Below are 112,328 nucleotides of genomic sequence, written 5' to 3' on the forward strand. Positions count from 1 at the left end.
CGAGCAGCGGGGCGTCGTCGGTGAAGCGCGCGGCCCGCACCTCCGGCGGGAAGGGCACGACGCGCCGCACCTCCCGCGCCAGCGGCGGCAGGATGCGTGCCGCCTCGGCCATCATGCCGCCGCCCACCACCACGACCTCCGGGTCCAGGGCCACGCACAGGTTCGCGACGGCGATGGCCAGCGTGCGCAGCGCCTCGTCCACGAGCACGGCCCCCTCGGGCAGCCCGAACAGGGCGCCCGCCGTGACGGTACGGCCCAGCAGGGCAGAGCCGTGCGCGACCAGCGCCCTACCCGAGACGCGCTCCTCGAGCGGGGCGTGCCCGTCGGCGAAGGCCGGCTCGCCGGGCTCGGCGAGCAGGTAGCCGATCTCCCCCGCCGCGCCGTGCGCCCCATCGACGACCTGCCCGCCGACGACCAGGGCGGCGGCCAGTCCGGTGCCCAGGTTGAGGTAGACGGCGGTGGACACGCCGTGGAGCGCCCCCCAGCGCAGCTCCGCCGCGGCCGCCGCCTTGACGTCGTTGCCGATCGCGACGGGGATCGTCCCGTACTCCTCGCGCAGCAGCCGGGGCAGCTCCAGGCCGTTCCAGCCGGGCACGTTCGGCGCCAGCAGGACCCGGCCCTCATGGAGCACCCCGGTGGTCGAGAAGCCCACCGCGGCCGGGGCACGGTCGAGCCCCCTGGCCGCGTGCAGCGCCGTGGCCAGGGGGTTCTCGCCGGTCTCCAGGCGGACCTTGGCCGCGATCTCGGGCCCGTCCGTGCCGGACACGCCGATGGCGATCTTCGTGCCGCCCACGTCGATGCCGAGCACCCGCCTCACCTGGCGTTGCCCCTGCGCGCGAGCGAGTCGATCGCCACGGCCAGGGCCAGCACCGCCGCCGTCACCATGAACCTGACGGAGGAGTCCACGTTGAGCAGCAGCATCCCGTTCGTGATCGACTGGATCACCAGGATGCCGAGCAGCGCCGCGTACGGCCGGCCGCGCCCCCCGAACAACGACGTCCCGCCGATCACCGCGGCGGCGATGGCCATGAGCAGGATGTCGCTGCCGCCGGACGCCTGGTTCACCGCGGACAGGCGGCCGGCCGCGAGGATGCCGCCGAATCCGGCGAGCACGGAGGCGAGCACGAACGCCAGCACCCGGACCCTGGCCACGTTGATCCCGGCGCGGCGGGCGGCTTCGGCGTTGCCGCCCACCGCGTACGTCCACCGGCCGAACACGGTGTGCCTGAGCACGAGGTCGAGCGCGATCACCAGCGCGCCGAAGATGACGAGCAGCAGCGGCACGCCCCGGTCGGCGGACAGGATCGTCACGGCCCCCGCGAGCACCACCGCAATCCCGCCGATCCGCACCACGGTCAGGTACGCCGCAGGCACCGGCAGGTCCGCCGCCACCCGCGCCCGCCTGCCGATCGTCGCGGCCGCCGCCCAGCCGCCGGTCAGCGCCGCCACCAGGGCCCAGGCGAGCCAGGCCGGCAGCCAGGTGTCGCTCAGCTTCGAGACGAACCCGTCGAACGGCAGGTTGATCGTGCCGCCCTGGCCGAGGAGGTAGAGGAGCAGCCCCTGCCAGCCGATCAGCCCGGCCAGCGTCACGACGAACGACGGCATGTGCAGCCGGGTGTGCATCAGCCCGTGCAGCAGGCCGATGGCGCCGGCCGCCGCGAGCGCGACCGCGATGGCGGCCACGGGGTTCCAGGACTGCTTGACGTACAGGATCGTCATCACCACCGCGCACAGGCCGCTGACGGAGCCCGCCGACAGGTCGATCTCGCCGAGGAGCAGCACCATGATGATGCCGAGCGAGATCGTGCCGGTGGCCGCCATCTGCAGGGCGAGGTTGGTGAGGTTCTCGGCGGACAGGAAGTGCTCGTTGAGCGTGCCGAAGACGATCGCGATGACGACGAGCCCGCCCACCACCGGCCAGGCTCCGAGGTCTCCGCGCCGCAGCCGCCCCACCGCCTCCTTCGGCGTGTACGGCCTGCGCGTCAACGTGTCAGCCTTCATTCTGCGCTCGCTCCGGTGATCGCGGCGACGATGGCCTCCTGGGAGGCGTCGGCCGTGTGGAACTCGCCGGCGTTGCGCCCGAGCCTGAGCACGACCACGCGGTCGCTCATCGTCCGCACGTCGGCGAGGTTGTGGGTGATGACCAGCACGGCCAGGCCCCGATCGCGCAGGCGGGCGATCAGGTCGAGGACCTGGGCCGTCTGCTCCACGCCGAGAGCGGCGGTGGGCTCGTCGAGGATGACCAGGCGGGGTTCGCCGATCAGGGCCCTGGCGATGGCCACGGACTGGCGCTGGCCGCCGGACAGCATCGCGACGGGCATCCTGATGTCGGGGATCCGCACGTCGAGGGAGGTCAGCAGGTCGCGGGTGGCGCGTTCCATGGCGAGATGGCCGAGCACCGACCAGCGGCGGCGTTCGGCACCGAGAAACAGGTTGGCGACCACGTCGAGGTTCTCGCAGAGGGCGAGGTCCTGGTAGACGGTGGAGACGCCGAGGGCCTGGGCGTCGCGGGGAGTGGCGATCCTGACGGGGTCGCCGTCCACGGTGATCGCTCCCGCGTCGGGGGTGATGACCCCGGCCAGGGCCTTGACGAGGGTGGACTTGCCGGCGCCGTTGTCGCCGACGAGGGCCACGACCTCGCCTGCGCGCAGGTCCAGGCTCACGCCGTCGAGGGCCTGGACCGCGCCGTACGTCTTGGAGATGCCGGTGACGGAGAACATCTACTGGATGCCAGCCGTCGTGCACGCGTCCTTGACCTCGGGGGTGCAGAGGTCCGCGGCCTGGTAGAACCCGTCCTTGACGATCGTGTCCTTGATCTTGTCCTTGGTGACGGGGATGGGGTCGAGGAGGAAGGCGGGGATGTCGGCGGTGCCGTTGTTCACCTTGGCGGGGGCGGCGGGTCCCTGGCCCTTGGTGAGCGCGACGGCGAGCTCGGCGGACTTCTCCGCCTCGGCCCTGATGTCGAGGTAGATGGTCATGTACTGCTCGCCGGTGAGGATGCGCTGGACCGCCGCGAGCTCGGCGTCCTGGCCGGTGATCGGCGGGAGCTCCTTGTAGCCGGCGCGCTTCATCGCCGCGATCGCGCCGCCGGCCATGCCGTCGTTGGCCGACAACACGCCCACGACGGTGTCGCGGCCGAGCGCGGTGATCGCCTGCTCCATCTGCTGCTGGGCCTTGTCGGGGCTCCAGTCGGGGGTGTCGAACTCCTTGCCGATCTTGACCTTGCCGTCGAGGATGTTGTGCGCGCCCTTCTTGTAGTCGGCCGAGCTGGGGTCCGTCGGGGCGCCGTTGATCATCACGATCTGGCCCTTGCCCGTGCTGCCCTTGGCGGTGAGCGCGTCGAGCAGCGCCTGACCCTGCATCTCGCCGACCCGCACGTTGTTGAACGAGACGTAGTAGTCGTAGCCGATGCCGGAGATCAGCCGGTCGTAGGCGATGACCGGGATCTTCTTCTGCTTGGCCTGGTTGACCAGCGGGGCCACCGCGGCGGCGTCGACCGCGTCGAGCACCAGCACATCGGCGCCCTGGGTGAGGGCGGCCTCGACCTGCTGCTGCTGTTTGGCGGCGTCCTGGTCGGCGTTGCTGTAGAGCACCTTGCAGGCGGGGCAGAGGGCCTTCACCTTCGCCTCGAAGAGCGGCCGGTCGAAGGCTTCGTATCTGGTGGTCTTGGACTCCGGCAGGAACAGGGCGATCGTCGCCGCCTCGTCCTGGGGGACGGCGGACGCGGTGCCGCCCGCGCCGCCGGATCCGGTGCCGCAGGCGGCGGCCAGCAGGACCGCCACGGCTGGGAGCGCCTTCCATCCTCGGTGCATCGCATCGTTCCCTTCCCGCGCTCACCTTGTAGTAAGAAAGGTAATTTACTATCAAGGGAGTTGACTACCCTTTCTGGAGTTCACCTCAAGAAGGAGGCCGGAGTGCGGCGTGAGCTGGGGAACCCGCGGCTGTTGCGGGTGATGAACGAGCGGCGCCTGCTCGACCGGCTGCACGACCACGGCCCGGCGTCCCGAGCCGACCTGGCCAAGGTCACGGGGCTGTCGAAGCCCACGGTCTCCGCGGCGCTGGCCGGGCTGGCGGATGACGGGCTGGTCCACCTGGTGGGCGAGGTGTCCGGCCGGCCGGGGCCGGTGACCTCGCTCTACGACATGAACGCCGGCTCCGCGCACGTCGCGGGCATCGACATCGGGCGCGACTGGAACCGGGTCGTGGTGGCCGACCTGAGGGGTTCGATCGTGGGGCGCAAGGACGGCCGCAACGAGGCCCGCAACACGGCCGACCTGGCCCGCCACGTACGCGAGCTGGCCCACGCGGCCGCCGCGGAGGCCGGCCTGGAGTGGTCGGCCATCACGTGTGCCGTCGCCGGCACTCCCGGCGTCTACGACCCGGTGGCGGGACGGCTGGACTTCGCCTACAACCTGCCGGGCGCCGACCTGGTCGAACGGCTCCGCTCCGCGCTCGAGCCCGACCTCGTCATCGAGAACGACATCAACCTCGCGGCCGTCGGCGAGCACGCCTACGGGGAGGGCAGGGGCAAGGCGCACTTCGCCCTCGTCTCCATCGGCACCGGCGTGGGCATGGGCATCGTGGTCAACGGCGAGCTGTACGTCGGCGCCCGCGGGGCCGCGGGTGAGGTGTCCTACCTGCCCGCCACCGAGGACCCGCCGGCGGCCGGGGACCCGGTCCTCCTGGAGCACGGGTCCACCGAGGTGGTGGCCTCCGCGCCCGGCGTGGTGCGCGCGGCCCGCGCCGCCGGGCTCGACCTGGGGAGCGCGAAGAAGGTCTTCGAGGCGGCCGGGCGGGGCGATCCCACCGCCCTGGCCGTGGTCGAGGCGGAGGGGCAGCGCATCGGCGGGCTGGTCGTCGCGGTCGCGGCCGTCCTCGACCCGGAGGTGATCGTGCTGAGCGGCGGGGTGGGGCGCAACCTCGACCTGCTCGGCGGCGCGATCGAGCGCCGCGTGGCCGCGCTGGGGCCGCTCCGGCCGCGGGTGGTGGCCAGCGCGCTCGGCGACAGCGGGGTGCTGCTGGGCGCCGTCGCCCGCGCCAGGAAGCGGGCCTGGGAGCTCATCTTCGAGGCCCGCCTCGGCTGAGGGGCTCCGCCATGCTTTTGCTCATTCTGCTAATTGTGCCGGGAACCTCTGCTCCGCCGAGAAACGTCAATGCATGCGAATGGACCAGCCAAAAACGGGGTGTATGCATTTAGCCATTTAGGGGGAGGCACATGGACGGAGCTTTCTACACGACCGCCATCGCACTGCTCGCGCTCGTCGCTCTCACCGCGGTCCGGACACAGGTCGCGTTGTTCCTCGCCCGTTCCACCACGGGCCGCAGGACGAGTTATCCGCTGAATCTGTACGAGACGGCGTACCTCGCGGGAGGGCCGCGCCGGGTGATCAACACGGCGCTGGTGTCGCTGGTCGCCCAGGGCGGGGTGCGGGTGTCGAGCGAGGGGATCGTCACGCCGGTGCAGGGGTTCCGGCCGAACAACCGGATTCCGGTCGAGCGGGCGGTGTATCGGCACGTCACGACGGGTGCGGGCGGGCGTACCACGGCGGAGGTACGCCACAGCGCGGGCGGCGACCACGCGATGCGGCGGTTGTCCACGCCGTTGTGGCGGCAGGGGTTCCTGATGGCGCCGGCCGACAGGGTACGGTCGCGGCGGCGTACGAGCCGGCTGGTCGTCTTCGCCGCGCTGGCGGCGATCGTGGCGGTGGTGAGCCCATTCCTGCGCGGGCCGCTGGGCGCGGTCGTGATCGCGGCCGCGGCGGCCGTCGTCGGGACGGCCTGCTTCTACTGGCTGCGCCGCCACCTGGCGATCCCGCTGACGAAGGCCGGGCGGAACGCTCTGGAGCGGGCCGAGCCCCAGGCTCTGGCGGACGGGTCGTGGAAGAGCTCGGACGACATCAGGCTGGTGGCGCTGCACGGGCTGACCAAGCTGCCGGATCGGCGGCTGGCCGGCACGCTGCGGCGTGACACGCGCGCCAGAGGCAGGCTGTACGCGACGTGCTGCGCTCCTGGCCACTGCGGGTCGTACGGCGGCGGGGTCATCCCCGCTTACGACAGCGGGTACTCAGGAAGCGACTCAGGTGGTGGGTTCTTCGACTTCGGCGGCCTCTTCGACTTCGGCGGCGGCTCCCACGGGTCTCATGGAGGCGGCTACGACGGGGGCGGCGGTGGCGGGGACTCCGGCGGTGGCGGAGGAGGAGACGGTGGCGGCGGAGACGGTGGCGGCGGCGGAGGGTGCGGCGGTGGCGGATCGTGACGCCATCTTCGCGGCATGGCTCAGCACGGCGATCAGCCCCGCCCGTACCGGTCCTCGGCCCGCCAGAAGTACCAGAACCCGGCCCCGAGCGCGAACACCGCCCACACCAGGCACGACGTCCACACCATCTGCGGCGGCGTATGGTCGTCGATGAGGATGTCCCGCATCCACTCGATGTAGGACGCCGCGGGGTTCAGGTACATCAGGGTCGCCACCCACTCGGGCAGCCCCGCGCTGTTGACCACCTTGTCATGGATGGCGAAGAAGACACCGGAGGCGTACAGCCACGTACGCAAGATGAACGGCAGCAACTGGTTGAGGTCCCGCAGCGAGGCCCCCATCCGCGCCAGGATCAGCCCGGCCCCGATGTTGAACATCGTCTGCAGCAGCAACACGATCGGGATCATCAGCCAGAACCAGTTGGGCAGCTCCCCGGTCACCACCACGATGACCAGCAGCACCCCCATGGAGATGGCGAGCTGCTGCAGCTCCTGGATCGTGTACGCCAGCGGCAACGAGGCCCGCGGAAAGTGCAGGGCGCGGATCAGCGACAGGTTGCCGGAAATCGACTTGGCGCCCGCCGTGACGGTCCGCTGCGTGTACGTGAAGACGAACATCCCGGTCAGCAGGAACGCCGGATAGTTGTCGATGTTCTTGCTGCCGCCCAGGATGAGGCCGAACATCACGTAGTAGATCGCGGCGTTCAGCAGCGGGGTGAGCACCTGCCACAGCTGACCAAGCGCCGAGCCGGAGTATTTGGAGACGTTGCGCGAGGTGGCGTACGTCAGGACGAAGTGCCGGCGTTCCCACAGGTGCCGCAGGTAGCCGAGGAACCGGGGCCGCGCGATCGCGGGGCGCAGCCCGTGCTTCCTGGCGAGCTCGGCCAGCGACTCCGGCGAACCGTCTTCCACTTGGCTCATAAAGCACCTCGATGAACCGATGGGCCGTTCGATGTCCGATCATCCCTTGTCGCAGGGGGCGGCGGTCCAGTTTTCGGCCGGAGCGTCGCGGAGTCGAGCCCGTCCGGCCCGGAGCCGCCCTCAGCCCCGATAGGGCCGCAGCGTCTCGTCGAGGGCGTCGCGCATCGCGTCGGCCAGGGCTCCTTCGCCGGTCAGCGCCCACAGGATGAGCACGCCGTTGTACGTCACCTGGACCGCCCGGGCCAGCCGCCCCACCTCCGTCCCGCCCGCCAGCTCCCCCGCCGCCACCGCTTCGGCCAGCAGTGCGGCGATCTCGTCGCGGGTGCGCCGGGCGTGGGCGGCGGCGTGCGCGCGGAACTCGGGATCGGTCAGGTCGAGCTGCAGGAAGCCGAGGCTGTTGGCCAGCTCCTCCGGGGTGGACGCGCCCTCCGACAGGTTCACCACGGCCGCCCGCAGCGCCTCGATCGGCGAACGGTGCTCCAGACGGGCCCGCTGGAACGGCAGGCGTACCGTCTGCGTGGAGTGGCCGGCGAGCGCGAGCAGCAGCCCCCGCTTCGACCCGAACCGCTGCACCAGCGTGGCCGGCGACAGCCCGGCCTCTTGGGCGACCGCGGCCAGCGTGAGACCCTGCGTGCCGTGCCGCCCGATCGCGCGCGCGGTGGCCTGGAGAATGGCCTCGTCGCTGGTGGTACGCGGCCTGCCCATGATCGCCTCCGAAAGTCAACGAACAGTCGTTTACAAACTGGGCAGATGGCGGCGAGCGTGCTCGATGAACGCCCTGGCCGCCGGGCTCTTCGGCCCGCCCTCCCGCCAGACCACGCCCATCCTGCCGCGCATGCTCGGCTCGGTGATGTCCAGCACATGCAGCTCGGCCGCGGCGGCGGCGACCGCCGACTCGGGCAGGATCGCCACGCCGAGCCCGCGCCCGGCGAGCTGCCCCAGCACGTACGGCTCGCTCGCCTCGAACGCCACGTGCGGCGCGAACCCCGCCTGCGCGCACACCTCCTCCAACACGGTACGCAACCCCGTGCCGACCGGCAGGCTGATCAGCGGCAACCCCTTCAACCCCGCCACCGTGATCGAACGCCCGGCGGCCAGCTCGTGATCGTGGTGTACGGCCGCCACGAGCGCCTGATCCACCACGACCTGCACCTCCACTCCGGGCGGCAACGCGCCGCCGAGCCCGAGCAGGCCGAAGTCGAGCCGCCCGCTCTGGAGGCCGTCGACCAGCGTCTCCGGGTCGGTCTCCACGAGCGAGATCTCCACGGCGGGGTGCCGCTCGTGAAAGCCGGACAGCATGCCCGGCAGGTCGAGCACGGAGGGCGCGGAGACGCCGCCCATCACGACCCGGCCGCGCAGCAGCCCGGTGAACTCGTCCACGACCAGCCGCATCCCGTCCACCGCCGCCAGCGCGGCCCGCGCGTAGGGGAGCACGGCCTCGCCGACCGCCGTCAGCCGGACCGTGCGCCCCGACCGGTCGAACAACTCCTCCCCCACCTCCCGTTCGAGCTGGCGGATCTGCGCGCTCACGCCGGGCTGCGCGACGTGCAGCCGGGCCGCCGCCCTGGTGAAGCCTGCCTCCTCGGCGACGGCCACGAAGTATTCGAGCTGACGCAGTTCCATAACCAGGAATGCTAGCAGGACGTCAATCCATCTTCCTGGCTTCTAGGTGGCCACTCCGGTCACCGCGAAGCGTTCCACGGCGGCGACGTGGCCGCCGGTGGAGGCCACGATGGTCAGCGTCCGTCCCGGGATCGCCGTGAAGGCGACCTCGCCAGACCAGGGCGTGTTGGTCCCTCCCGCGCCCACGCAGCACGACTCGCCCAACGGCTCGGCGGCGCCCGGCCCGCGTACCTGGATCCTGATGCTCTCGTCCACGCCCGAGATGCGTCCGCCCACGGTCACCGGCGAGCCCACCCTCGCGCCGTAGCCGGGCTCGGTGAGCGAGAACGACGTGTCGTCCGTGCCGACCACCTCCCACGGCGCGTCCCCGCCCGAGCCGTACCTGACGAGGTGGACGACGGCCGCGACCAGCGGCCGGGGCCCCTCCTCACCGCGGAAGCCGACGTGGACCCGCGCGTGCCGCCCCTGGCTCACGGTCGTGACGGCCTGGCCGATCTCGGTGAAGCCGAGGTAGTCGCGGGTGAAGGCGATCGCGGTACGGGCCGCGTCCAGCCGCCACGCCTGGCGGCCGTCCGCACGGTATGAACGCTGCCAGGCCGCCACCTCCTCCGGACCGGAGAACGGCCACAGCGGCTGATAGCCCCCGGCGACCAGGACATCGCGGGGACGAGGCCCGGGGGTGATGGTCGTGGGCGGGGGCAGGCTCGTGGTCGGAGGTGAGCCCGTCACGGTGGCCGTGGCTCGTGGCCCTCCCCCGTCGCCGCATCCGGCGACGATCAGCCCGGCCACGATCAGCCCGGCCATGATCGGCAGCGGCACGGCACGCCCGCTGAACCATTCCATAGGCACCTCCCGGCGTCACCGAAGGAAGTACCCGCAGCGCGCCGACCTCATGGGACGCGTCCGCGCCGGTCCGGCGGCTCATGGCTGGGGGGCGCGTGCGCGGGTAGCGTCCAGAACATGGCCACCTTCGACCTGACCAGGCTCCGCGCGGTCGTCTTCGACACCGACGGCGTGGTCACCGACACGGCACGGGTGCACGCCGCCGCGTGGAAACACGTGTTCGACGCCTTCCTGCGGGGCCGCTCGGCGCCGTTCGACATCCTGGCCGACTACCTGCGGCACGTGGACGGGCGGCCACGCCTGGACGGAGTCCGTACGTTCCTCGCCTCGCGCGGCATCTCGCTGCCCGAGGGCGGCCCGGACGACGAGTCCGGGGCGGCCACCGTGCACGGGCTGGGCCTGGCCAAGGACGCGCTGTTCGTCGAGCAGATCGAGCGGCACGGGGTGGCCGCCTTCCCCGGCACCGTCGTCCTGCTGCACGAGCTGCGCCGGCGCGGCTGCCGTACCGCCGTCGTGTCGGCCAGCAGGCACTGCCGCGCGGTCGTGTCGTCGGCGGGCCTGCTGCACCTGTTCGACGTGCTGGTGGACGGCAACGACGCAGCCGAGCTGGGCCTGCCGGGCAAGCCTGACCCCGCGCTGTTCCTGGAGGCCGCGCGCCGCCTGGAGCTGCCCCCGGCCGAGGTGGCGATCGTGGAGGACGCCCTCCCGGGTGTCGAAGCGGGGCGCAGGGGCGGGTTCGGGCTGGTCGTCGCGGTGGACAGGAGCGGAGCGGGATCGGCGCACGACGGATCTCAGGCGGCGATGCGGGCCGCCGGGGCGGACGTCGTCGTCCAGGACCTGGCCGACGCGACCGTGGCCGGGCGCGTGCCCGTGGGGCGGCGATGAACGCCTGGATCCTCACCTACGAAGGCTTCGACCCGGCAGCCGAAGGCCTGCGCGAGGCCCTGTGCACGCTCGGCAACGGCCGCTTCGCCACCCGCGGCGCCACCCCCGACGGCCGGCCGCGCACCCCCGGCACGTACATGGCAGGCTGCTACGACCGCCTCGACTCCAACGTCGCCGGCCGCACCGTGACGAACGAGGACCTGGTCAACCTGCCCGACTGGCTCCCCCTCAGGTTCGCCACCCCGGGATCCGACTGGTTCCGGCCGCAGCGGGCCGACCTGCCGCTCTACCGGCACGAGCTCGACCTGCGCCACGGCGTCCTGCTGCGCGAGCTGCGCTGGCGCGACGGCGAAGGCAGGACCACCCTGGTACGCCAGCGCCGCCTGGTCTCCATGGCCGACCCCTACCTGGCCGCCCTCGAAACCACCTTCACCGCCGAGAACTGGGCGGGCCCCCTCCGCGTACACGCCACCTTGGAGGGCCGCGTCGCCAACTGCGGCGTGCCCCGCTACCGCGACCTGCGCGGCGACCACCTCACCGGGCACGCCACCGGCTCCGAGGACGACCTGGCCTGGCTGACGGCCGTCACCCGCTCCTCCCACATCACCGTGGCCCTGGCCGCCAGGATCGACACCGACGCCCCCGCCCGCCCGTCGCTCGCCCAGGACCACATCACCTCCGACCACGTACTCGACCTGGCCCCAGGCGAACCGGCCAGGCTCACGAAGATCGTCGCGCTGACGACCTCGCGCGACCCCGCCAGCCACGACGCCCGCTCGGCGGCCCTGCGCCACGTCCGCCGGGCGCCGCGCTTCGACCACCTCCTGGCCCGCCACGAAGCCGCCTGGGAACGCCTGTGGCGGCGCGCCTGCCTCGACGTGGACGGCCCCGAGCTGACGCGGATCGTCCACCTGCACATCTTCCACCTGCTCCAGACCCTCTCCCCGCACACCGCCGACCTCGACGCCGGGGTCCCGGCCCGCGGCCTGCACGGCGAGGCGTACCGGGGGCACGTGTTCTGGGACGAGCTGTTCGTCCAGCCCTGGCTGGACCTGCGCTTCCCCGAGATCTCCGTCGGCCTGCTGCGCTACCGCTGGCGCCGCCTGCCCGAAGCCAGGGACGCGGCCAGGGCGGCCGGGCACGACGGCGCCATGTTCCCGTGGCAGAGCGGCAGCGACGGCCGCGAGGAGACCCAGACCCTGCACCTCAACCCCGCCTCCGGCCGCTGGCTGCCCGACCGCTCCCACCTGCAGCGGCACGTCGGCCTGGCCATCGCCTACAACGTCTGGCAGCATTACCTCGCCACCGGCTCCATGCCACCGTGGTGCGCCGAGCTGCTGCTCGACATCGCCAGGTTCTTCGCCTCACTGGCCGAGCCCGCCAACGGCCGGTACGAGATCCGCGGCGTCATGGGCCCCGACGAATACCACGACAGCTACCCCGGCGCGACCGCCCCCGGCCTGGCCAACAACGCCTACACCAACGTCATGACCGTCTGGCTGATGATGCGCGCCCGCGACACCGCCGAACTCGCGCCCCACCTGGCGCCCACCGCCGCCGAGCTGGCCCGCTGGGACGACGTCGGCCGGCGCATGCGGGTCGACTTCCACGACGGCGTCATCAGCCAGTTCACCGGCTACGCCGACCTGCGCGAGCTCGACTGGGACCGCTACCGGGGAGTGCGCCGCCTCGACCGCGCACTCGAAGCCGAGGGCGACGACGTCAACCGCTACAAGGCCTCCAAGCAGGCCGACACCCTCATGCTGTGCTACCTGCTGCCCGGCGACGAGCTGACCGCCATCCTGCGACGCCTCGGCTACCCGGTCGAACCCGGCCTCATCCCGCGCACCATCTCCTACTACCTCGAACGCACCAGCCACGGCTCCACCCTCAGCGCCATCGTGCACGCCTGGGTCCTGGCCCGCTCCAACAGGGCGCAGTCGTGGGAATTCTTCACCGAAGCCCTCCAAAGCGACCTCAAAGACGTCCAGCGCGGCACCACCGCCGAAGGCATCCACCTGGGCGCCATGGGCGGCACCCTCGACCTCCTCCAACGCTGCTATCTGGGTCTCGAACTCCGGCGCGACGGGCTCCACCTGGACCCCCTGGTGCCCGACCGGCTCGGCCTGCTGTCCATGCCGATCCGATACCACGGGCGCCAGATCTTCATCGACGCCGACGACCGCGAGGCACGTATCAACGGCATCGCACGCCGTACCTACAGACGAGGAGAAGCGATCATGACACGCACAGGTGATCTGGGACGCCGCATCATCCACCACCGCGAACGCCTCGGGCTGACCCACGAGCAGGTCGCCGAGCAGGCCGACATGTCGCCGGGCTACGTCAAGTATCTGGAGGAGAACCCCGACACCCCGGACACCGGCGCGCTCTACCGGCTGGCCGACGCCCTGCAGACCACGGTCGACGACCTGCTGGGCGCCCGCCAGGACCGGCCGCCGGGGTACGGGCCCGCCATGGCCCACCCCACCCTGGAGGTGCTGGAGCAGGAGGAGTGCCTGCGGCTGATCGAGCCAGGGGGGATCGGGCGAGTGGCGTTCAACGGCTCACACGGGCCGACCGTGCTGCCCGTCAACTACAAGATGCACCACGGCGCCATCATCTTCCGCACCGCCGTCGGCGGCCCCATGGACCGGGACCTGCGCACCGGCCTCGCCGGAGTCGACATCAAGATCGCGTTCGAGATCGACATGATCGACGAGGCCAACCGCGAAGGCTGGAGCGTCCTGGTGCAGGGCCCCGCCCACCACGTGCCACCCGAGGAGACGGCCGAAGCCGCCGGCTCGGGCGTCACGCCGTGGGCGGGCGGCGAGCGCCTGCTCTACATCCGGATCGTGCCGCACCAGATCGTCGGCCGCCGCATCCACGGCATGTGACCGCAGACCGCCCTACGGGCAGCCCGTCGCGCCGAACGCCATGAACTGCGTCACCTCGCGCTGGTCGAAGTTGTCGTCCGAGCCGATCACCAGCGTGCACTCGCCGCTCGCCAGCCGCGGCCCCCAGGCCAGGCTCTCCAGGTTCTGCACCGGCGGGCGGAACGAGCCCAGGTCGTAGACCAGGCGCTTGGCCACCGGCTGGTACGGGCCGGCCAGATCGTTGCTGGCCAGCACGTTCGTGGCGCCCCGCAGGTCGACCTCGTAGAGCCGCACCCGGTAGCCGACACCCTCGATCCAGGCCCGCTCCAGCGCCAGGTAGCGGGACTCGTCGACGGGCAGGATCTCCGACACCCCGGAATCGGACAGCCCCGTCGCCGGGACCGGCGCCGTCGGCAGCGGATCGAGCGGGTAGGCGTACTGGGCGCGCACGTCGCCCTGGCGGCTCCACACGGTCAGCCGCGCGGGCGCGCCCCGCTCCACCGTCGGCACCTGCCCGTCCTCGTAACGCGGGCCCTCGGTCACGGCGGTGATCGTACGCGCCGAGACGGCCAGCCCCTCGAAGCCGAAGTTACGCCGCGGCCCGCTCTCGGCGTCCGTCAGCCGCAGGTTCGGCGGCACCCGCAACGCGCTCTCGTGCCGCCCCTGAACGCTCATCGTCCGCACCGCCGCGGCTGTGATAGGGATGTCCGGGTTCGCGGTGTCCGGCCGGTCCCCCTCGTCTCCCCACAACAACCGCCCGCTCCACCGGTCGAACCTGATCGACTCGGGATCGGCCGCCTGCGCCTTTCCATAGCCCGGGTACGGCGTCCCGTCGGCCCGGCGCAGCGTCGTGACGCCCGTCAGCCGCACCCCGTTGAACGCCCCCGACTCCCGGTCGATGTCCAGCCGGCCGGTGTAGAAGCGGGCCGGGTTGTAGCGCCACCGGTCGTCGGAGATGAAGTACCACAGGCCGGTGCGCGGGTCCCGGTCGATCCCCGACAGGCCGCCGACGGTGGTCCCCCCGAGCGTCATCTTGTGCGGCACCCGCTGCTCCCCCAGGAACCGGGTGATCCGCACGGGCTCCCGCCGCTCCGCCGCCGCCGATGCCGGTTGGGTGACGCTCACCGACGCCACCGCGAACGCGACGGCAATTTCCATTATTCTTCGCGAACGAGGCATATATTCCCCCGAATTCAAAGGTCCGCCGACCGAACTGACGGGGAAATGAAACCGCGAATCACCGGCGAAGTCCACGCACATATAACCGCACGTCGCAGGCTATAAAGGGCTTGCGGTCGGAATTCACATCGACCCCAGGCCCTTTACAATGTAGATCACGTGTGGGTGGACGCGGCCAAGCCGTCCAGGATGAGCCGCAGGCCGTACGCGAACGCCTCCTCGCTCCGGGGAGCGCCGCCCTCGCGCACGGCCGCGACCGTGAAGGGGAAGTCGGCGTACGCGGCCAGCTCCTGGGCGTCACCGCGGGCCTCGCGTTCGCGCTGGGCCTGCTCGTTCAGCACGAAGCCGACGGTGTAGTGGCTGATGGAGCTGATCGCGTGCAGGCCCTGCGCGGGCGTGAACCCCAGCCCGACCAGCGCCTTCAGCTCCTCCTCGAACACCCGCGCCACGCCGGGACCCGGGTCGCTGGTGGTGACCAGCCGGGCTCCGTCGCGGTGGCTCAGCAACATGCGCCGGTAGGCGTACGCGCGCCGGGTCAGCCAGTCGCGCCACGACTCGCCCTCGCGCGGCCCGCCCATGTCCGGGGCCAGCAGCTCCCGCGACATCTCGTCGAGCAGCTCCTGCTTGTTGCGAAAATGCCAGTAGAGCGCGGGGTTCTGCACGCCCAGGCGGGCGGCGAGGCGGCGCACGGACAACCCGTCCAGCCCCGCCTCGTCGAGCAACTCCAGCGCCGCGCGCACCACCATGTCGCGCGCCAGTCCCTTTTGTGCCATCGCCTGACACCTTAACAGTGCTAAGGGCTGCGGGGCTCGCGGCGCAGGGTCCCGATGACGGCGGTGGCGTCCAGTTCGCCGGACATCTCCGCTCGGGCCACCAGCCCGGCGCGGGCGACGGCCTCGACGGTCGCCGCCGCCTGCCGTTCGCTCGTCTCCACCAGCAGGTGGCCGCCGGGCGCGAGCCAGCCCGGCGCTCCGGCGATCACCCGGCGCACCACGTCGAGCCCGTCGCCACCGCCGTCGAGCGCCAGCAGCGGCTCGTGCAGCCGGGCCTCGGGAGGCAGCAGGCCGACCGACTCCGACGGCACGTACGGCGGGCTGGCGATCACGATGTGCACCCGGCCCCGCAACGAGGCGGGCAGGGGCTCGTACAGGTCGCCCGCATAGACGTGCGCGCCGGGGAGGTTGCGCCGGGCGCAGCGCACGGCGGCGGGGTCGAGGTCGGCGGCGTGCAGTTCGGCCCGCCCGAGCCAGCCGGCCAGCGCCGCGCCCATCGCGCCCGTGCCGCAGCACATGTCGAGCACGACCGGCACCCCGGCGGCCTCACGGGCCAGCGCGACGGCCTGCCGGATGAGGAACTCGGTACGCGGACGGGGCACGAACACCCCGGGTTCGACGGCCACCCGCAGGCCGCAGAACTCCGCCCAGCCCAGGACGTGTTCGAGGGGTTCGCCGGCGACTCGCCGCTCGACCATGGCGGTGATCTCGGCGGACGTGCGCGCGGTGGACACGAGCAGCTCCGCCTCGTCCTCGGCGAACACGCAACCGGCGGCACGGAGCCTCGCGACGATGGCAGGCGTAGGGATAGATGATGAGAAAACCGACATGGGAGCCTTTCGGGATGCCGATGGGCGCTCCCGCGGTCACCTGATCCCGGTGCTGGAAGGGAGCACCCAGCTTGACACAGCGGTAATGGGGCTCACCTCCCTAGGACGATCTGTCGAGTCACAGTACCAGAGGGACTTTCACATCCTGCGAGCGGCCGGGATGTCCCCGTGCAGGTGCAGCCCGGCGCCCGGGCTCGTGTCGATGGTGAGGGCGCCGCCGATGGCGCCGAGGCGGTCGTACATGTTCGTGATCCCGTGCCCGGCCGGACCGGGCCCTGGCGCCTGAGGCCCCTGCCACCCGGGCGGACGGCGGTCCCGCCCGGGTGGCAGGCGTCTGCGCCGGCGTCCTCAGGCGGACTTCTCGCGGGGCTCCATGTCGCGATGATCACGCGGCACCAGGGTCGGGTTGACGTTGTCGAGCACCGTGTCGCGGGTGATCACGACGCGGGCCACGTCGTCCCGGCTCGGCACCTCATACATCACGTTGAGCAGCACCTCTTCGAGGATCGCCCGGGTGGCCCTGGCGCCGGTGCGGCGCAGCAGCGCCTGCTCGGCGACGGCCGACACGGCGTCCTCGTCGAACTCCAGCTCCACCCCGTCCAGCTCGAACAACCTCCGGTACTGCTTGATCAGCGCGTTGCGCGGCTCGGTGAGCATCCGCATCAGCGCCGTACGGTCCAGCGGCCGCAGCGCCGTCACCACAGGGAGCCTGCCGACCAGCTCGGGGATCAGCCCGTACGTCAGCAGATCCTGCGGCATGACCTGGGACAGGAGGTCGTCGTCGCCGGCCCGCGGCACGGCGCCGAACCCGGCGCCTCCGCGGACGGCCCGGCGCTCGATGATCTCCTCCAGGCCCGCGAACGCGCCGCCCGCGATGAACAGCACATTGGTCGTGTCGATCTGGACGAGGTCCTGGTGCGGATGTTTCCTGCCGCCCTGCGGCGGCACGCCGGCGACCGTGCCCTCCAGGATCTTCAGCAGCGCCTGCTGGACCCCCTCGCCTGAGACGTCGCGGGTGATCGACGGGTTCTCGCTCTTGCGGGCGATCTTGTCGATCTCGTCGATGTAGACGATGCCGGTCTCGGCCTTCCCGACGTCGAAGCCGGCCGCCTGGATGAGCTTGAGCAACATGTTCTCGACGTCGTCGCCGACGTAGCCGGCCTCGGTGAGCGCGGTGGCGTCGGCGATGGCGAACGGCACGTCGAGCATCCGCGCCAGCGTCTGCACCAGGTACGTCTTGCCGCTGCCCGTGGGGCCGACCAGCAGGATGTTCGACTTGCCCAGCTCGACGGACTCGTCCTTGGCCGGCCGTACCCGCTTGTAGTGGTTGTAGACCGCGACCGACAGCGCCTTCTTGGCCTGTTCCTGGCCGATCACGTACTGATCGAGGAACGCGCAGATCTCGCGCGGCGTGGGCAGCTCGAGAGCCTCGCCGGCCTCGAGCTCTTCCGCGATGAGCTCCGTGCAGAGCCCCACGCACTCGTCGCAGATGTAGACGGACGGCGGGCCCGCGATGAGCTTGCGCACCTCTTTCTGGCTCTTCCCGCAGAACGAGCAGAGCAGCAGGTCCCCACCCTTGCCGATGCGCGCCACCGGGGCCTCAGCCGGCCGGTCGCAGGGTCATGGGCAGGGACGTCAGGCGCCACGTACCCGGGTCGGGGGTCTGCCGGGACTCCCCCGCGAGCGCCAGGCCGGGGAAGCGGCGCAGCAGGCCGCCGAGCGCGAGGCCGGTCTGCACGCGGGCCAGCGAGGCGCCGACGCAGAAGTGCGGCCCGTGCGCGAACCCGAGGTGCCCCGCCGGCTCCCGCCCGAGGTCGAGCCTGTCCGGCTCCTCGAACACCCGCGGGTCCCGGTTGGCGGAGGCGATCGAGGCGGTGACCGGCTCCCCCTTGGGGATGAGCACGCCGCCGATCTCGACGTCCTCCCTGGTGAAGCGGGGGATGGTCAGCAGTTGCGGCCCGCACCAGCGCATCAGCTCCGCCACGGCGCGCGGCATGAGCTCCGGGTCGGCGCGCAGCGCGGCGAGCTGCGCGGGGTGGGAGAGCAGGGCGTGCACGGCGTTGGCGATGAGATTCGTGGGCGTCTGGCCGGCCAGCACGAGCTGCCAGATCATGGTGACCAGCTCGACCTCGTCCAGCCGGTCGCCGTCCTCCTCCATGACGCGGGCGAGGTCGGAGATGAGGTCGTCGCCCGGCTCGGCCACGCCCCTGGCGACCGCCACCTTGGCGCCCTCCAGGATCCCCGGGATGGCCTGCGCGAACTTCTCCCCGTGCCCGCCCGCGACGGCGGCCCCGAACTCGCGCCAGCGGGGGCGGTCGGCGGCCGGGATGCCGACCAGCTCGCAGATCACCTCGATCGGCAGCGGCCGGGCGAAGTGCGCCAGCAGGTCCACGGCGGTTTGCCCGTCCAGCTCGTCGAGCAGGCCGTCCACGATCCGCTCGATCCGCGGCCCGAACTCGGCGGCCTTGCGCGGCGTGAACGCGGGCGCCACCAGCCTGCGCAGCCGCGCGTGCTCGGGGCCGTTCATCTCGGACATGGTGCGCATGTAGGGCAGGCAGTGCTCCGGCACGTCGGGCCGCATGAAGCTGCCCGCGTTGATCTCGAGGCGCGGGTCGGTCAGCATCGCCCTGGCCTCCTCGTGCCGCATCACGGCCCAGAACGCGTACCCGGGCGCCAGCAGCCGGGCCACCGGCGACTGCTCCCTGGCCCGCGCGTACGCGGTGAACGGGTCCTGCAGCACCGCGAGGTCGGTCAGGTCGATCTCAGGCACGTCGGTCATCGCCACTCCAGATTTCGAATGATCCCATCATCTGAATGTTCACGGTATCTTGGCCCGGGAGCGAACGGCAACGAGGAGGACGATGGTCCGGCTCACCAGAGCGGAGGCTCAGGAGCGAAATCGCGCGAAAGTGCTGGCCGCGGCCAGGGAGGAGTTCGCTGAGCGCGGATTCCGGGACGCGAAGATCGACCACATCGCCGACCGCGCCGACCTCACGCGCGGCGCGGTCTACTCCAACTTCCCCGGCAAGCGGGCGCTCTATTTCGCCGTCCTGGCCGAGCTGGCCGAGCGCGCTCCCGTGGCCGAGCAGCCGGAGCCCGCGCTCACCGTGCGCGAGGCGCTCGCCGGGGTGGCCCGCACGTGGGTGACCCGGCTGCCGCTGGCCACCGACGACGAGCACGGCCCGACCAGGCTGGGCATGGACCTGATGCCCGAGATCCTCGCCGACGAGGTCACGCGACGGCCGTTCGCGCAGCTCATGAAGCTGAACGCGGTGCTGCTCGGGCTCGCCATGGAGCGGCTGCGCCCGCCCCGGGAGCCGGACGGGCGCCTGGTTCGGCTGGCCGAGGCCGTCCTGACCGTCCTGCAGGGGGCCGGGCAGCTGTCGGCGGCGGCGCCGGGGTTCGTGGAGCCGTTCAACGTCATCCGGGTGTGCGAGCAGCTCGCCGACCTGGACCTGGGCGACCGGTGGGCGGTGGCGCCGATGATCCCGGAGGTGCGGGAGATCGACTCGCCGTGGTCGCCGCCGTCCTCTTCTCTGGACGCGATCACGGGCGAGCGGGTGCGCCTGTCCGGCGACGGGGTGGTGGCGGTGCTGGGGTTGCACCGGCTGTCCGCCGCCGAGGAGGCCGTACGCGCGGCGCCGCCGGGTGCCGAGGTCACCGCCGTCGTCGTCACCAGCGCGCCCCAGGAGCTGCTGCCGCTGGCCCGGCTGGTGATCGCCGAGCTGTGCACGTGCCTGCGCCAGACGTTCCCGCGCCCGGCGTGGCCGCGGCTGCGGATGGTGTACGACGAGTCGGGCGAGCTGGCGGCGGCGGCCGGAGTGGCGGAGGCCGGGGACGGCACCGAGACCGCGATCCGGGTCCGGTCGGGCCGCGTCGTCCTGCGCGCCGGCGGCTTCGGCGCCTGTAACGCCGCCGCGTCCTACCGCTACTGACCGGCCTCGGCCCATCCACGCGGACGAGCGGATCGATCCGGTTCGCCGCTCGATGGAACCGCTGAGCGGGGAAGCGCTGTCCAAGTGATGGGCGACGTTCACGCCGGCGCCCGACCGCCTGTCGGTGGCCTATCAGGCGACCGTGGTGTTGCTGGAGAGCCGGCTGACGCCGCAGACGGCCCTTCCCGTCCGCTGGCGCGTGCTGGACGTCGCCCCCCACCAAATCCCCGCTGCGCTCCCCCGAACCCTGAAGGTCAGAGGGTCGCCGGGAGCACCGGGCGGCCCCGCACGCCGGGGTCGGCCGCGAAGACGGCGCCCGCGTCCGGCTGCTCGGCGCGGTCCACGTCGAGGGCCGAAGTGGTGATGAACAACCGGTCGAGCTCCTCTCCCCCGAACGTCACCGCCGTGACCTTCCGCACCGGCAGGTCGATCACGGCGTCCAGCCGCCCTTCCGGGGTGTACCTGTGCACGGCCCAGCCCTGCCACAACGCCACCCAGACCCCGCCATCGGCGTCCACCGTCAGCCCGTCGGGAGCCCCGCGCTCGGGGTCGACCACCGCGAACGGCCGCCGCCCCGTGAGCCCGCCCTCCGGGTCGTAGTCGAACACGTCGACGCGCCCGGTCGCGGTGTCGGCGTAGTAGGCCAGGGCGCCGTCCGGGCTGAAGTCGAACCCGTTGGAGATCGTCACCCCCGGCACCACCACGCGCAGCCGGCCGTCGGGTTCGGCCACGTACAGCGACCCGCGCCCGGGGCTCGCGTCGTAGGCCATGCTGCCGATGTAGAAGCGGCCGCCGGGGTCGCAGCCGCCCTCGTTCATCCGGATCGCGGGGTCGGTCCACGCCTCGCCGAGGGAACGCAGGGGGGCGTCCAGGTCGTCGGAGTCGGACAGCAGCAGCTCGCGTTCGGAGGCGACCACGTAACCACCGGACACGCGCGGGCGCACGACGGCGGCCACCGGACCCACATGGCGGCGGCGTACCCGGCCTTGGGGGTCGAGCGCCAGCACGTCCCCGGCCAGCATGTCGACCCACCGCAACCCGCCCCAGCGCCCGGACCACACGGGCCCCTCTCCGTGCTCGGCGACGGGGTCGGTCACGGTGTACGGGGTGATGGTCATACCGGGTCTCCTTAGCGGTCACGCTGGTGTGATCTCCGACCCTATTGACATTCCCGCCGCCCTTGAAGGCGCTCTCCGGCCATCGCACCGATCCTCGGCGAGCGTCCGCCCGCGGCATCCCGGTGAACGGCGTCAGCGGCGGCGCGGGGTGCGGCTGGCGCGGCCCGGTCTGCTCCGGGCGTCCGGTCCCGGCGCGGTGCGGGGGTCCGCCCAGTGGGCCGGGTGGGTGAGTGAGGCCGGGAGGAGGGTGGCGGCGTCGCCCTTGGCGGCGTTGAGCTGGGCCTGGGTGAGGAAGAAGGCGCCGGTGAGGTCGGCCCCGGCCAGGTCGGCGCCTCTGAGGTCGGCCCCGATCAGGTCGGCCTGCCGCAGGTCCGCACCCCGCAGATCGGCGCCGATCAAGTAGGCCCCGCGAAGGTTGGCCGCGCGCAGGCCGGCTCCCTTGAGCTTGGCGCCGATCAGGTCCGCTCCCCTGCGGTCCTTGCCCTCGCGCCCGGCCCTGACCAGCTCACTCGTACGGAGCAGCAGGGCGTTGACGTCGGCCCGGTGTGCCGCCACGTCCAGTTTCTCCAGCACGTGGGCGCCCTCCCTGGTGAGCCGCTCCGTCTCCTCGAGGGTGTGCCGGAGCTCGGGGTGGATCGGCGTGGCGGGCTCCAGGGTCAGCGCCTCGGCCAGGTACCACAGCAGTTCGTGCAGCTGCCGCATGACCGGGAACACCGCGTACATCTGCCTGGCCGTCCCCGGAGCCTCCCGCCAGCTCCTGGCCTCGAACGTGACCTGCGAGACCTTCTGCCCCGCCCCGAAACAGTCGTACACGGTGCAGCCGGGGAAGCCGCGCTGCCTGAGCTGCTGGTGGATGGAGCAGCGGAAGTCGTCGCGCAGGTTGTGGCAGGGCTGCCCGGCGTCCTTGTCCGTGGCGAAGTCGGCCGAGGCCGAGAACGGCAGCGCGACGCAGCACAGCCCGAAGCAGCTCTCGCAGTCGGCCAGCAGGCCGAGCTCGCGCGGGTTCGTTCCGGGCAACGTGCTGGTCTCCTCTCAGGTGGTGGATATCAAAGGGTACTCAAGCATGGACGTACGGCGTCGTCGTGGTGAGCGGCTCGAACCCCAGCCGCAGCAGGATCGGCCGGCTCTGGCTGGAGGCGTCGACCTGCAGGTAGTCGTAGCCGCGCGCGGCGGCCTCGCGGGCCCGGTAGGCGACCAGCGCGCGGTAGACGCCCCGCCCGCGCCATTCCGGTACGGTGCCGCCGCCCCACAGGCTCGCGAACCGGGTGCCCGGGTGCAGGTCCATCCGGGCGCCGCTGATCGGCACGTCGCCGGCCATGGCCACGACGGCGATCACGGTGCCGGCGGCGAGCTGGTCGAGCAGGCGTTCCCTGATGTGGTCGCGGGTGGTCCCGAAGGCACGGTCGTGAACGCCGGCCACCAACTCCACCCCGTCCCGGTCGGTCACCGGCACCAGCCGGACGCCCTCCGGCACCTCGACGGCGGACGGGTCACCGCCTTCCCGGCCAACCTCGGCGACCATGAGGGTTTCCTCAGGTTCGGGGGTGAAGCCGGCGGCCAGGAGGCGGCGGTCGAGGTCGGCGGGCCGGTCGTGGGCGTACAGCTTCCACTCGAACGCCCGCCCCCCGAAGTAGCGCACCTGCTCCGCGATCGCCGCGTCGGCGTTCCCGGGGCCGAGGTCCGACCAGATGACGCCGTTCCAGCCGTGCTCGGGGCCGACCTGCCGCGCCACGTCACCCGCCCGCTCGACCCTGATCCCGGGTCCGTCCGGCCGGGCCTCCCGCCGCATCTGCCGGTCGAACACGGCCAGCACCTCGTCACGATCCATCCGGCCACCTCAGCATCAACGCCCCTCCCCCGGCAACCGAATTCAGCCGCCGAAGCGCCGCTGCCGGGCGGCGAAGCTGCGGAGCGCGCGCAGGAAGTCGATCTCGCGGAAGGCCGGCCAGTACGCCTCGCAGAAGTACAACTCCGAGTAGGCCGACTGCCACAACAGGAAGTTCGACATGCGCTGCTCACCACTGGTACGGATCACCAGGTCGGGGTCGGGCTGCCCGGCCGTGTACAGGTGGCGGGCCACGTCGTCCACGGTCAGGGTCGAGGCCAGCTCCAGCATCGACTCCCCGGCCTCGGCCCGCTCGTACAGCAGCTCCCGCAGGGCGTCGATCACTTCCTGGCGGCCCCCGTACCCGATGGCGAGCGTCAGGTTGAAGCCGGTGTCGCACGTGCGGGTGGCCTCGACGGCGCTCTTGAGGACGCGGGCCGTGGTGTCGGGCAGCATATCGAGCAGGCCCGCCACGTGCACCCGCCACCGCGCGTCGGGCCGGTCGAGCCGGTCGGTGACCATCCGCTCGATCACCCGCAGCAGGAAGGCCACCTCCTCGTCCCCGCGCCGTTGCAGGTTCTCCGTCGAGCACAGGAACACAGTCAGGTGCTCGATGCCCAGCCCCTCGCACCACGACAACACGTCGGCGATGTGCTCGGCGCCGTACTTGTGGCCGATGCTCGGGTTGGCCAGGCCCATCTGCCTGGCCCAGCGCCGGTTGCCGTCTATGATCAGGCCGACGTGGCGGGGCAGCGGGCCCGCCGTAGCCTGACGGCGCAGGCGCCGGGCGTACAGGGCGTGAAGGAGATCAGTCGTCCGCATCCTCCAAGGATGGCGTGTCCGCGGATCCGGAATCTGATCTTTCCTCATTTCCGCGTCCGAGATGAGTGAGCTTGTCGGGGTTGGTGACGGTGTAGATGCCGGCGATCCGCTCGCCGTCCGGGGTCAGGTCCAGCACCATCATGCCGAACGGCGCGTCGCCGTCGAACAGCACCGCCGACGGGTCGCCGTTCACCTCGCGGTAGTGGACGTCCAGACCGGACGGTACGCGGCCGGACCCCCGGGACAGCAGCCTGGCCACCTTGTCACGGCCGTGGATGGGACGCAGGCCCGGCGCGGGAGCCTTGCCACCGCCGTCGGACCACAGGGTCACGTCCGGCGCCAGCAGCCCCAGCAGGCCCTGGAGGTCGCCGCCGAACACGGCCGACAGGAACTGCTCGGTGACCTTGCGCCGCAACCCCGGGTCGACGTCGTAGCGGGGGCGGCGGGCGTGGACGTGTTCGCGGGCGCGGTGGGCGAGCTGGCGCACGGCCGCCGGCGTGCGGTCGAGGATCTTGCCGATCTCGGTGTGGGCGTAGCCGAAGACCTCGTTCAGCAGGAAGACGACGCGTTCGAGCGGGGTGAGCGTCTGCAGCACCACGAGCAGCGCCATCGACACCGACTCCGCGCGAACGGCCGGATCGGCGGCGTCCTCCTGCCCGGTGGCGACGGGCTCGGGCAACCAGGGGCCGACGTAGTCCTCGCGCCTCTTGCTGATGCTCGCCTGGCGGGCCAGCGCCCGGTTGACCGCGATCCGCACCAGGTAGGCACGCGGGTTCTCGATCTGCTCCAGATCTCTGGAGGCCCACGACAGCCACGTCTCCTGCAGCACGTCCTCGGTGTCGGCGACGCTGCCCAGCATGTTGTAGACGATGGAGAACAGCAGCTCGCGGTGGTCGATGAAGACCTGCGTGGCCGACCTCTCTGGCATCGCGGCATTCCCCCTGGCACGGTCGTGGCTTGTCACCTACTGTGAGCCCGCCCCCACCCGAAGTGTGACGCCGCGGCCGCGAATGTGACGGGTGTCTCAATGGGTTTCAGTCGGTACGCGGCCGGCCGTCGCCCCATTCGGCGTCCCTGGCCAGGCGGTAGAGCTCGCCCTGCCGCTTGGAGACGATCACGTCGCGGACCCCGTTCTCGGCGGTGCACAGGCGCAGGGACACCAGGCCCTTGCGCTGGTGCGGATGGCGCAGGATCCGGGAGGTGACGCGGGGGGCCGGCGCGGCCGTTCCAGGCCCTGTCGGAGCGCTACCGCGTGATCCGCCGCTCACGACTCCGACGGGGACCAGACGCGGCCGGTCTGCGATGTGTGTTCGGCCAGGATCCCGCCGATGGCCGACGCCAGCACATCCCTGTGCTCCTGGGGCAACTCCCCCGCCAACGCCTCCAGGCGCTCGGTGACCCCGTTGTGCGCGCGTACCGCGATGCGCGCACCGTCGCACGTCAGCTCGATCCGGCAGGCCCGCCGATCACGGGAGTCGCGCGTGCGGACCACCAGGCCACGCTTCTCGGCCCGATCCACGAGCCCGGTCAGGCTCGACTTCTCCAGGTGCAGCGAACGGGTCAGCTCCGACATCCCGACCGACCCGCCCACGAGCAGGCACAACAACTGCGCCTGCTGCGGCGTCAGGTCGTGCTCCCGGCTGACCTCCCCGAACACCTGCTGCACCAGATGCGCCAGGCGTACGAGCGCGTCGGTGAACTGCAGGACCGGCTCTTTCGTCATCACCACGCGACACAGTCTAGTTGACAATCGTTCGCGACACGAACTAATTTTCTTCATATAACCAACTGTTCGCACTGCAAACTAACGGCCCGCGGCACAGCGCAACCCAAGGAGCCACTCATGCCCGACTACGGCCACGACCTGCTCTTCAGCGCCAACCTCGTGCCGTCCACGCAACACGCCGACGCCGTCGTGGCCCTCGCCCAGCTCGCCGAACGCGCCGGACTCGACCTCGTCACCTTCCAGGACCACCCCTACCAGCCGACGCTCCTCGACACCTGGACCCTGCTCAGCTACGTCGCGGCCAGTACGGAGACGATCCGGCTGGCGGGCAACGTCCACCCGCTGCCGCTGCGGCCCCCGGCCATGCTCGCCAAGGCCGCCGCCAGCCTCGACATCCTCAGCCACGGCCGTTTCGAGCTCGCCCTCGGCACCGGCGGGTACTGGGACGCCATCGCCTCCATGGGCGCCCCGCACCTCACCCCACGCCAGGCCGTGGACGCGCTGGAGGAAGGCGTCGCGATCATCCGCGCGGCCTGGGACGCCGACGCCCCAGGCGGCATCCATCACCAAGGCGAGCACTACCAGGTCAACGGTGCCGAACGCGGCCCGCGACCCGCCCACGACATCGGCATCTGGCTCGGCGCGTACAAGCCTCGCATGCTCCGCCTCACCGGCCGCCTCGCGGACGGCTGGCTCCCCTCCCTCCCCCGTTACCGGAGCACCGACGAGATCGCCGAAGGCAACGCCATCATCGACGAGGCCGCCGCCGAAGCGGGCCGCTCGCCCCGCGACATCCGCCGCCTCCTCAACCTCGGCCAGGAACTTCCCACCGACCAGCTCGCCGAACTCGCCCTCACGCACGGCATCAGCGTCTTCACGCTCATGGTGAACGACCCCCACCGCATCCAGCGCTTCGCCACGGAAACCGCCCCAGAGGTACGCGAACTCGTCGCCGCCGAACGCGCGTCCACCACCCCCGAACCCACCGACCGCGTGTCCACCGCCACGGAGCACGCCGCCCCGAAGACCACAACCGGCCGGCAGACCGCCCAGCCAGGCACCTCACCAGCCTCCACCCCGAAGCCCGGCACGCGGGGCGCCGAGTTGGCCGCCACGCCGACCCCCTACGACGGCGTACGACTGACGGACATCCGAGTGTGGGACGACAGCACCCGCCCCACCGGTCCCCGCCCCGACCCCGGCAGGCGTTACACCCCCAGGGAGCAGGCCAACGGCCAGCACCTCATCGACGTCCACGACCACCTGCGCAGCGAACTCGCCCAGCTGCGCGACCTCGTCGACCAGGTAGCCGCCGGAACGATCGACGCGAGCACCGCCCGCTCCCACATCAACACCATGACCATGCGCCAGAACAACTGGACCCTCGGCGCCTACTGCGAGTCCTACTGCCGCCTCGTCACCATGCACCACTCCGCCGAGGACGCCCTCGTCTTCCCCCAGCTACGCCGCACGGACCCCCGCCTCGCACCCGTGCTCGACCGTCTCAAAGAAGAACATCAAGCCATCCACAAAGTCATCGAACGAGTCGACCGCGCCCTCGTCGCCTTCGTCACGGATCCAGGCGGCCTCGACGACCTGCGCACCACCGTAGACCTGCTCACCGACAGTTTGTTGTCCCACCTGTCGTACGAGGAACACGAGCTCGTCGAACCCCTGGCCAGGCATGGCCTCTAGCTGCCTCGCGCCGACCGGCGACATCGCAATGACACCCGGCCCGGCGCCTTTACAATGTAGATTCATGCTGAAATGTAGGCATGGAAACGCTGGCGGATCTTCTCACCGGGGTTGAGCGCGGACGGATGCCCGAGGCGGACGGCAGCGTGACGATCCTGCCGCAGCCGTCGCCCCGCGACCTGGGAGTCATCGCCTTCACCGCCCACTCCGTGATCTTCGCCGACGTCGAGCCGGGCTGGATCCGCGATCGGCTCCCGTCCGACGACCTGTCGGCGCCCCTCGGCCCGCCGTTTCTGCTGGCCCTGGCGAACGAGACGGCACGGCGGATCGGCTGCGTCGACATGCTCTGCCTGGCCGAGCCGCTCCAGGGCCCTCCCCCGGTCCCGCTGGAAGAGATCACCGGCAGCGATCACCCGCGGGTGGAGCGGGCCCGCGAGTACCGCGACTCCGTACGTGTGTGGACCGGCCGGGGCGGCCTGCTCACCGTGGGGCGCGGGGTGGCGGGACGGTGGGAGGTCGCGATCGAGGTCGAGCCGGAGCACCGCGGCCATGGGGTGGGCCGGATCCTGGCCGGGTCCGCCCGCCACCTCGTCCAGGAGCCCTTGTGGGCGCAGGTGGCGCCGGGCAACGCGGCCAGCGTACGGGCCTTCCTCGCGGCCGGGTTCCACCCGGTGGGGGCGGAAGTGCTGCTGACTGGATCCAGTCGCTGACCACCGCCGCGCTGGATGGTCAGTACGGCGCGGTTGACCGGACCACCGGCCATGCGGTGACCTGAACGGAACAGCCAAAGGAGGTAACAGGCATGGGCCTCGGAAAGCTCCCGCGTCCTGCGGCCCGGCGGCCGGCTGCTGATCGCCGAGTCCCGCCCGCCGCTGAACCCGCTCGCCCACCGCCTGACCGGGATGCTGACCCCGGCCATGCGGCACGATCCGGAGGAGATGCTGGGCGCCCTGGTGCCGGCCGCCGGGTTCCGGCTGGAGACCGAGGGCAACCTGCGGCCCCTGTTGTTCTATCTCCGGGCCGTTAAACCGTCATAGGGGTGTCTGTCTGGGGCGATCCCATTCGTCGGTAGGACGTCATCAGCAATGCGAAAGGGACAACCCATGAACACCGTGACATCCTCCGACGGCACCCGCATCGCCTTCGACCGCGTGGGCGAGGGGCCGGCGGTCATCCTGGTGGACGGGGCCATGTGCTACCGGGGCGCGGGGCCGAGCGGGGCGCTGGCGGCCGAGCTGGCCCGCGACTTCACCGTCTACACCTACGACAGGCGCGGGCGGGGCGAGAGCGGCGACAGTGACGCAACCGCCGCACCGATCGTGGAACGCGAGATCGCGGACCTCGTGGCGCTGGTCGAGCACGCGGGCGGGACGGCGTTCGTGTTCGGGCACTCCTCCGGCGCGGTGCTCGCCCTCGAAGCGAGCCTGCACGCGAAGGGGATCGCCGGGCTGGCGCTGTTCGAGCCGCCGCCGGTCGGGAGCGACGCCGAGGCCGCGCTGCGCGACCGCCTCGACGAGCTGGTGCGGGCGGGCCGGCGGGGCGAGGCCGTCGAGGTGTTCCAGGCCGCGGTCGGCATCCCGCCCGCGATGATCGCCGGGATGCGCAACTCGCCGTTCCGACCGGCGCTGGAGGCGATCGCGCACACCCTCGTGTACGACACCACCATCACGAGCTCGGCCCGGACCGACCGGTACGCCTCCGTCGCCGTGCCCACGCTGCTCGTCGACAGCCAGGCCAGCCCGGAGACCCTGCACACCTCCACCAGGACCGTGGCGCGGGCCGTACCTGGGGCTCTGCACCGCAGCCTGCCCGGCGGGTTCCACGACGTCGAAGCGAGCTTGCTCGCCCCCGTACTGACCCATTTCTTCAACGAGGCGAGCTGATCACACCACGGGCTCGCGATCGCGGTACGGATCGAGCCTATTTGCTGGCCAACGGCCCCCTGTTGGGCGAAACGGTGCGTGGCGCTGCACTAATACCACAAGATCGCTACGTATAGTGATGGCCGATGTCACTTCGTGATTACAGGGGGAGATCATGAGAAGTAGCCTCATCGCCACCGGCGGTGCGCTGCTCGCCGCGGCCGCGCTCTTCGGGTCAGCCGGCGCCGCCGCCGCCGACACCTGGACCGACTGGAACCACCGGTACCCGGACCACTGTGGCCTCGGGGTGAACGAAGACACGACCTACCACCTCGTCACCCGCTACGGGATATTCGCCGGGACCCGCGCCGCCGGCTGCAAGGACAGCCACCCCTGGTGGGGCGGGAACTGGGGCTGGGACGGCCACCACGGCAAGGGGGTGTGGGGCGAGGACCACTGGACGCACCGCAACTGGCCTGCCAGCGGCAACGGCAACTGGGCCGGCCACGGGTTCGGCCCCGGAACCGGCATCGGCGTCGACTGAGCTCCCACCACGCGCCTGTCCCGGTGCCCGCCGTACGGGCGCCGGGACCGCGCATGCCGGACGCGCCGGCCCGTGCCCGACGCCCCCGCCTTCCGGGCGGAGATGATCGCTGGATAGCCTGACCCGGTGCGACTAGGCGTGAACGTCCCCAACTTCGGCCCCGGCACCGACCCCGGCATCCTGCGGCGCTGGGCTCTGACGGTCGAAGGGCTCGGATACGACCTGCTGATGGTGTCGGACCACGTCGTGATCACCCCCGATGTCGCCGAGCAGTATCCTGCGCCGTTCTACGAGCCGTTCACCACTCTGGCCTGGCTCGCCGGAGCCACCTCCCGGATCACGCTGGGCACGACCGTGCTCATCGTCCCGTACCGGCATCCACTGCTCGTGGCCCGCATGGCGGCCAACCTCAACGACCTCAGCGGCGGCCGGCTGGTGCTGGGTGTGGGGGTCGGGTGGGCGCGGCAGGAGTTCGAGGCGCTCGGGGTCCGCTACGATCGGCGCGGCCGGCTGACCGATGAGCACCTCGCCGCCATCCGGGCCGCGTGGGCCGACGAGGGCGACTACCGTTCCGGCGGCGTACCCGTCTGGGTGGGCGGGAGCAGCGACGCGGCGCTGCGCAGGGCGGTGCGGTTCGGCGAGGCGTGGCACCCGCTCAGGAACACGCTCCCCTGGCTGCGCGAGACATGGCCGCGGCTGAAGACGATCGCGGACGAGCAGCACCGGCCCGTGCCCGCCTTCGCACCCAGGATCCTGCTGCGGATCACCAGGTCGCCGGTCACGAGCGCGGACCGGCGCGCCGGCGAGGGCACGATCGAGCAGGTCATGGACGACCTCGAACAGTTGCGCCTGCTCGGCGCGGAGACCGTCGTGTTCGATCCGTTCAACGAGGATCCGGACGAGACGCTGCACCCGGAGGCGGCCTGGGAGATGCTCGCCGCCGTGGCCTCCCGCCGGGACGGCCGCTGATATCCTTATGGCGTAAAGAGTTCGGGTCGCAAGGAGTTCCGCGTTGGTCGTCTTCGCCGGTCAGGGTGACGCACGACGTTCGATGGCGCTGCTGTGGCGCACCGGCGGGCCGGACGAGGTGCGGCCGGGGCCCAAGCCGGGGCTGAGCGTGGACGTGATCGTCGACGCCGCCATCGCCGTGGCCGACCGTGAGGGCATGGCGGCGCTGTCCATGCGCAGGGTGGGCGAGCGGCTCGGCCGCACGGGGATGGCGCTCTACACGTACGTGCCGAGCAAGGGCGAGCTCGTCGACCTGATGTACGACAGGGCACTGGCGGAGCTGCCCGCCGAATACGACCTGAGCGGCGGCTGGCGCCCGGCCGTCTCCTCGTGGGCCGAGCACATGCTGGCCTTCTACCTGCGGCATCCGTGGGTGTTGCAGGTGTCGCAGGCGCGGCCGGTGCTGGGGCCCAACGAGTTCGCGGTGCTGGAGACCGTGGTCGGGATCCTGCGCGGCACCGGGCTGGGGCCGGGCCGGCTGCGGGGGGTGGTGTCGTTGCTGTTCGACTTCGTGCGCGGGGCGGCCAAGACGATCTCGGAGTCGCGGCTGGCCCCGGCGGCGACCGGGGTGTCGGACGAGGAGTGGTGGCAGGCGCGTTCGTCCCTGCTGGAGGAGGTGGCGCCGGGGTTCGCCGCCCGGTTCCCCATGGTGACCTGGGTGGAGTCGGAGGACGACGTGCCCGGCGAGGATGAGCCGTACCTGGAGCATCGGGTCAACGAGACGTTCACGGTCGGACTCTCGGTGCTGCTCGACGGCGTCGAGGCGGCCATGAAGACCGGCTGAGTATACTCTGGGAGTCTCTCATCCGCGCGCCGACCATCGGGCCGCCAGTTCCTCCAGGTCGCGGACGAACCAGATGTGGCCGCCCCGGTTCGATTCGAGCACCCAGGCGCTCAGCGCTGTGCTGGCCGCGGTGAATCGGGAGATGTCCCCCACGACCGCCAGGCCGACCCGGTAGTTGACGAACTTCTGCGCGATCTCCCCCGCCACGCCGGTGCGCAGGACGAAGAAGTCCTCGTGGAAGCGCTCCGCGGGCACCGCCACCCACGTGGCGCCGGTCGCGCCAGCCTCGCCGATCAGGTCGAGCGCGTCGCGGTCTTCGCGCAGGCGGGGGCCGTCCGGCTCGCACACGAGGATTCGATCGTCAAGCATGGGTGGCCTCCAGGAAGTCGGTGATCTCTTGCGTGTGGGCGGGGAGCAGGTGACCGGCCTCGGCCAGCAGCCGCACGTCCGCCCCCGGTACGGTGCGCGCCAGGCGGCGGCGCGTGTCGTAGGAGTCGAGCAGGCGGTCCCGGCCTCCGGCGATCACCAGCAGGGGCATGGTCAGCCGGCGCAGGGCCGCGTCGGGGAAGATCGGCAACTTGCCGCGGCGCGGCCGGAAGGTCTTGTGGATCAGCAGTGCGTACTCGGCGAACTCACCGGCCATGGGCGCGGCCTCCGGGGCGGATGGTGAGGCTGGGCCCAGGATGAGGTGCATCGCGCGGCGGCGGCCGCGTGCGCCGCCGAGCAGCATCAGCGCCGCCGCGCCCAGCACCGGCAGCCACCTCTGGTGGCCGATGCCGCTCGGACAGGTCAGCACCAGCCGTTCGACCCGGTCCGGCCACCGGGTGGCGAAATCGAGCGCCATCCACCCGCCCAGCGACACCCCGGCGATCGAGACCCGTTCCAACCCGAGCCCGGCCAGCACCTCGTCGAGCCAGTCCGCGTACGCGCCGGAGCTCAGCGGCGGCCGGGACGGCGCGCTCAAGCCGGGCTCGCCGATGAGATCAACCGTATATATCCGGAAATGCTGCGCCCACCTGGCGACGTCGCCCAGCCACATGGCGCTGTTGGTGCCCGACCCGTGCAGGAGCAGCAGCGGCGGCGCCCCGGCAGGACCGCACGCCACCACGAACGTCTCTCCCTGCCCCGTCGGCACCCGCAGGTGCTCGCTCGGCACCGGCCACCGCCCGAGAAACTCCCGGTAGCGCCGTTCGACGGCCCGCGCCCCTTCCGGCGACGCGTAGATCCCGCTCATAAGTTCGTTCACTCCCTCACCAGCGCGTCGACGATCCGCAACACCTGTGCGCTCGCCTCCAGCCCGCCCAGCACGATGATCTTCAGGTGCGCACGCTCCTCGTCGTAGACGAACTCCACCCGCAGCCCGTGCGGTCGGCCCGCCAGACCCCCCAAGACCATCGTGCTGACCCGGTCCATCTCGTCCCTGGCGATGCCGTCGATCTGCACGATGCTGGACACCTCGGCGTGCCGGCGCGCCGGACTTGCGACCGGCAGCCCCGCGAACTCCGCCAGGTCCTCCTTGGCGATCCGGTACTGCTTGCCGATCCGCACGGCGGGCAACCGCCCATCTCGTACGTAGTTGCGCACGGTCTTGACGTGCAGCCCCAGGATGCCCGCTGCCTGCTCCACGGTGTATTGCTCCATAACCTTCCCCATTATGCACCATCTTAGGGAGTCTTAGGGAAGATAGGGATCGCTATAACACCTCCCCGCCTTCCGCCCGTTTTGAGTAGATTCAAATGGACCGAAGGGAGCTTTGAGGTGGCCATGACGAATGCCGGCCTACGGCGATTACTGGCGGACTCGGGGGAGCCACGCGGGTGGGTGTCACCCCGTACGGACCTGGTCACGGCACTGCTGGGGATCTGGTTCGGCGTCGGACTGATGATCGACGCGTGGGCCCACAGCAACCTGACCGAACTGGAGACGTTCTTCACGCCGTGGCACGCGGCGTTCTACTCGGGGTTCGCCGCGGTCTCCGGGTGGATCATCTGGCAGGTGTGGCGCAACGTCCGCACCGGCAGACAAGGGCTGGCGGCGGTGCCCACGGGCTATCTGGCCGGGCTCGTGGCGGTGCCCGCGTTCGCCGCCTTCGGAGTCGCCGACATGATGTGGCACACCTTCCTCGGCATCGAGACGACCATCGACATCCTGTTCAGCCCATCCCATCTCGGGCTGATCGTGACGATGATGCTCATCATCACCACACCGCTCCGCTCCGCCTGGAACGCCCCCGACGTGGGCCCGCGACCGTCCCTCGGCCGCCTGCTCCCCGCGCTGGTCGGGCTCGCGTTCGCCACCACGCTGGTGTCGCTGTTCCTCTCGTACGGGGACGCCATGCAGTACGGCTCGACGCACATCGTCGAGGCGTACTCCTCCATCGACTCTCCCGGCGGCCCGAGTCCCGACCGGCTCGCCACGGCGATGGTCGTCACCAACGTCGTCCTGCTGGCCCCCGTGTTGCTGCTGGCCCGCCGCTGGCGCCTGCCCTTCGGCGCCGTGACCGTCATGTACGCGGTGGCGGTGCTGATGCCGGGAGCGCAGACGGCCTTCAGGAACGTGCCGATCCTGCTGACGTTCGTGGCCGCGGGCCTCGTGAGCGACCTGCTGATCCGGTGGTTGCGCCCGTCGGCCGCGCGCCGCGGCGCCTACTGGGCGTTCGCCGGGTTGTCAGCCTTCGCCACTTGGTCGTTGTACATCGGGGTCGCGTCGGCGACGGGCGGCGGGCTGCCCGACGTACCCGAGTTGTGGACCGGCGCGCCCATCATCGCCGGGCTGATCGGGCTGGCCCTCGGCGCGTTGTTCCTGCCCAACGCGGTCGGCGCCGACGAGGCATGAGAGCTCGGCCCCTGGTCTTCTGCCTCGTCGTCCTGCTGGTGCTGGCGGGCGCCACTCCGGCCGCGGCGCACACGGTCATGGCCGGGGCGGACCTGCGGATCGCGCAGACGATCGCGGGCACGGAGCTCACGGTCAGGCGTGTGGGCCCACTTTGACCGGGCCGATGGTCAGCCGTGGGCGGCCCTCCATCACCTCGCCCACCCGTTCCACCTGCTCATCGAGCTCCCGCAGCTGCGCTGGGGTGAGATCGCGGAGCGGCTCCACCGTGATGTCGATCTTGTTGCCTGATCTTCGCTGGTGCCAGACTCCGCTCACGTCCCCGTCCACGAGCAGCACGGGGAAGTTCCCCGCCTGCCCGCCCGCCAGCGCCCGCGCCGCCGCCGCGCCCGGGTACAGCAGCTCACGCGGCCGCCCCGCCACCACATAGGCGTCGAAGTACGGCAACAGCCGCACCCCCCGAGGCCGATCTTCGGGCACCGCCGTATCGCCCGCGAGCACCCAGGCCCGCTTCCCCTCGAACAGCACCTCCTCCAGTTCCATCCCCTTGAAAGCCCCGGCCGCCCACCGCACCGGCCCCCCGGCCCACTGCGCGAACTGCTCGGGCGTCGCGGGCCCGTACGCCCACAGATAGCTCCTGACCAGCCCCAGGAGCCCGTCCCGCACCGGCGGCGCGTCCGGCGCGGCGGTGTAGGTGACCTTGCGTCCTCTGACCGGCCCGAAGACGAACGCACCCCGGTGCGCGGCCACGTGCATCACCTGCCGCCAGCGCGGCCACATGGTCTGGAACGCGGGCATGACCAGCTCCCCCGCCCACGGCCCGGTGGCGGCCACGACCGCGTCGCTCAGCTCGTCGATCGTCATCTCGGCCCCGGTCAGCACCTCGCGGATGGCCGCCACCACCTGGTCGGCCTGCTCGGCCGTCATCCTGATGTACTCGGGAAAGGCGTTGTGCCCCGGAGGCACCGACGACATCGCGCTCACCCACATCGGCAGGTCGCGGGCGGGCAGCACATGTACGGTGCCACGCGGCCCGTGCGTCTTGACCAGGCTGCGCTCGCTCCACAGCGCCTCGCGCACGTGGGCCCGGGTGACGCCGTCGAGCCGCAACCCGATGGACGCCTCGGCGGCCGACATCACCTGAGCGTGCGCCCCGCACATGGCCGCCACAACCGCCTCCGGCGTCGCGCCTTCCGCCTCCGGCCCTGAAGGCGTCGCGCCTGCGTCCGCCTGTCCGGCACTCGCGCCCAGCCCCGCCCGTTGCAGCCGCCTGGCGCTGACCTGGGGCCACGATAGTTCGATCACCACGTCCTCCTCCGTACGCGACCCACAGTAGAGGCCGATGCGGAATGGATGGTGCCGCATTAGTCGGCGCATGCGATTAGATGATGTAAGCAGACATAAAGCGATCTTTCATCCGCGTTCACTAGTCTCACCCGTCATGACCCGCCTAAGTCCCTCCCTAGGCCCGCTCACCCCCCGTCAGCGCTGGCGAAGGGCCCGGCTCCAGGCCTACTCCTGGTCCCTGACCGGCGCGTACCGGCTGGGCGCGATGCATCCCGCCATCTGGCGGTTCGTCGCCCGGAGCTACCACCCCGCGCTCGACCGGGTGGCCGCCAGGCATGGCGGCTTCGTTGCTTCTGTTCCTCTCGTTTTCCGGCCGGGCGGTCGTGGTGCGGCACGCGGCCCTGAGGAGACCGGCATCAATGCCGTCCCAGGACCGCGGCGACGCACGCGGAGTGCGCGGCCAGAGACCCGAGCCGCCAAGACCCAGAGCTGGCAGGCGGTGCGCAGCTGGGTCTCAGCTCATCTCACGTACACCTTGGGCTGGGGTGGGGTACTCATGCCGTCGCCTATGAAGAAGCTCGGGTGCGGCGGTTGGTTGTAGGCGGTGTTCTGCCAGGCCAGGGCCACCCGGTACTGGGGGTCGTGGAGCAGGGTGTGGATCTTGAGGGTGGTGACGACGGGCGAGGCGTAGATGCGGAGGGCGCGGTTGTCGGTGGTGGGCCAGACGACCTCCTCGCGCCAGTCCCCCAACAGGTCACCGGACAACGACGGCGTGGCCTTGGTGCCGTTGTTGCTGTGGACGTTCGAGCCGGTCAGGAGCCTGGTGTCGGCGCTCGTGCCGTACTTGTCGAGGTGGGTGGCGTCCAGCAGCTCCCGGACCGGGTCGGCGTCCCACCAGGCCAGGAAGTTGATCGAGCCGGGTTCGCGGCCGAGCGCGGCGCCGGTGGTGCTGCGCAGCGTGGTGTCGGCGGCCGACCAGGACTCGGCTCCGGGGCTGCCCGCCCAGATGTCGCCGGACACGCCCCTGCCGTTGTCGCCGGAGGCGGGCGTCGACCACAGGAGCTGGCCGGTGCGCGCGTCGGCCATCCAGGAGCTGGGCTTGCTGCCGTCCTCGTCCACCTTGAACTCCTCGAGCCCGGGCCGCGAGGGGACGAGATCGCCGACGTGCATGGCGTCGCCGTGGCCGTTGCCGGTGTTCCAGAGCGGGGCGCCGGTGTCGTTGATCGCCATCGCGCCGAAGACGATCTCGTCCCTGCCGTCCTGGTCCACGTCGGCGATCGAGAGCTGGTGGTTGCCCTGGCCGGTGTACTGGCTGCCCGCGCTGTTGGAGTCGAAGGTCCACCGCTTGGTCAGCGTCCCGTTGCGGAAGTCCCACGCGGCGATCACGGTACGCGTGTAGTAGCCGCGCGACATGATCAGCGAGGGACGCGCGCCGTCGAGGTAAGCGGTGCCGGCCAGGAAGCGGTCCACCCGGTTGCCGTAGGAGTCGCCCCAGCTCGACACCGTGCCCCGGGGCGGGTCGTAGCTGACCGTGGACATCGCGGCGCCGGTCTGGCCGTTGAACATGGTGAGGTACTCGGGGCCGCTCAGGACGTACCCGTCGGCGTTGCGGTAGTCGGCGCTCGCGTTGCCGATGACGGTGCCGCGCCCGTCCACCGTGGCGTCCGCGGTCTTCATGGCGACCTCGGCCCTGCCGTCCCCGTCGTAGTCGTACACCTGGAACTGGGTGTAGTGAGCGCCGGCGCGGATGTTACGGCCCAGGTTGATCCGCCACAGGCGGGTGCCGTCGAGCTTGATCCCTTCGATGTAGACCTCGCCGGTGACGCCCGCCTGGGAGTTGTCCTTGGCGTTGGTCGGCTCCCACTTGAGGACGAGGTCGAGGCGGCCGTCGCCGTCCAGGTCGCCGACGCTGGCGTCGTTCGCCGCGTGACCGCTGGTGGGAGGGGTGATGGGCACGTCGAGGTAGCCGTTCGCGAACCGGAGCGAGGTCTCCGAGGCCCCGCCCTCCGTGCCGCCGGTCACCGGGCGGACGGTGTACGAGGCGTCGGCGGCGGCGCCCGCGTCCAGGTAGTTCGTGGAGTTGGTGACGGAGGCGACGCGGGTGCCGCCGCGGTAGACGTTGAAGGACGTGTCACGGGACTCGGTGCCCAGGAGCCGCCAGGAGACCAGGTTGCCGCTGCCGGAACGGACGCTGATCAGGCCGCGGTCCAGGTCTTCGGCTTGTTTGGCCCCGGCGGGAGGCGTCGTCGGCGTGACCGTGGGAGTCACCGTGGGCGTGGCGGTCGGGGTGCCCGGGGTGCCGGTGCAGGGGACGCCGTTCAGGGCGAAGGCGGCAGGGGCGGGGTTGGTGGAGTTGTTCCAGGTGGCGTTGAAGCCGAACGCCGCGCTGCCCCCCGAGGGAATCGCCGCGTTGTAGCCCGCGTCCGTCACCGTCACGTCGGCCCCGCTCTGCGCGGCGGTGGCGTTCCACGCCTGGGTGACCTGCTGGCCGGCGCTGAAGGACCAGGTCAGGCGCCAGCCGTTGACCGCGTCCCCGAGGTTGCGGATGGTCACGCCGCCGGTGAAGCCGCCGAACCACTGCGTGGCCACGGAGTAGTCGATCGCGCACGCCACGGCGGCCGAGGCGGGTAACTGGGTGGTGATCACCCCGGAGACGGCCAGGCCGACCATGGCGGCCACCGCGCCGATGCGCGCTCCCGAAGCGTTTGAACGTTTCATCATCAGTCCCGTCCCGGCGTGAGGGTAGCTGCGAGGAGGTTGCGTCAAGACCGTAAGAATCTGATACCGGCGCTGTCAAAACCCGCCAGTCGACCGCTACAAGATCGTTTAAAACGTTTCAGCTCAGCGCGGGGATCCAACCCGGGGACCCGCTGAAATTTTCACGACACCGAACCCGGAGCGTGCTACCAGGTGACGGGGACCCGGTCGACGGCGCGGTTGGTCGGGCTGCGTAGGCCTTCCGTGGCGAGGAGCCTGATCGCCACGTCGGCGATCTCCTGTCGTCGGGACACGCGCCGAGTTCAGCAGTGCCGCTTCTCCATTGGCTGAGCTGGGACTTTCCCCTTTGCCGGAATCACCGTGCCTTTAGGATGACTTCCGTGAAATACATGCTGATGATCTACACCAACCCCGCAGCCCAGCAGGCGATCGGCGATGACATCATGGCCGAGGTCGACGCGCTGATGAAGGAGCTGAGCCAGACCGGTGAGCTGGCCGGTGGGCAGGCGCTCGACGGTCCCCATAGCGCCAGGACGGTGAAGGTGCGCGACGGCGTGCCCGCGATCACCGACGGCCCATTCCTGGAGGCCAAGGAATATCTGGCGGGCTATCTGGTCGTGGATTGTGACAGTGTCGAGCGGGCCACCGAGATCGCGGCTCGCTGGCCGGACGCGCGGCTGTGTGCGATGGAGGTGCGGCCGGTCATCAACGAGGTGTCGGCGTGAGCGAGGCTGAAGGTCATCGGCCAGGTGCCGGCGTCGGAGGCGCGGACGGTCATTGGCGGCGGGTCGGCGTGGGTGAGGTCGAGGAGCTGCTGCGCGGGCTGGCGCCGCAGGTGCTGGGTGCGCTCGTACGGCGTTACGAGCAGTTCGACGCGTGCGAGGACGCCGTGCAGGAGGCGATGCTCGACGCCGCCGTGCAGTGGCCGGAGCAGGGACTGCCGGGTAATCCGCGGGGTTGGCTGATCACCGTGGCCGCGCGCCGGGTCATCGACCAGATCCGGAGTGAGCACGCGCGCAGGCGCAGGGAGGAGAGCGTGGCGGCCGAGGACGCCGCGGCTCCGGCGGCCGACGAGGAGCGGCCGGGCGATCACGATGACACGCTCACGTTGCTCTTCCTGTGCTGCCATCCTTCCCTGTCGCAACCGTCGCAGCTCGCGCTCACCCTGCGGGCGGTGGGCGGGTTGACGACGGCGCAGATCGCCAGCGCGTTCCTGGTGCCGGAGGCGACGATGGCGCAGCGCATCAGCCGGGCCAAGCAGCGCATCAAGACCACCGGGGTGCCGTTCCGGATGCCGCCCGAGGGCGAGCGGGCCGACCGGCTGCGCGTGGTGCTGCACGTGCTGTATCTGATCTTCAACGAGGGTTACACCGCCACCTCCGGGCCCGAGCTGCTCAGGACCGAGCTGACGGGTGAGGCGATCCGGCTGGCCAGGGCCGTGCGGCGGCTGCTGCCCGATGATGGGGAGGTCGCCGGGTTGCTGGCGCTCATGCTGCTCACCGAGGCGCGGCGGCCCGCGCGCACCGGGCCGGACGGGCGGCTGATCCCGCTCGACGAGCAGGACCGCGGCCTGTGGGACCGGCGGCTCATCGAGGAGGGCGTCGAGCTGGTCACCAAGGCGTTGTCCACCACCGCCATCGGCCCCTACCAACTGCAGGCGGCCATCGCGGCCGTGCACGACGAGGCGCCTGCCGCCGAGGACACCGACTGGCCGCAGATCCTGGCCCTCTACAACGTGTTGTCCGGCATGGAGGACAACCCCGTGATCATGCTCAACCAGGCGGTGGCCGTCGCCATGGTACGCGGGCCGCGCGCCGCTCTCGACCTGCTCGAACGCCTGGCCGCCGACCAGCGCATGTCGGGGCATCACCGGCTGGCCTCGGTACGCGCCCACCTGCTGGAGATGGACGGTGACACGCAGGCGGCGGCAGCGGAATACCGGGAGGCGGCCCGGCGTACCACGAGCATTCCCGAACAGCACTACCTCGAGAGCCGAGCAGCCAGACTGTCTTGACAATGATTTTTTTCGGTGCCATCGTTCAAACCATGTACGAAGTGGCGGTGATCGAGGACCCCGCGGCAGCCGAGGCGTCACTCGATCCCATGCGGTCGAAACTGCTGGCCGAGCTGGTCGAACCCGGCTCCGCCACGTCCCTGGCCAACAAGGTCGGCCTGGCCAGGCAGAAGGTCAACTACCATCTGCGCACCCTGGAGCGCCACGGCCTGGTCGAGCTGGTCGAGGAACGCAGGAAGGGCAACGTCACCGAACGCGTGATGCAGGCCACCGCCGCGTCCTTCGTGATCTCCCCGACCGCGCTGGCCTCCGTGCAGCCCAACCCCGCCCGCTCCCCCGACCGGCTGTCGGCCCGCTGGTTGCTGGCGCTGGCGGCGCGGCTCGTACGCGATGTCGGCACCCTGATCACCGGGGCCGCCAAGGCGCAGCAGCGGGTGGCGACGTTCGCCATCGACGGCGAGGTACGTTTCGCGTCGGCGGCCGATCGGGCGGCGTTCGCGGAGGAGCTGGCGGACTGCGTGACGTCACTGGTCAGCAAATATCACGATGAATCGGCCGAAGGCGGGCGCGATCATCGGCTGGTCGTCGCCGTACACCCAGCCGTTTCTAATATCGCCGGGTCCGCGACGACTCCTAACATCGCCGAGTCCGCGACGGAGAAGGAGCGCTAGACGTGGGGCAGGAGTTCGAGCTTCCCCAGGAGGCCCTGGTCGAGGCCACTCCCGAGGAGGTGTGGGAGGCGATCTCGACGGGGCCTGGCATCGACTCGTGGTTCATCGGGCGCAACGACATCGCGAACGGAGTCGTACGCACCATGTTCGGCGAGTTCCCCATGCCCGATTCCGCGGTGACCGCCGCCGAGCCGCTGCGGCGTTTCGCCCACAGCAGCGACAAGACCGACGACGGGCGTTTCGTCGCCTACGAGTTCCTCATCGAGGGGCGCGGCCGGGGCAGCACGCAGGTACGCATGGTGACCAGCGGCTTCCTGCCCGGCGACGACTGGCAGGACGAGTTCGAGGCCATGTCCGAGGGCCTGGCGATGTACTTCGCGACGCTGGTCGAATACCTCGGCCACTTCGCCGGCCGGGTCGCCACGCCGGTCACGGAGTTCGGGCCGCCCGTCCACGACTGGGCGCGCGCCTGGGAGATCCTGTACGCCGAGCTCGGCGGCCCGCCGTCACCGGGCGACCGGGTACGGTTCGGCCCCGGCCAGGTCGAAGGGGTCGTCTACTTCCACAACTCCCAGACCGTCGGCATCCGCACCGGCGACGCGATCTACCGTTTCCTCCAGGGGTTCCACGGTTCCATGATCGCCGCACACCTGCTGTTCGGGGGCGGCGACGACCAGGGGCCGCTCTGGCGGGCCTGGCTGGACGAGCTGTACGCGTGAGCTGTCCCCGATCGGGCAGGACGACGGCGTGAACGTCGTCGCGTTGTCCGACACGCACGCGCCCATGCGCTGGCGGTCGTGCCCGCCCAGAGTGGCCGAGCACCTGCGCGGCGCGGACGTCATCCTGCACGCGGGAGACGTCTGCGTGGCCGCGGTGATCGAGGAGTTGGCCGCGTACGCGCCCGTTCACGTCGTCAAGGGCAACAACGACGGCCCGGACGTGGTGGCGCCGGAGACCCTGGAGCTGACCCTGGACGAGCTGCGGATCGGCATGATCCACGACAGCGGCCCGGCCAAGGGGCGGCTGGCCCGCCTGCGGCGCCGGTTCCCGCACGCGGACCTGGTGGTCTTCGGCCACTCGCACATCCCGCTCGACGAGTCGGGCGACGGCCTGCGCATCTTCAATCCGGGCTCTCCCACCGACCGCCGCCGCCAGCCGCACGGCACGCTGGGCCTGCTCACCATCGAACGCGGCGCCCTCACCCGGGCCGAGATCGTGCCCGTCACCTGACGACGTCGTCGCGCGACTTCTCGAGGTTGGCCTTGAGCTCCTCCATGACCTTGGCGTACCCGAGGTAGCTGTATCGCTCGGCCGCGTGCCACGGGTAGAGCTGGCCCGCCTTGACCGCCGGGAGCATGGCCCAGGTCGGCTTCCTGGCCATCTCCTCGATCTTCATCGACTGCGAGCGCGCGTCCACGAGGATCACGTCGGCCTCGTACTTGTCGGCGTTCTCCCAGCTCAGCATCTCCCAGAAGCCGCCTTCACGCTCGGTCGGCCTGGGCGGGTAGACGATGTTCAGGCCCAGTTCTCCCCAGTACTTGATGTCGGGATGATCCGGCAGGTAGGCGACGTACAGGGACTCGTGCGTACCGGTGACGATCATGACTTTGAGGTCGGGCTTGGCGGCGGCGAGCGTCTTGAGCGCCGCGCCGGCCGCGTCGAAGCGGTTCCTGGCCTCGACCACGGGCGCCGCCTCGGGGTCCGCGCCGAGCGCGACGGCCAGCCGGCCGTACTTCTCGATGATCTCCACCAGGGGCTTGCCGCTGAGCTGCACGCCGACCGAAGGCGCGATCTGGTCGACCGCCGCGGCGGATTCTTCGGGGACGTACCAGAGCGTGTCCTTCTGGTACATGCCGGCCACCAGCAGGTCGGGCTGGAGCGAGGCGTACTTCTCGACGTTGAACTCCCCCCACACGTTCCCGATCGACTCGACCTTGGTGATGTCGACCTCGCCCACCTCCGGGTCGCGGCCGCCGTCCTTGAGCCGGTGCGGGCCGAACACAGCGACGGGCCGCACGCCGAAGTCCCACAGCGCGGCCGCCGCCCCCGACTGGGCGACGACGCGGCGCGGCCGCTGCGGGAGCGAGACGTTCTTGCCGCGGTCGTCGGTCCAGGTCCAGGGGCCCTGCGCGGCGGAGGACGGCGGCGACGCCGTCCCGCCGCAGGCGCTGACGCCGATCACGGCGGCGACGCCGATGGCGATCAGGGAACGTCGCGGGACAGTGGCCATGGATGCTCCTCGTTATGCAAGGCTTCTCGACGGCATATTAGATTAGCCTTACCTAACTTGGTAGCCCGAGGGGGTACGCCGGGCGGCGGATCATACGACCGATGGCGTACCGGAGGCGGCGACGGCCGGTGGATGCCCGCCGCGGGTGGCCGGAAGATCCTGAAGTCCTTAAGGGCGACGGTAAGACGACAGGAAACAAGTCGTAAGCGCCCTCCAGCACAGTGATCTCAGATCACCGCAGAGAAGGGCAGAGACATGAGCCAGCCGTACCGCATCCAGGACGAGATCCTGCTTCCCGGGACCGTGCACCGGCCGGGTGAGGCGAGATACGAAGAACTGCGCCGTTCGATGAACCCCGCCGTGGACTCCCGGCCGGCGGTGGTGGCCGAGGCCTACGGGGTCTCGGACGTACGGGCGGCGCTGCTGGCGGCGCGGCGGCACGGGGTGCCGTTCGCGGTGCAGGCGACCGGGCACGGCACGCACGCCCCATCCGACGACGGCATCCTGGTCAGGACGTCCCCGATGGCGTCGGTGCTGGTGGACCCGGCCCGCCAGGTCGCGCGGGTGGGACCGGGCGCGCGGTGGGGCGAGGTGATCGCCGCCGCCGCGCCGTCAGGGCTGGCGCCGCTGTCGGGCTCGTCGCCTTCCGTCGGCGTCACCGGGTACACGCTCGGCGGCGGCCTGGGCTGGCTGGCCCGCAAGCACGGGTTCGCCGCCGACAGCGTGGTGCGGGCCGAGGTCGTGCTGGCGGACGGCAGGAAGGTCACGGCCAGTTCCAACCAGCATCCGGAGCTGTTCTGGGCGCTGCGCGGGGGTGGCGGCGGGTTCGGGGTGGTCACCTCGCTGGAGTTCCGGCTGTATCCGGTCTCGCGGGTGTACTCGGGGTTCGCGTACTTCCCGATCGAGGCGGCGGCCGAGACGCTGGGCGCGTACCGGAGCTGGATCGAGCACGCTCCCGACGAGATCAGCACCGCCGTCGTGCTCAAGCGCATGCCCGATGACGAGCAGGTCCCCGAGCCGGTGCGCGGCAGGCACGTGGTGATGGTCAAGGTCGTGCACGCCGGCGAGGCGGCGGAGGCCAGGCGGCTGCTCGCGCCGCTGTGGCGGGCGGCGGGCCCGGCGCTGCTGGACGAGACCCGCCCGGCCACGTACGCGGCCACGGCCATGGGCGGCACGCCGAACCGGCACATGGACATGTTCGACGCGGTGCCCGACGAGGTGATCGGCACGCTGGTACGGGCGGCGGAGCAGGCCCAGACCATCGAGATCCGGCACTGGGGCGGGGCGATGGGCCGCCCCGGCCCGGACGCCGGCCCGGTCAGCCACCGGAGCACGAAGCTGTCGGTCATCGTGGACACGCCGGTGCCGGGGCTGGCCGAGGCGCTGCGCCCGCACGCCAACGGCGGGACGTTCCTGAACTTCCTGGCCGACCCGTCCAGAACGGCCGAGGCCTACGACGCGGCGGACTACCGGCGGCTGCGGGAGGTCAAGCGGGCCTACGACCCGGACGGATTCTTCCGCGTCGGCCACGTCGTCTCCGCGTGACGGAACGCGGCTCCGGGATGGGTGCCGGGGAGGCGGTGAATGCCGGGGCCGAGCAGCCGCTCGCGGAGGGTGGTGTCGGTGTACTCCGTGCGGTAGCGGCCCCGGCGTTGCAGCTCGGGCACCACCAGCTCGATGAAGTCCTCCGCGGTCCCGGGTGACAGGTACTGCATCAGGTTGAAGCCGCTGGCGCCGGTCTCGTCCGCCCAGCGCTCGATCTCGTCCGCCACGTGCTGCGGGGTGCCCGCCACGAAGAACGGGCCCCGGCCGATGGCGCCCACCGACTCCAGCACGTCCCGCACCCGCAACCCGCGCCCGACCAGCGGGCGCACGGCCCGCTCGGTGAAGTCGCCGCCGCGCGCCACGATGTCGTCGATCAGCTCGTCCGGCGGGTACGCCGCCAGGTCGATGCCGCTCCCCCGCTGCGCCAGGAACCCCTCGGGCCTGATGTGCCGCCGCAGGTCGGCGAGCTTGGCGTCCACCTCCTGCTGGGTCCTGGCCACGATGACCGAGGCCCCCGGGAAGACCTTGACGTGGTCGGGGTCGCGGCCGTGCGCGGCGGCCCGGCGGCGGATGTCGGCGATCTCCTCGCGCAGCGCCTCCAGGGACGGCGCGCCGGTGAAGATCGCCTCGGCGTGCCTGGCGGCGAAGTCCTTGCCGCGTTCGGAGTTGCCCGCCTGGTAGATGACCGGGGTACGTTGCGGCGACGGCTCCGACAGGTGCGGCCCGGCGACCCTGAAGTGCTTGCCGTCGTGGTCGATGGCGTGCACCTTGGCCGGGTCGGTGTAGACGGCGCGTTCCCGGTCGCGCACCACGGCGTCGTCCTCCCAGCTGCCCTCCCACAACTTGTAGACGACCTCCAGATACTCCTCGGCGATCTCGTAGCGCAGGTCGTGCTCGATCTCGTCGTCGAGCCCGAAGTTGCGGGCGGCGCTGCGCAGGTAGGAGGTGACGACGTTCCACGCCACCCGGCCCTTGGTGAGGTGGTCCAGGGTGGACATGCGGCGGGCGTGCGAGAACGGCGGCTCGTACGTGGTCGAGAACGTCACCGCGAACCCCAGATGCCGCGTCACGGCCGCCATCGCGGGCACCACCAGCAGCGGGTCGTTGGCCGGGATCTGCACCGCCTCGCGGATCGCGGTCTCGGGCCCGCCCCGGTAGCGGTCGTAGGCGCCGACCACGTCGGCCAGGAAGACGGCGTCGAACAGGCCGCGTTCGAGGAGTTTGGCCAGGTCCGTCCAGTAGTTGAGGTCGGTGTAGCGGTGGCGGTTGTTGTCGGGGTGGGTCCACAGGCCGTGCTGGATGTGGCCGACGCAGTTCATCTCGAACAGGTTGAAGTGGATGAGGCGGCTCATCGTGGAAAGCTCCTGGGGGCGATGCCGTTGAGGTGGTAGTTGCCGACGTCGTGCACCTTCGCCCGGCGCGGATCGTGCACGGTGTGCGTGCGGGCGTTGCGCCAGTGCCGGTCGAGGTTGAGCGGGCGCAGGGCGGCGCTGGCCCCGGCGAGCTCGTACCACTCGCTGGTCACCCGCAGGGCGGCCCGGTCGGCCTGCGCGCGGGCGGCGGCCATCGCCACGGCCGCCTCGTCCACCACGGACTCCAACGGGTTGGCGCGGGCGCGGTCGATGGCGTCCCCGGCGCTTTCCAGCAGGGCCCGGGCGGCGCGGGTGAGCACGGCCAGCTCCCCGAAGCGCTGGACGACCACGGGATCCTCTACCACCTTCGTCGCCTCGTTGCCCGGCCAGCCGCCCTTGGTGTAGCCGCGCAGGAAGGCGGCGGCGTCGGCGAGCGCGCCTTCGGCGATGCCGGTGTCGATGGCCGCGTGGATGAGCAGGCCGAAGCTGCGGAACGTGCTCACCCCGTCCCGGCGGCCCGGCATCACCCGGTCCGCGGGCACGTACACGTCCTCCAGCACGACCGTCCCGCTCGCCGTCGTGCGCTGACCGATGCCGTCCCAGTCGTCCACGACCGTCAGCCCGGGCGTGTCGCGGGGCACGAACGCGGTGTGGTGCAGGTCGTCGGCGTCCAGAGCGATCACGGGGATCCAGTGAGCGAACAGCGCGCCGGTCGAGTAGATCTTGCGGCCCGAGATGAGGAAACCCTCGTCGTGCGGCCGCAGCCGGGCGCGCTCGCGGGTGCCGTCGGGGCCGCGGCCGTCCACGGCGGCGTTGCCGAGCTGACGGCCCCTGAGCACCTCGGCGTAGAAGAACGCCTGCTGGGCGGGGGTGCCGTGCTCCCGGATGGAGTCGACGTACCAGAAGTGGTTCTGCGGGATCTGCCCGATGCTGCCGTCGGCCGCCGACAGCAGCCTGATGACGGCGCCGAGCGTCGCGGTGCGCACGCCCGCGCCGCCGTGCGCGGCGGGCACGGTGATGCCGAGCAGGCCGCTCTCGGACAGCGCCGCGATCTCCGCCACCGGCAGGATGCGTTCGGCGTCGCGTCGCGCCGCCCCCTGGGCGAAGTCGCGGGCCAGGTCGCGGGCGACCTCGACGGCCTCCTCGTCGGTCTTGATCACATGTGTCACGTCACACCGCCGTAAGTCGTGGAATGGCCGCGACGAGTTCCTTGGTGTACGGGTGCGCGGGCGTGCGGAAGACCTCCTCGACGGGACCTTCCTCGACCACCCGGCCGTCCTTCATCACCAGGACCCGGTCGCAGGCGTGGTGGACCACGCCCAAATCGTGCGAGATGAACAGGTACGCCACGCCCGTCTCCCGCTGCACGTCCTCCAGCAGGTCGAGCACCTGCGCCTGGACGGACACATCGAGCGCGGACACCGGCTCGTCGCACACGATCACGGCGGGCTCGGGCGCCAGCGCGCGGGCGATGGCGACGCGCTGCCGCTGCCCGCCGGAGAGCTGCAGCGGCCGCCTGGCCAGGTGCTCGGAGCCGAGCCCGACGAGTTCGAGCAGCTCGACGGAGCGTTCGCGGCGGCGCTCGCGCGGCACGCCCGCCACCGCCAGGGCCTCGGCCAGCACTTTCGCGACCGTGTAGCGGGGGTCGAAGGCGGCCAGGGTGTCCTGGTAGACGGTCTGGATGTCGCGGCGCAGGCGGCGGCGGGCGGCCCGGTCGAGCCCGGCCCACCGCTGCCCGTGCACCTCTACCGCGCCGGTGTCCGGCTCGGTCAGGCCGAGCGCGATCCTGGCCGTGGTGGTTTTGCCGGACCCGGACTCGCCCACGATCCCGACCGTCTCGGCCGCGCGCAGCGTGAACGACACCTCCTCTACGGCCACCCTCCCGCCGAACGACTTGCCGATCCCGTCCGCGCGCACCACGACCTCCCCGGGGGGACGGCGCGGCGGCGCGGGTTCGGTGCTGGAGAGCCTGGTGCCCTTGGTGTGCTCGGCCGGGATCGCCCGCAACAACCGCCTGGTGTATTCGTGTCGCGGCGCGCCGAGCACCCGCTCGGTGGGCCCGTGCTCGACGATGACGCCGTCCTTCATGACCGCCACCCGGTCGGCCAGCCGGGCCACCACGGCCAGGTCGTGGCTGATCACCAGCAGCGACCTGTCCTGGCTCTTGAGCCCGGCCAGCAGGTCGAGCACCTGCGCCTGGATGGTGACGTCCAGCGCCGTGGTGGGCTCGTCGGCGATGACCAGTTCGGGCTCGGCCGCGATGGCGGTCGCGATCAGGGCGCGCTGCCGGAGCCCGCCGGACAACTCGTGCGGGAGCTGTCCGGCGCGCAGCTCCGGCTCGGGCACGCCGACCGAGGCGAGCAGCTCGATCACGCGGGCCCGCCGGGCGTCCCCGGTCAGGTCGGTGTGCGTGGCCAGGACCTCGGCGATCTCCTTGCCGACCGGGCGCAGCGGGTCCAGCGACACCAGGGCGTCCTGGAGCACGAACCCGATCCTGCCGCCGCGCACCCGCCGCCAGCCGCGCTCGCGCAGCCTGGTCAGGTCCTGCCCGTCGAAGACCAGCGCGTCGGCGCGGACCCTGGCGCCGTCGCCGGTGAGCCCGACGAGGGTGCGGGCGGTGACGCTCTTGCCCGAGCCCGACTCGCCGACCAGCGCGAGGCATTCCCCGCGCCCGATCTCGAACGAGATCCCGCGTACGACCTCGGCCGCGCCGAACGCGACCCGCAGGTTCTCGATTCTCACCACGAGGTCCTCCCCTCCGATCGCAATCTGAGCGCCCGGCCGACGACGGTCACGCTGATCACCGTGAGCGTGATCGCCGCGCCCGGGAACACGCCGTACCACCAGGCACGCGAGATGAAGTTGCGGGCGGTGGACAACATCGAGCCCCATTCGGGCTCCGGCGGCGGCGTGCCGAGCCCGAGGAAGCTCAGCGCGGAGCCCGCCACCAGGGCCGTGCCGACACCGATGGTGGCCAGGATGAGCACCGGTTTGATGGCGTTCGGCAGGATGTGCCGCAGCACCACGCGCGGCCCGGACAGGCCGAGCGCGTGGGCCGCCTCCACATAGCCGGCCCTGCGGACGGCCAAGGTCTGGGCGCGTACGAGGCGGGCGTAGCCGGGGATGTTGGCCACGCCGATGGCCAGCACCGCGTTGGACGTCCCGCCGCCCGCCACGGTGATGACGACCAGGGCCAGCAGCAGCTCCGGGAAGGCCAGGCCGATGTCGGACAGGCGCATGATGACGTTCTCGACGATCCGGTTGCCCAGCCCGGCCGCCAGGCCCAGCAGGCCGCCGAACACCAGCGCGATGGCGATCGCGCCGAAGCCGAGCAGCAGCGACGTACGCGTGCCGTGCACGATCCTGGCCAGCACGTCCCTGCCGTTCTCGTCGGTGCCGAGCAGGTGGGCCGCGCTGGGCGGGCGCAACGTCTGGGCGCTGTCCACGGCGAGGGGGTCCTGGGCGGAGAACAAGTGGGGCGCGACGGCGGCCAGCACGAGCACGGCCAGCACGGCCGCGGCGAGCCAGACACCCGGTCGCAGACGCTTCACGACGCTCCCTTCAGCCGGGGGTCGACCGCCAGGTAGAGCAGGTCGACCACGAGGTTCACCAGCACGTACACCAGCGCGGACAGGAGCACGACGCCGAGCACGACCGGCAGGTCCTTGGCGTTGACCGCGGCGATCAGCAGCCGGCCGATGCCCTGCCGGGTGAACAACGTCTCGGTGATGACCGCGCCCCCGAGCAGCGCGCCCACCCAGTAGCCGCTCATCGTGACGAGCGGCAGCAGGGCGTGCCTGAGCGCGTGCCGCACCCGTACGGTCACGTCGGCCAGGCCGCGACTGCGGGCGCTGACGATGAACGGCTCGTCCAGCACTTCCTCCAGCGCCTCGCGCAACACGTGGCCGAGCACGCCCGCGATCGGCAGCGCCAGCGAGAACGCGGGCAGCACCAGCGAGGCGAACCCGTGGCTGCCGGTCGCCGGGAACAGCCGCAGGCCGAACGAGAACACCGTCAGCAGCACGATCCCCAGCCAGAACGTCGGCGTCGAGGCCACCACCAGCTCAGAGCCCGAGGCCAGGCCGCGGATCCAGCGGCGTCGCTTGGCCGTGGCCAGCGCGACCACGATCGCCAGCACCAGCCCGGTGACGGCGGCGGCCACCGCCAGCTCCAGGGTGGCCGCCGCCTGCTCGCCGATGGCCTGGGTGACCGGCGTGTGCAGCCGGTAGGAGGTGCCGAAGTCGCCGCGCACGATCCGCCACAGGTGCGCGGCGTACTGCTCGTACCAGGGCCGGTCCAGGCCGTATTCGGCGGTGACCTGGGCGAGCACCTCGGGGGTCGGGGCCGCGCCCTCGCCCCCGACGATGGCCTCGGCCGGGTCGCCCGGCGTGAAGTGCAGTACGAGGAAGGTGAGCGTGGCCGCGCCCCACAACACGCCGATCCCGGCCAGCAGCCGCCACGCGACGAAACGGATCATTGGTCCAGCCAGGTGTCGTAGAAGTACGGCGACGGGTAGGCCGGGGTGAAGGACAGGCCGTGCACCTTCTTCTGGTACGAGACCGGCCGCGGGTCGTCGTAGAACGGGATGGCGGGGGCGAGTTCGAGCAGCCTGGCCTGCGCCTGGTTGTACAGCTCGGCCGGGTCCTCGCCCTGCCTGGCCCGCTCCAGCAGGTCGTCGAGCTTGGCGTCGCGCAGGCGGGCGACGTTCTGGCCGCGGCGCTTGTCGGTGGTGATGTTCTCGGAGGAGTACTGGATCCACAGCACGTCGGCCGTGTTGGTGGCCCACAGGCCGGAGCTCATGTCGTAGTCGCCCTTCAGCGACCGGTCGGTGAGCTCCTGCTCGGGCGGCGTCTGGAGCTGGATGTCCAGGCCGATCTTCCGGGCGGCGGCCTGGGTCTGGACGGCGATCTGCATGCGCTGGGCGGGGAAGTTCGCGGCGATCGGGAAGTACGCGGTCAGCCGCTTGCCGTCCTTGACGCGGATGCCGTCCTTGTCCTTGGCCGTCCAGCCCGCCTCGTCGAGCAACTGGCCGGCCTTGGCCGGGTCGTAGGCGATGGTGCCATCCAGCCCGGCGGCGTAGCCGGGGGTCGAGGAGGTGACAAAACCCTGCGCGACCTGGTACTGGCCGAACGAGATGCCCTTGATGATCGACTGGCGGTCCACCGCGGCCAGCAGCGCCTGGCGTACCTTGACGTCGTCGAACGGCGGGCGCGAGGTGTTCAGCCAGAACGCCATCGGGTGGCCCGGCCTGATCGCGCTGAGGAAGCCCAGGTCGGGGTTGGCCTTGACGTCCTCGACGTTCTGCGGCGGGGTGAAGTCGATGGCGTGCACCTCGCCGGAGGCCAGCGCGTTGTAGCGGGTGGCGTCCTCGGTGAGGAAGCGGATCTCCAGCTTGTCCAGGTAGGCGGGGCCGGTGTGCTTGGCGCTCTTCGGGCCCCAGTTGTAGTCCGGGTTGCGGTGGTAGGTGATGCTCTGGCCCTTGGTCCAGGTGTCGAAGATGAACGGGCCCGAGCCGATCGGGTGCTCGCAGATGGTCTGCGGGGCCTCCTTGATCTGCTTCGGCGAGATCATGCCGAGGTAGCCCTGGGCGAGGATGTCGAGGAACGGCTTGTACGGCGATGACAGCCGCACTTCAAGCGTGTAGTCGTCGACGACCTTGCTGTCCTGGTAGGGCGCGATGTAGGCGGCGGCCAGCGGGGACTTGGTCGCCGGGTCCTTCATGTGCTCGAAGTTGGCCTTGAGCGCCTCGGCGTTCCAGACCGCCCCGTCATGAAATTTCACACGTTGCCGGAGTTTGAAGGTGTATGTCAGGCCGTCGTCGGAGATTTGCCAACTGTCGGCGAGCCAGGGCTTGATCGTGCCGTCGGCGTCGAACCACACCAGCGAGTCGGCCACCGGCACGGTCGCCACGGGGCCGTCGGAGCTGGCGTTGCCGTGCGGGTCGAGGCAGGTCGGCTCCTGCCCGTTCTCGCCCAGCACCAGCGTGCCGCCGGACTTCGGGGCGCCGTCGCCGCCCGAGGACGCGTCGGTGGAGCCGCACCCGGCGAGCAGAGCGGCGGCGGCGAGGAGGATGGCGAGGGTCTTCTTGGTCATGGCGTGCCCACCCAGGTGTCGTGGAAGGTGACGGCGCCGTACGCGTGGTCCCAGGTCAGGCCCTGGACCTTGTTCTGGGCGGAGACCAGGCTCGGGCGGTTGTACAGCGGGATGGCGGGGGCGAGGTCGATCAGCCTGGCCTGCGCCTGGGTGTAGAGCCCGGCGCGCTCGGTGTCGTCCGTGCTGGCGCGGGCCTGTTCGAGGAGCTTGTCGAGTTGGTCGTCGGAGAGCCTGGTGGTGTTCTGGCCGCGGCGCTTGTCGGTGGTGATGTTCTCGGCGGAGTACTGGATCCACAGCACGTCGGCCGTGTTCGTGGTCCAGATGCCGACGGACAGGTCGAAGTCGCCGCGCGCCGAGCGATCGGAGGAGACCTGCGGCGTGACGGACTCGATCTTGATCTCGATCCCGGCCTTGGCGGCGGCGGCCTGGGCCTGGACGAGGATCTGCGTGTTCTGCGGGTTCACGCCGCTGTCCAGGGCGACCGCGGTCAGCCGTTTGCCGTCCTTGGTGCGGATGCCGTCCTTGTCCTTGGCCGTCCAGCCCGCCTCGTCGAGCAGCTGGCCGGCCTTGGCCGGGTCATAGGCGATCTTGCCTTCGAGGCCGACGGCGTAGTCGGGGGTGGAGGGGGTGACGAAGCCGGTGGCGAGTTTCCACTGGCCGAACGAGACGCTGTTCACGATGGCCTGGCGGTCCACGGCGAGCGTGAGCGCCTGGCGTACCTTCTGGTCCTGGAAGGGGGCGCGGCCGGTGTTCAGCCAGATGGAGAACGGGTGTCCGGGCCGGTCGATCGTGCTGAAGGTGAGGTCGGGGTTGGCCTTGACGTCCTCGACGTTGGACGGAGGGGTGTTGTCGATGACGTTCACCTCGCCGGAGAGCAGGGCGTTGTAGCGGGTGGCGTCCTCGGCCAGGAACCGGATCTCCAGCCCGTCCAGGTACGCGGCTCCCGCGTGCTGCCCCGGCGGCGCCCAGGCGTAATCCGGATTTTTCCGGTACGTGATGCTCTGGCCCTTCGTCCACTTCTCGAACACGAACGGGCCGGAGCCGATCGGGTGCTCGCAGGTGCTTCCCGGGTTCTCCTTGAGCTGCTTCGGGGAGATCATCGCCAGGTACGACTGGGCGAGCACATTGAGGAAGGCCGAGTAAGGGGACGACAGCCGTACCTTCAGCGTGTGCTCGTCGACGACCTCGCTGTCCTTGTACGGCGCGATGTACGCGGCGGCCAGCGGCGACTTGGTCGCCGGGTCGCGCATGTGCTCGAGGTTCGCCTTCAGCCCTTCCGCGTTCCAGATCGATCCGTCATGAAATTTCACGCCTTGGCGGAGCTTGAAGGTGTATGTCAGGCCGTCGTCGGAAATATCCCAACTTTCGGCCAGCCAAGGTTTGAGCGCGCCGTCCTTGTCCTGGTACAGCAGCGAGTCGAAGATCGGGCGGTCGACGACGGTGGTGTTGGTCGTGGAGAGCTGGTGCGGGTCGAGGCAGGCCGGCTCGTCGCTGTTCTCGCCGAGCACGAGCCTGCCGCCATACTTGGTCGCGGGGGCGCCGCCCTCTGGGCTGGAGCCGCACGCGGCCAGCAGTGACGCGATCAATGCGGTGGCGAGCAGCGGTTTCAACCTGGGGAGCATGGGGGTCCTTAGGAAGCTAACAGGTATTGCCTACCTGCATTGCAGGGATTACGGTGAACCATAACGTAACACGCAGAACGGACGAAACACATGACCCATGTGATCGCGGACGACGCCGAGGCGCTGGCGGTGGCTCGCGACCTGGCCGGACAGTTCGCGGTGGACGCGGCCGTACGCGACGCCGAACGCCGCCTGCCCGGACCCGAACTCGACCGGTTGTCGGCCAGCGGCCTGCTCGCGATCACCGTGCCCCGCACGCACGGTGGCGCCGACGTGAGCGCGCGCACGATCGCGGAGGTGTTCCGGCTGCTGTCCGCCGCCGACCCGAACATCGCGCAGATCCCGCAGAGCCACTTCGTGTACGTCAACGTGCTGCGCCAGCAGGGCTCGCCGGAGCAGCGCAAGTTCTTCTTCGACGAGGTCCTGGAGGGCAGGCGGTTCGGCAACGCGCAGTCGGAGGCGGGCACGAAGCACGTGCAGGACTACCGGACTTCGCTGGTGGCCGCCCCTGACGGCGACGGTTTCCTGCTGAACGGCACCAAGCACTACAGCACGGGCGCGTTGTTCGCCGACTGGATCCCCGTGCTGGCCCGGCGCGAGGACGAGACGCTGCACGTGGCGTACGTGCCGCGCGACGCCGCCGGGCTGACCGTCGTGGACGACTGGGCGGGCATGGGGCAGCGCACCACGGCCAGCGGGACGGTGCTGCTGGAGGACGTGGCGGTGCCCGAGTACCGGGTGGTGCCGCATCACCTGACGTTCCAGGGGCCGCAGTTGCACGGCGCCTTCGCGCAGCTGCTGCACGCGGCGATCGACGTGGGCATCGCGTCGGGCGCGCTCGACGAGGCCGCCGAGTTCGTCAGGACGAAGGCCAGGCCGTGGTTCGAGAGCGGCCAGGCCAAGGCGGCCGACGATCCGCTGGTCATCCAGCGGGTCGGCGAGCTGGCCGTCAAGGTGCGGGCCGCCGAGGCGCTGCTCGACGCGGCCGGCGCGGCCGTGGACGCCGCCCGCGCGGACCTGACCGACGCCTCGGCGGGCGCCGCCTCGATCGCGGTGGCCACGGCCAAGGCGTTCGCGGACCCGGTGGCGGTCGAGCTGGGCAGCGCGATCTTCGAGCTCGGCGGCACCCGTTCCAGCCTGGAGGGGCTCAACCTGAACCGGCACTGGCGCAACGCCCGTACCCACACCTTGCACGATCCGGCCCGCTGGAAGATCCAGCACATCGGCCGGTATGTACTCAACGGCCAGTTGCCCCCGCGCCACGGCCTGCTCTAAGGGGATTGACGAGATGACTTTGACGTTCCACTGGTTCCTGCCCACGTACGGCGACAGCCGCGACGTCGTGGGCGGCGGCCACGGGCTGCCCCCGGGCTCGGCCGGCGGCGCCCGACCGGCCACGCTGCCGTACCTGCGGCAGATCGTGCACGCGGCCGAGCAGCTCGGCTTCGTCGGCGCGCTCACGCCCACCGGCGCGTGGTGCGAGGACGCCTGGTTGACGACCGCGATGCTGGCGGACACGACGGAGCGGCTGAAGTTCCTGGTGGCGTTCCGTCCTGGGCTGGTCTCGCCCACGCTGGCGGCGCAGATGGCGGCCACGTACCAGCGGCATTCGCAGGGGCGGCTGCTGCTCAACGTGGTGACCGGCGGGGAAAGCCACGAACAGCGGGCGTACGGGGACTTCCTGGACAAGGACGCTCGGTACGCCCGTACCGACGAGTTCCTGCACATCGTGCGCTCGTTGTGGCGGGGAGAGACGGTGTCCTTCGCCGGGGAGCACCTCAAGGTGGAGGAGGCGCGGCTCAACCGGCTGCCCGACCCGGTGCCCGACGTCTACTTCGGCGGCTCGTCGCCGGCGGCGGGGCAGGTGGCGGCGCGGCACGTGGACGCGTACCTCACCTGGGGCGAGCCGCCCGCCGCCGTCGCCGAGAAGATCGCCTGGGTGAACGGGCTCGCCGCCGCCGAGGGCCGTACCCTGCGGCAGGGGATCAGGCTGCACGTCATCTCCAGGGACACCGCCGAGCAGGCGTGGGCGCAGGCCCGCAGGCTGCTGGACGGGATTGACCCGGCCACGGTGGCCCAGGTGCAGGCCGGTCTGGCGCGCAGCGAGTCGGAGGGGCAGAAGCGCATGCTCGCCCTGCACGGCGGGAAGCGCGACGACCTGGAGATCTATCCCAACCTGTGGGCCGGCGTCGGGCTGGTGCGCGGTGGGGCCGGGACTGCGCTGGTCGGGAGCCATACCGAGGTCGCCGATCGGATCGAGGAGTATCACCGGCTGGGGATCACGGAGTTCATCCTGTCGGGGCATCCGCATGTGGAGGAGGCGTACTGGTTCGGGGAGGGCGTGCTGCCGATCCTGCGGGAGCGCGGGTTGTGGCGGCACCCGTACGAGCCCGCCGCCTCGGAACCGGCCTCGATCCCGTTCGCGGCGGCGGGAACCCGATGACCGCTGATCTCGCCGAGTTGCGGCGGCGGGCCGCGGAGTTGCTCCCTTCGCTGGCCGAGGGCGCCGCCGAGCGGGAACGCATCCGGGAGTTGCCGCACAAGCAGATCCGCGCGCTGGCCGCCGCCGGGTTGTTCACGTTCAGGATCCCCGCCGAGCACGGCGGGGCGGGCGCCACGGTCGAGGAGGTCTTCGCCTTCCTCATCGACCTCGCCGCCGCCGACTCGAACATCGCCCAGGCGGTACGCCCGAGCTTCGGCCGGGTCGAGCACCTGCTGTCCGCCTCGGAGGAGGAGCGCGCGCGATGGTACCCGCGTTTCCTGGCCGGGGACGTCTTCGGCAACGCGGGCTGGGAGCTCGGCGGGCCGAGCGGCGCGGTACGCACGCGGATCAGCGCCGACGGCAAGGTGGACGGCAGCAAGTACTACAGCACCGGCGCCCTGTACGCCGACTGGATCGGCCTGGCGGCGGTCGGGGACGACGGCGAGAGGGTGTACTTCACGCTGCCGAGCGACCGTGAGGGCCTGGAACTGGTGGACGACTTCGACGGCATCGGCCAGCGCCTGACCGCCAGCGGCACGACCAGGCTGACCGCCGTCACCGTACACCCCTCCGAGATCGCCAAGCGCGCTCATGGCGCCGGCCGCTCCCCCGTCACGCCGTTCCTCCAGCTCTACCTGGCCGCCGTCGAGGCGGGGATCGCCCGCAACGCCCTTGAGGACGCGGTGGCCTTCGCCCGCGACCGTGCCCGCCCCATCGAGCACAGCAGCGCGGGGCGTTCGGTGGACGACCCGTACGTCCAGCATGCCGTGGGCGAGATCGCCGCCCGCGCGTACGCGGCCGAGGCCGCGGTCCTGCGCGCCGCGTCCGCCATCGACCGCGCGTGGGCAGGCGATCTCGACCCGGACCTGCTCACGACGGCGGCGGTGGAGGTCGCGCAGGCCCAGTTCTTCGCGGCGGAGTCGGCCCTGAAGGCGGGCGAGCTCCTGTTCGACGTGGGCGGCGGCTCGGCGGTGGCCCGCAGCCACAACCTGGACCGGCACTGGCGCAACGCCCGGACGGTCGCCAACCACAACCCCCGCGCCTGGAAGGCCGCGGTGGTCGGCGCCCACCGCCTGAACGGCACAGAACCACCCCTGAACGGCCTCTTCTAACAGGTAGGCGGGCCGAAGCGACCGATCGCGCGAGTGACCCGCCATCTGCCGGTACAGCACTATCACCAGCCGCCCTACCCGCCGCAGTACGGCTGAAGCCAGGACAGACCGAGGCCTCCGCCACCAGGCCCCGCGCGACTGTGCGGGGCCTGGTAGGGCCTCCTTGGACTGGACAGCACTGGCCCGAAGCCGCCCTCAACATGAGGCGTGCGCGACCGAAAACAGTTTGCGGTTGAAGATTGAGACGCGGGACGCTCCCGGTGTGAAGATGCACGTTGACCAGCTGACCGTGTCACTCGAGACAGTACGCACGTTGGTGGATGAGCAGTTTCCCGAGTGGCGGAGCCTGCCCATCAGGAGCATCGCCGCCCAGGGCACGGTCAACGCCATCTTCCGTATCGGCGACCGGTTCGCGGCTCGGCTCCCGCTACAGCCCGGGGACGTCGAGTCGACCCGGCGCTGGCTGGAGTCCGAAGCGGAAGCAGCCCGCGAGCTGGTAGGTCGCACGCGGTTTCGCACCCCCGAGCCGGTCGCGCTCGGTGAACCCGGGGCGGGCTACCCGCTTCCGTGGTCGGTGCAGACGTGGCTGCCCGGCGTCGTGGCCACCGAGGAGGACCCGGACGAATCGGTCGCGTTCGCCCACGACTTGGCCGATCTCATCCGCGACCTGCGCGCGATCGACACGCGTGGCCGCACGTTCGCCGGCAAAGGCCGAGGAGGCGACCTGCACTCCCATGACGCGTGGATGGAAACCTGTTTCAGGCACAGCGAGCAACTCCTGGATGTTCCCCGGCTTCGCCGAATGTGGGCCATCATGCGGAGCCTGCCGCGCAGCGCGGCCGAGGACGTGATGACCCACGGTGATCTCATTCCCGGCAACGTGCTCGTGTCCGCCGGTCGGCTGGCCGGGATTCTCGACGTCGGCGGCTTCGGACCGGCTGATCCCGCTCTGGATCTCGTGAGTGCGTGGCATCTGCTCGAGGCCGGGCCGCGGCAGGTGCTCCGCGAGGATCTCGGCTGCGGCGACCTCGAATGGGAGCGAGGCAAGGCGTGGGCGTTCGCGCAGGCGATGGGGGTGGTCTGGTACTACGTGGAAAGCAACCCGGTCATGTGCCGGATGGGCCAACGCACCCTGGAACGCATCCTGGCCGGCGAATCGCTCGCCTGAGCTCGATCCCGATCGTGGCGATCCGCGAGCGCCACCGACGCCGGGCTCATGACTTAGGCGATCAGGCGACCCTTAGCACGATTTTTCCCTGGATGTGCCCCTGTTCGGCGCGTTCGTGGGCCTTCGGGGCCTCTGGGAGCGAGAAGACGCTGTCGATCCCCACGCGGAGCCGACCGGCCTCCAGCAGCCGGGCCAGTTCGGCCATCTGCTTCCCGTCCGAGTGCACCTGGCCCGATCGCCGTACGATCCCGCGCTTCGCCGCCTCCTCCAGGTGGTACTCCCCGTAGAAGACGGGACTCAGCGTGCCGCCGTCCTTGAGCACCGGCAGGAACCGATACCCCCTGGGGCCGCCGACGGTGTCGATCAGGCAGTCGATGTCCCGTACCACGTCCTCTGCCGCGACGGCGGTGTAGTCGATGAACTCGTCCACCCCCAAGTCCCCCAGGAACGCCCCGTGCCGACCCGAGGCGACGCCGATGACGTACGCGCCCGCGTCCTTGGCGAGTTGTGCGGCGAAGTGGCCGACCCCGCCGGCCGCGCCGTTGACCAGCACCCTGCTGCCCGGCTCCAGCCCGATGTGGTCGAAGAGGTACTGGTACGCCGTGAGGCCCGCCATCGGGACCCCCGCCGCGTGCACGTGGTCGATGGACGCGGGCTTGCGGGCGAGGTGCTCGGCCGGCGAGGTGGTGTACTCGGCGTACGCCTTGCCACCGTTGCCCAGACTCGGGAAGCGGATGAGCCCGAACACCTCGTCCCCCTCCTGCCAGTCGGTCACCTCGGGACCGAGGGCCACAACGACGCCTGACGCGTCCGAACCGGGCGTGGAGGGCAGGGGCAACGTCGGGCGCATCTGCTCGGGGATGTTGGCGAAGCCGATGCGGGCGTACCAGTCGGGTGGGTTGAGGCCGGCGGCGTGCACGCGGATCAGGACCTCGCCCGGTCCGGGCTCGGGCCGGGGGACCTTCTCGTACGTGAGGACTTCCGGGCCGCCGAACTCGTGGATGCGCACGGCGTTCATGGTCTCGGGCATGGGTGTCTCCTTTGCTGAACTCGGCTCGGCTATGATGCGGAGCACTGCTCCGAATCTTAACCGGAGCGGTGCTCCGATTGTCAACAGGGAGGCTTCATCACCATGGCGGGTGAACCGCGGGCCGATGCGCGGCGCAATCGGGAGCGCATTCTCATGGTTGCCCGGGTCGTCGTCGCCGAGCAGGGCACCGAGGCGTCACTGCGCGACATCGCGCGCCGGGCCGAGGTCGGCCTCGGTACGCTCTACCGGCACTTCCCGACGAGGGAGGCACTGCTGGAGGCGTTGTTGCGGCAGGGCTTCGACCGGCTGGCGGCGCGAGCCGAAGCGCTGGCGGACGCCGGCTCGCCGCGGGAGGCGCTGCTGGAGTGGCTGCGCGACTTCGCCGGCGGCGCGGGCGCCTATCGCGGGCTGGCCGGATCGATGATGGCCACGCTCAATGACGAGGCGTCCCCCTTGTACGCGTCGTGTCACGGGATGCAGGCGGCAGCCGGGCGGCTGCTGGAGCGGGCGCAGGCGGTGGGGCACATTCGCGGGGACATCGACGGGACAGACCTGTTCGCGCTGGTCAACGCGCTCAGCTGGATCACCGACCAGGCACCGTCGCTCGCCCCCCGCCGCGACCACCTGTTCTCGCTGGTCATGGACGGTCTCGCGGCACCGGAGCGGGGTGGGACGAAGAGACTGACATGATCAAGAGCGAAATCCCTACCCTCATGCGAGCCAAGGAGCAGGTCCGTCGTGACCCACCCCGAAAACCTGAACGCGAACGTCGGGCTTGGGGGCCGCCGTCGAGCCGCAGCCCACGAGGGTGATCAGGAACCGAATCGAAGAGGGTCGCGAACGCCATAGTGGTACGGCCGACCTCGCGGCAGCCGTACCACCTCCGATCTCACCCGGTCATGAGACCGGGGCCGGATCGGTTATGGGCGCGGGGTGCGGTTGGACATGTGCTCTGAGGTGCCGACGTGGCGCTTCGGGCGCATGCCCGCCAAGCCCAGCAGGCCCAGCAGGCCCAGCAGGCCCCACAGGCCGGCGTTTCCGCCGCCGTCGCTCCTCATGTCATTCTGCTGCGGTGCCGGCGTGACCTGGCTCTGCGCGACCGGTGCGACCGGCGTATCAGCCGTTGCCGCAGCGGCTGGGACGAGCGTCAAGAAGAACGCCAGGCCCAGCCCGGTGAGCGTCTTGCGCATTGGGTTCCCCCGATCCGGCGGTCTCAAGAACCGCGGAGACCGCCTATCACACCTTCCTGGCGGAAGGTTCCCGATAGCGGGGCGATCTCCATTTCCCCTGCTAGGTACGCATCTACCATCGTCCCGCCCCCCTCAAACGCCTTCTCGCCGCACCCGATGATCTGTTTAAACGGTTAAACGGGGTGGCTGTCGGCGATGCCGGTGCGTACTTGTGCCTCGGCGATTTCGGCCAGTGCCGCGCGGGCCTCGTGCCGCCGCGCGGTGGATGTCAGCCGTACGGGGGCGAACAGCGTCACCTCGGCGACCAGCCGCCGGGTCGCGGCCACCCGCAGCGCGGAGGCGAGCAGCGAATCGTCACCGACGTAGCAGGCGCGAGTGGAGGTCGCCTCCCCTTCGCGGTAACGCAGCGTGGCCGGTCGCACCACGGCGCCGGCGTCGATCGCCGCCTGGAACACGGCCGGGCGGAACCGCCCCATCCCCCGCCCGCACCACGTGGTGCCCTCGGGGAAGGCGACCACCGTGTCGCCCGCCCTGAGCGCGTCCGCGACGGTCGCGACGGCCGTCGGCAGCTCGTAGAGCCGCTCCCGGTCGATCAGCAGTGCGCCCGAGCCGGCCGCCAGCGTGCGGACGACCGGCCATCCGGCGATCTCCCGCTTGGCGAGCGGCCGTGACGGCACCGTGGCCGCGATGACCAGCGGGTCGAGCCATGAGACGTGATTGGCCACGACCAACGCGCCCGGCGCAGCAGAAACTTGCTCTGAAATAGAGAAGTCCGCCGTGACCTCGATCCTGATGCCGAGCGCGCGCAGTAGCAGCCGCGCCCAGACCTTGGTGATCTCCGCCCGCCAGGCCACCCGCGCCCGGCAGAGCACGAGTGCCATGGGCAGGCCCGCGAACACCACGAGGACCGCCACCAGCAGCCGCGCCACCCGATGCACCGGCCCCGCGACGGCGGCCGGGGCCTGCACACAGGCATCGGGAGAGCACGGTCCCATCGGCCGCCAGGGATTAACCTCCGCGACTATGGCACTCACAGGCCCTCCTTCGTCGGTCCTGTGAGTAAACTGGTTCGCTCGCTCACAACGGCTCGCCGAGGAAGTAGCGCAGGTAGCGGGTGTTCACGTTGGCCATGGACAGCAGCACGAAGAAGTCGGCGGTGCCGAAGTCCCTGTCGTGCGCGGGCGGCCCGCACACCCAGGCACCCAGCCGCAGGTAACCGCGCAGGAGCGCGGGCGGCACGAACCGGTCGGAACGGGACGCGGCCCGGCCGCGCCACGGGCTGCGCGGCGTGACCCGGTGCTCCTCCGGCCCGAGCGGCACCCGCTCCACGACGGCCGCGGCGAGCGCGCCCCGGTCGTCGAGCGGCACCGAGCAGCAGCCCGCCAGCCACTGGTGGCCGCCCTCGACCATGTAGCGGGCGATGCCCGCCCACATCAGGCCGACCACGGCGCCGCTGCGGTGGTCGGGGTGCACGCAGGTGCGGCCGGCCTCGACCAGGTCCTTCCTGATGGGGGCGAGGTTGCCGAGGTCGAACTCGCCGTCGGAGTACAACCGGTCGACCCGCCCCGGGGGCAGCAGCCGGTAGGTGCCGACGACCTGGCGGCCGTCGCGTACGAGGAGGTGGTCGCAGTAGGCGTCGAGCCGGTCGACGTCGAGGCCGGAGACCGGGCTGTCGAGCCGCGCCCCCATCTCCCCGGCGAAGACGTCGTATCGAAGTCGCTGGGCGGCCTGTACGTCGGCGGCGGTGGTGGCCATGCCGACCGTGTAACGACCGGTGTCGAGAGAGATCGTCATGGGCGCGCGTCCTTCCCTGAAAGGGTCTCGCACCTATGTCCACATGCCGAAATGACGGCTGAGTCTCTCATCGGGGGCAGCGAGGCGTCCGCGTGGTGAACCTCCTGCTTGGGGCCGCTGAATAACCGTTTTGCCACCCGAACCGGCTTCACTACACTCGCCTCGAAACGCCATGACGAGGGAAGGGAGCCGGCCGTGCGTCACCGCACCGCTGCGATCGTCCCCCCGTCGCGTTACGAGGTGATCCTGGCGTCTTCGCCGCCCCGGTGCCGGCCGCGCGGCCGCCACTGGATGCCCTGACGGACACCTGCACTTCCCCGGATGTCGAGCCGGGGTCTCCGCATGCCGTTTCGGGTAATCGCGCTGTCCTGTTCACGAACGACCCGAAAGGGCCATGGGCTGTGCGTGCTCATCTCTCCAACCCACTCGCCTCCGTACGCAACCTGGGCATCCTCGCCCACGTCGACGCCGGCAAGACCACCGTCACCGAGCGGATGCTCTATCTCGCCGGCGCCACCTACAAGCGCGGCGAGGTGCACGACGGCACGACCGTCACCGACTTCGACGCGCAGGAGCGCGACCGGGGGATCACCATCTTCGCCGCGGCCGTCAGCTACGACTGGGACGGCCACCGGGTCAACCTCATCGACACGCCCGGCCACGTCGACTTCTCCGACGAGGTGGAGCGCTCGCTGCGGGTGCTCGACGGCGCGATCGCGGTGTTCGACGGCGTCGCGGGCGTCGAATCGCAGAGTGAGTCCGTGTGGCGGCTGGCCGACCGGTACGGCGTGCCGCGCGTCGCGTTCGTCAACAAGCTGGACCGAGCCGGAGCCGACCTCGATGCGGCGGTCGAATCGATTCGTCGGCGGCTGTACAAGGCGCCACTGGTGGTGCAGCTGCCGATCGGGCACGAGGACGCCTTCACCGGAGTCGTCGACCTGGTCCGGATGCGGGCGCTGGTCTGGTCGGGCGACATCCACGAGGAGGGCCCGGTGCCGGAAGGGCTGGTAAGCGAGGCGCGACGGCGGCGCAGGCTGCTGGAGGAGTCGGTGGCCGAGTTGCATGCGGACGCGATGGAGGAATTCTGCACCCGGCCGGAGATCTCCGAAGGGACGCTGGCGGGCGCACTGCGCGACCTGACCCGTAGCGGTGCGGGCGTCGTGGTGCTGTGCGGCTCGGCGTACCGGAACCGGGGGATCGAGCCGCTGCTCGACGCGGTGGTGGCGTACCTGCCGTCGCCGCTGGACGTGCCGCCGGTGCGGGCCGGGGACGGCGCGGCACGGGCGGCCGACCCGGCGGCGCCGCTGGCCGCGCTGGTGTTCAAGGTGAGCTCGACCGCCACCGGGCGGCTGACCTACCTGCGGGTGTACTCGGGGACGATGCGGAAGGGGGACGCGGTGCTGGACACGGGCGCGAGGCGCACCGAGCGGGTCGCCCGGATCCTTCGGGTGCAGGCCGACCGGCACACCGAGGTGGAGCAGGCGGTGGCCGGGGACATCGTCGCGGTGGTCGGGCCGAAGGCGGCCCGACCGGGGACGACCCTCTGCGCGCCCGAGGCGCCGCTGGTGCTGGAGCCGCCGAGCGTGGCCGACCCGGTGGTGTCCGTGGCCGTCGAGGCCCGCAGGAGCACCGACGCCGACCGGCTGGCGGCGGCGCTGGCGCGGCTGGCCGAGGAGGATCCTTCGCTGGTCGTCAGGACCGACGCCGAGACCGGGCAGACGGTGTTGTCCGGGATGGGCGAGCTGCACCTGGAGGTGGCCGCGGAGAAGCTGCGCCGCGCCCACGGGCTGGACGTCGGCGTCGGCCGGCCGCGGGTGGCCCACCGGGAGACGGTCGTCCAGGGGGTGTCGGGGCTTCTGTACCGGCACGTCAAGCAGGACGGGGGCGCCGGGCAGTTCGCCCATGTCGTGCTGGACGTGCAGCCGCTGGACGGCGACGGCTTCGAGTTCGGCTCGACGGTCGCCGGCGGGCGGGTGCCGCGCGAGTACGTGCGGGCGGTGCAGGCCGGGTGCCGCGACGCCCTGGCCGACGGGCCGCTCGGCGGCCACCCGGTGACCGGGCTGCGGGTCACGCTGACCGACGGGGCCACCCATCCCAAGGACTCGTCGGAACTGGCGTTCCGCACGGCCGGCCGGCTCGCGCTGCGCGAGGCGCTGCGGGCCTGCGTCATGGTGCTGCTGGAGCCGGTGGCCGAGGTCACCGTCACGGTGCCGGAGGACGCGGCCGGCGACGTGCTGGGCGACCTGGCGGCCAGGCGCGGCCGGATCTCGGGCTCGACGGCGCGGGGCGGCACGGTGGTGATCACCGCTACGGTGCCGCTGGCCGAGGTGTTCGGGTACGCGACCCGGCTGCGCAGCCGCACCCAGGGCCGGGGCACGTTCACCACCCGGCCCGCCGGGTACGCCCCGGCGCCGTAGACGCAGGATGGCCCCGGGGACGGGGCCATCCTCAGGCGGTCGTGAAGGAGATCCAGGCGTCGGGTGGCAGCTCGGGGCGGCCGGGAACGGGCCTGCGGTCCTCGGTCCAGGCGTCACCGGCGATCTCGGTGGCGACGCGCCGCCAGAAGGCCACGGCGCCCGCGTTGGCGTCCTGGAAGGCGATCTCCCACGGGCCGGGGTGCCTGGCGACCACCTCCTGGGCGGCCCGCAGCCCGATCCCGGCCCGGCGCGCACCGCGTACCACGAAGAAGCTGTTCAGCACGCGGGCCGGGCCCGAAAGGGCGCGCACGATCGCGAGCCCGGCCGGGTGCTCGCCGCTCACCAGAAGGTACGGCGCCCAGTCGGCGTCCTGGAAGGCCGCCTGCAGCCGTTCGCTCCTGAACGTGGCGTCGGGGTTGGGCAGCTGCGCCTCGAACTCGGACATGTCGTGGCGGAACATCTGCCAGAGACGTTCCATGGCGGGATGGTCGGCGGCGCTCGCGGGGCGCACGGAAAGGTCCGGCATCGAAATCCTTCGCGATCGGGTTGAGGGCACGAAAAAAGCCTCCCGGCCGGAGCCGGGAGGCTTGAATGATGATGAAACTCTAGCAGGGTCAGGGGGTCGTGACGGTCGCGCCGGTGACGGAGGCCGACCAGTACAACGCCCTGGCCACCTGCGGGAACAACCCCTTGGGGTGGTTGCGGAACATCGGCTCGGTGCCGAACAGCACCACGGCCGCGCCCCGCTCGTCCCTGCCGCTGACCACGGCCGCCTGGCCCCTGGCCGCGTCCTGGCCGCCGGTGCCGTTCTCGTTGGGCCGCCAGTGGCCGGAGACGAGCGGCCCGTCGGCCGCGTACGACTGCTCGACCGTGACCTCGGCCCCGAGGCCGGTGAACCAGCGCGGCGAGTACACGAACGAGTGGTCGGGCGAGCCGGTCCCGACGGGGCCGTTCGAGGAGACCACGCGCACCACGCCGTTGGCGTCGCTGCGCCCGGCGACGCCGGTCGCGGTGAGCAGCCCGGCGGCCGTGTTGAACGTCGAGCCCGTGCTGCCCCTGGTGATCACGCCGCCGGTGGCCAGGAACGTGTCGAGCGCCGTCTTGGCCGTGGGATTGAGCGCCGTGTAGCTCAGGCCGCTGGAGACGAACAGCACGTCGGTCGCGCTCCAGTCGAAGCCCGCGTTGAGCACCGCCGTGGAGACGGGGGTGACGGCGAAGCCCAGTTCGCGCAGCGTGAACAACTCGTCGGCGGACACCGCGGCGGCGACCCGCACCTGTGCCAGCGGCACGCCGGACGACGAACCCGCCGCAGTGAAGGCCACGCCGTAGCGGTCGGACACCGTCCTGGCCGCCTGCCGTGCGGAGGCGGGCACGATCGCCGTCCCGTTCGCCCAGGTCACCGTGACACCCTGGCCGAGCAGGTCGTTCAGCGCCTGGACGTCCTTGGCGTCGGTCACCTTGAGCGCGAGCGGCCCTGAGGTGTGCGGCACCGAGCCGGTCGGCGCGGCGGCCTTGACCGGCTCCGACTGCACGCGCACGGAGGAGGTGACGCCGTCCACCGTGGCGCCCCAGAGCAGGCCGTGGCTCCAGCCGGAGATGTCGTACATGGCGTCCACCCGCGGCGAGATGTCGGCCCCCGCCTCCAGCATCACGTTGGCCAGGCCGCGCTTCGGCTGGTGCATGTCCACGACGTAGGACCCGGCCGGATACGTCTTGCCGCCTGCCCGGAAGGAGTGCTTGGCCCGCTCGACCCGCACGTCGTTGGCGATCAGGTGATCGACCAGGCGCGCGGCCGCCGTGGCGGAACGCTCGCCGGTGATGACGTACGCCCGGGGGTAGGTGGTGTTGTAGACGTCCTCGGGGCCGAAGCCGGGCACGATGCCGAGCGGCACCGGCTTGGACGGCTCGCCCGCCGCTCCCCTGCGGAACACCTCGATCTGGTCCGCGATCAGCTTGTCATGCTTGGCCTGCACGAAGCCGTACGTGGACCGGATGGCGGCGGCGGCCACGTCGGTGTTGATCCCGGAGCGGCGGCGCAGCTCCTCGTCGGTCACCTGTTCGTTGTTGTCGTTGACCCGCAGCGGGATCTCCACGGTGTGCGCGGCGACCGCGCCGTGGAAGGGCGCGTACTGCGGGGTGAAGATCGGCGGCCAGTCGTCCCAGCCCTCCGCGTCGTCGCGGAACGGGATCTGTGCCGGGCGCACGCCGTCCTTCTCGAACGTGTAGCCCAGGCCGTTGACCGCGGCCTCCATGCCCAGGCCGTTGGCGTAGGTGTTCTGGATGAACAGGTCGTACTCGTAGTTGGCGCCGTGCGGCGGCGTGGTGGGCTCGATGAGCGTACCGTTCACGTAGCCGTGCAGGTCGATCATGGCGACCGGCTGGGCGTCGATCATCAACTGGCGCATCGCCCGCACCTCGGGCTGGGAGCCGGTGATGAAGTCGCGGTTGAGGTCGAAGCCGGCGCCGTTCTGGCGCACGCCGTTGACGCGGCCGTCGGGGTTGGCGGTGATGTTGAAGTACAGCCGGGTACGCGCCAGCAGGTCCGCGATCTTGGGGTCCTCGCTGGTGGCGAGCTCCTCGATGACGCGCAGGGCGGCGTCGGTGCCCTCCCACTCGTTGCCGTGGATGTTGTCGTTGACGTAGAGCGGCGCCTTGTACCTCTTGGCCAGCTTCTTGTCGCGGGCGGCGTCGGCCGCGTCGTTCTCGATGCGGTCGCGGATCTTCTCCTGCTCGCGCACCTCGGCGGCGCTCTCCGGCGCGGTGACGGTGACGAGGTAGAGGTCGCGGCCCTGGGCCGAGCGGCCGATGATCTCGGCGCTGATCCGGTTGCTGCGTTTCTGCAGCTCGTTCAGCTTGGGGGCGATGCCGTGGTACGGCACCAGGCCGCGTCTGATGGAGGGGTCGGCCGGGTTCTCGGCGGGGATCGGGAGCTTGGTCTGCCTGGGGTAGCCGCGGTCGCGGGACCGCCCGTAGACCTGCTGCTCGCCGGTGGCGGCGCGGAGCGTCTCGGCCTGCTCGGGCACGCCGGCCGCCACCTCGTTCCGCTCCGGGCCGTTGCCGAAGTCCCGTACGGGCGGTGCGGGCGCCGGCACGGGGTCGGCGACCGCGTGCTGCGGGATGACGAGGAGTGCGGCCGAGACGGCCAAGCTCAGCAGGGCAGTGGGTAAACGCAAGGAGTCCTCCGGCGGTGGTGGTGCGAAGTCAGGGTTCGCGATGGCCGGCCGCCACCCGGGCGGATGGCGGCCGACCCGGTCGGTCAGGGTTCGCGGTAGTCGGCGGCCACCCCGACCAGCGAGATCAGGCCGGCGGCGAACTCCATCGCCTCCTGGTGCCCCTCGCTGAACGGCGGCTGGAAGCCCACGCCCTCCCACTGCTTCGTGGTGGGGTTCCACAGGTCGCTGCCGACCTCGAAGTCCCAGCCGTAGATGCCGAAGTCGTACCAGAGCTCGTCCGCGGAGTTGCCCGCCGCCGAATACAGCACATCGGTCACCGGACCGGTCTGCTGCGGCCAGGTGACGGTGCCGCGCTCGGCCGCGATGGCCTCCTCGATCGTGCGGGCCGAGCGCAGGAAGTACGCCTCTTCCTGGGTCGTGGGCCTGGGCAGCACGACGCGGCCGTCCTGCTTGTACGCGCCGGGGGGCCACATGAAGTAGCCGCCGTAGCTGTGCACGTTCATGGCGAACCTGATGTTGCGGTACGTCTGCGCCAGCCAGATCACGTTCCGGCTCTCGGGCTCGGAGTGCTCGGCCGGGCCGGCGAACGTGCCGCTCTGGCAGTTGGCCGAGGCGCCGAAGTACCCGTCGGACAACGAGCCGACGGCGTAGTTGCGGTTGACGTCCACGCCCCACTGGTTACGCAGCGCCGGGTCGGACTGCTGCGCGGGGCAGTGGTTGGTCATGTTCTTACGCTGGCTGTTGAAGTCGTAGAAGCTGTAGTTCGCGCCGTCGGGGTTGACGGTCGGCACGATGAAGATGTCGGTGCGCTCCAGCAGCTTGCGGGTGGCCTTGTCGCGCTGGTAGTTGCGCAGCAGCCGCTCGGCGGCCTCGATGGTGACCAGCGGCGTCACCCACTCGCGGGCGTGCTCCTGGGAGTAGGCCAGCACGCCGGTGCGCGAGCCGTCGCGGTGCACGCCGACGCGCAGGGCCAGCACCTGCGCGGGCGCGCGGGACACGTCGGCCGGGGCGTTGAGGAAGTCGCTGAGCTGGGTGAGCGGCGCGGGCGCCAGGACGCCGGCGCCGGCGTCGGTCCGGTAGGTGGTGGCCTTGACGCCGGTGCCCGCCGTGGCGTTGATCGCGGCGACCACCTGCGCGGCGGTGCTGGTGGCGGCGCCGGAGCCGTCGGTGGCCAGGCTGACGGTGATGAGCTTGCCGTTCACCGTCACCTGGAGCGGTCTGCCGGGCGCGCCCGGGTTGACGAGTTCGACGGCCAGGTCGTTGCCGCCTTCCGAGCCGTAGGCGGTCGAGGTGATCACGACGGCGGCGGCCGGCGGCGTGCCGATCAGGGCCTGGGCGTGGCGGCGGTAGCCGTTGGTCTTGTTGGGCAGCGTGATCAGGTCCGTGAGCTTCGGGAAGCGCTTGTGCAGGTCCTTGATCCGCTCGTTGAGCTGCGCCGGCGGCATGTACTGGGTGATGAAGTCCTTCTGGTAGCCGGATCCCGTTTGATCCGGCCGCTCGCCGTCGGGCCACTCCTTGACGCGCGCCTCGGCCTTGCCGCCGCCCGCCGAGGTGACGGTGACCCACTGCGGCTCCTTGTCCGCCGGCACGGGGGTGCTGAGCTGGTGGCCCAGGTACGCGCCCGCGTCCACGTACGCGACCATCGCCGCCTGGCCCGTCGAGCCGTGCTTGCCCTTCCACGTCACGCTGAGCGTGGCCGCCTGCCCGGCGCTGCTGGACGCCTCGACCGACAGGAAGTACCCCTCGCGGGACTTGAACCAGACCGCCCGCTCGACGACGAGCTGATCCTTCGCCGCGGTGGCCTTCGACCGGGCCGGAGCCGGGGTTTCGGGCGCCAGGCGGGCGCCGAGCGGCTGTAACGCGGCGAGCTGGCTCGGCGTGACGACCGCGTCGACCTGGATGGTGCCGTCCGCCTGGGGCCGTACCCGCTCGGTCAGGTCGGCGCCCGAGGCCACCAGCCGGTCCATCGCGGCCAGGTCGGGCACGGATAACGTGACCAGCGAGGCCGGCTCGGGATCAGCCGGCCCGGCCACTGCTGGAACCGATGGTTCCGAGGCTACGAACGTCGTAAGAACGATCATCAGGGCAACTGCGGACGCCCGTAAACCACGCATATGGACCCTCCTGGATCACCTGTCTGGGGATCATTCAAAGCCGAGAAGCCCCAACGGGGCAAGACCCAGACTTATCTGGGACTTATCCGGCAGACAGGAATGCGGTGATCTCGCGCAGGAACCGGTCCCGGCCGCGTTCGGGACGGTCGAGGTGGACGTAGTGCGTCGCGTCCGGCAGCGTGGGATATGAGTGGGCTACGACGCGGTGACGTGCGGGACCGCCTCGTACATCGCCCAGTCGGCGCTGATCGCGCTCGCCGTCTTCAGCAGCAGCGGGAGGTGCTCCTCGGTCAGCTTCTCCACGGAGGTCTCGGCGGCGTGGGCGTTGACGTTCACGGCCGCGATGACGTTGCCCAGGCCGTCCCTGAGCGGCGCCGCCACCGACCGGATCCCGAGGGCGAGCTGCTGGTCCGTCATCGCCCAGCCCTTGGCCCGCACCGCCCGCAGCACCGCCTCGCGCTCCTTGGCGTCGGGGCACCACCTGGGCTCGATGCCCGAGCGGCTCGGCTCGGCCAGCACCCGCTCCACCTCGGCCGGGGAGAGCGCGGCCAGCAGCACCTTGCCCAGGGAGGTCTGCAGCGCGGGGAAGCGGGTGCCGATCTGCACCGACAGCGCCACGATCTTCGGCACCGACACCCTGGCGACGTAGACGATGTCGGAGCCGTCGAGCTGGGCGATCGACGACGACTCGTGCGTCTGCGTAACGAGCCGCTCCAGGTGCGGCCGGGCGACCTCCCACAACCCCATGGAGCGGACGTAGGAGACGCCCAGCTCCAGAATCCTGGGCGTGAGGGCGAAACCTCCCTGCTCCACCCTGGCGTAGCCCAGCTCCTGGAGCGTGATCAGGATGCGGCGGGCCGTCGGCCTGGCCAGGCCGGCGGCGGTCGCCACCTCGGTCAGCGACATGACCGGGCGCCCCGGCTGGAAGGCCCTGATGACGTCGAGGCCGCGAGCCAGCGCCTCGATGAAGTCAGGTCCGGTGTCACCACGTGCCATGTACGCCCCCTACTCGTATTGATCCGACTTTAGACGGTCACTCGTCCGTTCAGAGTCGGTGCGTCGACGAGCTGCGGTAGTCGGTGTACGTGTACGGGTTGTCGAGGATCTTCGTCGCCGGGATGTCCGGGTTCATGCCCCGCTCCCAGGCCTCCTCGCCCATCTCCGAGCGCAGGTGCTCGACCGTGCGCTCGACCTGGCGGCGGGCGGCGGCCAGATCGACGCCGAGCAGGCGGTGCTCGTGCTTGACCACGCGGCCGTCGACCAGGACGGTGTGCACGTCGCCGCGCTGCGCCTGGAACGCGACGTGGCCGAACGGGTTGAGCAGCGGGAACGACACGGGCGACAGGTCGTTCTTGATGAGCACGAGGTCGGCCTTCTTGCCCGGCTCGATCGTGCCCAGGTCGTCGCGGCCGAGGGCGCGGGCGCCGCCGCGGGTGGCCCACTCGACGACCTGGGCGGCGCGCAGGCCGGCGTGCGTGACGGTGTCGCCCTTGGCGTGCGCCTCCAGGTGCTCGCGCGACCGGTCGGCGCCGAGGGTGGCGCGCATCGCGGAGAACAGGTCGCCGCTCCACCAGACGCTGGTGTCCATGGACATCGACACCGGGATGCCGTGCGCGCGGATGGCCCAGGTGGGCGGGTAGCCCTGGCCGGCGCTCTGCTCGCTCTCCGTCGAGACCGAGATGGAGCCGCCGGTGGCCGCGATGCGGTGGTAGGAGTCGGCCGACAACGAGGCGGCGTGCACGTAGATCGTGCCGGGGGTCATGAAGCCGTGGTCGTACATGAGCCGGATGCCGTCGTCGCTGGTGGCGCCCCACACACCGGCGTGCGTGGTGACGGCGGCGCCGAGCTCCCTGGCGACCTCGAACGCGGGCTTCTCCGGGAAGGCCGGGTCGCCGAGCACGTCGAAGGCGATCTGGAAGCCGAGCATGTCGTCGCCGGTGATCCGCCTGCGCACGAAGTCGCGGAACTCGGGCGCGGCCGTCCACTCGGCGGGCGGCTGCTGGATGTTGCCGTACGCGAGCACGTACCGGCCCGGCACGGCCTGGAGCGCGTCGGCGGCGGCGTCGGCGTGGTCCACCGTCTGCAGGCCGTGCGACCAGTCGACGACGGTCGTGACGCCGGCGTCGAGCGCCTCGATCGCGGCCAGGGTGTTGCCCGCGTGCACGTCCTCGGGCCGGAACAGCTTGCCGTGCTCCAGGTAGTACCAGACGAAGTACTGGGTGAGAGTCCAGTCGGCGCCGTAGCCGCGCATCGCGGTCTGCCACATGTGCCGGTGGGTGTCGATCATGCCGGGCAGGACGATGCCGCCGGACGCGTCGATCTCGGCGGCGTCCCCCGGCGCCTCCAGATCGGGGCCGACGGCGGCGATCCTGTCCCCGGTGACGAGGACATCCGTGCGAGGGAGCACCCGCCTCCCGTCCATGGGCAATACGGTGCCGCCACGCAGCACCAGGGGCCGTCCGGCCGCGAACTCGTTCATGACACGCTCCTCGGTTGCGAACAATTGTCCGCTATACGGTCATCGTTACTGTGAACACGGTTCATGATCCTGTCAACCCGGTTGACGTCGGGACTTGGTGGTGCTGAAATCTGGCTGTAACGGACGTTTGTCCGTTGAACGGACGTGAGGATGGAATTCGATGACTGACGCCGTGCCGGGAGGGCCGCTGTCCGGCGTGCTGGTGGCCGACTTCTCCAGGATCCTGGCCGGGCCGTACGCCACGATGTTGCTGGCGGACCTGGGCGCCGACGTGGTCAAGGTCGAAGGGCCCAAGGGGGACGACACCCGGTCGTGGACGCCGCCCGCGCGGGGCGAGGTGTCCACGTACTATCTCGGGGTCAACCGGGGCAAACGGTCGATCGCGCTCGACCTGCGGGACGAGGCCGACGCGGAGGTGGCCAGGGAGCTGGCCCGGCGCGCGGATGTGCTGGTGGAGAACTTCCGGCCGGGCGGGCTGGGCAAGTACGGGCTCGACTACGCCTCCGTACGGGCTTCGAATCCGGGCGTCGTGTACGCCTCCATCAGCGGGTTCGGGTCCGGGGCCGGTGCGCGGATACCGGGGTATGACCTGATGGTGCAGGCCATGTCGGGGCTGATGAGCCTCACCGGGGAGCCGGACGGGCCGCCGTACCGGGCCGGGATCTCGGTTTTCGACGTGATGGCGGGCAACCATGCCGTCATCGGGATCCTGGCCGCGTTGCGTCACCGGGAGGCCACCGGGGTGGGGCAGCACGTCGAGGTGAACCTGTTGTCGTCGGCGCTGACGGGGCTGGTCAACCAGAGTTCGGCGTTCGTGGCGGGGGGTGTGGTGCCGTACCGGATGGGGAACGCGCATCCGAGCGTGTTCCCGTACGAGCCGCTGCCGACGGCTGATCACGAGCTGATCGTCGCCGCCGCCAACGACGGGCAGTTCCGGAAACTGTGCGAGGTGCTCGGCATTCCGGAGGTGGCGGACGATCCGCGGTTCGCCCGTAACGCTTCGCGGACCGCGAACCGGGAGGAGTTGCGGCCGATCCTCGTCGAGCGGCTCGTCACCCGGCCCGCCGATGAGTGGTTCGAGCTGCTGGTGGACGCCGGGGTGCCGAGCGGGCCGATCAACACGATCGACGGCGGGTTCGCGGTGGCCGAGCGGCTGGGGCTCGAACCCGTCGTCGAGGTGGGCGAGGGTGAGCGGGCCGTGCCGACGACCCGGCATCCGATCCGGTTCTCGCGGACGCCCGCGGGTTACCTGCTGCCGCCGCCCGAGCTGGACGAGCACGGCACGGAGCTGCGCAAGTGGCTGACCCGGGAGGGCGAGCATGCCTGACTACCCGACCGCGCTCGGCGCGTCCTCGCTGAAGTCGATCACGCTGCTCGGGCAGGACCTGGCCGAGGACGTGATGGGCCAGGTGGGCTTCGGCGAGCTGGCCTTCTGGCTGGCCACGCAGCGCCGTCCCACGCCCGGGCAGGTGCGGGTGTTCGAGGCGGTGCTGGCCGCGCTGGCCGACCACGGGTTCACGCCCACGGCGATCGTGACGCGGCTGACGTACCTGTCGGCGCCCGACTCCGTCCAGGGCGCGCTGGCGGCGGGGCTGCTCGGCGGCGGGTCCCGCTTCCTGGGCGTGACCGAGGACTGCGGCCGGTTCCTGCACGACGTGCTCGCCACGCGCGAGGCGCTCCCGGCCGACGACGCCGGTTGGGACGCGCTCGCCCTGGAGACCGTGCGCGGGTGGCGGGAGTCGGGCAAACGCATTCCCGGTCTCGGCCATCACGTGCACAAGGACGGCGATCCCCGTACCCCGCGGTTGTTCGCGATCGCCCGCGAGGAGGGGCTGTTCGGGCCGCACCTGTCGTTGTTCGCCGCCATCGGCCGCGTGCACCCGGCGGTCCTGGGCCGGACGTTGCCGCTCAACGGCGCGGGAACGTGCGGCGCGGCGCTGGCCGACCTGGGGCTGCCGCTGGAGCTGCTGCGCGGATTCGCGCTGCTGGCCAGGACCGCGGGGCTGATCGGGCAGCTCGCCGAGGAGCTGCGCCGTCCCGTGGCCAACGAGATCTTCCTGTCGGTGGACCTGAACAACCGGTCCATCCCGCCCGAGCCCAACGGAGGTTCGCATGGCTGAGGTCGTCGCGGTCATCGCATCCACCCACCATCCCTTCTACTACCGTGCCAGCACCTCGACCGGCGAGGACCGCCCGCCGTTCGCGGACGAGTGGGTACGCAAGGTCGAGGCGTTCAGGGAGACGCTGACCAGGGCCGATCCCGACGTGCTGGTCATGGTCGGGTCCGACCACTTCCACCAGCTCTGGCTGGACAACATGCCGCAGTTCCTGATCGGCAAGGCGCCCTTCTACGACGCCAACTTCTACAACGAGGAACGCGAGTTCGGCCTGCCGCGGATGGTGTGCAAGGGCCAGGAGGACCTGTCCGATCACATCCTGCGCGAGGGGCTGGACGCCGGGTTCGACCTGGCGTTCTCCAACGAGCTGCGGATCGACCACTCGATCACCTGCCCGATCATCACCCTGCGCCCGCAGAACGACCTGCCGATCGTGCCCGTCTACACCAACATCTTCGCCCCTCCGCTGCCGCGGCCCGGACGGTTCGTGCAGCTCGGGCGTACCATCCGGCAGCTCGTCGAGTCCTGGCCCTCAGACCAGCGGGTCGCGGTCATCGGCACCGGGCACCTGTCGCTGGAGCTCGGCGGGCCGCGCCAGTTCGGGCCGCACGGGCCCGACCCGGAGTTCGACCGCAAGGCCGTCGAGTGGATCTCCTCGGGGGACATCGAGGGCTGCCTGTCGGAGGTCACCTTGGACAGCCTGTGGGAGCCGGGCAACGCCACCCACGGGTTCATGGACTTCATGCTGATGATGGGCGTGGCCGGCGAGGGGCAGAAGGCCGACTACGTGGACACCTTCGATCTGTTCCACACCATGGAGGCGTACTTCACCTGGTATCCGAACGGAGCCTCGGCATGAGCAAGTACCTGCTGAACAAGTTCCTGTTCACCGTCGACCGCGACCCGGAGCTGGTCGAGCGCTACCGGGAGTCGCCGCGGGCCACGGTGGAGATGTGGGAGTCCGAGTACGCCAACCGCATCCTCGGCTGCCACACCGGCGAGTCGTCCACCTGGCTGCGCTTCGACGACGTCGAACGCGAGGCGCTGGCCGCGCACGACTACCCGAAGTTGTTCGAGCTGGGGGCGCACCCGTTCCTCACGCTCACCCTGTTCATCGCGATGTTCGAATGCGACTATCCCCCGCTGGGCTTCCAGACCGAGTACGCGCAGCGGCTGTCGCATTGGCGGCTGCCGTACCCGGACATCGCCACGTGATGCGCGCGGCCCAGATCTCGGCCTGCGGCCGGCCACCCGTGCCGGCCGACCGGCCCGCGCCCGAGCCCGGGCCCGGCGAGACTCTGGTCCGGGTCCGTGCCGCCCCCATCACGCCGCTGGACCTGCTCTGCGCGACTGGTACGTCCTATTTCGGGGTGCCCGCCCTCCCCTACGTGCCGGGCGTGCAGGGTGTCGGAACCGTGGGCGACACGTTGGTGTGGTTCCCGACCTCGGCCGGGATGGCTGCGGGCGACGGCAGCATGGCCGCGCTCGCCTGCGTCCGCAATGAGGACCTCGTCGCGCTGCCCGCCGGTGCGGACCCGTTCACCGTGGCCGCGCTCGGCCTGTCGGCTGTCGCCGCCCACATGGCGCTGACCTGGCGCGGCGAGCTCGCGGCCGGGGAACAGGTGCTGGTGCTCGGCGGGGGCGGGGTCGTGGGGCAGGCCGCCGTACAACTCTCCCGGCTCGCGGGGGCACGCCGGGTGGTCGCCGGCGCCCGTTCACCCGAGGGCCGCGAACGGGCGAAGCAGGCGGGGGCGGACGCGGTCGTCACCCTGGACACCGACGACGTGACGGAACTCGCCGCCCGCTTCACCGCCGCCTGCGACGGGCCGGTGGACCTGGTGCTCGACCCCCTCTTCGGGGCTCCCGCGGCCGCGGCGTCGCGTACGTTGCGCCAGGGCGGGCGGCTCGTCAACCTCGGCAGCTCGGCCGGCGAGACGTGCCCGCTCGACTCCGCCACGCTGCGCAGCCGGTCGTTGCGGGTGCTCGGGTACACCAACAACGAGCTGAGCCGGGAGCAGCGCGCCGCGGCCATGACCCTGGTCGCGGAACAGGCGGCGCTGGGGCGGCTCGCGGTGGCCCACGAGATCGTCCCCTTGGCGGACGCGGGCCGGGCATGGCAACGGCAGGCCTCGGGCGCGGCCGGGGGCCGGATCGTGCTCAGCGTCGATTGACCTGCGGCACGTCCGGCTACCACCGCCTTGGCCGGACTAGCGGACAGGCACCCGAAAAGGGCGCTCCGCGATGCGGGAGCGCCCTTTTCGGAGCGGCTGGACTCAGCTCGCCGGGTTCTTCACCGACACCGGCTGGAACCGGGCGGCGTCCTTCTCGGCCCAGGCGCCGGTGGAGAAGGCGACCGGGTAGTTCTTCTTGCCGACGCCGTCGCCCCACTTCGTGACGACGTACTCCACCTTGATGTGACCCGCGCCGGCGGCCCCGTGAACGCTCAGCGTCTGGGGGTCGAACGTGCCGCCGGTCAGCTCGGCGAAGGTCTTGGCGTCCAGGTCCAGCATGACGCCCTCGCTGGAGGGGTCGCCGGGACCGCGGTCGCCCACGAAGAACGGCAGCTTCTTGCCCTGGTAGACGACGTAGCCCTCGGTCATGAGCGGCCAGCTCGGGCTGGCGGCCAGGCCCTTCTGCATGGGCTTGCCCGCGGCGGGCAGACCGGTGTCGCCGGCGCGGCCGGAGGCGTCATCCCAGAAGTAGGACGCGGTCGTCGTACCCTTGAGCATGACCGGCGTCGCGGCTCCGGAGGCGGCGTGAACCGCCGTGGAGCCGATGGCCAGGGCACTGATAGCCGAGACCGCGAGCATGGTAAGGGAACGCAGGCGGGCAGTCATGGTCAAGGAGGGTCCTTTGTGAGGGGACGAGGGACTTAGCACTCGCTTTACGGTCATGGCCGGGCAAAACGCCATACGGACGCCACGTGAGTGCTGGGGAATCCGGAAAAATCGGGATTCGACACCGACGATTGGCCTTCCATATGTGAGGCGCGGTTCACTCGCCGGTAACAGCACCTACGTTAACCCTTAAACCCGGACAAAGACAAACGAATCACCACGAATCCGGCAAAGATCTACCCTGCCGGTAAAGCGTCAGCCCACCTCCCGGCGGCTCACGCGCACCACCCCCATGGCCAGGGGGATGATGATCCAGGCCAGCACCGAAGTGCCCAATCGGGCGGCGTCGCCCCCGGTCAGCGTACGAGACCCCGCCCTTCGGACCGAGCGGCAGGACGATGGCGTCCGCCGCCGGCTCCTTCTGGAAACTCGGCTAGCCTGATGGCCGGAGGCATGATGACGCAGACCGAGATACCAGAGGCCACGAGGCTGGCCATGGCACTGGTCGGCTTGTCGCACCATGTGCTGCACCTGTTCAACGACGTGGGGCGGGGTCACGACCTCACCGCGCAGCAGACCGAGCTCATCTGCGCGGTGATCGTACGAGGCCGGACCCGGATGGCCGACCTGAGCAAGCTGCTGCACCTGGAGAAGTCCAACCTCAGCGGCCTGGTAGATCGTGCCGAGCAGCGCGGGCTCATCGTCCGCACGCGGGACCCCAAGGACCGGCGGGCCACGTGGGTCGAGCTGACCGCCGAGGGCGAGCGGCTGGCCATGCGGACCCACGGCGTCGTGACCGAACGGCTCAACCGCCTGGTCGATCAGCTGCCCGCGGAAGACCAGAGGCGGCTGACGGCGGTCGTCGAGCAGATCACCACTGGAGAATGAGCGGGACCGACCGTCCCGTCTCCGCGCCGGCCCTCTGGGGCCTGCCCGTGGACTCCGTCGAGCCGCTCCCCCGCGGCTGGGACTCCCGCACCTGGCTGATCCGCTCGGGTCCCGAGCTCCCCCAAGGGAATTGCCCGGCCTTTCGCCCGTCTTTTGCGGCTTTTTCGGGGCGGAATTCCGGGAAAAGTCAGGCGGGCCGGGCGGTGCTGTCTCTGACGATGAGCGTCGTGGCGAGCTCTATCCGCGTGCCCGCAGGGCCTCTCGGGTGGGTCAGCTCCTCGGAGACGAGCCTGACCGCCTCGTTCGCCATGTCGTCGAGCGGCTGGCGTACGGTCGTGAGCGGCGGTGAGAGCATCTCGCACAGCGGCGAGTCGTCGAACCCGACCACGGACAGGTCTTCCGGCACCCGCATGCCGCGCTCCGTGGCCGCCTGGTAGACGCCCGCGGCCTGGAGATCGTTGCCTGAGAAGATCGCGGTCGGCGGGTCGTCGCGGTCCAGCAACCCGCCGCCGAAAGCCTTGCCGCCGGCGACGAGAAAGTCCCCGTAATGGGTGAGCCCGGGGTCGGGGTCGATGCCGAACGTGCGGTGCGCGGCCAGGTATCCCTCGTAACGGTCGAGCGTGCACTGCGTGTCGAGTTGCCCGCCGATGAACCCGATCCGCGTGTGCCCCAGCTCCAGCAGGTGAGTCGTGGCCATGACCCCGCCCAGCCAGTTGGTGGCGCCGACCGTGGAGATGCGCGGGTCGCGCTGCCCGACGGGGTCGAGGAGCACGAGGGGGACGTGCAGCAGCTCCTCGATGGCCGCGATCTCCTGCTGGTTGGCCCGTGAGAGCACCAGCACGATGCCGTCGGTGCTGCGCTTGCGCACCATCCCGATCCAGCGCCGCAGGTCGAAGTCGGCCCGCGCGGAGGAGGTCACGACCAGCGAGAACCCCCACCGCGCCGCCGCCCGCTCCGCGCCCCTGATGAGCACCTGCGCCCACGGGGAGCCGAGCCCGTCGATCAGCAGGTCGACCAGGCCGACTCTGGGGGTGCTCGGCGGGCGCGGGGCCTGGTAGCCGAAGACGCGGACCGCCTCGAGAACCTTGTCCCTGGTGGCGGCGGAGACGTGCTTCTTCCCGCTCAGGACCTTGGAGACCGTCGGCACCGACACTCCGGCGGCCGCCGCGACGTCGGCCAGCGTGGCTCGAGGCACAGGACCTCCCGTTGCCGTGGTGCCGCCGTCCGGCCGGCACCGGCGAGTGATGACTTTCGGAAAATCGCGCGAAACAGAGCTGCTCGCTGACCTGGGATGTGGCCAATCAATGAGGACTGTTGACAGGACTACCGGGCCGAGCCTAGCGTAACGCATCGGCAATGTCACGGTAACTTTTCGGAAAGTCCACCAGCAACTTTCTGGCCGGTCGCTGTTAGCACTATCAACGGTGACGACGCATCGTACGGCCGCCGTGACGGTCGAGCGGGAGACGGCATCATCATTGGAGGTTGGGAAATGACGCGAATGGCCGCGTTCAGGAACCGCGTCGGGGGTTTCGCCTTCGGCGGCGACTACAACCCCGAGCAATGGGATCCGGCCGTGTGGCGGGAGGACGTCCGGCTCATGCGCGAGGCCGGCGTCAACGCCGTCTCGCTCGGCGTTTTCGCGTGGGCCTCGCTGGAGCCCGAGCCGGGCAAATATGAGTTCGGCTGGCTGGACGAGGCCATGGACCTCCTGCACGAGAACGGCATCAGCGTCAACCTGGCCACCCCCACGGCCGCGCCGCCCGTCTGGCTCACGCATTTGCATCCCGAGGTGTTTCCCATCATGGCCGACGGGCAGCCGTTCGGTTTCGGCAACCGGCTGCACTACGACCCTTCGTCGCCGATCTACCGCGAATACGCGGCGAACATCACGACGAAGCTCGCGGAGCGTTATTCCTTCCATCCCGCGCTGGCGATGTGGCATATCAGCAACGAGTACGGGCCGACGGCGTACAACGAGGCGAGTTCGGTCAATTTCCGGCGCTGGTTGCGGGGTAAATACGGCGACCTGGAAACGCTCAACGAGGCGTGGACCACCCGCTTCTGGGGCCAGATCTACACCGACTGGGACCAGATCGAGGTCCCGAACATCCCCCGTACCTGGATGAATCCGGCCCGCAAGCTCGACTTCAAGCGCTTCACCTCGGACGCCCTGCTGGAGTGCTATGTGGCCGAGCGGGACATCGTGCGCTCTTTCCGCGACGACATCCCGATCATGACCAACTTCATGCGCTTCTACCGGAACGCCGACTACTGGAAGTGGGCGCCCGAGGAGGACGCGGTCGCGCTCGACATCTACCCCAACCCCGCCGACGCCGACTCGCATGTGTCGGCGGCGTTCCAGTTCGACCTGTTCCGCTCCCTCAAGGGCGGGCAGCCGTGGATGCTCATGGAGCAGGCGGCCGGCGCGGTCAGCCAGTGGCGGCTCAACGTCGTCAAGGAGCCGGGGCGGATGCGGCTCGGCTCGTTGCAGGCGGTGTCGCGGGCGGCCGACTCGGTGATGTTCTTCCAGTGGCGGGCCAGCCGGGGCGGGCACGAGCGGTTCCACTCGGCGATGTTGCCGCACTCGGGGCCGGACTCGCGTACCTTCCGCGAGGTCGTCGACCTGGGGCGGGAGCTGAAGCTCCTGGCGCCCGTGGCCGGGACCCGGTCACAGTCGGAGATCGCGATCCTGTTCGACTGGGACGGCTGGTGGGGGCTGGAGGAGACGCACGGGTTGCCGCGTGCCGACTTCAGCTATCCGGACACGGTCATGCGGCACTACACGCCCTTGTGGGAGCGGCACTATCCGGTGGACGTGGTGCCGTCGGGGGCCGATTTGGCGGCGTACAAGGTGCTGGTGGTGCCGAACGCGTACCTGATCGACGACGAGGGCGCCGAGCGGATCCGCGCGTTCGCCCGCGACGGCGGGACCGTGATCATGTCCTTCTTCTCGGGCGTGGTGGACGAGTGCAACCGGGTACGGCCCGACGGGTATCCCGGGGCGTTCCGCGAGCTCATCGGCGCCAAGATCGACGAATACTGGCCGGCGCGGCCGCATGAGGTGTTCGCCGTGGAGTTCGCCGACGGGCGGCGCGCGACGTCGACCTGGTGGCGCGACGACCTCCACCTGGAGACCGGGACCGCCCTGGCCACCTACGCCGGCGGGCTGCTGGCGGGCCGGGCCGCCGTGGTCGAGAACCGGTACGGCTCCGGCCGGGTCGTCTACGTCGCGACGCTGCTGGAGCAGGCCGCGTTCGACGCCGTGGTGCTGGACGCGGTGGAGGCGGCGGGGGTGCGTTCCCGCTTCGGCGACGTACCCGCTCATGTGGAGTGCGCGGTGCGGGAGTCGTCCGAGCACGAGTACGTGTTCCTGCTCAACCACAGCGGCGAGCAGAGCGCGTCCGTCCCCGTCGACGGGGACGGGACGGACCTGCTCACGGGGCGGGCGGTGTCCGGGGTGATCGAGCTGGCGCCGCTGGGCGCGGCGGTGATCCAGCGCACGCGCCGGTGAAAGCCCCGGGCGGGGCGGTCACGAGACCGCCCCGCCATCATGACTCCCCGAACACCAGGCGGTTGGCTCTGGCCGTGTCCGTGTATTCACGCACCCGGTGGATCAGCCCGTCCTGCAGCTCGAACACGAGACAGTAGTCATTGCGGTACGGGTTGCCGCCGGCCAGCGTGGCGTCCATGGTCTCCTCCACCACGACCACGTCGCCGTCGGCGTAGAAACCGCGGAAGCCGACAGACACGTCGGCGACGAACATCCGGGAGAAGTCCACGGAGAGGAAGCGCACGATCGTGTCCCTGCCCACCATGTGATGGCTCCCGCCGAGGGCGACGGCGGTCGCGTTGCGCGGCGGCGCCAGCCATTCGGCGTCCTCGGTGAAGAACGGCGCGATCAGGTCCTCATCGTGGGTCGCGAACGCCCGCCACGCCTGCTTCACCAGGGCACGACTCTGCTCGGAGGTCATGTCCGGGCATCCTAGGCACGCGCCGGGGGCGGTGTCTGGCGAAAATCGGTCGTGGTCACCGTACGGCGGATGGTAGACCTGACCGACGTGATGATCACCAAAGAACTGCGCGTTGCCGCCTACGCCATCTGTGTCGAGGACGGGAAGATCCTTCTCGCGCGCTGGGTCGGGCCCGGCGGGGACAAGCACTGGACGCTGCCCGGAGGCGGCATCGAGCACGCGGAGGACCCCGTGGACGCCGCGATCCGCGAGGTCGAGGAGGAGACCGGCTACACGGTCGCGGTGGAGACGCTGCTGGGGATGGACACCGTACGCCGCCGCCACCCGCGCGGCCCCGGGCGCGAGGCGGACTTCCACGGGCTGCGGATCGTCTACGAGGGCCGGATCATCGGCGGCACGCTGCGGCCCGAGATCGGCGGCAGCACCGACCTGGCCGCGTGGATGGAGCTCGACCGGGTCGCCGAACTCCAGCGGGCCGACGTGGTGGACGTGGGCCTCGAACTCCACCGCGTACGCCCGCAGAACGGCCGGATCGCCCGCTCCTAGGCCCCGGAAACGAAGGCGAGGAAGACGCAGAGCAAGAGAAACAGCGCCAGGCGTCATGACCGCGCATCGGGCCATGCCCCGTCACGGTACCGCGAGCCAGGCGTCCACCCCGGCCCGGAGTTCCGCCTTGAGCGGTTCGGGGGCGAACGACGCGTCGATCGAGGCCCGGGCCAGCTCGGCCAGCTCCGCGTCCCCGTACCCGAAGACCTCGCGCAGCCGTACGTACTCGGCTGCCAGCGCCGTCTCCCCGTCCGTGTTGATCGTGACCGCCAGCCCCGCCGCCCGCAACCGCGGCAGCGGGTGGGCGGCCAGCGAGGGGACCAGCCCGAGCAGGACGTTGGAGGTGGGGCAGACCTCCAGGGGGATGCCGCGCGAGCGGACCTCCGCCACCAGGGCGTCGTCGTCGAGGACGCGGATGCCGTGGCCGAGGCGTTCGGTGTGCCCCAGGTCGAGCGCCTCGCGGATGCTGGCGGCCCCGGCCGCCTCCCCCGCATGGTGCACCAGGTGCAGCCCCGCGTCCCTGGCCGCGTCGAACACCTCCGCGAACGGCGCCAGCGGGTAGCTCTCGTCGCCGGCCAGCCCCATGCCGATCACGCCGTCGTAGCGGGTGGCCAGCTTGAACGTGCGCCACAACCGCTCCACCGGCCGCCGCCTGGAGTGGTCGAGCAGCACCCGGGACGCGATCCCGTATCTGGTCGCGCCTTCGGCCAGCCCGTCGAGCACCGCCTCCAGCGGCATCTCCGGCGCGCCCACCCGCTCGCCGTGGGAGGCGGCGGTGAAGGTCACCTCGACGTAGCGGGTGCCCTGGGCGGCCTCGTCCTCGCAGAACTCCACCGCGATCCGCCGGAAGTGGCCGGCCGTGCGCAGCAGCTCGCGAACCCGCGCCCGCTGGTCGGCGAACTCCCTGAAGTTCGCGAACGCCCCGTCGGGCTCCGGCGGGCCGCCCAGCTCGCGCACGGTCTCCGGCCGTACGGTGCTCTCCAGGTGAACGTGCAGGTGGGCCTTGGGCAGCAGCCGGACGTCTCTCACGTCCCACACCTTAAAACAAGCCCCTGCCGGTACGCCGCCCGATATTCGCGGGGCGTAGCGTGGCTGGCCGCCGAGCTGGAATCCATGGCCGGCGACCGGATCGACCTCGCCGGCCACGACTGGGGCGGCGGCCTGGTCGTCGTTCCTGCCGGCGGACCTGGGGCCCGCGACGGCGGCCAGGGCGGGCGCGAGGGTGGCCGACCTGCCGGGGCTGGGCCACTGGTGGTTGCTGCAGGATCCGGCGGCGGGGGCGGCGAAGCTGGAGGAGTTCTGGAGCGAGGCGGTCAAATGAGGGACGGTTTGGTGACCCGGATCTTCGACTGCTTGTGCGGCAACCGTTCCCAGTCCTCCATGAACACCGCGTGCAGCCCGTGCCTGGCGGCCAGCGCGACCAGGGTCTCGGTGCGGTAGTAGAAGTCCTCCCGCAGGACCTGGTGCTCCTTGCCCTCGGTCCGGTCGAAGGTGAAGTCGAACCACCCGCCGCGCTTCATGATCCGCCCGACATGGGCGAAGCACTCGTCGATGACCTCCGGCGGCGAGTGCGAGAAGACGCTGTGCGCGTGTACGACGTCGAAGTGCTGGTCGGGCAGGAACGCGAACCGCAGGTCTCGTACGGGGGTCAGGTACGGCAGCTTGTCCCCCAGCCGATGCTTGACGATCGTGTCCTGGGCGGCCATGAGGATGTCGGGCGAGATGTCGATGCCGTAGTAGTTGCCGGCGTGCAGGTAGTCGATGAACAGATGGCCGGCCCGCAGGTTGCCGCAGCCGATCTCCAGCATCCGGTAGTCCGGCTTCAGCCCGTGCTCGATCAGGTAGTCGAACTGCATGCGGCCCAGCGCCAGCCAGCGCCTGTGGGTGTGCGAGCCGACCGCGCCCTCGGGATCACGCGCGGTGTCGGACTTCATGACGGCGCGGTAGTAGGCGACATGGTCGCGGGTACGCAGGCTGAACCACGTGTCACGCGCCAGCCGCCGCAGGTGGGGCACGATCTTGTCCGGGTTCTTGAACGCGTAGCTCGCTTGGTGGACGAGGCTCGAACGGGAGCGTTTCACGCTTCGGAATCTAGGTCACTCTCCGCCCGGTCCAATGGGCTGTGGCGACAGTCTTGGGTTCCCGTTTGCGCAGCCTTTCTGTCCGGCCGTCCCACCGAAGTCAGCTCAGATAGTCACGCAGGGCCAGGGATCGGGACGGGTGGCGGAGCTTGGACATCGTCTTGGCCTCGATCTGCCTGATCCGCTCGCGGGTGACGCCGTAGATGCGGCCGATCTCGTCGAGGGTCATCGGCTTGCCGTCGGCCAGGCCGTAGCGCATGCTGATCACGCCTGCCTCGCGCTCGGAGAGCTGGTCGAGCAGGCTGTGCAACTGCTGCTGGAGCAGGGTGAACGAGACCGCGTCGGCCGGGGAGACGGCCTCGGTGTCCTCGATGAGGTCGCCGAACTCGCTGTCGCCCTCCTCGCCCAGCGGCGTGTGCAGGGAGATCGGCTCGCGGCCGTAGCCCTGGACCTCGATGACGCGGTCCACCTCGAGCTCGCTCTCCGTGGCGATCTCCTCCGGCGTGGGCTCGCGGCCGAGCTCGCTCTGCAGGCGGCGCTGCACGCGCGCCACCTTGTTGATCAGCTCCACCATGTGTACGGGGATCCGGATCGTACGGGCCTGGTCCGCCATGGCCCTCGTGATGGCCTGCTTGATCCACCAGGTGGCGTAGGTGGAGAACTTGTAGCCGAGCCGGTAGTCGAACTTCTCGATCGTCCTGATCAGGCCCAGGTTGCCCTCCTGGATCAGGTCCAGGAACAACATGCCGCGACCGGTATAACGCTTGGCGATGGAGACGACCAGCCGCAGGTTGGCCTCCAGCATGCGGCGCTTGGCACGCAGGCCGTCGTCGACGATCCACTCCAGGTCAGCGCGCAGCTCGGCGGGCAGGCCGGGCTCGGTGTCGAGCCGCTCACTGGCGAACAGGCCGGCCTCGATCCGCTTGGCGAGCTCGATCTCCTGCTCGGCGGTGAGCAGCGGCACGCGCCCGATCTCTTTCAGGTATGTCTTGACCGAGTCGGCGCCGACGGCCGTGCCACCGTCGGCGACGCTGTCGTCCAGCTCGAGAACCTCTGCTGCTTGGGACAAAACACTCTCCTCGCTAGCGTTGGATGGACTGCGGCCGTTGGGTTCGAGGGAACGGAAGAGGCATGCGGCCGGGCAGGCCACCTCTGTCCAAGCTACCCAACTGTTCCCGGTGCGTGGTTCGGCCGGACGATCAACACCCCCTCCTAGACACCCGCGAAGGCCATCAGGCGCGCCCCCTCCGCCGCCAGCCCCCCATCACGTCGTCGGGCAGCGGGTGGAGGGGCTCGACCGTCAGCACGCCGTTTTTAAGGTCCCACATGTCACCGACAGTTCCGTGTTGGCTAATGCGGCAAGGAAGCTTCCGCGTTGCGCAGCTCGTCGAGGGCGTCACGCAGGTGCACGGTCAGCTCCCAGGCGTCCGGCACCATCTCCCTGTCGGTGACGACGCCGATGTCGAGCGAACCGTCGTAGGAGAAGGCGGTGATGTTCACCCCGCCGCTCACGTCCGTGATCACCGACACCGGGTAGTGGGTCAGCAGCCGCGCGCCGCACACGTACAGGGGGAACTGCGGGCCCGGCACGTTCGAGATGGCCACGTTGATCGGCGGCGCGGTCTGCCCGACCAGCCCGAACGCCGAGCGCGAGGCCAGCCCCATGAGCGCGGCCGGCATCGACTCGCTGAACTCGCGCAACCACCGCGCGGGCGCCAGCGAGAACCTGTCCTTGATCCGCTGCATCGCGTGCCGCACCTGGTGCAGCCGGGTGACGGGGTCGTCGATGTGCACGGCCAGCGGCGCCGTCATGATCGCCACCTGGTTGCCGGGCCCCTCCACCCCGGCGGCCCGCAGCGAGAACGGCACTCCGGCCACCAGCGGCTGGCGCGGGACGCCGCCGTGCGCGGCCAGCCACCTGCGCAGCGCGCCCGCGCACACGGCCATGACCACGTCGTTCACGGTCACCCCGAACGCCTTGCGCACCTGCTTGATCTCCTCCGGCGGCAGCGACACGAACGCGAACCGCCGGTGCTCCGACACGGGCCCGCTGAACGGCGTCTTCGGCGCGGGCAGGCCGGGCAGCTCGGGCGCCTGCCCGGCCCCGGCGAGCCGGCGGGCGAGCCCGGAGACCAGGTGGCTGCCCGGGATCGAGGACACGATGGGGATCTCGTCCAGGTGCGGGATGGCCCTGGCCGCGAACCGTACGGCGTGGGCGGGATTGCCCGCGAGCCTGGCCAGCCCGCGCGCCAGCATCTCCGCGCGCCCGGGAGGCGGCTCGTCCCGCTCAGGTTCGGCCGCGGGCGGCGGCGCGGGCGAAGGGCTGGTGTCGAGCAGCGCGGCCAGTACGTCGGCGCCCCCGATCCCGTCCACGGCCGCGTGATGGATCTTGGTGTAGAGACCCATGCGGCCGCCGGACAGCCCGTGGATCAGGTAGATCTCCCACAGCGGCCGGCCCCGGTCCAGCCGGCGGGCGTGCAGCCGCGAGACCTGCTCGGCGAGCTGCCGGTCGTCGCCGGGCGGCGGCAGGCCGATCTCGCGTACGTGGTAGTCGAGGTCGAGGTCGTCCTCCTGCATCCAGTACGGGTGATCGAGACCGAACGGCACCGGGGCCAGCTTGCGCCGCAGCGCGGGCACGTACGGGAGCCGGCGTTCGAGCAGGGCCTGCAGGTCGGCGCGGTTGAGGTCACCGTCGAGGATAGCCAGGCCGGCGATGTTGGCGATGTTCGTGGCGGTCTCGAAATGGAGGAACTGCGCGTCCAGCGCGGTCAACTGGGGCATCTGTCACACCTCCGCCCCGAACCAATCAGACTCCGTCCACCACTTCAAGCGAGGGGGCCGCATCGGGCTCCGCGAACTCCAGCAACCGCGTCCCCTCCTCCTCGAGCAGGTCCAGAGATGTCGAGGTGAACGGGCTGACGAGCAGCCTGGCCCGCTTCCCCGTGCGCTTGATCTGCCAGGTCCCGGCCGCGAACCCGTCGACCAGGTAAACCGCCTTCACCCGCAGGTTCTTGGTGGCGACCCGCGCCTTGTACTCCTCGGCGAGCACGCGCGTGCGGTCGGCGTGCCCGAGGATCAAGGTGTCGAAGTCGGGCAGGAACCGTACGGGCGCGGGCACGTCCCCGCCCGGCCTGGGCGCGTCCGGCAGGTCGAACAGCTCATTTGCCGCAGGACCGGTAAGCCTCTCCAAGTCCATGCCCTGCATGACGGCCCTGATGCCACCCAGCCCGGACCAGGTCTGCACGTCTGCGGGGGTGGCCGGGCCGAACGCGGCCAGATACCGCTTTATCAGCGTCTCCACGTCAGCGGGATTCAGGTCGATGCCGGGCAACGCGAACGACGACTCGCGCGGGAAGCTCCACCGGTCCTCGCTTGGCACCATGACCAGCGGGGTGAGCATGCGCACGGCGTACCCGAGCGCCCGGTCGTACGCGCCGGGGAACTCCTCCAGCAGCCGCGGCCGCAACTCGTTGAACGTCAGAGGCCCCTCGGCCAGCAGCCGGTCGGCGGCGGCCACCACGGCGTCGAAGTCGATGCCCTCGAAACGGCGCGCGGCGGCGGCCAGCACGGGCCGTACCACCGGCCGGAACGCGGCGAAGTCCGCCGCCGTCACCAGGTGCAGCGTGGCCCGCCACATGGTGGCCCGCACCATCGTGCGCGCGTGCAGCGCCGCGTGCAGGTCGTCCCGCTGGAACCCCTCCAGCCTGGTCCACACTCCGAGGTACGGCGGGCGCGGCTCCTGAGCCTGCAACCCGACCAGCCGGTGCACGACCTCGACGGGGTCACCTTCATACCGTGTGAGAAGGTGCTGACGGGCCAAAGTGGCCCGGTTGAGGTCCCTGAGGGTGAGCATCTACATATCATGCCTTTTCCTATTAAGGCGGTACGCGCCTCCTACCCCGCCCTGTCCGACGGCTTCGCCTACCTCGACGGCGCGGCCGGAACCCAGACCCCGCAACCGGTGATCGACGCCATCTCAGCCGCATACCGCCACGGAATCGGCAATGTGGGCGGCGCCTTTCCCGCCAGCCACCGCTCCGACGCCATCGTCGCGGCCTGCCGCGCGGCCGTGGCCGACCTGGTCGGCGGCCACCCGGACGGCGTGATACTCGGCCCGAACATGACCACGCTCACCTACCGCCTGGCCAGGGCGATCGCAGGCCCCGGCGACGAGGTGGTGCTGTCCAGGCTCGACCACGACGCGAACGTGCGCCCCTGGACCCAGACCGGCGCCACCGTGCGCTGGGCCGAGGTCGACCCGGTCACGGGTGAGCTGCCGGTCGAGCAGTACGCGGAACTGATCGGCGAGCGCACCAAGCTGGTGGCGGTGACGGCGGCGAGCAACATCCTCGGCACCCGCCCCGACGTGGCCGCGATCGCCGAGCTGGCGCACCGGGCGGGCGCGCTGACGTACGTGGACGGCGTGCACGCCACCCCGCACGGCCCGGTGGACATGCGCGCGCTGGGCGCCGACTTCTACGCCACCAGCGCGTACAAGTGGTCGGGCCCGCACATCGGCGCGGTGGTGGCCGACCCGGCGCTGCTGGAGACGCTCAGGCCGGACAAGCTGGCGCCCTCGGCGGACACGGTGCCGGAGAGGTTCGAGACGGGGACGGCGGCGTTCGCCGACCTGGCCGGGGTGACGGCGGCCGTGGACCACCTGGCGGCCCTCGTCCCCGGCACCGGCACCCGGCGCGAACGCCTGCTGGCCTCGATGTCCGCGGCGGAGGAGCACGAGCTGGAGCTGTTCGGGGCGCTGATCGCCGGGTTGGAGGCGTTGCCGCGCGTCACGGTGTACGGCAAGCCGGCCAGGCGCACCGCCACCGCCTACTTCAACGTGGCCGGGCACACCCCGCGCCAGGTCGCCGAGCACCTGGCGGGACTCGGCGTCAACGTCTGGAACGGCCACAACTACGCCTGGGAGCTGACCGGCGCGCTCGGCCTGCGCGACACGGGCGGCGCGGTGCGCGCGGGCCTGGTCCACTACAACGACCGCTCCGATGTGGACCGCCTGCTCGACGGGGTAGCACACCTGGAATGAAACAGCACATTCCTGTGCTTTCAGGGACGAAGTCGTTCATGAGAGAAGGCGTTTCACATGTCCCGGCAGGCCGACGCGGCCCGTCTCATCGTGCAGGCCCTGGAGGCGGAGGGCGTCGAGTACGTCTTCGGCATCCCGGGTGAGGAGAACATCCACTTCGTCGACGCGCTCAGAGACTCCTCCATCCGTTACGTCCTCGTACGTCACGAGCAGGGCGCGGCGTTCATGGCCGAGATCTACGGCAGGCTGACCGGCAAGGCGGGCGTGGCGTCGGCCACGCTCGGCCCCGGCGCGATCAACCTGCAACTCGGCGTGGCCGACGCCACCACCAACAGCACCCCGGTCGTGGCGATCACCGCGCAGGTCGGGCTGGACCGCATCTACAAGGAGTCGCACCAGGTGGTGGACCTGGTGTCGCTGTTCAGGCCGATCACCAAGTGGGCCGAGCTGGCGCCCTCGCCGCAGGCGCTGCCCGAGATGATCCGCAAGGCGTTCAAGACCGCCCAGACCGAACGCCCGGGCGCCGTCTACCTCGCCATCCCCGAGGACGTCGAGTCGGCCGGGGTGCCCGCCGGCCTGCGCCCCCTGCCGGTGAACGTGGTACGCCCCCAGGACCCCTCCCCCGCCCAGATCGCCCGCGCGGCCGACGTGCTGGCCACCGCCCACCGGCCGGTCGTGCTGGCCGGGCACGGCGCGACCCGGGCCGGGGCGGCGCAGGCGCTGGTGCGCTTCTCGGAGCGGCTCGGGCTGCCGGTGGCGACCACGTTCAACGGCAAGGGCGTCTTCCCCGACGACCACCGGCACGCGCTGGGGGCGGTGGGGTTCATGCGGCACGACTACGTGAACTTCGGCTTCGACGAGGCGGACGTGCTGATCAGCGTCGGGTACGAGCTGCAGGAGTTCGACCCGGTCAAGATCAATCCGCTGACGGACAAGAAGATCATCCATATTCACCGGTTCCCCGCCGAGGTGGACGACCACTACCCGGTGGCGGTCGGGGTCCAGGGGGACATCTCGCGGTCGCTGCACGCGCTCGGGGACGCCGTGCACCGGCGGTTCGAGATCAACGGCACCGGCGAGAAGATCCGCCGCATGGTACGGGAGGAGCTGGAGCAGGGGCGTTCCGAGAACGGGTTCCCGATGTCGCCGCGCCGCGTGGTGACCGACATCCGCGAGGCGATGGGGCGCGAGGACATCGTGCTGGCCGACACGGGCGCGGTGAAGATGTGGATGGCCCGCATGTATCCGACGTACGAGCCGAACACGATGCTGGTCTCCAACGGGCTGTCGTCCATGGGGTTCTCGGTGCCCGGCGCGCTGGCCGCCAAGCTGGCGTTCCCGCGGCGGCGGGTGCTGGCGGCGACCGGTGACGGGGCGTTCCTGATGAACTCGCAGGAGCTGGAGACGGCCGTGCGCGAGCGGGTGCCGTTCGTGGTGCTGGTGTGGGTGGACGACGCGTACGGGCTGATCCAGTGGAAGATGGACCTGGAGCTGGGCCGCAGCTCCCACATCGCCTTCGGCAACCCCGACTTCGTCAAGTACGCGGAGAGCTTCGGGGCGCGCGGCTACCGGATCACCAGCGCGGACGAGCTGCTGCCGACGCTGCGCAAGGCGCTGGCCGACGACGTGGTGTCGGTGATAGCGGTCCCGGTCGACTACTCAGCGAACCTGGACCTGACCGACAAACTGGGCGAACTCACGGGCCCGTTCTGAGACCCACACCCGGGTGGGTGTCTGTGCGGCGTCGTAAGATCGGCCGGGTGAGCCTGCCTGCCGTATCCGATGTGGCGGCGCTGCCGGTCGAGCCGGCGCGCGATCCGTACCACGTCTATCTCGACTCGCTCACCAGCCCCGAGTCGCGCCGCACGATGCGCGGCTGCCTCGACCGGCTGGCGCGCCTGCTCACCGGGGACGAGACCGCCACGGGCGCCGGCCAGCCGTGGCATCTGCTGCGTTACGAGCACACCGTCCGCATCCGTACGATGCTCACCGGCCAGGGCTGGTCGGCGGCCTACGTCAACAAGCACCTGGTGGCGCTGCGCCGGGTGCTGAAGGAGGCGTGGCGGCTCGGCCAGACCAGCGCGGAGGACCTCGCCCGCGCCTCCGACCTGGCTCCGGTACGGCAGAGCCGCCTGCCGACCGGGCACCACGTGCCGCCCGAGGTGGTCGGCGCGGCCCTGTCCGCGTGCGACGACTCGCCGGCCGGGGTGCGCGACGCGGCCCTGATCGCCGTCCTCTACTCCACCGGTTGCCGCCGCGCCGAGCTCGGGGGCCTGGCGCTGGCCGACTACGACCCAGGTGCCCGGTCGCTGCGGGTGCGCGGCAAGCGGGACAAGGAACGCCTGGTCTACCTGACCACGGACGCGATCGGGCTGGTCGAACGCTGGCTGGCGATCCGCGGGAGCGGGCCTGGGGCGCTGTTCAGCCCGATCAGCAAGGCCGGGCGGCTGCGGGAGCGCGACGGGCGGCCGGTCGGGCTGACCGGGCAGGGCATCGCGGACATCCTGGCTCGCCGGTTGGGGGAGGCGGGGGCGTCACGGCGTACCGCGCATGACTTCCGCCGCACGTTCATCGGCGAGCTGCTGGACGCGGGGGTTGACCTGGCGACGGCCCAGGCCCTGGTCGGCCACTCGTCCCCGGCCACCACCGCCCGCTACGACCGCCGCCCGGAGAAGACCCGCCGCGACGCCGTGGACCGCCTCCGCCTCCCCACCGCCCGCCCCCTCACCTGACCCCGGCACCCCAGCCAGCCCCGCCGGCGGTCAGCCCGCCAGCCGGGGCAGGACGCCGGTGCTGTGGAGGCGGTCGCGGGCGGCCGAGATGGCCTCGGTGGTCGTGGTGAACACCTGCCCCGCCCGGTCCTGCCGGGCGATCACCCCCAGCGCCTCCAGCGGCTGATGGTGGCCGTCCGGGATGCCGGAGACGTACACGAGGATGCCGCGCCGCTCCAGCCGTTCGATGGCGTCGCCCAGGACCAGCGCGCCGCTGGCGTCGATGGTGGTGACGCGGGACATCCGCAGCACCACCACGGAGACGCCGGTCACCTCCGACAACTCCAGCAGGAAGCGGTGGGCCGCGGCGAAGAACAGCGGCCCGGCCAGGCGGTAGGTGACGATGTGCTCGGCGAGCAGCGCGTGCTCGTCCTCGGTGTGCTGGGGTTGCAGGTCGTGGCGCAGCGGCTCGGCGTCGAGGCGTACGTTGCGCGCCATGGCCCGCAGCGCCAGCGCCCCCGCCACGACCAGGCCGAGGATGACGGCCAGGACCGTGTCGAGCGTCAGGGTGGCGACGGCCGTCAGCACCATCACCATGGCGTCCCCCCGGGTGGACCTGAACATGGCCCTGACCGCGTCGACCTCCACCATGCGCACCGACGTGGCCAGCAACACCCCGGCCAGCGCCGCCAGCGGGATCCTGGAGACGAGCCCCGCGGCGGTGTAGACGATGGCGGCCAGGATCGCCGCGTGCGCCAGCGCCGCCAGCCGGGACTGGGCGCCGGAGCGCACGTTGACCGCGGTACGCACGATGGCTCCCGTGCCGGGCATGCCGCCGAACAGCGGCGTGACGAGGTTGGCCACGCCCTGGCCGAACAGCTCCCTGTCGGGGTCGTGCCGGTGCCCGCCGCTCATGTTGTCGGCGACGGAGGCCGACAGCAGCGACTCCAGCGCGGCCAGCGCGGCCACCGCGATGGCCGGGGCGATCAGGGAGGGCATCGCCCCGGGATCGAGGAACTCCAGCGACGGCGCGGGCAGCCCCGCGGGCAGGTCGCCGATCCTGGCCAGCGGCAGCCCCGCCAGCTCGGCGACGACGGTGACGAGGGCCACGGCGACCAGCGAGAACGGCACGGCCGGCCGCACGCTCGCGCCCGCCAGCAGCAACGCGGCCACGGCCAGGGCGACGAACATCGCCCACCAGTGCGGCGTGCCGAGGAAGTCCACGAAAGCGTGCCAGGCCACGACGGCGACCTTGTCGCCCTCATGGGGCGATACGCCGAGCGCGTGCGGAACCTGCTGCAGGCCGATCACGCAGGCGATGCCGACGGTGAAGCCCGCGACGACCGGGGCGGGCACCAGGGCCATGTATCTGCCCGCGCGCGCCAGGGCCAGCCCGACCAGCAGCAGCCCGGCCAGCACGCCGACCGTGAGCACGCCGGTGGCGCCGTAGGTGCTCATGATCGGCATGAGGACGACCGTCATCGCCCCGCTCGTGCCCGACACCTGCAGCGCGGACCCGCCGAACAGCGCCGCCAGCGACCCGGCGACCACCGCCGTGGCCAGGCCCGACGCGGCTCCCATGCCGGAGGAGATGCCGAACCCGAGCGCCAGCGGCAGCGCGACGATCGCCACCGTGAGCCCTGCGAGCAGATCATTGCGGGGACGGCGGCGCATCGCGGCCAGCGCGGCGCGTTCCGGCAGCAGGGAACGCACCCGAACCCAGATCACCGACTGTCGCCCTTCGGATCGATTCCGTGACCGGCCATGCACGTGAAAGACCCGCCTCACCATCACTCCTTCGAGTAAAGCCCGCCCCGCAATGTCCCAAATTGCATAAATTTGCAATTGGTGAAGAGGCGCTCAGAGTATCAAGCGACAACACCTCTCACCTGGTAAAACAGCGGTGTTCGCCAGGCGTGAACCCGACGGAAAATCACACGGCGGGCAGCAGTGAGAACGCGCGTTCGGCCGCGCGGACCGCCTCCGGCTCGACCTCTTCCAGCGGCACGCCCTGCGCCAGCAGTCGCCAGTTGCGCTGCGCCAGCACCCGCTGCGTGGCCAGCACCTGCCCCGCCAGCAAACCGGCCGTCAGGTCGTCCGTCTTCTCCGCGAGCGCCTCGGCGAGGGCCCGCTCATCGAGCGACATGTGGTGAAACACCCGTGCCGCGAGACTCGGCGTGGAGAACACCATCCGGTGGTAGGCCACCACCTCGGGATGGTCGTTGAGCCCCGTGACGGGGTCGTGCCGGGCGAGCCCGTCGAGGAAGTGCCGGCGCAGCGCCTCCACCGGCGGCTCTCCCGAGGCCCGCACCACGCGGGCCGCCTCCCCCTGATGGTCGGCGATCCGGTGCAGCACCAGGTCTTCCTTGGTCGGGAAGTACTTGAACAGCGTCGGCTTCGACACCCCCGCCACCGCCGCGACCTCCGTCACGGGCACCTCGTCGAAGCCGCGCTCCAGGAAGAGCCTGATGGCCACCGAGGAGATGGCCTCGCGCACCCGCTGCCGCTGGAGCTGCCGTAGTCCCGTCACGAGTACACCCTACCAAAGTGTTAACCTGGTTAAATTATTAACCGAGTTAAGGGAGTGCGATGAGCCCGCTCGACGACGAAAGGCAGCACCTCGAACTCTGCGAGGCCGGCCTGCGCAGGATGCTCGAAGGCGCGCGGAACAACGTGATCGTCGGCGAGACCGTGGCCGGCGACCGCTACAGCGCGGAACGGCTGGGACGCCATCTCAAGAGCCTGGCCAAGGAGCTGAGCGAGGAGCCCGAGGGGCCACCGTTCTTCGGCCGGCTCGACTTCGGGCAGGGCTCTGCCGAGCACCGGGGCCACGCGTACCACATCGGCAGGCGGCACATCACCGGCGAGCACGTGGACGAGCACTGGGGCCCGCCCCTGGTGATCGACTGGCGCGCGCCCGTCTCGCGGGCGTTCTACCGGGCCAGCGCCCGCGACCCCCAGGGCGTCGCGCTACGCCGCCGCTTCGGCTGGTCGGGCAGCACGCTGACCGGGTTCGAGGACGAGCGGCTGGAACAGGGCGAGGAGGGCGAGAGCAAGATCCTGGTCGCCGAGATCGAACGCCCCCGCGTCGGCCCCATGCGCGACATCGTCGCCACCATCCAGCCCGAGCAGGACGACCTCGTACGAGCCGAGCTGGACGCCTCCATCTGCGTGCAGGGCGCGCCGGGCACCGGCAAGACCGCGGTCGGCCTGCACCGGGCCGCCTACCTGCTGTACGCGCACCGCCGCCGGCTCGAACGCACCGGCGTGCTGGTCCTCGGCCCGAACCGCGCCTTCCTCGGCTACATCTCGGCCGTGTTGCCCGCGCTCGGCGAGATGGACGTCGAGCAGACCACGCTGGAACGCCTGCTGGCCACCGTCCCCGTCACCGCCGCCGACAGCGAGGCGGCCGCGATCGTCAAGCACGACGCCCGCATGGCGGAGGTCCTGCGCAAGGCCCTATACGCGCGGATCAGGAAACCGGTCGAGCCGGTCGTGGTGCCCGACGGCTCCTACCGGTGGCGGGTGCCCGAGAACGAGCTGCGCCGCATCGTGGACGACACCCGGCGCGCGTCCCTGCCGTACGGCGTGGGCCGGGAACGCGTCCGGGCCAGGATGGTCGCCTCGATGCGGCGCCAGGCCGAGGCCCGCGGGCAGACGGCGAACGCGGCCTGGACCCGCAGGATCGGCCGCGCCGTCACCCCGTCCCTAGACGCCGTCTGGCCCGCCGTCAAACCGGAGGAGATCCTTTACGACGTGCTCCGCGGGAACACGAGAGCCGAGGGTGTGCTGACGACCGCCGAGCGCCAGGCGATCACCTGGGCCAGGCCGCCGCGCAGCGTCAAGAGCGCCCGGTGGAGCGCCGCCGACCTGGTGCTGCTCGACGAGCTGGCCGCGCTGATCGAGCGCCCGCGCGGCTACGGCCACGTCATCGTGGACGAGGCCCAGGACCTGTCCCCCATGGAGTGCCGGGCCGTGGCCAGGCGCAGCGAGCACGGCTCGCTCACCGTGCTCGGCGACCTGGCCCAGGGCACCACCCCGTGGGCGGCCGCGTCCTGGCCGGACCGCCTGGCGCTGCTCGGCAAGCCGGACGGCCAGGTCATCGCACTGACAATCGGCTTCCGCGTCCCGGCGGCCGTGGTGGAGCTGGCCAACACGCTGCTGGCGGCGCTCGGGACGGAGGTGCCCGCGACCCGCTCGTACCGCATGGACGGCAGGCTGCGGGTGACCAGCGTGACCGGGCTGGAGAAGGGGGTGGTCGACGCGGTCCGGGAGGCGCTGGCGTTCGAGGGGGCGATCGGGGTGATCGCGGCGGACGCCGACGTGGAGGCGCTCACGGCCGCGCTCTGGAACGAGGGCGTGGACGTCGGCGGGCGCCTGAGCGTCCTGCCCGCCTCGCTGGCCAAGGGCCTGGAGTACGACCACGTGGTCGTCGCCGAGCCCGCCGCCATCGCCGGAGCCGAGCGGCGCGGCCTGAACCGCCTGTACGTCGCCCTCACCCGCGCCGTCTCCCGCCTCGACGTCGTGCACGCCAGGCCTCTCCCGCCACAACTTTCTCGCCCCGCATAAGCCGCCTGAAATGGGCAGATGTCCTGGTTCGGTCGGCTCGACAGGGCTCCTACTTCGGTGTGTGATGTGGTTTCACGTCTCGAGAGGAGCCCGCCCGTGACCTCTTCGCAGGACCCGCCGCAAGGCGACGATCCGCGTCCCGGCGAGGGCCCGTGGTCGCAACCGCCGCCATATCCGCAGCCTCCCTCCTACAAGCAGCCGGGCAACCAGGTCCTGTCGATCATCGGGTTCGTCTGCGCCGTGGTGGCCGTGCTCTTCTACCCGCCCGTGTTCGGCCTGGCGGGCATCGTGCTGGGCATCGTCGGCCACACGAGGGGCGAGCCGCTGGGCAAGTGGGCCGCCGTCGCCGCCGGCGTGGCGATGATCCTCGGCATCGTGCTCGGCTACCTCGTCGCGCGCGGCATGTCCTCCTGACGTCCCGCTCCCTTCCGGCCTGCCGCCCGCGCCCGGGCGACAGGCCTTTCGTGTGAAGATTGTTCGCGGGTGGTGTCGATTTCAGGCTTCGCCGTGCGTCATGGTGGCGAGCAGAAAGGAACGCCACCATGAAGTACGTGCTGTTCATCGTCGGAGACGAGAGTTCCTGGGCGGAGACCGGGCCGGAGGAACGCAAGGCCGTCTACGAGAAGTGGGGCGCCTACGACCGGTTCCTCCGGGAGCGGGGCGCCGCGCTGGCGGGCAACGAGCTGGCCCATTCCTCCACCGCCACCACGGTCAGGAAGGACGGCGGCCGGATCCTGATCACCGACGGCCCCTACGCCGAGACCGTCGAGCAGATCTCCGGCTACGTCGTCGTCGAGGCGCGTGACCTGGAGGAGGCCGTCGAGCTGGCCACCGCCATGCCGTCCGACGTCGAGATCCGTCCCGTGCCCGCCGAGGAGGCGTCATGAAGTACGTCCTGCTCATGTACGGCGATGAGAGCGACTGGGCGGGCCCCGCCGCCGAGCAGTATGCCGCGCACGCCGCCTTCATCGAGCTGCTCAAGTCGCGCGGCGCCTACCTCGATGGCGAGGAGTTGTCGAGTTCCGGCCGGGCGGTCTCGCTGCGCAAGGACTCGGGGCGGGTGCTGCGCACCGACGGGCCGTTCGTGGAGACCGCCGAGCAGGTGGGCGGTTTCTACCTGATCGAGGCCCGCGACCTGGACGAGGCGATCGAGCTGGCCAAGGAGTGCCCGGAGCGGATCGTCGAGGTGCGGCCGGTGGTGGAGTACCAAGGATGATGGACGCGGTCGAGCAGGCGTACCGGCGGCAGTGGGCACGCCTGCTCGCCCTGCTCACCTCCGAGCTGCGCGACCTGGACCTGGCGGAGGAGTCGCTGCAGGACGCGTTCACGGCGGCGGTGTCGGCGTGGCCGCCGGTCCCGGACAATCCGCCGGCGTGGCTGCTCACCACCGCCCGCAGGCGGGCCGTCGACCGGCTGCGGCGGGCGGAGCTGGCGGCGCGCAAACTGCCGCTGCTGATCGTCGAGGAGGGCCCGGCGGCGGGCGACGACCGGTTGCGGCTGGTGTTCACGTGCTGCCATCCGGCGCTGTCGATGGAGGCCAGGGTGGCGCTGACGCTGCGCTGCGTCGGCGGGCTCACGACGCGGCAGATCGCCCGCCTGTTCCTGGTGAGCGAGGCGACGATGGCGGCCAGGCTGACCCGCGCCAAGAAGAAGATCAGCCAGGCGGGCATCCCGTACCGGGTGCCGTCGGGCGAGGAGCTGGCCGAGCGCCGCGACGGCGTGCTGGCGGTCCTCTACCTGATCTTCACGGAGGGGTACGCGGCGACGGAGGGCGAGCGGCTGATCCGCGACGAGCCGGCCGCCGAGGCCATCGCCCTGGCCCGGATGCTGGCCGAGCTGATGCCCGCCGACACCGAGGTCAGGGCCCTGCTGGCGCTGATGTTGCTGCACCACGCCCGCAGGGACGCCCGCCTGGACTCCGAGGGGCGCATCGTCCGGTTGCCAGACCAGGACAGGTCGTTGTGGCGGCACGAGGAGATCGCCGAGGCGCTGGCCGTGCTGACCCCTGGGCCGCCGGGCCCGTACCTGCTGCAGGCCGCCATCGCCGCCGAACACGCCTCGGCCGCCCGCCCCGAGGACACCGACTGGGCCGAGATCGCCGAGCTGTACGAGCTGCTGGAGCTGCTGACGGGCTCGGCCGTGGTGCGGCTGAACCGGGCCGTCGCGGTGGCGGAGGCGTACGGGGCCGAGCGCGGGCTCGGCCTGCTCGCGGGCCTGGACGGCGAGCTGCCCAGGCACCACCTGCTGCCCGCGACCCGCGCCGACCTGCTCACCCGGCTGGGGCGCATGGAGGAGGCCGTGGCGGAGTACGGCAGGGCGTTGGAGCTGGTGGGGACGGCGCCGGAACGGGAGTTCCTGCGCTCCAGGAGAGCGGCGCTCACGCGGTGATGACCTCCGGCCCGGAGTCGGTGACGATGACGTCGTCCTCGTAGTCGGCGCCGCCCACGGAGGGCATCGCGATCCGGCGTGCCAGGGTCAGGCACATGCCGGGCTCGATCCGTTCGCTGGCGTGCGGCCCGTCCTCGGCCACCCAGGGCGGCTCGAACGACAGCCCGAGCCCGTGCCCCCAGGCGCCGCCCATCTCCGAGGCGGGCAGCCCGTGGTGGGCGGCGAAGTCCGACCGTTCGAAGACCTCCTGGCAGCGCCGCGCCAGGTCCCCGACCCGCCGCCCGGGCCGCACCGTCTCGATCCCGGCCCAGACGCTGTCGCGCACCGCGGCGAGCAGCCGCCGCTGCTCCGTGGTCGGCTCCTCCCCCACGACCCAGGTACGCGCGAGGTCGAACAGGTAGCCGTGCACCGACCCGTACAGGTCGATTCTGAGCAGATCGCCCGCGGACAGGCGGCGGTCGGCGGAGTAGGGGGCGGGGTCCGAGGCGGCGAACGTGTGCGACTCGGAGCCCGACGAGATGCCCATGCCGTAGTAGGCGCCGCCCGCCCGGGCGATCTCGGCGATGGCGGCCGCCGCCACCTCGGCCTCCGTGGCGCCCGGCGTGGCCGCGTCCCGCGCGGCCGTCATCGCCCGCGCGCCGAGCGCCCCCGAGGCGCGCAGCAGGCGCAGCTCGGCCGGGCTCTTGACGCGGCGCGCCGCCCAGCCCAGGTGGTCGGCGTCGACCAGCTCGTGTCCCGGCAGCACCGAACGCAACCGGCACCACCAGGCCGCGGCCATCGCCTCACCGCCGATCAGGCCGATCCGGCCCGCCGGCATCGAGGCCCTGAGCTGGTCGGCGAGCGCGTCGACGAGGTCGGGCGCGGTACGCAGCGATGCGGCCGGACGCGGCTCCCTGAGCGCGGCGGTGTCGGTCAGCAGCAGCGCAGGGCCGTCCACGGGCAGCACCACGGCCGCGTGCCCCTGCGCCCGCCACCGCCCGGGAGCGTCGGGGACGAAGGGCTGGTGCTGGTAGAAGCCGGTGAGGTGGTAGACGTCGGCGTAGTGGTCCTGCGCCGAGCCGCCTCTCGACCAGGCCACGACCCCCCGCAGTCCCGAGCGCGCGGCCAGCCGCCGCATCGCCGCCTGCCGCTCGTGATACTCCTCGCCGCCGATCCCCAGCACACCAGATCCCTGCCCAGCACCGCCGTTCACAGTCCCTTGAGGAACGTCGCCGCCACCGGGGCCGCGACTTTGCCGCCGCCGCCACCGCCCTCCACGACCACCGCGAACGCCACGTCCCCCTTGAACCCCATGAACCAGGCGTGGCTTTCGAGCTTGTCGCCGGTGCCGTATTCGGCCGTGCCGGTCTTGCCGTGCGTCCCCGCGGGCAGGCCCGCCGACTTGGCGGTGCCCTTGGACACCACGGCCGCCATCATCGCGTGCAGCGGCGACTTCACGCCGTCGGGCAGCTCGCGTTCGGCGGCCTTCTGCTTCAGGGACGGCACCAGCGTCGGCGGCCGCCAGGTGCCGTCGGCGATGGCGGCGGCCACCGAGGCCATCGACAGCGGGCTGGCCGTGATCCTGGCCTGCCCGAACGCCTCGGCGGCCAGCTCGGCGCCGGACTGCGCCTTGGGGAAGCTGGCCTTGGTGGCCGGCAGGCCGATGTTGAGGGGCTGGTTGAAGCCCACGTCCTCGGCCGCCGCCAGCAGCTTGTCCGCGCCCAGCTTCTGCTCGGCCAGCGGCGCGAACGTGGTGTTGCACGAATGCGCGAACGAGTCGAGGAACGACAGCGACCCGAACTCCTCCTTCTCGGAGTTGCGGATCTTCAGCCCGCCGACGGTGGCGTACATGGGGCACGTCACCTGGTCCTGCGGCGACATCCCGGCGGCCAGCAGCCCGATCGCGGTGACGGCCTTGAACGTGGAGCCGGGCGGGTAGCGGCCGTCCAGCGCCCGGTTGAACCCGCCCTTGTTGTTGACCACGGCCAGGATCTCGCCCGTGGAGGGCTTGACGGCCACCATCGAGGTGGGCTTGTCGACGTCCTTGACCGCTGCCACGGCGGCGGCCTGCACGTGCGGGTCGAGCGTGGTCCGCACGGGCTCGCCGTCAGCGCCCTCGATGGTCTCCAGCGTCTTGCCGCCGAGCTGGATCTCGGTGGCCGGGGTGCCCGCCAGCCGCTTCTGGAACGTCTCCTGCAGCCCGCCGCGCCCGATCGCCTGCCCGGCCTTGTAGGAGGAACCGAGCTTGGCCACGTCCTTCTTGGTCGCCTTGTCCAGGAATCCGACGAGTTGCTGCACGGACCCGCCGACGGTGCCGGTGTCGATGCGGCTTCCGTCGGCGTCGGTGATCTCGGCCCGGTCGGGCCAGCGCGTCTTGAGCCCGAACGTGGCCCCCGAGGTCATCGACGGGTGCAAGGTCTGCGGCTTCCAGTCGACCTTCCAGGCGCGGTCGGCCACCATGAGGTCGATCTGGCCCTGGTAGGACCACTTGCCGAGGTTCTTCAGGGTCAGGGTGGCGGTGTACGGGGCCCGCGCCCGGTCGTCGCTCTCCGTGATCTTGCCGAGCTGGATCGAGGACGACTCCACCGCGAGCGCGCCGCGTTGCTGGTCGTACGCGCCGAGTTGCTGTGGCTTGGCCAGCTGCGCCGCCATCGCGGGCCAGTCGCCGGCCTGCCACGCGGCGGCGAAGCGCTGCGCGGTCTCGGCAGGCGTGCCCCTGGTGTGCAGCACGTAGTAGGCGCCACCGGCCGCGGCCCCCACCGCGAGCACGCTGGCGACCGACACGATCGCGATGGTACGGCCCCGCGCCATAGATCAGCCCCCTGGTCCCCGAGCCTAGGACACGCCGTTGGCGGCTTTGTGGCTCGCGGCGTAGGTCGGCACGTATTCCTGTCCGGACAACTTCTGGATGGCCTGCATGATCTCGTCCGTCACCCGCCGCCGGTCGCGGGCCTTGGTGTAGTCGCCCTCGAACCGCATGGGCGCCCCGATGGTGATGCCGATCCTGGCGGGCCTGGGCACCTTCGCGCCGACGGGCAGCACCTTCTCGGTGCCGCTGAGCGCCACGGGCAGCACCGGGGCGCCCGTCTTGAGCGTCAGCCAGGCCACCCCGATCTTGCCGCGGTAGAGGCGGCCGTCGGGCGAGCGGGTGCCCTCGGGGTGGATGCCGAACAACTCGCCCTGCTCCAGCAGGTCGGCGGCGGCGTCGAGCATGGCCTGCGCGGCGTGCGCGCTCTCCCGGTCGATCGGCAGGCTCCCGCCCAGCCGCATGAAGAACCCGGAGACGGGATTGCCCTCGAAATACTCGGTCTTGGCGGTGAACGTCACATGTCGCGGCAGCAGCGCCGGCAGCAGGAACGAGTCGAGCACCGACAGGTGATTGGCGGCCAGGATCGCGGGCCCGCTCCTCGGCACGTGTGACGCGCCGGAGATGTGCGGCCGGCACATCGCGTGGGCCACCGGCGCGGCGGCGAACTTCACCACTTCGTAAAGCAACGAGCTCTCCTGGATCATCGGGCTGTCGGCCACCCCACCATAAAGCAGGCGCCCCGCCGGCGGGCGGGACGCCTTGGAAAAGCTGTTAAGGCCGATGTGGCGGTCGCCTCCTCGGCGAGATGCACAACACGGCTCCAGCCGAACGGTATTCCGTGAAGGCGGTAATTTGCGGCCCGGGGGACACAGACCACATCGGCCTTTCGATGCTAACGGACGTTCGGCGACGCATATTCCATCCGCCCCAAAGAATCGGTCACGTTCTCGTCCAATGAGGCTGGACCACGTCAAAGACCCGCTGCTCACGGCCACGCAGCGCCACCTCGGCGAATTGCCACAAAATCGCCCCCGTGGGCGCGTGGATCACGATGGACGGCCCCAGCGGCATCTGCAGCAGCTTCCCCTGCCAGCGCGGCACCCCGGGGGCCAGGAACCGCTCCAGCGGCACCGCGTGCACCGAGGCCACCTCGCGCGGGTCGGCCACCGGCTCCTGGCTGCCGCCGAACGCCACCACCGGCGTGATCACGAACCCCGAGTCGGTGACGAAGTCGTCGAGCAGCCCGGCCACCTCGACCCCGGTGACGCCGGTCTCCTCGGCCAGCTCCCGCAGGGCCGCCTCCACGGCCTGCTCACCGTCGTCCAGCCGCCCGCCCGGCAGCGCCCACTGCCCGGGGTTGCGGCCGCGCGCGGCCCGTTTGATCAGGACCGTGTACGGGGCCCGCTCGGCGTCCTCCAGCACGCACACGGTGACGGCGGCCCTGCGCACCCCTCCGGCCGGCGGCACCTCCCGGCGGTCGAAGGCGGTCAGATGGGCGATGATCTCCTCGCGGAGCACGTCGATCGGCGACAGCACCCGTCAAGGATCTCATGGAGAGGCGCGCGGGAGCCGTACCGTGACCCGCAATCCGCCCTCGGGTGGCGCGACCGCGGTGACCTGGCCGCCGTGCGCGTCCACGATGGCCCGCACGATCGACAACCCCAGCCCCGCTCCCTTGAACGAGCGCACCCGGTCCCCCTGCATCCGGCTGAACGGCTCGAACAGGTCGTCCACCTCGTACGGCGGCACCAGCGGCCCGGTGTTCCGCACCGTGATCAACGCGCCGTCCAGCTCCCGCCGCAGGGCGAGCCAGACCTGGCCGTCGCGCACGTTGTACTTGATGGCGTTCTCCAGCAGGTTGAACAGGCACCGCTCCAGGAACAGCGGGTCCCCTTCGACGAGCACCGGCCGCAGGTCCTGGTGCAGCGTGACGGGCCGCTTGCGCGACTGCAGGTCGATCTGCTCCAGTACGGTGCGCACGACCTGCTCCAGGTCCACCGGCCTGCGCACGGTGAGCTCCTGCTCCGACTGGGCGAGCAGCAGCAGTCCCTCGATGAGCCGCTCGTAGCGGGCGTTGGTGCCGAGCAGCGCCCTGGCCAGCGCCTTGAGATCCTCCGAGGCCGCCGGCTCCTCCAGCGACACCTCCAGCACCGTGCGGTTGATGGCCAGCGGGGTGCGTAATTCGTGCGAGGCGTTGGCGATGAAGCGCCGTTGCGCGTCGAACACCCGGCCCAGCCGGTCCAGCATCGCGTCGAACGTGTCGGCCAGCCGCCCCACCTCGTCCGGCGGGCCGCGCAGCCCGATCCGCTCGTGCAGCGTGCTCTCCGACAGCCGCTGCGCCGTGTCCGTCACCCGGTCCAGCGGGCGCAGCGCCCGGTCGGCCACCACGTAGCCGAGCAGCAGCGCGATGATCCCGACCAGGATCATCACGATCACGGACGAGCGCAGCATCTCGCTGAGCACGCTGTCCGCGCGGTGCTCGACCTCGGCCTGGAACACGGCGTTCCCGGCGATCTTCGGCGGCACGGGGTCGGCCTCGGGCGGCATCGCTCCTCCCACAATCCTGGTGGAGCTGATCACGAACTGGTCGTCCATGGCCCGCGCGGTGATCAGGTAGGTGAGCCAGAGCAGGAGCGAGCCCGCCACGAAGAACAGCCCGCCGTACAGGAGCGTGAGCCGCAGCCGCAGCCGCCTGCTGTTCCACCAGAACCGGGCGGCCTCCATCCGCGGGGTCAAAGCCGGTATCCCTTGCCCGGCACGTTCTGGATCGCCGCGGGCACGCCGAGCTTCTTGCGCAACGACGTGATCGTGACCCGCAGCGCACCTGTGCTCGCGTCGGCGTACTCGTCCCAGACGCTCCTGCGCAGCTCGCCGGAGGTGACCAGTTCGCCGCCCGCGCTGAGCAGCTCGCGCAGCACGTCGAACTCCTTGCGGTTCAGCGGCACCTGCCGCCCGTCCCTGGTGACCGTGCGGCGGGCCGGGTCGAGCGTGATCCCGGCCCGTTCGAGCGGCGGGGCCGCGGCGCGCGCCGACCGGCGGGCCAGCGCTCTGACCCTGGCCACCAGCTCGGCGAACGCGAACGGCTTGACCAGGTAGTCGTCCGCCCCCAGCGCCAGCCCGTCGATCTTGTCGCGGATCAGGCCCGCCGCGGTCAGCATGAGCACCCGGCCGCCCCCGCCGCACTCGCGCAGCCGCCTGCACACGTCGTCGCCGTGCACCTCCGGCAGGTCCCGGTCGAGCACCACCACGTCGTAGTCGACGTACGCGGCCATGTCGAGGGCGTCCTGCCCGTCGTAGGCCACGTCCACGGCGATCGCGTGCAGCCTGAGCCCGTGCGCGACCGCGTCCGCCAGCCGTTCCTCGTCCTCGACGACAAGCACGCGCATCACCGGCCCCTTTCCCTCTGGCCATGAGCGTGACGGATCCCGTGTTAGCCGCGAGTAAGGGCTTATCCGGTTTTAGCACCCCATGAGCTGGAGTGAGGCCGCACCTCGGGCGAAGGACCCGGGGCGCTTAGGAGCGAAAGCCATGAACGTACGGCTGTTGCTGGTCGCCGTCCCCCTCACGCTGGCGCTGGCCGCGTGCGGCGGCGCGGCGGCCAAGGACGACGGCGTGGTCAGCGCGAGCGGCGCGACCACGTCCGCCAAGCCCACCGCCTCCCCGTCGGCCACGATGGACGCGCAGGAGGCGGGGCTGAAGTTCGCCCAGTGCATGCGCGAGCACGGCATCGACATGCCCGACCCCACGGGCGGCAGGATCGAGCTGAAGATCCCGCCGGGCACGGACCAGAACAAGGTCGAGAAGGCCCACAAGGCGTGTCAGCCGATCATGGACTCCGTCGTGCGCGACCAGACCCCGCCCAGCCAGCAGGACTTCGACCAGATGGTCAAGTTCGCGCAGTGCATGCGCCAGCACGGCGTGGACATGCCCGACCCCAAGCCGGGCGAAGGGCTGCGCATCCAGATGAGGGGCGGCTCGAAGGAGAAGCTCGAAGCCGCGCAGCAGGCCTGCGAGCAGTACCAGCCCGGCTTCGCCAAGGGCCGGAAGATCACCTCTGGTGGAGGCAAGCCGTGAGAAAGGGCCTCGCGCTGGGCGGCGGCACCGTCCTGGCCGCCGCCGTCACATGGACCGCGGTGGCCGTCATGAACGACGGCGTCACCGGCGCCGCCACGCCTGCCAAGCCCCCGGTGCCCGCCACCGCGGACATCACCAGGCAGGACCTGGTGGAGACGAAGACCGTGGACGGCTCGCTCACGTACGCGGGCGAACGGCGGCTCGCCTCGGGCGCCTCCGGCACCGTGACGTGGGTCGCTGCCGAGGGCGCGGTGATCCGCCGCGGCCGCCCGCTGCTCAGGGTGGACCGCAGGCCGCTGGTGCTGATGTACGGGAGGCTGCCGCTGTACCGGACCCTGCAGCAGGGGGTGTCCGACGGGCCCGACGTGGAGCAGCTGGAGCGTAACCTCAAGGCGCTCGGGTACGGCGACTACCTCACCGTGGACGACCACTTCAGCTACGCCACCTCGCAGGCGGTCAAGGAGTGGCAGGACGATCGCGGGCTGGCGGAGACCGGGAACGTGGACGCGGCCCAGGTCGTGTTCCAGCCCGCCGCCGTACGCGTGACGGACGCCAAGGCCACCGTCGGCGCCAGGACCGCTCCCGGGCAGCAGGCGCTCACGGTCAGCGGCATCCGGCGGCTGGTGCACGTGGACCTCGACACCGGCGACCAGTCGCTGGCCCGCAAGGGCGCCAAGGTCACGGTGACGCTGCCCGGCGGGGAACAGGCCAGGGGCACGATCACGTCGGTCGGGACGGTGGCGGAGACGTCGGGCCAGGACCAGGACACGAGCACCACGATCGACGTGGACATCACACTGGCCAAACCGCCGAAGACGAAACTGGACCAGGCGCCGGTGGAGGTGGAGATGGCCAGCGAACGCCACTCGGACGTGCTGGCGGTGCCGGTGGAGGCGCTGCTGGCGCTGCGCGAGGGCGGGTTCGGGGTCGAGGTGGTGGAAGGCCCGGCCACCAGGATCGTGCCGGTGGAGACAGGGGCGTTCGGCGGCGGGCTGGTGGAGATCGAAGGCGCCGGGCTGGCCGAGGGCATGAAGGTCGGGGTGCCGGCCCAATGACCGGCTCTTCGCCCGGACCCCGCCCGGAATCGGAGCCCTCCATCGTGGAGCTGCGCGCGGTGACCAAGACCTACCCCGGCCAGGTGCACGCGCTGCGCGGAGTGGACCTGACGATCGCCCGCGGCGACCTGCTGGCCATCGTCGGCCCGTCGGGGTCCGGCAAGTCGACCATGCTGCACATGATCGGCACGCTCGACAAGCCGTCCACCGGCACCGTGCGCATCGCCGGGCACGACATCGCCACCCTGTCCGACCGCGAGCTGTCCGCGCTCCGCTCGCGCCACCTGGGGTTCGTCTTCCAGCAGTTCCACCTGGCGCCCGGGGTCAGCGCGCTGGACAACGTGGCCGACGGCCTCCTCTACACCGGCATGGGCCGCCGCGCCCGCCGCGACCGGGCCGCCGCCGCCCTGGAACGGGTCGGGCTCGGGCACCGGCTCCGGCACAAGCCGTCGGAGCTGTCCGGCGGCGAGCAGCAGCGGGTGGCGGTCGCCCGCGCCGTGGCGGGGGACCCGCCGCTGCTGCTGGCCGACGAGCCGACCGGCAACCTGGACTCCACCGCCGGCGCCGACGTGCTGGCCGTGCTGGCCGGCCTGCACGAGTCCGGCACCACCGTCGCCATCATCACCCACGACGCCGAGATCGCCGGCTGGTGCCGCCGCCAGGTACGCCTGCGCGACGGCCTGATCGTCGACGGCCACGACCACGACCACCTGAGCCCCGTGGAGCTCTTGAAAGGAGCCAGGCGATGACCCGGACCCGAGCCGCAGCAGGAGAGCGGCTGGCCCCGGGCAGGCTCAGCCCCGGCGACGTGCTGCGAGTCGGCGCCGCCGGGCTGCGCGCCCGCCCCACCAGGGTGATCCTCTCCGCGCTCGGCATCGCCATCGGCATCGCGACGATGATCGCCGTGATCGGGATCTCGTCCTCCTCCCGCGAGCAACTCCTGCGCCAGCTCGACCGGCTTGGCACCAACCTGCTGACCGTCGCTCCGGGCCAGACGATGTTCGGGGAGGACGCCAAGCTGCCCACCGGCGCGCTGGCCATGGTCCAGCGCATCCGCCCGGTCCGGACGGCCGCCGCCACCGGCAGCGTCGAGGCCACCGTACGGCGCAACAACCACATCCCCGACTCCGTCACCGGCGGCATCGCCGTACAGGCTGCCAGCACCGACCTGCTGGCCACCCTGGAGGGCGCGGTCACCAAGGGCACCTGGCTGAACGCGGCCACCGCCGCCCAACCGGCCGTCGTCCTCGGCTCGGCCACGGCCGAACGGCTCGGCCTGGCCAGGACCGGCGTACAGGTGTGGATGGGCGGCCGCTGGTTCACGGTGATCGGGATTCTCGGGCCGATGCCGCTCGCCCCGGAGATCGAACGCTCGGCCCTGGTCGGGTTCCCGGCCGCGCAGGAACTGCTCGGCTTCGACGGCTACCCCACGACCATCTACGAGCGCTCATCGGACGAGGCGGTGGAGTCGGTACGCGCGGTGCTGCCGCGCACGGTCAACCCGGAGAACCCGGACGAGGTCACCGTGAGCAGGCCGTCGGACGCCCTGGAGGCCAAAGCCGCCGCCACGGGCGCCTTCACCAACCTGCTGCTGGGCCTGGGCGCGGTCGCGCTGCTCGTGGGCGGCGTCGGGGTGGCCAACACGATGGTCATCTCGGTGCTGGAACGCAGGAAGGAGATCGGCCTGCGCCGCTCGCTCGGGGCGACCCGGGGCCAGGTGCGCATCCAGTTCCTGTCGGAGTCACTGCTGCTGTCGGCACTCGGCGGGCTGGTGGGAGCGGTGCTGGGCGCACTGGCCACCACGGCCTACGCCCTGTCGAGGAACTGGCCGCCGGTGGTGCCGCCGTGGGCCCTGGGCGGGGCGATCGCCGCGACCCTGCTGATCGGCACGATCGCGGGCATCTACCCGGCCATGCGAGCCGCCCGCCTCTCCCCCACCGTGGCCCTCGCCACCACCTGACCCCCACCCGCGGCCCGGCCCGTGCGCTCCAAGGCGCCGTGCTCGTCTACAGGCTGCAAGCCGCCGCCTGAGAAGCGGGTCTGCACAAAAAAGGAATCACCCAGGGGTCAGAAGGCGGCGGCCAGGGCCATCGCGGCGGCGGCCTCGTGACGTAGAACCATGATCAGAAGTGTGGCGATCAACGTGGCGATGAGCAGCCAGCTGATCAGGATGATGACCGTCGAGCGCCGGGGCCGGCGTCTGGCGCCGCCTTCCCCCTTCGACCTCGCCTCGCTGCGACGAACCCGCTCATTGAACGACTCGAGCCGTGCGACTAGTCGCGGATCGTCGTCGACGAGGTGCTGCTCGATCTGTGCCAGCATCCGCTCCTCGTCCTGCGACCAGGCCATAGGTGCACCTCCCGAACGCAAGCTCTCGTGCGTCTTTCTGCCCAACCCTGAAGATCATTAGCCCCCCGCTTACCAGGTAATTGCAACCTCTTTTCGGTTTGCGATCAAGCTCGAACCTTTGTTCTAATCATGGCATGCGCTGGGACAACCTGCGCCTGACCGGGCCCGGTCAGGACGATCCGGCCGTGCCGTTGTTCGCTCGCGGCGCGGTCACCCGCACGTTCGACACGCCCGAGTTCAAGGGCATGACCTTCTACGAGATCCGGGCCAGATCCATCATCAACCGGGTGCCGGGGGCCAGCCGGGTGCCGTTCGAGTACACGATCAACCCCTACCGCGGCTGCAGCCACCGGTGTGTTTACTGCTTTGCTCGAAAAACACATGAATATCTAGATTTGGATGCCGGAGCGGACTTCGACTCGAAGATCGTCGTCAAGGTCAACGCCGCCGAGCTCGCCCGCAAGGAGCTGGCCTCGCCCCGATGGGGCGGCCAGCACGTGGCGATGGGCACCAACGTCGACTGCTACCAGCGCGCCGAGGGCCGCTACCGGCTGATGCGCGGCATCCTGGGCGCGCTGCGCGACGCCGCCAACCCGTTCTCGATCCTCACCAAGGGCACGCTGATCCTGCGCGACCTCGACCTGCTGACCGAGGCCGCCGACGTGACCGAGGTGGGCGCCAACGTGTCGGTCGGGTTCGTCGATCCGGGGATGTGGCGGGCGGTCGAGGCGGGCACCCCCAACCCGCGCCGCCGCCTGGAGGTCTGCGCGACGCTCAACGACAACGGCATCGGCTGCGGGGTGCTGATGGCGCCGATCCTGCCCTTCCTCACCGACTCCCCCGACCAGCTGGAGCGTACGGTCAAGGAGATCGCCCAGTCGGGCGCCACGCACATCGTCCCGATCGTGCTGCACCTGCGGCCGGGGGCGCGCGAGTGGTGGCTGACCTGGCTGTCACGCGAGCACCCCCGGCTGGTGCCGCGCTACCTGGAGCTGTACGGCCGCGGCGCCTACGCCCCGAAGTCCTACCAGCAACGGATCACGGACCAGGTCAAGGAGCTGGCGAAGCACCACGGCGTCGGCCGCGCCACCCCAGCCATGGCCCGCCGCCTCCCACCCCGCCACGCGCCGCGCCCCGCCCAGCCGGAACAACTCCGGCTCTTGTGAGGCCCTGCGGGCGCAGCGTCCCAAGGTGCGGATATCGCTGTCCCAAGGTGCGGATAAATCGTTGGCCCGCGCCCGGCAGGCGGTGGCAGGATGGACGGGCATTGCCGGCCGACGATCAGGAGCATGAGATGCGGCGCCGCCTCGGAATCTCCCAGCGCCCCATTGGCACGAGAGTTCTCGAGGGCTCCTCCAAGCATGCACATCCTGAACATCGGCATCCTCGCGCACGTAGACGCGGGCAAGACCAGCCTCACTGAGCGGCTGCTGTTCGAGACCGGCGTGATCGACCGGCTCGGCAGCGTAGACCGGGGCAGCACCCAGACCGACACCGGCGAGATCGAACGCCGCCGCGGCATCACGATCCGCACCGCCGTCGCCTCCTTCACCCTGGGTGACCTGCGGGTCAACCTGGTGGACACGCCCGGCCACGCCGACTTCGTGGCCGAGGTGGAGCGGGCGCTCGGCGTGCTCGACGGCGCCGTGCTGGTGTTGTCGGCCGTCGAGGGCGTCCAGCCGCACACCCGGGTCCTGATGAAGACCCTGCGGAAGTTGCGCCTGCCCACACTGATCTTCGTGAACAAGATCGACCGGGCGGGGGCCAGGGAGCGGGAGCTGCTGGCCGACATACGGCGGCGGCTCTCGCCGTACATCGTCGCGTTGAACACCGTGCGCGACATCGGGACCCCCGCGGCCACCACCCGCGCCGTCGCCTCCACGGAGGAGGCGGCCGAGGTGCTGGCCGAGCGGGACGACGGGCTGCTGGAGCTGCTCGTGGACGGGAAGGTGCCCGACGGCGAGCAGGTACGGTCATCGCTGGCGCGGCAGTGCGCCGACGGAGTGGCGCATCCGGTGTTGTTCGGCTCGGCGATCACCGGGCAGGGCGTGGCCGAGCTGCTCGACGGCTTCGGATTGCTCCC

At 71.2% G+C, this 112,328-nt stretch carries 106 protein-coding genes and 1 pseudogene (2 of these 107 cut by a window edge); 48 read left to right on the top strand and 59 right to left on the bottom strand.

Annotated features, from left to right (window positions below; genetic code table 11):
• The 4 genes in view from ACFLIM_RS07635 to ACFLIM_RS07650 are tightly spaced (at most 5 nt apart) and all read right to left on the bottom strand, a layout consistent with a single transcriptional unit that may run on beyond the window.
• On the bottom strand, nt 1–808 hold the 5' portion of the coding sequence (locus ACFLIM_RS07635) for an ROK family protein (protein ID WP_393163403.1). The gene continues 32 nt to the left of window position 1, outside the view; only the first 808 of its 840 coding nucleotides appear in the window; its start codon is at nt 806–808; the stop codon falls past the left edge of the window.
• 5 nt (nt 809–813) lie between these two features.
• Nucleotides 814–2,001 carry a sugar ABC transporter permease gene (locus tag ACFLIM_RS07640; protein ID WP_393163405.1) on the bottom strand — a complete coding sequence of 396 codons (1,188 nt, stop codon included), beginning with the start codon at nt 1,999–2,001 and terminating at the stop codon, nt 814–816.
• Nucleotides 1,998–2,720, bottom strand: coding sequence for an ATP-binding cassette domain-containing protein (locus ACFLIM_RS07645; RefSeq protein WP_393163407.1), 723 nt, complete (start codon nt 2,718–2,720; stop codon nt 1,998–2,000). Before ACFLIM_RS07645 ends, ACFLIM_RS07640 begins: the two co-directional genes overlap by 4 nt.
• Nucleotides 2,721–3,812, bottom strand: coding sequence for a sugar ABC transporter substrate-binding protein (locus ACFLIM_RS07650; protein ID WP_393163409.1), 1,092 nt, complete (start codon nt 3,810–3,812; stop codon nt 2,721–2,723). It lies immediately after the preceding gene.
• A gap of 102 nt (nt 3,813–3,914) precedes the next feature.
• Between ACFLIM_RS07650 and ACFLIM_RS07655 the strand changes: the two genes are divergently transcribed.
• Both ACFLIM_RS07655 and ACFLIM_RS07660 read left to right on the top strand, forming a co-directional pair.
• Nucleotides 3,915–5,084, top strand: coding sequence for an ROK family transcriptional regulator (locus ACFLIM_RS07655; protein ID WP_393163411.1), 1,170 nt, complete (start codon nt 3,915–3,917; stop codon nt 5,082–5,084).
• A gap of 131 nt (nt 5,085–5,215) precedes the next feature.
• Complete coding sequence (locus ACFLIM_RS07660) at nt 5,216–6,256, top strand: TIGR04222 domain-containing membrane protein (protein ID WP_393163413.1); 1,041 nt, start codon at nt 5,216–5,218, stop codon at nt 6,254–6,256.
• A 32-nt stretch (nt 6,257–6,288) separates the two neighbouring features.
• On the opposite strand, the gene ACFLIM_RS07665 is transcribed toward ACFLIM_RS07660, so the two are convergent.
• The 4 genes from ACFLIM_RS07665 to ACFLIM_RS07680 all read right to left on the bottom strand — a co-directional run bounded on the left by ACFLIM_RS07665 (nt 6,289) and on the right by ACFLIM_RS07680 (nt 9,642).
• Nucleotides 6,289–7,176 carry an ABC transporter permease gene (locus tag ACFLIM_RS07665; RefSeq protein ID WP_393163415.1) on the bottom strand — a complete coding sequence of 296 codons (888 nt, stop codon included), beginning with the start codon at nt 7,174–7,176 and terminating at the stop codon, nt 6,289–6,291.
• 120 nt (nt 7,177–7,296) lie between these two features.
• Nucleotides 7,297–7,881, bottom strand: coding sequence for a TetR/AcrR family transcriptional regulator (locus tag ACFLIM_RS07670; RefSeq protein WP_393163417.1), 585 nt, complete (start codon nt 7,879–7,881; stop codon nt 7,297–7,299).
• Between the two features lie 30 nt (nt 7,882–7,911).
• A complete protein-coding gene (locus ACFLIM_RS07675; RefSeq protein WP_393163419.1) occupies nt 7,912–8,799 on the bottom strand; it encodes a LysR family transcriptional regulator in 888 nt (295 codons plus the stop codon).
• A 42-nt stretch (nt 8,800–8,841) separates the two neighbouring features.
• A complete protein-coding gene (locus tag ACFLIM_RS07680; protein WP_393163421.1) occupies nt 8,842–9,642 on the bottom strand; it encodes a hypothetical protein in 801 nt (266 codons plus the stop codon).
• Between the two features lie 117 nt (nt 9,643–9,759).
• Here ACFLIM_RS07680 and ACFLIM_RS07685 point away from each other — a divergent pair, with 117 nt between their 5' ends.
• On the top strand, nt 9,760–10,527 hold the full coding sequence (locus ACFLIM_RS07685) for an HAD family hydrolase (RefSeq protein WP_393163424.1): 768 nt from the start codon (nt 9,760–9,762) through the stop codon (nt 10,525–10,527).
• Nucleotides 10,524–13,424 carry a pyridoxamine 5'-phosphate oxidase family protein gene (locus tag ACFLIM_RS07690; RefSeq protein WP_393163426.1) on the top strand — a complete coding sequence of 967 codons (2,901 nt, stop codon included), beginning with the start codon at nt 10,524–10,526 and terminating at the stop codon, nt 13,422–13,424. Before ACFLIM_RS07685 ends, ACFLIM_RS07690 begins: the two co-directional genes overlap by 4 nt.
• Before the next feature lie 12 nt (nt 13,425–13,436).
• On the opposite strand, the gene ACFLIM_RS07695 is transcribed toward ACFLIM_RS07690, so the two are convergent.
• From ACFLIM_RS07695 to ACFLIM_RS07715, 5 genes are all read right to left on the bottom strand, one after another.
• Nucleotides 13,437–14,561: an esterase-like activity of phytase family protein gene (locus ACFLIM_RS07695; RefSeq protein WP_393163428.1), complete on the bottom strand. Its 1,125-nt coding sequence runs from the start codon at nt 14,559–14,561 to the stop codon at nt 13,437–13,439.
• A gap of 176 nt (nt 14,562–14,737) precedes the next feature.
• Nucleotides 14,738–15,355: a TetR/AcrR family transcriptional regulator C-terminal domain-containing protein gene (locus ACFLIM_RS07700; protein ID WP_393163430.1), complete on the bottom strand. Its 618-nt coding sequence runs from the start codon at nt 15,353–15,355 to the stop codon at nt 14,738–14,740.
• Nucleotides 15,356–15,375: 20 nt separating this feature from the next.
• A complete protein-coding gene (locus ACFLIM_RS07705; protein WP_393163433.1) occupies nt 15,376–16,185 on the bottom strand; it encodes a putative protein N(5)-glutamine methyltransferase in 810 nt (269 codons plus the stop codon).
• Between the two features lie 348 nt (nt 16,186–16,533).
• Nucleotides 16,534–17,778 (bottom strand): ATP-dependent Clp protease ATP-binding subunit ClpX, encoded by a 1,245-nt coding sequence (clpX, locus tag ACFLIM_RS07710; RefSeq protein WP_393163435.1) that lies wholly within the window; start codon nt 17,776–17,778, stop codon nt 16,534–16,536.
• A 7-nt stretch (nt 17,779–17,785) separates the two neighbouring features.
• Nucleotides 17,786–18,964 carry a cytochrome P450 family protein gene (locus ACFLIM_RS07715; protein WP_393163437.1) on the bottom strand — a complete coding sequence of 393 codons (1,179 nt, stop codon included), beginning with the start codon at nt 18,962–18,964 and terminating at the stop codon, nt 17,786–17,788.
• Nucleotides 18,965–19,046: 82 nt separating this feature from the next.
• Here ACFLIM_RS07715 and ACFLIM_RS07720 point away from each other — a divergent pair, with 82 nt between their 5' ends.
• Nucleotides 19,047–20,120, top strand: a complete 1,074-nt coding sequence (locus ACFLIM_RS07720) for a TetR/AcrR family transcriptional regulator (protein ID WP_393163439.1) — start codon at nt 19,047–19,049, stop codon at nt 20,118–20,120.
• 254 nt (nt 20,121–20,374) lie between these two features.
• Here the strand turns inward: ACFLIM_RS07720 and ACFLIM_RS07725 are convergent, their stop codons facing one another.
• From ACFLIM_RS07725 to ACFLIM_RS07755, 7 genes are all read right to left on the bottom strand, one after another.
• Nucleotides 20,375–21,238: an SMP-30/gluconolactonase/LRE family protein gene (locus ACFLIM_RS07725; protein WP_393163441.1), complete on the bottom strand. Its 864-nt coding sequence runs from the start codon at nt 21,236–21,238 to the stop codon at nt 20,375–20,377.
• Nucleotides 21,239–21,370: 132 nt separating this feature from the next.
• Complete coding sequence (locus tag ACFLIM_RS07730) at nt 21,371–22,255, bottom strand: pentapeptide repeat-containing protein (protein WP_393163443.1); 885 nt, start codon at nt 22,253–22,255, stop codon at nt 21,371–21,373.
• A 40-nt stretch (nt 22,256–22,295) separates the two neighbouring features.
• Nucleotides 22,296–23,066, bottom strand: a complete 771-nt coding sequence (locus ACFLIM_RS07735; protein ID WP_393163445.1) for a GNAT family N-acetyltransferase — start codon at nt 23,064–23,066, stop codon at nt 22,296–22,298.
• A 42-nt stretch (nt 23,067–23,108) separates the two neighbouring features.
• Nucleotides 23,109–23,885, bottom strand: a complete 777-nt coding sequence (gene uppS / locus ACFLIM_RS07740) for a polyprenyl diphosphate synthase (protein ID WP_393163448.1) — start codon at nt 23,883–23,885, stop codon at nt 23,109–23,111.
• On the bottom strand, nt 23,872–24,813 hold the full coding sequence (gene sigJ / locus ACFLIM_RS07745; protein ID WP_393163450.1) for an RNA polymerase sigma factor SigJ: 942 nt from the start codon (nt 24,811–24,813) through the stop codon (nt 23,872–23,874). The genes uppS and sigJ overlap by 14 nt, the downstream gene beginning before the upstream one ends.
• A gap of 106 nt (nt 24,814–24,919) precedes the next feature.
• Nucleotides 24,920–25,153: a small ribosomal subunit Rsm22 family protein gene (locus ACFLIM_RS07750; RefSeq protein ID WP_393163452.1), complete on the bottom strand. Its 234-nt coding sequence runs from the start codon at nt 25,151–25,153 to the stop codon at nt 24,920–24,922.
• Complete coding sequence (locus ACFLIM_RS07755; protein WP_393164039.1) at nt 25,150–25,608, bottom strand: MarR family winged helix-turn-helix transcriptional regulator; 459 nt, start codon at nt 25,606–25,608, stop codon at nt 25,150–25,152. The genes ACFLIM_RS07750 and ACFLIM_RS07755 overlap by 4 nt, the downstream gene beginning before the upstream one ends.
• A gap of 120 nt (nt 25,609–25,728) precedes the next feature.
• Between ACFLIM_RS07755 and ACFLIM_RS07760 the strand changes: the two genes are divergently transcribed.
• From ACFLIM_RS07760 to ACFLIM_RS07790, 7 genes are all read left to right on the top strand, one after another.
• Nucleotides 25,729–27,306, top strand: coding sequence for an LLM class flavin-dependent oxidoreductase (locus tag ACFLIM_RS07760; protein WP_393163454.1), 1,578 nt, complete (start codon nt 25,729–25,731; stop codon nt 27,304–27,306).
• Between the two features lie 80 nt (nt 27,307–27,386).
• A complete protein-coding gene (locus tag ACFLIM_RS07765) occupies nt 27,387–28,016 on the top strand; it encodes a GNAT family N-acetyltransferase (RefSeq protein ID WP_393163456.1) in 630 nt (209 codons plus the stop codon).
• A gap of 192 nt (nt 28,017–28,208) precedes the next feature.
• Nucleotides 28,209–28,343, top strand: a complete 135-nt coding sequence (locus tag ACFLIM_RS07770) for a hypothetical protein (RefSeq protein ID WP_393163458.1) — start codon at nt 28,209–28,211, stop codon at nt 28,341–28,343.
• 66 nt (nt 28,344–28,409) lie between these two features.
• Complete coding sequence (locus ACFLIM_RS07775) at nt 28,410–29,189, top strand: alpha/beta fold hydrolase (protein WP_393163461.1); 780 nt, start codon at nt 28,410–28,412, stop codon at nt 29,187–29,189.
• 154 nt (nt 29,190–29,343) lie between these two features.
• On the top strand, nt 29,344–29,712 hold the full coding sequence (locus ACFLIM_RS07780) for a hypothetical protein (RefSeq protein WP_393163463.1): 369 nt from the start codon (nt 29,344–29,346) through the stop codon (nt 29,710–29,712).
• A gap of 126 nt (nt 29,713–29,838) precedes the next feature.
• Entirely contained in the window at nt 29,839–30,681 is an 843-nt protein-coding gene (locus ACFLIM_RS07785; RefSeq protein WP_393163465.1) for an LLM class flavin-dependent oxidoreductase, read from the top strand.
• Nucleotides 30,682–30,724: 43 nt separating this feature from the next.
• Nucleotides 30,725–31,504, top strand: a complete 780-nt coding sequence (locus ACFLIM_RS07790) for a TetR/AcrR family transcriptional regulator (RefSeq protein WP_393163467.1) — start codon at nt 30,725–30,727, stop codon at nt 31,502–31,504.
• An 18-nt stretch (nt 31,505–31,522) separates the two neighbouring features.
• Here the strand turns inward: ACFLIM_RS07790 and ACFLIM_RS07795 are convergent, their stop codons facing one another.
• From ACFLIM_RS07795 to ACFLIM_RS07805, 3 genes are read right to left on the bottom strand one after another with little or no spacing between them, the layout of a single operon-like run.
• Nucleotides 31,523–31,873 (bottom strand): DUF4180 domain-containing protein, encoded by a 351-nt coding sequence (locus ACFLIM_RS07795; protein WP_393163469.1) that lies wholly within the window; start codon nt 31,871–31,873, stop codon nt 31,523–31,525.
• A complete protein-coding gene (locus ACFLIM_RS07800) occupies nt 31,866–32,738 on the bottom strand; it encodes an alpha/beta fold hydrolase (protein ID WP_393163471.1) in 873 nt (290 codons plus the stop codon). Before ACFLIM_RS07800 ends, ACFLIM_RS07795 begins: the two co-directional genes overlap by 8 nt.
• An 8-nt stretch (nt 32,739–32,746) precedes the next feature.
• A complete protein-coding gene (locus ACFLIM_RS07805; protein ID WP_393163473.1) occupies nt 32,747–33,145 on the bottom strand; it encodes a helix-turn-helix domain-containing protein in 399 nt (132 codons plus the stop codon).
• 180 nt (nt 33,146–33,325) lie between these two features.
• On the opposite strand from ACFLIM_RS07805, the gene ACFLIM_RS07810 reads away from it, so the two are divergent.
• Together ACFLIM_RS07810 and ACFLIM_RS07815 are read left to right on the top strand one after the other, a co-directional pair.
• Nucleotides 33,326–34,339, top strand: coding sequence for a hypothetical protein (locus ACFLIM_RS07810; RefSeq protein WP_393163475.1), 1,014 nt, complete (start codon nt 33,326–33,328; stop codon nt 34,337–34,339).
• Nucleotides 34,336–34,494, top strand: a complete 159-nt coding sequence (locus ACFLIM_RS07815; protein ID WP_393163477.1) for a hypothetical protein — start codon at nt 34,336–34,338, stop codon at nt 34,492–34,494. The genes ACFLIM_RS07810 and ACFLIM_RS07815 overlap by 4 nt, the downstream gene beginning before the upstream one ends.
• Here ACFLIM_RS07815 and ACFLIM_RS07820 read toward each other — a convergent pair.
• Together ACFLIM_RS07820 and ACFLIM_RS07825 are read right to left on the bottom strand one after the other, a co-directional pair.
• The gene (locus ACFLIM_RS07820) at nt 34,472–35,644 is read right to left on the bottom strand and encodes a winged helix DNA-binding domain-containing protein (protein ID WP_393163479.1); all 1,173 of its coding nucleotides are present in this window, start codon (nt 35,642–35,644) and stop codon (nt 34,472–34,474) included. The two genes, ACFLIM_RS07815 and ACFLIM_RS07820, sit on opposite strands and share 23 nt — an antisense overlap.
• Before the next feature lie 498 nt (nt 35,645–36,142).
• On the bottom strand, nt 36,143–38,344 hold the full coding sequence (locus tag ACFLIM_RS07825) for a rhamnogalacturonan lyase family protein (protein ID WP_393163482.1): 2,202 nt from the start codon (nt 38,342–38,344) through the stop codon (nt 36,143–36,145).
• 386 nt (nt 38,345–38,730) lie between these two features.
• Here ACFLIM_RS07825 and ACFLIM_RS07830 point away from each other — a divergent pair, with 386 nt between their 5' ends.
• The 5 genes from ACFLIM_RS07830 (at nt 38,731) to ACFLIM_RS07850 (ending at nt 42,256) form a co-directional block, all read left to right on the top strand.
• Nucleotides 38,731–39,066 carry a YciI family protein gene (locus tag ACFLIM_RS07830; RefSeq protein ID WP_393164040.1) on the top strand — a complete coding sequence of 112 codons (336 nt, stop codon included), beginning with the start codon at nt 38,731–38,733 and terminating at the stop codon, nt 39,064–39,066.
• A 68-nt stretch (nt 39,067–39,134) separates the two neighbouring features.
• Complete coding sequence (locus ACFLIM_RS07835) at nt 39,135–40,355, top strand: RNA polymerase sigma factor (protein ID WP_393164041.1); 1,221 nt, start codon at nt 39,135–39,137, stop codon at nt 40,353–40,355.
• Nucleotides 40,356–40,387: 32 nt separating this feature from the next.
• Nucleotides 40,388–41,026 (top strand): ArsR/SmtB family transcription factor, encoded by a 639-nt coding sequence (locus ACFLIM_RS07840; RefSeq protein ID WP_393163484.1) that lies wholly within the window; start codon nt 40,388–40,390, stop codon nt 41,024–41,026.
• Between the two features lie 2 nt (nt 41,027–41,028).
• Complete coding sequence (locus tag ACFLIM_RS07845; protein WP_393163487.1) at nt 41,029–41,745, top strand: SRPBCC family protein; 717 nt, start codon at nt 41,029–41,031, stop codon at nt 41,743–41,745.
• Nucleotides 41,746–41,773: 28 nt separating this feature from the next.
• On the top strand, nt 41,774–42,256 hold the full coding sequence (locus ACFLIM_RS07850) for a metallophosphoesterase family protein (protein ID WP_393163489.1): 483 nt from the start codon (nt 41,774–41,776) through the stop codon (nt 42,254–42,256).
• Here ACFLIM_RS07850 and ACFLIM_RS07855 read toward each other — a convergent pair.
• A complete protein-coding gene (locus ACFLIM_RS07855; RefSeq protein WP_393163492.1) occupies nt 42,249–43,256 on the bottom strand; it encodes an ABC transporter substrate-binding protein in 1,008 nt (335 codons plus the stop codon). The genes ACFLIM_RS07850 and ACFLIM_RS07855 overlap by 8 nt on opposite strands.
• A 255-nt stretch (nt 43,257–43,511) precedes the next feature.
• Here ACFLIM_RS07855 and ACFLIM_RS07860 point away from each other — a divergent pair, with 255 nt between their 5' ends.
• On the top strand, nt 43,512–44,801 hold the full coding sequence (locus tag ACFLIM_RS07860) for an FAD-binding oxidoreductase (protein ID WP_393163494.1): 1,290 nt from the start codon (nt 43,512–43,514) through the stop codon (nt 44,799–44,801).
• Here the strand turns inward: ACFLIM_RS07860 and ACFLIM_RS07865 are convergent.
• From ACFLIM_RS07865 to ACFLIM_RS07895, 7 genes are read right to left on the bottom strand one after another with little or no spacing between them, the layout of a single operon-like run.
• Entirely contained in the window at nt 44,753–46,153 is a 1,401-nt protein-coding gene (locus tag ACFLIM_RS07865; RefSeq protein ID WP_393163497.1) for an LLM class flavin-dependent oxidoreductase, read from the bottom strand. The genes ACFLIM_RS07860 and ACFLIM_RS07865 overlap by 49 nt on opposite strands.
• Complete coding sequence (locus ACFLIM_RS07870; RefSeq protein ID WP_393163499.1) at nt 46,150–47,322, bottom strand: SfnB family sulfur acquisition oxidoreductase; 1,173 nt, start codon at nt 47,320–47,322, stop codon at nt 46,150–46,152. Before ACFLIM_RS07870 ends, ACFLIM_RS07865 begins: the two co-directional genes overlap by 4 nt.
• Before the next feature lies 1 nt (nt 47,323).
• Nucleotides 47,324–48,898, bottom strand: a complete 1,575-nt coding sequence (locus ACFLIM_RS07875; protein WP_393163501.1) for a dipeptide ABC transporter ATP-binding protein — start codon at nt 48,896–48,898, stop codon at nt 47,324–47,326.
• The gene (locus ACFLIM_RS07880; RefSeq protein WP_393163504.1) at nt 48,892–49,704 is read right to left on the bottom strand and encodes an ABC transporter permease; all 813 of its coding nucleotides are present in this window, start codon (nt 49,702–49,704) and stop codon (nt 48,892–48,894) included. The genes ACFLIM_RS07875 and ACFLIM_RS07880 overlap by 7 nt, the downstream gene beginning before the upstream one ends.
• Nucleotides 49,701–50,630 carry an ABC transporter permease gene (locus ACFLIM_RS07885; protein ID WP_393163506.1) on the bottom strand — a complete coding sequence of 310 codons (930 nt, stop codon included), beginning with the start codon at nt 50,628–50,630 and terminating at the stop codon, nt 49,701–49,703. The genes ACFLIM_RS07880 and ACFLIM_RS07885 overlap by 4 nt, the downstream gene beginning before the upstream one ends.
• Nucleotides 50,627–52,246, bottom strand: a complete 1,620-nt coding sequence (locus ACFLIM_RS07890) for an ABC transporter substrate-binding protein (RefSeq protein WP_393163508.1) — start codon at nt 52,244–52,246, stop codon at nt 50,627–50,629. The genes ACFLIM_RS07885 and ACFLIM_RS07890 overlap by 4 nt, the downstream gene beginning before the upstream one ends.
• Nucleotides 52,243–53,868 carry an ABC transporter substrate-binding protein gene (locus tag ACFLIM_RS07895; protein ID WP_393163510.1) on the bottom strand — a complete coding sequence of 542 codons (1,626 nt, stop codon included), beginning with the start codon at nt 53,866–53,868 and terminating at the stop codon, nt 52,243–52,245. The genes ACFLIM_RS07890 and ACFLIM_RS07895 overlap by 4 nt, the downstream gene beginning before the upstream one ends.
• Before the next feature lie 90 nt (nt 53,869–53,958).
• Between ACFLIM_RS07895 and ACFLIM_RS07900 the strand changes: the two genes are divergently transcribed.
• The 4 genes from ACFLIM_RS07900 (at nt 53,959) to ACFLIM_RS07915 (ending at nt 58,630) form a co-directional block, all read left to right on the top strand.
• On the top strand, nt 53,959–55,143 hold the full coding sequence (locus ACFLIM_RS07900) for an SfnB family sulfur acquisition oxidoreductase (protein ID WP_393163513.1): 1,185 nt from the start codon (nt 53,959–53,961) through the stop codon (nt 55,141–55,143).
• A gap of 13 nt (nt 55,144–55,156) precedes the next feature.
• Entirely contained in the window at nt 55,157–56,311 is a 1,155-nt protein-coding gene (locus ACFLIM_RS07905) for an LLM class flavin-dependent oxidoreductase (RefSeq protein ID WP_393163515.1), read from the top strand.
• Nucleotides 56,308–57,462: an acyl-CoA dehydrogenase family protein gene (locus tag ACFLIM_RS07910; protein WP_393163518.1), complete on the top strand. Its 1,155-nt coding sequence runs from the start codon at nt 56,308–56,310 to the stop codon at nt 57,460–57,462. Before ACFLIM_RS07905 ends, ACFLIM_RS07910 begins: the two co-directional genes overlap by 4 nt.
• Nucleotides 57,463–57,625: 163 nt before the next feature.
• Nucleotides 57,626–58,630, top strand: a complete 1,005-nt coding sequence (locus ACFLIM_RS07915) for an aminoglycoside phosphotransferase family protein (protein ID WP_393163520.1) — start codon at nt 57,626–57,628, stop codon at nt 58,628–58,630.
• Nucleotides 58,631–58,691: 61 nt separating this feature from the next.
• Here ACFLIM_RS07915 and ACFLIM_RS07920 read toward each other — a convergent pair whose 3' ends face one another.
• Nucleotides 58,692–59,660, bottom strand: coding sequence for an NADP-dependent oxidoreductase (locus ACFLIM_RS07920; RefSeq protein ID WP_393163522.1), 969 nt, complete (start codon nt 59,658–59,660; stop codon nt 58,692–58,694).
• A 102-nt stretch (nt 59,661–59,762) separates the two neighbouring features.
• Between ACFLIM_RS07920 and ACFLIM_RS07925 the strand changes: the two genes are divergently transcribed.
• Entirely contained in the window at nt 59,763–60,350 is a 588-nt protein-coding gene (locus ACFLIM_RS07925; protein WP_393163524.1) for a TetR/AcrR family transcriptional regulator, read from the top strand.
• Between the two features lie 230 nt (nt 60,351–60,580).
• On the opposite strand, the gene ACFLIM_RS07930 is transcribed toward ACFLIM_RS07925, so the two are convergent.
• From ACFLIM_RS07930 to ACFLIM_RS07940, 3 genes are all read right to left on the bottom strand, one after another.
• Nucleotides 60,581–60,850, bottom strand: coding sequence for a WGxxGxxG family protein (locus ACFLIM_RS07930; RefSeq protein ID WP_393163526.1), 270 nt, complete (start codon nt 60,848–60,850; stop codon nt 60,581–60,583).
• 173 nt (nt 60,851–61,023) lie between these two features.
• Nucleotides 61,024–61,884, bottom strand: a complete 861-nt coding sequence (locus ACFLIM_RS07935) for a lysophospholipid acyltransferase family protein (protein ID WP_393163528.1) — start codon at nt 61,882–61,884, stop codon at nt 61,024–61,026.
• A 43-nt stretch (nt 61,885–61,927) separates the two neighbouring features.
• On the bottom strand, nt 61,928–62,644 hold the full coding sequence (locus ACFLIM_RS07940) for a GNAT family N-acetyltransferase (protein ID WP_393163530.1): 717 nt from the start codon (nt 62,642–62,644) through the stop codon (nt 61,928–61,930).
• Between the two features lie 401 nt (nt 62,645–63,045).
• Here ACFLIM_RS07940 and fusA point away from each other — a divergent pair, with 401 nt between their 5' ends.
• Nucleotides 63,046–65,061 (top strand): elongation factor G, encoded by a 2,016-nt coding sequence (gene fusA / locus ACFLIM_RS07945; protein ID WP_393163532.1) that lies wholly within the window; start codon nt 63,046–63,048, stop codon nt 65,059–65,061.
• A gap of 31 nt (nt 65,062–65,092) precedes the next feature.
• Here the strand turns inward: fusA and ACFLIM_RS07950 are convergent, their stop codons facing one another.
• The 5 genes from ACFLIM_RS07950 to ACFLIM_RS07970 all read right to left on the bottom strand — a co-directional run bounded on the left by ACFLIM_RS07950 (nt 65,093) and on the right by ACFLIM_RS07970 (nt 72,827).
• Entirely contained in the window at nt 65,093–65,587 is a 495-nt protein-coding gene (locus tag ACFLIM_RS07950) for a GNAT family N-acetyltransferase (protein WP_393163534.1), read from the bottom strand.
• Nucleotides 65,588–65,675: 88 nt separating this feature from the next.
• On the bottom strand, nt 65,676–68,234 hold the full coding sequence (locus ACFLIM_RS07955) for a M14 family zinc carboxypeptidase (protein ID WP_393163536.1): 2,559 nt from the start codon (nt 68,232–68,234) through the stop codon (nt 65,676–65,678).
• A gap of 83 nt (nt 68,235–68,317) precedes the next feature.
• Nucleotides 68,318–70,267 carry a M14 family zinc carboxypeptidase gene (locus ACFLIM_RS07960; protein WP_393163538.1) on the bottom strand — a complete coding sequence of 650 codons (1,950 nt, stop codon included), beginning with the start codon at nt 70,265–70,267 and terminating at the stop codon, nt 68,318–68,320.
• 276 nt (nt 70,268–70,543) lie between these two features.
• Entirely contained in the window at nt 70,544–71,344 is an 801-nt protein-coding gene (locus ACFLIM_RS07965) for an IclR family transcriptional regulator domain-containing protein (RefSeq protein ID WP_393163540.1), read from the bottom strand.
• 49 nt (nt 71,345–71,393) lie between these two features.
• Nucleotides 71,394–72,827, bottom strand: a complete 1,434-nt coding sequence (locus ACFLIM_RS07970; protein ID WP_393163543.1) for an amidohydrolase family protein — start codon at nt 72,825–72,827, stop codon at nt 71,394–71,396.
• A gap of 160 nt (nt 72,828–72,987) precedes the next feature.
• Between ACFLIM_RS07970 and ACFLIM_RS07975 the strand changes: the two genes are divergently transcribed.
• From ACFLIM_RS07975 to ACFLIM_RS07995, 5 genes are read left to right on the top strand one after another with little or no spacing between them, the layout of a single operon-like run.
• Nucleotides 72,988–74,154: a CaiB/BaiF CoA transferase family protein gene (locus tag ACFLIM_RS07975; protein ID WP_393163545.1), complete on the top strand. Its 1,167-nt coding sequence runs from the start codon at nt 72,988–72,990 to the stop codon at nt 74,152–74,154.
• Nucleotides 74,147–74,947, top strand: a complete 801-nt coding sequence (locus ACFLIM_RS07980) for a citryl-CoA lyase (RefSeq protein WP_393163547.1) — start codon at nt 74,147–74,149, stop codon at nt 74,945–74,947. Before ACFLIM_RS07975 ends, ACFLIM_RS07980 begins: the two co-directional genes overlap by 8 nt.
• Nucleotides 74,940–75,803, top strand: a complete 864-nt coding sequence (locus ACFLIM_RS07985; protein ID WP_393163549.1) for a DODA-type extradiol aromatic ring-opening family dioxygenase — start codon at nt 74,940–74,942, stop codon at nt 75,801–75,803. Before ACFLIM_RS07980 ends, ACFLIM_RS07985 begins: the two co-directional genes overlap by 8 nt.
• Nucleotides 75,800–76,159 (top strand): hypothetical protein, encoded by a 360-nt coding sequence (locus ACFLIM_RS07990; RefSeq protein WP_393163551.1) that lies wholly within the window; start codon nt 75,800–75,802, stop codon nt 76,157–76,159. Before ACFLIM_RS07985 ends, ACFLIM_RS07990 begins: the two co-directional genes overlap by 4 nt.
• The gene (locus ACFLIM_RS07995; protein WP_393163553.1) at nt 76,159–77,115 is read left to right on the top strand and encodes a quinone oxidoreductase family protein; all 957 of its coding nucleotides are present in this window, start codon (nt 76,159–76,161) and stop codon (nt 77,113–77,115) included. The genes ACFLIM_RS07990 and ACFLIM_RS07995 overlap by 1 nt, the downstream gene beginning before the upstream one ends.
• Before the next feature lie 102 nt (nt 77,116–77,217).
• Here ACFLIM_RS07995 and ACFLIM_RS08000 read toward each other — a convergent pair whose 3' ends face one another.
• Entirely contained in the window at nt 77,218–77,781 is a 564-nt protein-coding gene (locus ACFLIM_RS08000) for a hypothetical protein (RefSeq protein WP_393164042.1), read from the bottom strand.
• A 453-nt stretch (nt 77,782–78,234) separates the two neighbouring features.
• Between ACFLIM_RS08000 and ACFLIM_RS08005 the strand changes: the two genes are divergently transcribed.
• Nucleotides 78,235–78,669 (top strand): MarR family winged helix-turn-helix transcriptional regulator, encoded by a 435-nt coding sequence (locus ACFLIM_RS08005; RefSeq protein ID WP_393163555.1) that lies wholly within the window; start codon nt 78,235–78,237, stop codon nt 78,667–78,669.
• 187 nt (nt 78,670–78,856) lie between these two features.
• Here ACFLIM_RS08005 and ACFLIM_RS08010 read toward each other — a convergent pair whose 3' ends face one another.
• Nucleotides 78,857–79,864: a LacI family DNA-binding transcriptional regulator gene (locus tag ACFLIM_RS08010; RefSeq protein WP_393163557.1), complete on the bottom strand. Its 1,008-nt coding sequence runs from the start codon at nt 79,862–79,864 to the stop codon at nt 78,857–78,859.
• Between the two features lie 297 nt (nt 79,865–80,161).
• Here ACFLIM_RS08010 and ACFLIM_RS08015 point away from each other — a divergent pair, with 297 nt between their 5' ends.
• Entirely contained in the window at nt 80,162–82,183 is a 2,022-nt protein-coding gene (locus tag ACFLIM_RS08015; protein WP_393163559.1) for a beta-galactosidase, read from the top strand.
• 37 nt (nt 82,184–82,220) lie between these two features.
• Here the strand turns inward: ACFLIM_RS08015 and ACFLIM_RS08020 are convergent, their stop codons facing one another.
• Entirely contained in the window at nt 82,221–82,643 is a 423-nt protein-coding gene (locus tag ACFLIM_RS08020; protein ID WP_393163561.1) for a nuclear transport factor 2 family protein, read from the bottom strand.
• A gap of 69 nt (nt 82,644–82,712) precedes the next feature.
• On the opposite strand from ACFLIM_RS08020, the gene ACFLIM_RS08025 reads away from it, so the two are divergent.
• Entirely contained in the window at nt 82,713–83,189 is a 477-nt protein-coding gene (locus ACFLIM_RS08025) for an NUDIX hydrolase (RefSeq protein WP_393163563.1), read from the top strand.
• Nucleotides 83,190–83,270: 81 nt separating this feature from the next.
• Here the strand turns inward: ACFLIM_RS08025 and add are convergent, their stop codons facing one another.
• The 5 genes and pseudogenes from add to ACFLIM_RS08050 all read right to left on the bottom strand — a co-directional run bounded on the left by add (nt 83,271) and on the right by ACFLIM_RS08050 (nt 89,123).
• Nucleotides 83,271–84,506, bottom strand: coding sequence for an adenosine deaminase (add, locus tag ACFLIM_RS08030; RefSeq protein WP_393163565.1), 1,236 nt, complete (start codon nt 84,504–84,506; stop codon nt 83,271–83,273).
• Nucleotides 84,503–85,270, bottom strand: a complete 768-nt coding sequence (locus ACFLIM_RS08035; RefSeq protein WP_393163567.1) for a class I SAM-dependent DNA methyltransferase — start codon at nt 85,268–85,270, stop codon at nt 84,503–84,505. The genes add and ACFLIM_RS08035 overlap by 4 nt, the downstream gene beginning before the upstream one ends.
• 100 nt (nt 85,271–85,370) lie before the next feature.
• Nucleotides 85,371–86,366, bottom strand: a pseudogene (locus ACFLIM_RS08040) (RNA polymerase sigma factor); the annotation flags it as partial.
• A gap of 254 nt (nt 86,367–86,620) precedes the next feature.
• Nucleotides 86,621–88,051: a WS/DGAT/MGAT family O-acyltransferase gene (locus ACFLIM_RS08045; protein ID WP_393163569.1), complete on the bottom strand. Its 1,431-nt coding sequence runs from the start codon at nt 88,049–88,051 to the stop codon at nt 86,621–86,623.
• Between the two features lie 25 nt (nt 88,052–88,076).
• On the bottom strand, nt 88,077–89,123 hold the full coding sequence (locus tag ACFLIM_RS08050; protein ID WP_393163571.1) for a winged helix DNA-binding domain-containing protein: 1,047 nt from the start codon (nt 89,121–89,123) through the stop codon (nt 88,077–88,079).
• 9 nt (nt 89,124–89,132) lie between these two features.
• Here ACFLIM_RS08050 and ACFLIM_RS08055 point away from each other — a divergent pair, with 9 nt between their 5' ends.
• The 3 genes from ACFLIM_RS08055 to ACFLIM_RS08065 are packed head-to-tail and all read left to right on the top strand — an operon-like array spanning nt 89,133 to nt 93,043.
• On the top strand, nt 89,133–90,311 hold the full coding sequence (locus tag ACFLIM_RS08055; protein ID WP_393163573.1) for a cysteine desulfurase-like protein: 1,179 nt from the start codon (nt 89,133–89,135) through the stop codon (nt 90,309–90,311).
• A 57-nt stretch (nt 90,312–90,368) separates the two neighbouring features.
• Nucleotides 90,369–92,024 carry an acetolactate synthase large subunit gene (locus ACFLIM_RS08060; RefSeq protein WP_393163575.1) on the top strand — a complete coding sequence of 552 codons (1,656 nt, stop codon included), beginning with the start codon at nt 90,369–90,371 and terminating at the stop codon, nt 92,022–92,024.
• Between the two features lie 23 nt (nt 92,025–92,047).
• Complete coding sequence (locus ACFLIM_RS08065) at nt 92,048–93,043, top strand: tyrosine-type recombinase/integrase (RefSeq protein ID WP_393163577.1); 996 nt, start codon at nt 92,048–92,050, stop codon at nt 93,041–93,043.
• A gap of 30 nt (nt 93,044–93,073) precedes the next feature.
• Here ACFLIM_RS08065 and ACFLIM_RS08070 read toward each other — a convergent pair whose 3' ends face one another.
• Together ACFLIM_RS08070 and ACFLIM_RS08075 are read right to left on the bottom strand one after the other, a co-directional pair.
• Nucleotides 93,074–94,696 carry a SulP family inorganic anion transporter gene (locus tag ACFLIM_RS08070; protein ID WP_393164043.1) on the bottom strand — a complete coding sequence of 541 codons (1,623 nt, stop codon included), beginning with the start codon at nt 94,694–94,696 and terminating at the stop codon, nt 93,074–93,076.
• Nucleotides 94,697–94,955: 259 nt separating this feature from the next.
• Nucleotides 94,956–95,552, bottom strand: a complete 597-nt coding sequence (locus ACFLIM_RS08075; RefSeq protein WP_393163579.1) for a TetR family transcriptional regulator — start codon at nt 95,550–95,552, stop codon at nt 94,956–94,958.
• A gap of 59 nt (nt 95,553–95,611) precedes the next feature.
• Between ACFLIM_RS08075 and ACFLIM_RS08080 the strand changes: the two genes are divergently transcribed.
• The 5 genes from ACFLIM_RS08080 (at nt 95,612) to ACFLIM_RS08100 (ending at nt 99,979) form a co-directional block, all read left to right on the top strand.
• Complete coding sequence (locus tag ACFLIM_RS08080; protein ID WP_393163581.1) at nt 95,612–97,591, top strand: HelD family protein; 1,980 nt, start codon at nt 95,612–95,614, stop codon at nt 97,589–97,591.
• Nucleotides 97,592–97,687: 96 nt separating this feature from the next.
• Nucleotides 97,688–98,005, top strand: a complete 318-nt coding sequence (locus tag ACFLIM_RS08085) for a hypothetical protein (RefSeq protein WP_393163583.1) — start codon at nt 97,688–97,690, stop codon at nt 98,003–98,005.
• 128 nt (nt 98,006–98,133) lie between these two features.
• Nucleotides 98,134–98,478 (top strand): YciI family protein, encoded by a 345-nt coding sequence (locus ACFLIM_RS08090; RefSeq protein ID WP_393163585.1) that lies wholly within the window; start codon nt 98,134–98,136, stop codon nt 98,476–98,478.
• Nucleotides 98,475–98,807, top strand: coding sequence for a YciI family protein (locus tag ACFLIM_RS08095; RefSeq protein WP_393163587.1), 333 nt, complete (start codon nt 98,475–98,477; stop codon nt 98,805–98,807). Before ACFLIM_RS08090 ends, ACFLIM_RS08095 begins: the two co-directional genes overlap by 4 nt.
• Nucleotides 98,804–99,979, top strand: a complete 1,176-nt coding sequence (locus tag ACFLIM_RS08100; protein WP_393163589.1) for an RNA polymerase sigma factor — start codon at nt 98,804–98,806, stop codon at nt 99,977–99,979. Before ACFLIM_RS08095 ends, ACFLIM_RS08100 begins: the two co-directional genes overlap by 4 nt.
• Here ACFLIM_RS08100 and ACFLIM_RS08105 read toward each other — a convergent pair.
• The 6 genes from ACFLIM_RS08105 to ACFLIM_RS08130 all read right to left on the bottom strand — a co-directional run bounded on the left by ACFLIM_RS08105 (nt 99,969) and on the right by ACFLIM_RS08130 (nt 106,153).
• On the bottom strand, nt 99,969–101,141 hold the full coding sequence (locus ACFLIM_RS08105; protein ID WP_393163591.1) for a M24 family metallopeptidase: 1,173 nt from the start codon (nt 101,139–101,141) through the stop codon (nt 99,969–99,971). The genes ACFLIM_RS08100 and ACFLIM_RS08105 overlap by 11 nt on opposite strands.
• 26 nt (nt 101,142–101,167) lie before the next feature.
• Nucleotides 101,168–102,742: a penicillin-binding transpeptidase domain-containing protein gene (locus ACFLIM_RS08110; RefSeq protein ID WP_393163593.1), complete on the bottom strand. Its 1,575-nt coding sequence runs from the start codon at nt 102,740–102,742 to the stop codon at nt 101,168–101,170.
• A gap of 51 nt (nt 102,743–102,793) precedes the next feature.
• Nucleotides 102,794–103,486, bottom strand: a complete 693-nt coding sequence (locus ACFLIM_RS08115; protein ID WP_393163595.1) for a lysophospholipid acyltransferase family protein — start codon at nt 103,484–103,486, stop codon at nt 102,794–102,796.
• Nucleotides 103,487–103,706: 220 nt separating this feature from the next.
• Nucleotides 103,707–104,303, bottom strand: a complete 597-nt coding sequence (locus ACFLIM_RS08120; RefSeq protein ID WP_393163597.1) for an NUDIX hydrolase — start codon at nt 104,301–104,303, stop codon at nt 103,707–103,709.
• A gap of 12 nt (nt 104,304–104,315) precedes the next feature.
• On the bottom strand, nt 104,316–105,503 hold the full coding sequence (locus ACFLIM_RS08125) for a sensor histidine kinase (protein ID WP_393163599.1): 1,188 nt from the start codon (nt 105,501–105,503) through the stop codon (nt 104,316–104,318).
• Entirely contained in the window at nt 105,500–106,153 is a 654-nt protein-coding gene (locus ACFLIM_RS08130) for a response regulator transcription factor (protein WP_393163601.1), read from the bottom strand. The genes ACFLIM_RS08125 and ACFLIM_RS08130 overlap by 4 nt, the downstream gene beginning before the upstream one ends.
• Before the next feature lie 142 nt (nt 106,154–106,295).
• Here ACFLIM_RS08130 and ACFLIM_RS08135 point away from each other — a divergent pair, with 142 nt between their 5' ends.
• Genes ACFLIM_RS08135 through ACFLIM_RS08150 form a run of 4 tightly spaced genes read left to right on the top strand, consistent with a single transcriptional unit; the run spans nt 106,296 to nt 109,856 of the window.
• Complete coding sequence (locus ACFLIM_RS08135) at nt 106,296–106,841, top strand: hypothetical protein (RefSeq protein ID WP_393163603.1); 546 nt, start codon at nt 106,296–106,298, stop codon at nt 106,839–106,841.
• On the top strand, nt 106,838–107,896 hold the full coding sequence (locus ACFLIM_RS08140) for an efflux RND transporter periplasmic adaptor subunit (protein ID WP_393163605.1): 1,059 nt from the start codon (nt 106,838–106,840) through the stop codon (nt 107,894–107,896). The genes ACFLIM_RS08135 and ACFLIM_RS08140 overlap by 4 nt, the downstream gene beginning before the upstream one ends.
• On the top strand, nt 107,893–108,645 hold the full coding sequence (locus tag ACFLIM_RS08145; RefSeq protein ID WP_393163607.1) for an ABC transporter ATP-binding protein: 753 nt from the start codon (nt 107,893–107,895) through the stop codon (nt 108,643–108,645). The genes ACFLIM_RS08140 and ACFLIM_RS08145 overlap by 4 nt, the downstream gene beginning before the upstream one ends.
• On the top strand, nt 108,642–109,856 hold the full coding sequence (locus tag ACFLIM_RS08150) for an ABC transporter permease (protein WP_393163609.1): 1,215 nt from the start codon (nt 108,642–108,644) through the stop codon (nt 109,854–109,856). The genes ACFLIM_RS08145 and ACFLIM_RS08150 overlap by 4 nt, the downstream gene beginning before the upstream one ends.
• Before the next feature lie 107 nt (nt 109,857–109,963).
• On the opposite strand, the gene ACFLIM_RS08155 is transcribed toward ACFLIM_RS08150, so the two are convergent.
• The gene (locus ACFLIM_RS08155) at nt 109,964–110,245 is read right to left on the bottom strand and encodes a DUF3040 domain-containing protein (protein WP_393163611.1); all 282 of its coding nucleotides are present in this window, start codon (nt 110,243–110,245) and stop codon (nt 109,964–109,966) included.
• Between the two features lie 134 nt (nt 110,246–110,379).
• Here ACFLIM_RS08155 and ACFLIM_RS08160 point away from each other — a divergent pair, with 134 nt between their 5' ends.
• Both ACFLIM_RS08160 and ACFLIM_RS08165 read left to right on the top strand, forming a co-directional pair.
• On the top strand, nt 110,380–111,411 hold the full coding sequence (locus tag ACFLIM_RS08160) for an Rv2578c family radical SAM protein (protein WP_393163614.1): 1,032 nt from the start codon (nt 110,380–110,382) through the stop codon (nt 111,409–111,411).
• 195 nt (nt 111,412–111,606) lie between these two features.
• On the top strand, nt 111,607–112,328 hold the start of the coding sequence (locus ACFLIM_RS08165; RefSeq protein WP_393163616.1) for a GTP-binding protein. It continues 1,135 nt past the right edge of the window; only the first 722 of its 1,857 coding nucleotides appear in the window; it begins with the start codon at nt 111,607–111,609; its stop codon lies beyond the right edge, outside the window.

The organism is Nonomuraea marmarensis (genome assembly GCF_043197025.1).
Taxonomy (GTDB): domain Bacteria; phylum Actinomycetota; class Actinomycetes; order Streptosporangiales; family Streptosporangiaceae; genus Nonomuraea; species Nonomuraea marmarensis.

Bases quoted from the DNA above. Each gene is read 5' to 3' on its own strand.
- ACFLIM_RS07640 (WP_393163405.1), bottom strand. From the start codon at position 2,001: ATGAAGGCTGACACGTTGACGCGCAGGCCGTACACGCCGAAGGAGGCG.
- ACFLIM_RS07645 (WP_393163407.1), bottom strand. From the start codon at position 2,720: ATGTTCTCCGTCACCGGCATCTCCAAGACGTACGGCGCGGTCCAGGCC.
- ACFLIM_RS07650 (WP_393163409.1), bottom strand. From the start codon at position 3,812: ATGCACCGAGGATGGAAGGCGCTCCCAGCCGTGGCGGTCCTGCTGGCC.
- ACFLIM_RS07660 (WP_393163413.1), top strand. From the start codon at position 5,216: ATGGACGGAGCTTTCTACACGACCGCCATCGCACTGCTCGCGCTCGTC.
- ACFLIM_RS07665 (WP_393163415.1), bottom strand. From the start codon at position 7,176: ATGAGCCAAGTGGAAGACGGTTCGCCGGAGTCGCTGGCCGAGCTCGCC.
- ACFLIM_RS07670 (WP_393163417.1), bottom strand. From the start codon at position 7,881: ATGGGCAGGCCGCGTACCACCAGCGACGAGGCCATTCTCCAGGCCACC.
- ACFLIM_RS07675 (WP_393163419.1), bottom strand. From the start codon at position 8,799: ATGGAACTGCGTCAGCTCGAATACTTCGTGGCCGTCGCCGAGGAGGCA.
- ACFLIM_RS07680 (WP_393163421.1), bottom strand. From the start codon at position 9,642: ATGGAATGGTTCAGCGGGCGTGCCGTGCCGCTGCCGATCATGGCCGGG.
- ACFLIM_RS07685 (WP_393163424.1), top strand. From the start codon at position 9,760: ATGGCCACCTTCGACCTGACCAGGCTCCGCGCGGTCGTCTTCGACACC.
- ACFLIM_RS07690 (WP_393163426.1), top strand. From the start codon at position 10,524: ATGAACGCCTGGATCCTCACCTACGAAGGCTTCGACCCGGCAGCCGAA.
- ACFLIM_RS07695 (WP_393163428.1), bottom strand. From the start codon at position 14,561: ATGGAAATTGCCGTCGCGTTCGCGGTGGCGTCGGTGAGCGTCACCCAA.
- ACFLIM_RS07700 (WP_393163430.1), bottom strand. From the start codon at position 15,355: ATGGCACAAAAGGGACTGGCGCGCGACATGGTGGTGCGCGCGGCGCTG.
- ACFLIM_RS07705 (WP_393163433.1), bottom strand. From the start codon at position 16,185: ATGTCGGTTTTCTCATCATCTATCCCTACGCCTGCCATCGTCGCGAGG.
- ACFLIM_RS07715 (WP_393163437.1), bottom strand. From the start codon at position 18,964: ATGACCGACGTGCCTGAGATCGACCTGACCGACCTCGCGGTGCTGCAG.
- ACFLIM_RS07720 (WP_393163439.1), top strand. From the start codon at position 19,047: ATGGTCCGGCTCACCAGAGCGGAGGCTCAGGAGCGAAATCGCGCGAAA.
- ACFLIM_RS07725 (WP_393163441.1), bottom strand. From the start codon at position 21,238: ATGACCATCACCCCGTACACCGTGACCGACCCCGTCGCCGAGCACGGA.
- ACFLIM_RS07735 (WP_393163445.1), bottom strand. From the start codon at position 23,066: ATGGATCGTGACGAGGTGCTGGCCGTGTTCGACCGGCAGATGCGGCGG.
- uppS (WP_393163448.1), bottom strand. From the start codon at position 23,885: ATGCGGACGACTGATCTCCTTCACGCCCTGTACGCCCGGCGCCTGCGC.
- sigJ (WP_393163450.1), bottom strand. From the start codon at position 24,813: ATGCCAGAGAGGTCGGCCACGCAGGTCTTCATCGACCACCGCGAGCTG.
- ACFLIM_RS07755 (WP_393164039.1), bottom strand. From the start codon at position 25,608: ATGACGAAAGAGCCGGTCCTGCAGTTCACCGACGCGCTCGTACGCCTG.
- ACFLIM_RS07760 (WP_393163454.1), top strand. From the start codon at position 25,729: ATGCCCGACTACGGCCACGACCTGCTCTTCAGCGCCAACCTCGTGCCG.
- ACFLIM_RS07765 (WP_393163456.1), top strand. From the start codon at position 27,387: ATGGAAACGCTGGCGGATCTTCTCACCGGGGTTGAGCGCGGACGGATG.
- ACFLIM_RS07770 (WP_393163458.1), top strand. From the start codon at position 28,209: ATGCTGACCCCGGCCATGCGGCACGATCCGGAGGAGATGCTGGGCGCC.
- ACFLIM_RS07775 (WP_393163461.1), top strand. From the start codon at position 28,410: ATGAACACCGTGACATCCTCCGACGGCACCCGCATCGCCTTCGACCGC.
- ACFLIM_RS07780 (WP_393163463.1), top strand. From the start codon at position 29,344: ATGAGAAGTAGCCTCATCGCCACCGGCGGTGCGCTGCTCGCCGCGGCC.
- ACFLIM_RS07795 (WP_393163469.1), bottom strand. From the start codon at position 31,873: ATGCTTGACGATCGAATCCTCGTGTGCGAGCCGGACGGCCCCCGCCTG.
- ACFLIM_RS07800 (WP_393163471.1), bottom strand. From the start codon at position 32,738: ATGAGCGGGATCTACGCGTCGCCGGAAGGGGCGCGGGCCGTCGAACGG.
- ACFLIM_RS07805 (WP_393163473.1), bottom strand. From the start codon at position 33,145: ATGGAGCAATACACCGTGGAGCAGGCAGCGGGCATCCTGGGGCTGCAC.
- ACFLIM_RS07815 (WP_393163477.1), top strand. From the start codon at position 34,336: ATGAGAGCTCGGCCCCTGGTCTTCTGCCTCGTCGTCCTGCTGGTGCTG.
- ACFLIM_RS07825 (WP_393163482.1), bottom strand. From the start codon at position 38,344: ATGATGAAACGTTCAAACGCTTCGGGAGCGCGCATCGGCGCGGTGGCC.
- ACFLIM_RS07830 (WP_393164040.1), top strand. From the start codon at position 38,731: ATGCTGATGATCTACACCAACCCCGCAGCCCAGCAGGCGATCGGCGAT.
- ACFLIM_RS07840 (WP_393163484.1), top strand. From the start codon at position 40,388: ATGTACGAAGTGGCGGTGATCGAGGACCCCGCGGCAGCCGAGGCGTCA.
- ACFLIM_RS07855 (WP_393163492.1), bottom strand. From the start codon at position 43,256: ATGGCCACTGTCCCGCGACGTTCCCTGATCGCCATCGGCGTCGCCGCC.
- ACFLIM_RS07860 (WP_393163494.1), top strand. From the start codon at position 43,512: ATGAGCCAGCCGTACCGCATCCAGGACGAGATCCTGCTTCCCGGGACC.
- ACFLIM_RS07865 (WP_393163497.1), bottom strand. From the start codon at position 46,153: ATGAGCCGCCTCATCCACTTCAACCTGTTCGAGATGAACTGCGTCGGC.
- ACFLIM_RS07885 (WP_393163506.1), bottom strand. From the start codon at position 50,630: ATGATCCGTTTCGTCGCGTGGCGGCTGCTGGCCGGGATCGGCGTGTTG.
- ACFLIM_RS07890 (WP_393163508.1), bottom strand. From the start codon at position 52,246: ATGACCAAGAAGACCCTCGCCATCCTCCTCGCCGCCGCCGCTCTGCTC.
- ACFLIM_RS07895 (WP_393163510.1), bottom strand. From the start codon at position 53,868: ATGCTCCCCAGGTTGAAACCGCTGCTCGCCACCGCATTGATCGCGTCA.
- ACFLIM_RS07900 (WP_393163513.1), top strand. From the start codon at position 53,959: ATGACCCATGTGATCGCGGACGACGCCGAGGCGCTGGCGGTGGCTCGC.
- ACFLIM_RS07905 (WP_393163515.1), top strand. From the start codon at position 55,157: ATGACTTTGACGTTCCACTGGTTCCTGCCCACGTACGGCGACAGCCGC.
- ACFLIM_RS07910 (WP_393163518.1), top strand. From the start codon at position 56,308: ATGACCGCTGATCTCGCCGAGTTGCGGCGGCGGGCCGCGGAGTTGCTC.
- ACFLIM_RS07920 (WP_393163522.1), bottom strand. From the start codon at position 59,660: ATGCCCGAGACCATGAACGCCGTGCGCATCCACGAGTTCGGCGGCCCG.
- ACFLIM_RS07925 (WP_393163524.1), top strand. From the start codon at position 59,763: ATGGCGGGTGAACCGCGGGCCGATGCGCGGCGCAATCGGGAGCGCATT.
- ACFLIM_RS07930 (WP_393163526.1), bottom strand. From the start codon at position 60,850: ATGCGCAAGACGCTCACCGGGCTGGGCCTGGCGTTCTTCTTGACGCTC.
- ACFLIM_RS07940 (WP_393163530.1), bottom strand. From the start codon at position 62,644: ATGACGATCTCTCTCGACACCGGTCGTTACACGGTCGGCATGGCCACC.
- ACFLIM_RS07950 (WP_393163534.1), bottom strand. From the start codon at position 65,587: ATGCCGGACCTTTCCGTGCGCCCCGCGAGCGCCGCCGACCATCCCGCC.
- ACFLIM_RS07965 (WP_393163540.1), bottom strand. From the start codon at position 71,344: ATGGCACGTGGTGACACCGGACCTGACTTCATCGAGGCGCTGGCTCGC.
- ACFLIM_RS07970 (WP_393163543.1), bottom strand. From the start codon at position 72,827: ATGAACGAGTTCGCGGCCGGACGGCCCCTGGTGCTGCGTGGCGGCACC.
- ACFLIM_RS07975 (WP_393163545.1), top strand. From the start codon at position 72,988: ATGACTGACGCCGTGCCGGGAGGGCCGCTGTCCGGCGTGCTGGTGGCC.
- ACFLIM_RS07980 (WP_393163547.1), top strand. From the start codon at position 74,147: ATGCCTGACTACCCGACCGCGCTCGGCGCGTCCTCGCTGAAGTCGATC.
- ACFLIM_RS07985 (WP_393163549.1), top strand. From the start codon at position 74,940: ATGGCTGAGGTCGTCGCGGTCATCGCATCCACCCACCATCCCTTCTAC.
- ACFLIM_RS07990 (WP_393163551.1), top strand. From the start codon at position 75,800: ATGAGCAAGTACCTGCTGAACAAGTTCCTGTTCACCGTCGACCGCGAC.
- ACFLIM_RS07995 (WP_393163553.1), top strand. From the start codon at position 76,159: ATGCGCGCGGCCCAGATCTCGGCCTGCGGCCGGCCACCCGTGCCGGCC.
- ACFLIM_RS08000 (WP_393164042.1), bottom strand. From the start codon at position 77,781: ATGACTGCCCGCCTGCGTTCCCTTACCATGCTCGCGGTCTCGGCTATC.
- ACFLIM_RS08005 (WP_393163555.1), top strand. From the start codon at position 78,235: ATGATGACGCAGACCGAGATACCAGAGGCCACGAGGCTGGCCATGGCA.
- ACFLIM_RS08015 (WP_393163559.1), top strand. From the start codon at position 80,162: ATGACGCGAATGGCCGCGTTCAGGAACCGCGTCGGGGGTTTCGCCTTC.
- ACFLIM_RS08020 (WP_393163561.1), bottom strand. From the start codon at position 82,643: ATGACCTCCGAGCAGAGTCGTGCCCTGGTGAAGCAGGCGTGGCGGGCG.
- ACFLIM_RS08025 (WP_393163563.1), top strand. From the start codon at position 82,713: ATGGTAGACCTGACCGACGTGATGATCACCAAAGAACTGCGCGTTGCC.
- ACFLIM_RS08045 (WP_393163569.1), bottom strand. From the start codon at position 88,051: ATGCCCCAGTTGACCGCGCTGGACGCGCAGTTCCTCCATTTCGAGACC.
- ACFLIM_RS08050 (WP_393163571.1), bottom strand. From the start codon at position 89,123: ATGCTCACCCTCAGGGACCTCAACCGGGCCACTTTGGCCCGTCAGCAC.
- ACFLIM_RS08055 (WP_393163573.1), top strand. From the start codon at position 89,133: ATGCCTTTTCCTATTAAGGCGGTACGCGCCTCCTACCCCGCCCTGTCC.
- ACFLIM_RS08060 (WP_393163575.1), top strand. From the start codon at position 90,369: ATGTCCCGGCAGGCCGACGCGGCCCGTCTCATCGTGCAGGCCCTGGAG.
- ACFLIM_RS08070 (WP_393164043.1), bottom strand. From the start codon at position 94,696: ATGCGCCGCCGTCCCCGCAATGATCTGCTCGCAGGGCTCACGGTGGCG.
- ACFLIM_RS08080 (WP_393163581.1), top strand. From the start codon at position 95,612: ATGAGCCCGCTCGACGACGAAAGGCAGCACCTCGAACTCTGCGAGGCC.
- ACFLIM_RS08090 (WP_393163585.1), top strand. From the start codon at position 98,134: ATGAAGTACGTGCTGTTCATCGTCGGAGACGAGAGTTCCTGGGCGGAG.
- ACFLIM_RS08095 (WP_393163587.1), top strand. From the start codon at position 98,475: ATGAAGTACGTCCTGCTCATGTACGGCGATGAGAGCGACTGGGCGGGC.
- ACFLIM_RS08100 (WP_393163589.1), top strand. From the start codon at position 98,804: ATGATGGACGCGGTCGAGCAGGCGTACCGGCGGCAGTGGGCACGCCTG.
- ACFLIM_RS08130 (WP_393163601.1), bottom strand. From the start codon at position 106,153: ATGCGCGTGCTTGTCGTCGAGGACGAGGAACGGCTGGCGGACGCGGTC.
- ACFLIM_RS08135 (WP_393163603.1), top strand. From the start codon at position 106,296: ATGAACGTACGGCTGTTGCTGGTCGCCGTCCCCCTCACGCTGGCGCTG.
- ACFLIM_RS08145 (WP_393163607.1), top strand. From the start codon at position 107,893: ATGACCGGCTCTTCGCCCGGACCCCGCCCGGAATCGGAGCCCTCCATC.
- ACFLIM_RS08150 (WP_393163609.1), top strand. From the start codon at position 108,642: ATGACCCGGACCCGAGCCGCAGCAGGAGAGCGGCTGGCCCCGGGCAGG.
- ACFLIM_RS08155 (WP_393163611.1), bottom strand. From the start codon at position 110,245: ATGGCCTGGTCGCAGGACGAGGAGCGGATGCTGGCACAGATCGAGCAG.
- ACFLIM_RS08160 (WP_393163614.1), top strand. From the start codon at position 110,380: ATGCGCTGGGACAACCTGCGCCTGACCGGGCCCGGTCAGGACGATCCG.